This window comes from Lelliottia nimipressuralis (assembly GCF_041464075.1).
GTDB classification, from domain to species: Bacteria; Pseudomonadota; Gammaproteobacteria; order Enterobacterales; family Enterobacteriaceae; genus Enterobacter; species Enterobacter nimipressuralis.
On record NZ_CP167172.1, the window covers coordinates 3208447 to 3322011 of the forward strand.

Annotated in this window: 116 protein-coding genes, 6 tRNA genes, 1 other RNA gene and 3 pseudogenes (1 of these 126 only partly in view); 50 read left to right on the plus strand and 76 right to left on the minus strand. The window is 55.2% G+C overall.

Going from position 1 to position 113565, the window contains the following annotated elements; translation table 11 throughout:
* The 25 genes from ACB496_RS15305 to ACB496_RS15425 form a co-directional block, all read right to left on the minus strand.
* Window positions 1-180 carry the 5' end (the start) of an invasin domain 3-containing protein gene (locus tag ACB496_RS15305; protein ID WP_371972977.1) on the minus strand. 5856 nt of this gene lie to the left of the window's left edge, so the window shows 180 of its 6036 coding nt (coding positions 1-180); it begins with the start codon at window positions 178-180; its stop codon lies beyond the left edge, outside the window.
* Window positions 181-348: 168 nt separating this feature from the next.
* A complete protein-coding gene (locus ACB496_RS15310; RefSeq protein WP_371972978.1) occupies window positions 349-1317 on the minus strand; it encodes an EAL domain-containing protein in 969 nt (322 codons plus the stop codon).
* Window positions 1318-1410: 93 nt separating this feature from the next.
* Entirely contained in the window at window positions 1411-1956 is a 546-nt protein-coding gene (locus ACB496_RS15315; protein WP_371972979.1) for a hypothetical protein, read from the minus strand.
* A gap of 14 nt (window positions 1957-1970) precedes the next feature.
* The gene (locus ACB496_RS15320) at window positions 1971-2615 is read right to left on the minus strand and encodes a hypothetical protein (RefSeq protein ID WP_371972980.1); all 645 of its coding nucleotides are present in this window, start codon (window positions 2613-2615) and stop codon (window positions 1971-1973) included.
* 89 nt (window positions 2616-2704) lie between these two features.
* A complete protein-coding gene (locus ACB496_RS15325; RefSeq protein WP_371972981.1) occupies window positions 2705-3169 on the minus strand; it encodes a hypothetical protein in 465 nt (154 codons plus the stop codon).
* A complete protein-coding gene (locus ACB496_RS15330) occupies window positions 3166-3588 on the minus strand; it encodes a CaiF/GrlA family transcriptional regulator (RefSeq protein ID WP_371972982.1) in 423 nt (140 codons plus the stop codon). Before ACB496_RS15330 ends, ACB496_RS15325 begins: the two co-directional genes overlap by 4 nt.
* A gap of 38 nt (window positions 3589-3626) precedes the next feature.
* The gene (locus ACB496_RS15335) at window positions 3627-3959 is read right to left on the minus strand and encodes an ANR family transcriptional regulator (protein ID WP_371972983.1); all 333 of its coding nucleotides are present in this window, start codon (window positions 3957-3959) and stop codon (window positions 3627-3629) included.
* 142 nt (window positions 3960-4101) lie between these two features.
* A complete protein-coding gene (locus ACB496_RS15340) occupies window positions 4102-4230 on the minus strand; it encodes a hypothetical protein (protein WP_371972984.1) in 129 nt (42 codons plus the stop codon).
* A complete protein-coding gene (locus ACB496_RS15345; RefSeq protein ID WP_371972985.1) occupies window positions 4227-4358 on the minus strand; it encodes a hypothetical protein in 132 nt (43 codons plus the stop codon). The genes ACB496_RS15340 and ACB496_RS15345 overlap by 4 nt, the downstream gene beginning before the upstream one ends.
* 20 nt (window positions 4359-4378) lie before the next feature.
* Window positions 4379-5266: a hypothetical protein gene (locus tag ACB496_RS15350; protein WP_371972986.1), complete on the minus strand. Its 888-nt coding sequence runs from the start codon at window positions 5264-5266 to the stop codon at window positions 4379-4381.
* Window positions 5267-5279: 13 nt separating this feature from the next.
* Window positions 5280-6221 carry a phosphatase PAP2 family protein gene (locus tag ACB496_RS15355; protein ID WP_371972987.1) on the minus strand — a complete coding sequence of 314 codons (942 nt, stop codon included), beginning with the start codon at window positions 6219-6221 and terminating at the stop codon, window positions 5280-5282.
* A gap of 18 nt (window positions 6222-6239) precedes the next feature.
* The gene (locus tag ACB496_RS15360; RefSeq protein ID WP_371972988.1) at window positions 6240-6971 is read right to left on the minus strand and encodes a winged helix-turn-helix domain-containing protein; all 732 of its coding nucleotides are present in this window, start codon (window positions 6969-6971) and stop codon (window positions 6240-6242) included.
* A gap of 17 nt (window positions 6972-6988) precedes the next feature.
* Window positions 6989-7876 carry a MipA/OmpV family protein gene (locus ACB496_RS15365; RefSeq protein ID WP_371972989.1) on the minus strand — a complete coding sequence of 296 codons (888 nt, stop codon included), beginning with the start codon at window positions 7874-7876 and terminating at the stop codon, window positions 6989-6991.
* Window positions 7877-8184: 308 nt separating this feature from the next.
* Window positions 8185-8535: a hypothetical protein gene (locus ACB496_RS15370; protein WP_371972990.1), complete on the minus strand. Its 351-nt coding sequence runs from the start codon at window positions 8533-8535 to the stop codon at window positions 8185-8187.
* The gene (locus ACB496_RS15375; protein WP_371972991.1) at window positions 8532-8939 is read right to left on the minus strand and encodes a hypothetical protein; all 408 of its coding nucleotides are present in this window, start codon (window positions 8937-8939) and stop codon (window positions 8532-8534) included. Before ACB496_RS15375 ends, ACB496_RS15370 begins: the two co-directional genes overlap by 4 nt.
* Before the next feature lie 121 nt (window positions 8940-9060).
* Window positions 9061-10725, minus strand: a complete 1665-nt coding sequence (locus ACB496_RS15380; protein WP_371972992.1) for a hypothetical protein — start codon at window positions 10723-10725, stop codon at window positions 9061-9063.
* The gene (locus ACB496_RS15385; protein ID WP_371972993.1) at window positions 10718-10948 is read right to left on the minus strand and encodes a hypothetical protein; all 231 of its coding nucleotides are present in this window, start codon (window positions 10946-10948) and stop codon (window positions 10718-10720) included. Before ACB496_RS15385 ends, ACB496_RS15380 begins: the two co-directional genes overlap by 8 nt.
* 1816 nt (window positions 10949-12764) lie before the next feature.
* On the minus strand, window positions 12765-13421 hold the full coding sequence (locus ACB496_RS15390) for a reverse transcriptase domain-containing protein (protein WP_371972994.1): 657 nt from the start codon (window positions 13419-13421) through the stop codon (window positions 12765-12767).
* A 225-nt stretch (window positions 13422-13646) separates the two neighbouring features.
* A complete protein-coding gene (locus ACB496_RS15395; protein WP_371972995.1) occupies window positions 13647-16271 on the minus strand; it encodes a fimbria/pilus outer membrane usher protein in 2625 nt (874 codons plus the stop codon).
* Window positions 16249-17238: a molecular chaperone gene (locus ACB496_RS15400; RefSeq protein ID WP_371972996.1), complete on the minus strand. Its 990-nt coding sequence runs from the start codon at window positions 17236-17238 to the stop codon at window positions 16249-16251. The genes ACB496_RS15395 and ACB496_RS15400 overlap by 23 nt, the downstream gene beginning before the upstream one ends.
* 256 nt (window positions 17239-17494) lie before the next feature.
* Window positions 17495-18217, minus strand: coding sequence for a molecular chaperone (locus ACB496_RS15405; RefSeq protein ID WP_371972997.1), 723 nt, complete (start codon window positions 18215-18217; stop codon window positions 17495-17497).
* A 19-nt stretch (window positions 18218-18236) separates the two neighbouring features.
* Entirely contained in the window at window positions 18237-18803 is a 567-nt protein-coding gene (locus tag ACB496_RS15410) for a fimbrial protein (protein ID WP_371972998.1), read from the minus strand.
* A complete protein-coding gene (locus ACB496_RS15415; RefSeq protein ID WP_371972999.1) occupies window positions 18800-19525 on the minus strand; it encodes a molecular chaperone in 726 nt (241 codons plus the stop codon). The genes ACB496_RS15410 and ACB496_RS15415 overlap by 4 nt, the downstream gene beginning before the upstream one ends.
* A gap of 87 nt (window positions 19526-19612) precedes the next feature.
* Window positions 19613-20152 carry a fimbrial protein gene (locus tag ACB496_RS15420; RefSeq protein ID WP_371973000.1) on the minus strand — a complete coding sequence of 180 codons (540 nt, stop codon included), beginning with the start codon at window positions 20150-20152 and terminating at the stop codon, window positions 19613-19615.
* 400 nt (window positions 20153-20552) lie between these two features.
* On the minus strand, window positions 20553-21158 hold the full coding sequence (locus ACB496_RS15425) for a tyrosine-type DNA invertase (protein ID WP_371973001.1): 606 nt from the start codon (window positions 21156-21158) through the stop codon (window positions 20553-20555).
* Between the two features lie 348 nt (window positions 21159-21506).
* On the opposite strand from ACB496_RS15425, the gene ACB496_RS15430 reads away from it, so the two are divergent.
* Complete coding sequence (locus ACB496_RS15430; RefSeq protein ID WP_371973002.1) at window positions 21507-22424, plus strand: DMT family transporter; 918 nt, start codon at window positions 21507-21509, stop codon at window positions 22422-22424.
* Between the two features lie 471 nt (window positions 22425-22895).
* Here the strand turns inward: ACB496_RS15430 and ACB496_RS15435 are convergent, their stop codons facing one another.
* The 6 genes from ACB496_RS15435 to ACB496_RS15460 all read right to left on the minus strand — a co-directional run bounded on the left by ACB496_RS15435 (window position 22896) and on the right by ACB496_RS15460 (window position 26358).
* Window positions 22896-23555, minus strand: a complete 660-nt coding sequence (locus tag ACB496_RS15435) for a DUF2913 family protein (RefSeq protein ID WP_371973003.1) — start codon at window positions 23553-23555, stop codon at window positions 22896-22898.
* Between the two features lie 104 nt (window positions 23556-23659).
* Entirely contained in the window at window positions 23660-24211 is a 552-nt protein-coding gene (locus ACB496_RS15440) for an inovirus-type Gp2 protein (protein ID WP_371973004.1), read from the minus strand.
* Between the two features lie 28 nt (window positions 24212-24239).
* Window positions 24240-24701, minus strand: a complete 462-nt coding sequence (locus ACB496_RS15445) for a putative zinc ribbon protein (protein ID WP_371973005.1) — start codon at window positions 24699-24701, stop codon at window positions 24240-24242.
* Window positions 24689-25111, minus strand: a complete 423-nt coding sequence (locus tag ACB496_RS15450) for a putative zinc ribbon protein (RefSeq protein ID WP_371973006.1) — start codon at window positions 25109-25111, stop codon at window positions 24689-24691. Before ACB496_RS15450 ends, ACB496_RS15445 begins: the two co-directional genes overlap by 13 nt.
* 289 nt (window positions 25112-25400) lie before the next feature.
* Complete coding sequence (locus tag ACB496_RS15455; protein WP_371973007.1) at window positions 25401-25619, minus strand: helix-turn-helix transcriptional regulator; 219 nt, start codon at window positions 25617-25619, stop codon at window positions 25401-25403.
* A 121-nt stretch (window positions 25620-25740) separates the two neighbouring features.
* Window positions 25741-26358: an inovirus Gp2 family protein gene (locus tag ACB496_RS15460; protein WP_371973008.1), complete on the minus strand. Its 618-nt coding sequence runs from the start codon at window positions 26356-26358 to the stop codon at window positions 25741-25743.
* A gap of 517 nt (window positions 26359-26875) precedes the next feature.
* Between ACB496_RS15460 and ACB496_RS15465 the strand changes: the two are divergent.
* Window positions 26876-28413, plus strand: a pseudogene (locus ACB496_RS15465) (IS3 family transposase).
* A 94-nt stretch (window positions 28414-28507) separates the two neighbouring features.
* Complete coding sequence (locus ACB496_RS15470; protein WP_371975244.1) at window positions 28508-28942, plus strand: tail fiber assembly protein; 435 nt, start codon at window positions 28508-28510, stop codon at window positions 28940-28942.
* Window positions 28943-29418: 476 nt separating this feature from the next.
* On the opposite strand, the gene ACB496_RS15475 is transcribed toward ACB496_RS15470, so the two are convergent.
* The 17 genes and pseudogenes from ACB496_RS15475 to ACB496_RS15555 form a co-directional block, all read right to left on the minus strand.
* Complete coding sequence (locus ACB496_RS15475) at window positions 29419-29871, minus strand: hypothetical protein (protein ID WP_371973009.1); 453 nt, start codon at window positions 29869-29871, stop codon at window positions 29419-29421.
* A gap of 19 nt (window positions 29872-29890) precedes the next feature.
* Entirely contained in the window at window positions 29891-30472 is a 582-nt protein-coding gene (locus ACB496_RS15480; RefSeq protein WP_371973010.1) for a hypothetical protein, read from the minus strand.
* 52 nt (window positions 30473-30524) lie between these two features.
* On the minus strand, window positions 30525-31196 hold the full coding sequence (locus ACB496_RS15485; protein ID WP_371975245.1) for a reverse transcriptase domain-containing protein: 672 nt from the start codon (window positions 31194-31196) through the stop codon (window positions 30525-30527).
* Window positions 31129-31674, minus strand: coding sequence for a hypothetical protein (locus ACB496_RS15490; protein WP_371973011.1), 546 nt, complete (start codon window positions 31672-31674; stop codon window positions 31129-31131). The genes ACB496_RS15485 and ACB496_RS15490 overlap by 68 nt, the downstream gene beginning before the upstream one ends.
* Entirely contained in the window at window positions 31671-31976 is a 306-nt protein-coding gene (locus tag ACB496_RS15495; protein WP_371973012.1) for a hypothetical protein, read from the minus strand. The genes ACB496_RS15490 and ACB496_RS15495 overlap by 4 nt, the downstream gene beginning before the upstream one ends.
* A gap of 385 nt (window positions 31977-32361) precedes the next feature.
* Window positions 32362-32898: a hypothetical protein gene (locus tag ACB496_RS15500; RefSeq protein WP_371973013.1), complete on the minus strand. Its 537-nt coding sequence runs from the start codon at window positions 32896-32898 to the stop codon at window positions 32362-32364.
* Between the two features lie 35 nt (window positions 32899-32933).
* The gene (locus ACB496_RS15505) at window positions 32934-33437 is read right to left on the minus strand and encodes a hypothetical protein (RefSeq protein WP_371973014.1); all 504 of its coding nucleotides are present in this window, start codon (window positions 33435-33437) and stop codon (window positions 32934-32936) included.
* A gap of 12 nt (window positions 33438-33449) precedes the next feature.
* Window positions 33450-33974 carry a hypothetical protein gene (locus tag ACB496_RS15510; protein ID WP_371973015.1) on the minus strand — a complete coding sequence of 175 codons (525 nt, stop codon included), beginning with the start codon at window positions 33972-33974 and terminating at the stop codon, window positions 33450-33452.
* 353 nt (window positions 33975-34327) lie between these two features.
* Window positions 34328-34888 carry a hypothetical protein gene (locus ACB496_RS15515; protein WP_371973016.1) on the minus strand — a complete coding sequence of 187 codons (561 nt, stop codon included), beginning with the start codon at window positions 34886-34888 and terminating at the stop codon, window positions 34328-34330.
* 49 nt (window positions 34889-34937) lie between these two features.
* Window positions 34938-35423, minus strand: a complete 486-nt coding sequence (gene afaD, locus ACB496_RS15520; RefSeq protein ID WP_371973017.1) for an AfaD family invasin — start codon at window positions 35421-35423, stop codon at window positions 34938-34940.
* On the minus strand, window positions 35420-37939 hold the full coding sequence (locus tag ACB496_RS15525; protein WP_371975246.1) for a fimbria/pilus outer membrane usher protein: 2520 nt from the start codon (window positions 37937-37939) through the stop codon (window positions 35420-35422). Before ACB496_RS15525 ends, afaD begins: the two co-directional genes overlap by 4 nt.
* Window positions 37940-37972: 33 nt before the next feature.
* The gene (locus ACB496_RS15530; protein WP_371973018.1) at window positions 37973-38725 is read right to left on the minus strand and encodes a fimbria/pilus periplasmic chaperone; all 753 of its coding nucleotides are present in this window, start codon (window positions 38723-38725) and stop codon (window positions 37973-37975) included.
* A gap of 1455 nt (window positions 38726-40180) precedes the next feature.
* Entirely contained in the window at window positions 40181-40777 is a 597-nt protein-coding gene (locus ACB496_RS15535) for a tyrosine-type DNA invertase (protein WP_371973019.1), read from the minus strand.
* A 551-nt stretch (window positions 40778-41328) separates the two neighbouring features.
* Window positions 41329-41904 carry a DUF1254 domain-containing protein gene (locus ACB496_RS15540; protein WP_371973020.1) on the minus strand — a complete coding sequence of 192 codons (576 nt, stop codon included), beginning with the start codon at window positions 41902-41904 and terminating at the stop codon, window positions 41329-41331.
* A gap of 324 nt (window positions 41905-42228) precedes the next feature.
* A pseudogene (locus tag ACB496_RS15545) lies at window positions 42229-42650 on the minus strand (putative zinc ribbon protein).
* A 289-nt stretch (window positions 42651-42939) separates the two neighbouring features.
* Window positions 42940-43182, minus strand: coding sequence for a helix-turn-helix transcriptional regulator (locus ACB496_RS15550; protein ID WP_371973021.1), 243 nt, complete (start codon window positions 43180-43182; stop codon window positions 42940-42942).
* Between the two features lie 152 nt (window positions 43183-43334).
* A complete protein-coding gene (locus tag ACB496_RS15555; RefSeq protein ID WP_371975247.1) occupies window positions 43335-43904 on the minus strand; it encodes an inovirus Gp2 family protein in 570 nt (189 codons plus the stop codon).
* 711 nt (window positions 43905-44615) lie between these two features.
* On the opposite strand from ACB496_RS15555, the gene ACB496_RS15560 reads away from it, so the two are divergent.
* Window positions 44616-44966, plus strand: a complete 351-nt coding sequence (locus tag ACB496_RS15560) for a hypothetical protein (protein WP_371973022.1) — start codon at window positions 44616-44618, stop codon at window positions 44964-44966.
* 472 nt (window positions 44967-45438) lie between these two features.
* On the opposite strand, the gene ACB496_RS15565 is transcribed toward ACB496_RS15560, so the two are convergent.
* Window positions 45439-45825 carry a hypothetical protein gene (locus tag ACB496_RS15565; RefSeq protein WP_371973023.1) on the minus strand — a complete coding sequence of 129 codons (387 nt, stop codon included), beginning with the start codon at window positions 45823-45825 and terminating at the stop codon, window positions 45439-45441.
* Window positions 45826-47339: 1514 nt separating this feature from the next.
* On the opposite strand from ACB496_RS15565, the gene ACB496_RS15570 reads away from it, so the two are divergent.
* The 20 genes and pseudogenes from ACB496_RS15570 to ypdK all read left to right on the plus strand — a co-directional run bounded on the left by ACB496_RS15570 (window position 47340) and on the right by ypdK (window position 58566).
* Window positions 47340-48308 (plus strand): hypothetical protein, encoded by a 969-nt coding sequence (locus ACB496_RS15570; RefSeq protein WP_371973024.1) that lies wholly within the window; start codon window positions 47340-47342, stop codon window positions 48306-48308.
* Between the two features lie 357 nt (window positions 48309-48665).
* Window positions 48666-48962: a hypothetical protein gene (locus tag ACB496_RS15575; protein WP_281853312.1), complete on the plus strand. Its 297-nt coding sequence runs from the start codon at window positions 48666-48668 to the stop codon at window positions 48960-48962.
* Between the two features lie 261 nt (window positions 48963-49223).
* Window positions 49224-49952, plus strand: a complete 729-nt coding sequence (locus tag ACB496_RS15580; protein WP_371973025.1) for a helix-turn-helix transcriptional regulator — start codon at window positions 49224-49226, stop codon at window positions 49950-49952.
* Window positions 49949-50215 carry a hypothetical protein gene (locus ACB496_RS15585; RefSeq protein WP_371973026.1) on the plus strand — a complete coding sequence of 89 codons (267 nt, stop codon included), beginning with the start codon at window positions 49949-49951 and terminating at the stop codon, window positions 50213-50215. Before ACB496_RS15580 ends, ACB496_RS15585 begins: the two co-directional genes overlap by 4 nt.
* Window positions 50216-50227: 12 nt before the next feature.
* Window positions 50228-50548 (plus strand): hypothetical protein, encoded by a 321-nt coding sequence (locus tag ACB496_RS15590; RefSeq protein ID WP_371973027.1) that lies wholly within the window; start codon window positions 50228-50230, stop codon window positions 50546-50548.
* Window positions 50549-50585: 37 nt separating this feature from the next.
* The gene (locus ACB496_RS15595; RefSeq protein ID WP_371973028.1) at window positions 50586-51056 is read left to right on the plus strand and encodes a hypothetical protein; all 471 of its coding nucleotides are present in this window, start codon (window positions 50586-50588) and stop codon (window positions 51054-51056) included.
* 58 nt (window positions 51057-51114) lie between these two features.
* On the plus strand, window positions 51115-51627 hold the full coding sequence (locus tag ACB496_RS15600; RefSeq protein ID WP_371973029.1) for a DUF4234 domain-containing protein: 513 nt from the start codon (window positions 51115-51117) through the stop codon (window positions 51625-51627).
* Window positions 51628-51706: 79 nt separating this feature from the next.
* Window positions 51707-51931, plus strand: coding sequence for a hypothetical protein (locus ACB496_RS15605; protein WP_371973030.1), 225 nt, complete (start codon window positions 51707-51709; stop codon window positions 51929-51931).
* A gap of 55 nt (window positions 51932-51986) precedes the next feature.
* Complete coding sequence (locus tag ACB496_RS15610) at window positions 51987-52220, plus strand: DUF905 domain-containing protein (RefSeq protein ID WP_371973031.1); 234 nt, start codon at window positions 51987-51989, stop codon at window positions 52218-52220.
* 107 nt (window positions 52221-52327) lie between these two features.
* Window positions 52328-53149: a DUF932 domain-containing protein gene (locus tag ACB496_RS15615; protein WP_371973032.1), complete on the plus strand. Its 822-nt coding sequence runs from the start codon at window positions 52328-52330 to the stop codon at window positions 53147-53149.
* A 79-nt stretch (window positions 53150-53228) separates the two neighbouring features.
* Window positions 53229-53708 (plus strand): antirestriction protein, encoded by a 480-nt coding sequence (locus tag ACB496_RS15620; protein WP_371973033.1) that lies wholly within the window; start codon window positions 53229-53231, stop codon window positions 53706-53708.
* An 11-nt stretch (window positions 53709-53719) separates the two neighbouring features.
* Window positions 53720-54199, plus strand: a complete 480-nt coding sequence (gene radC, locus ACB496_RS15625) for a RadC family protein (RefSeq protein ID WP_371973034.1) — start codon at window positions 53720-53722, stop codon at window positions 54197-54199.
* A pseudogene (locus ACB496_RS15630) lies at window positions 54196-54306 on the plus strand (DUF987 family protein); the annotation flags it as partial. The gene radC and the pseudogene ACB496_RS15630, both read left to right, overlap by 4 nt.
* A gap of 42 nt (window positions 54307-54348) precedes the next feature.
* Window positions 54349-54708: a type IV toxin-antitoxin system YeeU family antitoxin gene (locus ACB496_RS15635; protein WP_371973035.1), complete on the plus strand. Its 360-nt coding sequence runs from the start codon at window positions 54349-54351 to the stop codon at window positions 54706-54708.
* Between the two features lie 35 nt (window positions 54709-54743).
* Window positions 54744-55121 carry a TA system toxin CbtA family protein gene (locus tag ACB496_RS15640; RefSeq protein WP_371973036.1) on the plus strand — a complete coding sequence of 126 codons (378 nt, stop codon included), beginning with the start codon at window positions 54744-54746 and terminating at the stop codon, window positions 55119-55121.
* Window positions 55118-55609: a DUF5983 family protein gene (locus tag ACB496_RS15645; RefSeq protein ID WP_371973037.1), complete on the plus strand. Its 492-nt coding sequence runs from the start codon at window positions 55118-55120 to the stop codon at window positions 55607-55609. The genes ACB496_RS15640 and ACB496_RS15645 overlap by 4 nt, the downstream gene beginning before the upstream one ends.
* Before the next feature lie 29 nt (window positions 55610-55638).
* A complete protein-coding gene (locus ACB496_RS15650; RefSeq protein WP_371973038.1) occupies window positions 55639-55842 on the plus strand; it encodes a hypothetical protein in 204 nt (67 codons plus the stop codon).
* 74 nt (window positions 55843-55916) lie between these two features.
* Window positions 55917-56765, plus strand: a complete 849-nt coding sequence (locus ACB496_RS15655) for a DUF4942 domain-containing protein (protein ID WP_371975248.1) — start codon at window positions 55917-55919, stop codon at window positions 56763-56765.
* A gap of 412 nt (window positions 56766-57177) precedes the next feature.
* The gene (gene lpxP, locus ACB496_RS15660) at window positions 57178-58137 is read left to right on the plus strand and encodes a kdo(2)-lipid IV(A) palmitoleoyltransferase (protein WP_100779400.1); all 960 of its coding nucleotides are present in this window, start codon (window positions 57178-57180) and stop codon (window positions 58135-58137) included.
* A 357-nt stretch (window positions 58138-58494) separates the two neighbouring features.
* Entirely contained in the window at window positions 58495-58566 is a 72-nt protein-coding gene (gene ypdK / locus ACB496_RS15665; protein ID WP_099458937.1) for a membrane protein YpdK, read from the plus strand.
* A gap of 63 nt (window positions 58567-58629) precedes the next feature.
* Here the strand turns inward: ypdK and alaC are convergent, their stop codons facing one another.
* Window positions 58630-59865 carry an alanine transaminase gene (alaC, locus tag ACB496_RS15670; RefSeq protein WP_100779399.1) on the minus strand — a complete coding sequence of 412 codons (1236 nt, stop codon included), beginning with the start codon at window positions 59863-59865 and terminating at the stop codon, window positions 58630-58632.
* Window positions 59866-60251: 386 nt separating this feature from the next.
* On the opposite strand from alaC, the gene ACB496_RS15675 reads away from it, so the two are divergent.
* Together ACB496_RS15675 and ACB496_RS15680 are read left to right on the plus strand one after the other, a co-directional pair.
* Complete coding sequence (locus ACB496_RS15675) at window positions 60252-61949, plus strand: LytS/YhcK type 5TM receptor domain-containing protein (protein WP_371973039.1); 1698 nt, start codon at window positions 60252-60254, stop codon at window positions 61947-61949.
* Window positions 61950-61961: 12 nt separating this feature from the next.
* Window positions 61962-62699 (plus strand): LytR/AlgR family response regulator transcription factor, encoded by a 738-nt coding sequence (locus tag ACB496_RS15680; RefSeq protein WP_371973040.1) that lies wholly within the window; start codon window positions 61962-61964, stop codon window positions 62697-62699.
* 36 nt (window positions 62700-62735) lie between these two features.
* Here the strand turns inward: ACB496_RS15680 and glk are convergent, their stop codons facing one another.
* Complete coding sequence (gene glk / locus ACB496_RS15685) at window positions 62736-63701, minus strand: glucokinase (RefSeq protein WP_123427158.1); 966 nt, start codon at window positions 63699-63701, stop codon at window positions 62736-62738.
* A 205-nt stretch (window positions 63702-63906) separates the two neighbouring features.
* Between glk and ACB496_RS15690 the strand changes: the two genes are divergently transcribed.
* Window positions 63907-65142, plus strand: coding sequence for an ion channel protein (locus tag ACB496_RS15690; protein WP_371973041.1), 1236 nt, complete (start codon window positions 63907-63909; stop codon window positions 65140-65142).
* Here ACB496_RS15690 and ipdC read toward each other — a convergent pair whose 3' ends face one another.
* Window positions 65143-66801, minus strand: a complete 1659-nt coding sequence (gene ipdC, locus ACB496_RS15695; RefSeq protein ID WP_371973042.1) for an indolepyruvate decarboxylase — start codon at window positions 66799-66801, stop codon at window positions 65143-65145.
* A 183-nt stretch (window positions 66802-66984) separates the two neighbouring features.
* Here ipdC and mgrA point away from each other — a divergent pair, with 183 nt between their 5' ends.
* Both mgrA and ypeC read left to right on the plus strand, forming a co-directional pair.
* Complete coding sequence (gene mgrA / locus ACB496_RS15700; protein WP_371973043.1) at window positions 66985-67983, plus strand: L-glyceraldehyde 3-phosphate reductase; 999 nt, start codon at window positions 66985-66987, stop codon at window positions 67981-67983.
* A gap of 125 nt (window positions 67984-68108) precedes the next feature.
* Complete coding sequence (gene ypeC, locus ACB496_RS15705; protein WP_100779391.1) at window positions 68109-68453, plus strand: DUF2502 domain-containing protein YpeC; 345 nt, start codon at window positions 68109-68111, stop codon at window positions 68451-68453.
* A gap of 58 nt (window positions 68454-68511) precedes the next feature.
* Here the strand turns inward: ypeC and ACB496_RS15710 are convergent, their stop codons facing one another.
* Window positions 68512-69750, minus strand: coding sequence for an Nramp family divalent metal transporter (locus ACB496_RS15710; protein WP_371973044.1), 1239 nt, complete (start codon window positions 69748-69750; stop codon window positions 68512-68514).
* Between the two features lie 351 nt (window positions 69751-70101).
* Between ACB496_RS15710 and nupC the strand changes: the two genes are divergently transcribed.
* Window positions 70102-71289, plus strand: coding sequence for a nucleoside permease NupC (gene nupC, locus ACB496_RS15715; RefSeq protein WP_100779389.1), 1188 nt, complete (start codon window positions 70102-70104; stop codon window positions 71287-71289).
* 40 nt (window positions 71290-71329) lie between these two features.
* On the opposite strand, the gene ACB496_RS15720 is transcribed toward nupC, so the two are convergent.
* The 3 genes from ACB496_RS15720 to ACB496_RS15730 form a co-directional block, all read right to left on the minus strand.
* A complete protein-coding gene (locus tag ACB496_RS15720) occupies window positions 71330-73525 on the minus strand; it encodes an EAL domain-containing protein (RefSeq protein WP_371973045.1) in 2196 nt (731 codons plus the stop codon).
* Between the two features lie 212 nt (window positions 73526-73737).
* A tRNA-Ala gene (locus ACB496_RS15725) sits at window positions 73738-73813 on the minus strand.
* Window positions 73814-73851: 38 nt separating this feature from the next.
* A tRNA-Ala gene (locus ACB496_RS15730) sits at window positions 73852-73927 on the minus strand.
* A gap of 217 nt (window positions 73928-74144) precedes the next feature.
* Here ACB496_RS15730 and ACB496_RS15735 point away from each other — a divergent pair.
* Window positions 74145-74507, plus strand: a complete 363-nt coding sequence (locus ACB496_RS15735) for a YfeC-like transcriptional regulator (RefSeq protein WP_100779387.1) — start codon at window positions 74145-74147, stop codon at window positions 74505-74507.
* Window position 74508: 1 nt separating this feature from the next.
* The gene (locus tag ACB496_RS15740; RefSeq protein WP_371973046.1) at window positions 74509-74904 is read left to right on the plus strand and encodes a YfeC-like transcriptional regulator; all 396 of its coding nucleotides are present in this window, start codon (window positions 74509-74511) and stop codon (window positions 74902-74904) included.
* Window positions 74905-74954: 50 nt separating this feature from the next.
* Here ACB496_RS15740 and gltX read toward each other — a convergent pair whose 3' ends face one another.
* Complete coding sequence (gltX, locus tag ACB496_RS15745) at window positions 74955-76370, minus strand: glutamate--tRNA ligase (RefSeq protein ID WP_371973047.1); 1416 nt, start codon at window positions 76368-76370, stop codon at window positions 74955-74957.
* A gap of 258 nt (window positions 76371-76628) precedes the next feature.
* Here gltX and ACB496_RS15750 point away from each other — a divergent pair.
* The 6 genes from ACB496_RS15750 (at window position 76629) to ACB496_RS15775 (ending at window position 77703) form a co-directional block, all read left to right on the plus strand.
* Window positions 76629-76704 (plus strand) — tRNA-Val (locus ACB496_RS15750).
* Between the two features lie 44 nt (window positions 76705-76748).
* Window positions 76749-76824 (plus strand) — tRNA-Val (locus ACB496_RS15755).
* Between the two features lie 31 nt (window positions 76825-76855).
* Window positions 76856-76931, plus strand: a tRNA-Val gene (locus ACB496_RS15760).
* Window positions 76932-76934: 3 nt separating this feature from the next.
* Window positions 76935-77010, plus strand: a tRNA-Lys gene (locus tag ACB496_RS15765).
* A 30-nt stretch (window positions 77011-77040) separates the two neighbouring features.
* Window positions 77041-77166, plus strand: a non-coding RNA gene (locus ACB496_RS15770) — RtT sRNA.
* 189 nt (window positions 77167-77355) lie between these two features.
* Window positions 77356-77703, plus strand: coding sequence for a FlxA-like family protein (locus tag ACB496_RS15775; protein WP_100779384.1), 348 nt, complete (start codon window positions 77356-77358; stop codon window positions 77701-77703).
* On the opposite strand, the gene ACB496_RS15780 is transcribed toward ACB496_RS15775, so the two are convergent.
* Window positions 77700-78635, minus strand: coding sequence for a LysR substrate-binding domain-containing protein (locus ACB496_RS15780; protein ID WP_371973048.1), 936 nt, complete (start codon window positions 78633-78635; stop codon window positions 77700-77702). The genes ACB496_RS15775 and ACB496_RS15780 overlap by 4 nt on opposite strands.
* Before the next feature lie 89 nt (window positions 78636-78724).
* On the opposite strand from ACB496_RS15780, the gene ACB496_RS15785 reads away from it, so the two are divergent.
* Window positions 78725-79720: a bile acid:sodium symporter family protein gene (locus tag ACB496_RS15785; protein WP_100779382.1), complete on the plus strand. Its 996-nt coding sequence runs from the start codon at window positions 78725-78727 to the stop codon at window positions 79718-79720.
* On the opposite strand, the gene ACB496_RS15790 is transcribed toward ACB496_RS15785, so the two are convergent.
* From ACB496_RS15790 to zipA, 3 genes are all read right to left on the minus strand, one after another.
* Window positions 79717-79932, minus strand: a complete 216-nt coding sequence (locus tag ACB496_RS15790) for a DUF3820 family protein (RefSeq protein WP_100779381.1) — start codon at window positions 79930-79932, stop codon at window positions 79717-79719. The two genes, ACB496_RS15785 and ACB496_RS15790, sit on opposite strands and share 4 nt — an antisense overlap.
* 1 nt (window position 79933) lies before the next feature.
* Window positions 79934-81949 (minus strand): NAD-dependent DNA ligase LigA, encoded by a 2016-nt coding sequence (ligA, locus tag ACB496_RS15795; protein WP_319418100.1) that lies wholly within the window; start codon window positions 81947-81949, stop codon window positions 79934-79936.
* Window positions 81950-82017: 68 nt separating this feature from the next.
* On the minus strand, window positions 82018-83001 hold the full coding sequence (gene zipA / locus ACB496_RS15800) for a cell division protein ZipA (RefSeq protein WP_371973049.1): 984 nt from the start codon (window positions 82999-83001) through the stop codon (window positions 82018-82020).
* Window positions 83002-83231: 230 nt separating this feature from the next.
* Between zipA and cysZ the strand changes: the two genes are divergently transcribed.
* The 5 genes from cysZ (at window position 83232) to crr (ending at window position 88023) form a co-directional block, all read left to right on the plus strand.
* Window positions 83232-83993, plus strand: a complete 762-nt coding sequence (cysZ, locus tag ACB496_RS15805) for a sulfate transporter CysZ (RefSeq protein ID WP_100779378.1) — start codon at window positions 83232-83234, stop codon at window positions 83991-83993.
* A 162-nt stretch (window positions 83994-84155) separates the two neighbouring features.
* Window positions 84156-85127 (plus strand): cysteine synthase A, encoded by a 972-nt coding sequence (cysK, locus tag ACB496_RS15810; RefSeq protein WP_102104941.1) that lies wholly within the window; start codon window positions 84156-84158, stop codon window positions 85125-85127.
* A gap of 317 nt (window positions 85128-85444) precedes the next feature.
* Window positions 85445-85702, plus strand: coding sequence for a phosphocarrier protein Hpr (gene ptsH / locus ACB496_RS15815; RefSeq protein WP_000487600.1), 258 nt, complete (start codon window positions 85445-85447; stop codon window positions 85700-85702).
* A 43-nt stretch (window positions 85703-85745) separates the two neighbouring features.
* Window positions 85746-87473, plus strand: coding sequence for a phosphoenolpyruvate-protein phosphotransferase PtsI (gene ptsI, locus ACB496_RS15820; protein ID WP_100779376.1), 1728 nt, complete (start codon window positions 85746-85748; stop codon window positions 87471-87473).
* A gap of 40 nt (window positions 87474-87513) precedes the next feature.
* On the plus strand, window positions 87514-88023 hold the full coding sequence (gene crr / locus ACB496_RS15825; protein ID WP_049841435.1) for a PTS glucose transporter subunit IIA: 510 nt from the start codon (window positions 87514-87516) through the stop codon (window positions 88021-88023).
* 44 nt (window positions 88024-88067) lie between these two features.
* Here the strand turns inward: crr and pdxK are convergent, their stop codons facing one another.
* The 10 genes from pdxK to ACB496_RS15875 form a co-directional block, all read right to left on the minus strand.
* A complete protein-coding gene (gene pdxK / locus ACB496_RS15830) occupies window positions 88068-88904 on the minus strand; it encodes a pyridoxine/pyridoxal/pyridoxamine kinase (protein WP_371973050.1) in 837 nt (278 codons plus the stop codon).
* Window positions 88905-88909: 5 nt separating this feature from the next.
* Entirely contained in the window at window positions 88910-89821 is a 912-nt protein-coding gene (gene cysM / locus ACB496_RS15835) for a cysteine synthase CysM (protein ID WP_123427136.1), read from the minus strand.
* A 115-nt stretch (window positions 89822-89936) separates the two neighbouring features.
* Window positions 89937-91031 (minus strand): sulfate/thiosulfate ABC transporter ATP-binding protein CysA, encoded by a 1095-nt coding sequence (gene cysA, locus ACB496_RS15840; protein ID WP_100779373.1) that lies wholly within the window; start codon window positions 91029-91031, stop codon window positions 89937-89939.
* On the minus strand, window positions 91021-91896 hold the full coding sequence (gene cysW, locus ACB496_RS15845) for a sulfate/thiosulfate ABC transporter permease CysW (RefSeq protein ID WP_100779372.1): 876 nt from the start codon (window positions 91894-91896) through the stop codon (window positions 91021-91023). Before cysW ends, cysA begins: the two co-directional genes overlap by 11 nt.
* The gene (gene cysT / locus ACB496_RS15850) at window positions 91896-92729 is read right to left on the minus strand and encodes a sulfate/thiosulfate ABC transporter permease CysT (RefSeq protein ID WP_100779371.1); all 834 of its coding nucleotides are present in this window, start codon (window positions 92727-92729) and stop codon (window positions 91896-91898) included. Before cysT ends, cysW begins: the two co-directional genes overlap by 1 nt.
* A complete protein-coding gene (locus ACB496_RS15855; protein ID WP_319417982.1) occupies window positions 92729-93751 on the minus strand; it encodes a sulfate ABC transporter substrate-binding protein in 1023 nt (340 codons plus the stop codon). Before ACB496_RS15855 ends, cysT begins: the two co-directional genes overlap by 1 nt.
* A gap of 308 nt (window positions 93752-94059) precedes the next feature.
* Window positions 94060-94959 (minus strand): Dyp-type peroxidase, encoded by a 900-nt coding sequence (locus ACB496_RS15860; RefSeq protein ID WP_107703154.1) that lies wholly within the window; start codon window positions 94957-94959, stop codon window positions 94060-94062.
* A 93-nt stretch (window positions 94960-95052) separates the two neighbouring features.
* Complete coding sequence (locus tag ACB496_RS15865) at window positions 95053-95637, minus strand: RpoE-regulated lipoprotein (protein WP_312070285.1); 585 nt, start codon at window positions 95635-95637, stop codon at window positions 95053-95055.
* 61 nt (window positions 95638-95698) lie between these two features.
* Window positions 95699-96148: a DUF2919 domain-containing protein gene (locus ACB496_RS15870; RefSeq protein ID WP_102104948.1), complete on the minus strand. Its 450-nt coding sequence runs from the start codon at window positions 96146-96148 to the stop codon at window positions 95699-95701.
* Window positions 96135-96560: a GNAT family acetyltransferase gene (locus ACB496_RS15875; RefSeq protein WP_047624910.1), complete on the minus strand. Its 426-nt coding sequence runs from the start codon at window positions 96558-96560 to the stop codon at window positions 96135-96137. The genes ACB496_RS15870 and ACB496_RS15875 overlap by 14 nt, the downstream gene beginning before the upstream one ends.
* A gap of 214 nt (window positions 96561-96774) precedes the next feature.
* Here ACB496_RS15875 and amiA point away from each other — a divergent pair, with 214 nt between their 5' ends.
* Both amiA and hemF read left to right on the plus strand, forming a co-directional pair.
* Window positions 96775-97650 (plus strand): N-acetylmuramoyl-L-alanine amidase AmiA, encoded by an 876-nt coding sequence (amiA, locus tag ACB496_RS15880; protein ID WP_102104949.1) that lies wholly within the window; start codon window positions 96775-96777, stop codon window positions 97648-97650.
* Window positions 97647-98546 (plus strand): oxygen-dependent coproporphyrinogen oxidase, encoded by a 900-nt coding sequence (gene hemF, locus ACB496_RS15885; RefSeq protein ID WP_100779365.1) that lies wholly within the window; start codon window positions 97647-97649, stop codon window positions 98544-98546. The genes amiA and hemF overlap by 4 nt, the downstream gene beginning before the upstream one ends.
* A gap of 27 nt (window positions 98547-98573) precedes the next feature.
* Here the strand turns inward: hemF and maeB are convergent, their stop codons facing one another.
* Window positions 98574-100853 carry an NADP-dependent oxaloacetate-decarboxylating malate dehydrogenase gene (maeB, locus tag ACB496_RS15890; protein WP_102104951.1) on the minus strand — a complete coding sequence of 760 codons (2280 nt, stop codon included), beginning with the start codon at window positions 100851-100853 and terminating at the stop codon, window positions 98574-98576.
* A gap of 292 nt (window positions 100854-101145) precedes the next feature.
* Between maeB and tal the strand changes: the two genes are divergently transcribed.
* Both tal and tkt read left to right on the plus strand, forming a co-directional pair.
* Entirely contained in the window at window positions 101146-102096 is a 951-nt protein-coding gene (gene tal / locus ACB496_RS15895) for a transaldolase (protein ID WP_371973051.1), read from the plus strand.
* Between the two features lie 19 nt (window positions 102097-102115).
* Entirely contained in the window at window positions 102116-104104 is a 1989-nt protein-coding gene (gene tkt, locus ACB496_RS15900) for a transketolase (RefSeq protein ID WP_371973052.1), read from the plus strand.
* A gap of 33 nt (window positions 104105-104137) precedes the next feature.
* Here tkt and ACB496_RS15905 read toward each other — a convergent pair whose 3' ends face one another.
* From ACB496_RS15905 to aegA, 3 genes are all read right to left on the minus strand, one after another.
* Window positions 104138-105181 carry a DUF1176 domain-containing protein gene (locus ACB496_RS15905; RefSeq protein WP_107703149.1) on the minus strand — a complete coding sequence of 348 codons (1044 nt, stop codon included), beginning with the start codon at window positions 105179-105181 and terminating at the stop codon, window positions 104138-104140.
* 124 nt (window positions 105182-105305) lie between these two features.
* Window positions 105306-105878 (minus strand): GDP-mannose pyrophosphatase NudK, encoded by a 573-nt coding sequence (nudK, locus tag ACB496_RS15910; protein ID WP_371973053.1) that lies wholly within the window; start codon window positions 105876-105878, stop codon window positions 105306-105308.
* A gap of 65 nt (window positions 105879-105943) precedes the next feature.
* Window positions 105944-107920 carry a formate-dependent uric acid utilization protein AegA gene (gene aegA / locus ACB496_RS15915; RefSeq protein ID WP_371973054.1) on the minus strand — a complete coding sequence of 659 codons (1977 nt, stop codon included), beginning with the start codon at window positions 107918-107920 and terminating at the stop codon, window positions 105944-105946.
* Between the two features lie 178 nt (window positions 107921-108098).
* Between aegA and narQ the strand changes: the two genes are divergently transcribed.
* Both narQ and acrD read left to right on the plus strand, forming a co-directional pair.
* Window positions 108099-109790, plus strand: coding sequence for a nitrate/nitrite two-component system sensor histidine kinase NarQ (gene narQ / locus ACB496_RS15920; protein WP_371973055.1), 1692 nt, complete (start codon window positions 108099-108101; stop codon window positions 109788-109790).
* A gap of 199 nt (window positions 109791-109989) precedes the next feature.
* Entirely contained in the window at window positions 109990-113103 is a 3114-nt protein-coding gene (acrD, locus tag ACB496_RS15925; RefSeq protein WP_100779356.1) for a multidrug efflux RND transporter permease AcrD, read from the plus strand.
* Between the two features lie 114 nt (window positions 113104-113217).
* On the opposite strand, the gene ypfM is transcribed toward acrD, so the two are convergent.
* Window positions 113218-113277: a protein YpfM gene (gene ypfM, locus ACB496_RS15930; protein WP_100780840.1), complete on the minus strand. Its 60-nt coding sequence runs from the start codon at window positions 113275-113277 to the stop codon at window positions 113218-113220.
* Between the last annotated feature and the right edge of the window lie 288 nt (window positions 113278-113565).

Consider the following 113565-nt stretch of genomic DNA (forward strand, 5'->3'; position numbering starts at 1 on the left):
TTCGCCCGCATCCAGCGTATAAGGTTGCGTCTGCTGAGTGACCAGCGCCCCTGCATCATGCGATGGCGCTTTTGCCGCCGCGTGGGCGGGCATAAACGTCACCGCTGAAGGGGCCAGGAGCTGCAGACAAATATTGATCCAGGCACACACACGAATGTGGCATGGCGGTATGTTTCTCATTTTAGTGTTCATAAGTTACCTTTTCATCGTTTGGCCGTGCCACTCGCATAGACTGGCACCTGCCGCCTAGTTCACCCTCTGCACATCACTCAGTTGCCCCTCATGCTTTATCACCGCAGAAAGCCGTCCCGGGGGACATAACCGTCGCCCGTCTCTGTAACAGGCCCGTTAATGTCGCTGCATAAACACCCCTGTCGCCAGACAGGCGACCAGCCCTTCGGCCTGCACCGGCGGAGAAAAATAGTAGCCCTGCTGCTCGCGCACGCCGTGGGCCAGCAGCCATTCGTGCTGGGCCCGGGTCTCCACCCCTTCGGCCACCACTTCAAGCGACATCAGCTGTGCCAGGCGGATAATGAGTTCCGCCTGTGACACTGGCGTGGAGTGCAGGTCGCGCACGTGGCTGCGGTCCAGCTTCAGGCCGTCCACCGCCAGCATGTCCAGACCCGACATCCCCTGATGTCCGGTCGCAAAATCATCCAGCATGACCCGGATACCTGCCGCCTGGAGGGCCCTCAGCAGGCCCGCCCCGCCCGGAACCTGTTCAAAGACCACCCGCTCGGTCACTTCTGCGGTGACTTTCAGGGCTTTCCCCCGAAACAGCCATTGCAGGCGCTGGCAGTCCCGCAGGAAGGTGTGACTCCCCGCATGGGCCGCACTCAGGTTCACCGCCACATCAAAACCCGGTGGCAGCCAGACCTGCATGTGCGCCAGGTCACGGCGTACCTGCCGCATCAGCAATCGGGTCAAAGGAACGATAAGCCCGCTTTGCTCGGCAAGCGGGATGAAGCGCGCCGCGCCACGGATACGCCCGTCCGGGAGATGCCAGCGGGCCAGCACTTCACAGCCGCAGACCAGCCCCTGCTGGCCGCGCACCACCGGCTGATACCAGGCCTGTATTTGCCCCCGGGCCAGCGCCCCGCGCAGCCGGCGAGTCCGCCAGGCCGTCCAGGTGATTTTCACCGCCCCGGCCCGCAGAACCAGCAGCAGAGCCGTGCACACCAGGCTCAGCAGAACCCGCAGGTGGCCCGCATCGCCGGTGAACCATACCGCTCCGCTCACCAGCGTCAGCAGGGAACCGGCGATAAGCCAGAACCCTGTTACCTGAGCCGGGGTACGCCCCTCATTGGCTGTTCTCATGTTCTCTCCTGTCAGTCTCCGCTATCCGGCACGCACCGCACCGGTACCCACTCACCGGGGCTCAGCCTCAGCGTCGTCACTGGCGTATCATCTTCAGGCGCAGCCCTTTTCTCTTGCGGGATCATCGCCGTCCTCCGTTTCCACTTTCATGCGTCCCTTCCACACGATCCGCGCACGCCACAGGCGGGCACGGGTCTGAGGGTCATAGACACTCCACCACAGCGGCTCAGCAGGCAGCGTCAGCCAGCCGGGCCTGATGGCCCCATCCATCACCAGCTCCAGGCGCAGTACCGTCGGCGGTGCCTCATCACCCTGTCGTATTCCGTTGCGGTCCAGGGCCGCCCGGACTGTCAGCCCCGGCAGACTGGTGTCCAGCAACACCCAGTCGCGTCGCTCACCCGACCGGGTACCCAGGCTGCTGTCTCCCGCAGGCGTACCGGGGGGCAGCGGCAACGTGACACTGCCGACGACCGTGCCCAGGGGCAGGCTGCAGTCCACCCGCAGCCGTGCGTGCGGGTAATGCCAGAGTATGGTGTTCTCCTGCGCCGCCAGCCGACCGGCGTATACCACCGGGTGATGCATCCCCGCCATCAGCAGCGGCAGCAGTATCAGGGCTGTCCTGCAGGCTCTGCTCCTCATTCCCTCTCCTTTATTCACCGGAGACCCGTTTCTGGCCCCAGCTTGCGCAGGCCGTGATGGCGCTGCGCGTATAGTGCGCTGACCGACAGTCCGGTCCGCTGCGCCATATCCCGTATTCGTTCCCCGGCCAGTACTGCGCTCACCACCTCCAGCTCACGCCGGGTGAGGCCGGAGGCCAGGGTGTAGCTCTCCCGCCCTCTGAGGGGGTGGGCCCCCGGGGGGAAGGTCCCCCACATCAGGTCCACGATGTCCGCGAGCGGACTGCGCACATCCAGGGTCCACACCGCCTGCAGACTCTGTGTCCGTCCGGTCAGGTGCAGCAGGGTGCCGTACAGCCAGGGCATCGGCTCGCGGGTGAGCAGGGTCACGGGAAGGGTATCTCCCCGGACCTGCAGGTACTCCCCGAGCCGGGCCACCTGCGCCAGTCGTCCGGCCAGGTCACCGCCGAGGTGGCATATCGCCCGACTCACAGGGGCCGGCGGGCCCGCCAGGGTGTGGGCATCCTGAGTCAGGAGATGAACCGACAGCCCCCGGGCCCGGGCCAGGCTTTCCAGTCCGGCCTGGGTGTAGCGACAGTCAGGAAGCAGGCCCACCCGCCCAGGGCAGAGTGTGAGTGCGTTCCGGTCCTCTCCGGGCCGCTGATACTGGTCATCCGTCATCGTGTCACTCCGTCAGATCCCAGACCGCCAGCCGCTGCGCGAGAGCAGCAATCCGCACCAGGACAGCGTCCGTTCATCGTTATCGGTCATCATTCTGTCTCTCCCGTCACCAGGTCTGCCCGGTCAGGCAGGAACGGTACGCCTGCACCGCCCTCCTCACCCTCTTCGTCTTCCGCCGGGATGCCCAGCACGTCATACCAGCTCTGTGGAGTGACATCCGGCTGCACTTCGGTGAGCCGGTTGTTCATCAGCATGTTGTCCACCCGCTGAAACAGATGGTCCACGCTGCCCCGGTCCCGGCTGCAGAGCAGCATCAGGCCAAGTCCCGCCAGCAGCAGCGGGATAAGCCAGTCACGAAAGTACCGGGACTCCGCGTCTGCGGCGCGGGCACGGCGACGCCACCAAAACGTCAGAAGGACCCACAGCACCAGCAGAAAGAGCAGGGTCATACTGCTTCTGACCAGCATCATGACCATGCCGGACCAGGGGGGCTGACTCAGGGCCAGTAACGGGGCCAGAAGAGCATGGCCAGCTACCACCCAGCCCGGACTCATGCCACGCCCCCTGAGCTGCGCCTCCCCAACGCCAGGTCCCGCAGCGCAGAAGGAACTGCTCCTGTATTGCGCCGCCGACGGGGCGTCTTTTGCGAGGCCCCTCCCCGCGCAGGCATCGCAGCCACATGAATACTCAGCACCTCCAGAGTGGCCTCGCGTATTCCACCGCCTCTGACCGTCACCTGCCGGCGGGCCTGCACCACATCCCCGCGTCGTCCGGTGATGTAGAGCATGAGGTCGGCCGCCTGGCGTTGCGGAATATCAAAGGCCCGGGCAATCGCATTGCGTCCCACCGGGCCCTTCATGTCCATACACCATTGCGCCACGCGCAGCCACAGGGGCAGACTGGCCGCATCGCGGGCCAGTTCATCAGGCCCGGATGCAGACGTCACACCGGATGCTGTTGTCAGGTTCTTCATTCGTTTCTCCTTCTGTTTCGGGCCGGTCTCTCCTGGCCTTAACCCACCATGACCGCCCGGTCCGCCGCTGTGCGCGGTGGATGCGGCGAGCGGGCATACATAAGGCACAGGGTCAGACGCGACTGTGACCAGTCCACATCCACTCCGCGCGCCGTTTTCAGCGCCTCCCCCCAGCTCTCGGCTGCAGCGGTATAGCGCCCCTCTCGCTCGTGCCGGGCTGCGGCAGCGGCAAATTCCAGATAGCGTGCCCGCTCATACCGGCGCAGCTCCGTCAGTTCGCCGCCCTCAGCCAGCACCATGCTCAGTGACCGCCTTCCAGGGCGGGCCACGATGTCTTCTTTCAGTTCCGTTTTCATTCTTGTCTTCCTCATTGCGCCGTTCTGACTCATCACGGCAGCATCATTAACACCAGCGCCCGGGTCACCCAGGCCGCACCCAGTAACCAGAGCACGATCCCGGCGAGCAGCCACCATTTCTGTCGCATACCGCCTCCTGTCTGTGTGTCGAGGCCGCTCAGGACAGAAAGACCACTTCCGCCAGCGCGATAACCGTACAGAGCGCCGCCGCCAGCAGCAGACAGAAAACCAGGACGGCACGGTCTGTCAGGCGGCCCTGTCGGTTTATCTGTGCCTCCCGCCTCATGCCGGCACCAGCACCCAGGCCACCAGGGCCGCGACCATGAGAACGGTCATCACGTACGCCGTGTGCCCCCTCCGCTCGCGCCGGCAGGCCCGGTGCTGCTGTTGTTGCTGTAACTGTTGCATCTGCATATCTGCCTCCTGATGCCGGCTCAGAACCGGCCGCTGATGCCCAGCAGTGGACCCTGCTGGACCATGTCGTACACGAACCCGTCGTGGCGGTAGTTCACCCCCATCGCCCGGTACCCGGCCGCCGCCTGAAAGCCCGGGAGGAACTCCCAGCCAAGCAGTGCCGCCGCATCCCAGTCGGCACGGGACTGCCCGGCCCCGGCCATGCCCCACCCCGACAGCCAGACGGACGGCGCAAGGGCGTAACGCCCGCGCAGGCCGGCCATCAGGTCAGCCCAGGTGGCACTGTCGCTGCCACTGGTGCCGCCGGCGTCACCGCCGTGCAGGCTGAGCGTGGTGCTGCTGTACCAGACCCGGATACCGCCGGCCGCGTCAAGACGCAGCGCCGGGTCATCGAGCAGGGCATACCCGCCCCCGAGAAACGCGGAGAAGGTCTTGCTGTCGGTGTTGAGGTGTTTCGCCGGGGCGCCTTCGGGCAGACGGGTTTTGGTGGTGGTGTCGATGTACATCACGTCCGCCAGCAGGCTGTACGGCCCGAAGCGGGCCTCCCCCATGGTCATCGCCGCCACGTCAAGGTCGCGGGCAATGTCACGGAAGTCCGACTTCACGAACTGGGTCCCGGTCGACTTGTGGCCCACGTTGCCGCGGATACCCGCGCCCCACAGGTAGGGGGCGACGGTGAAGTGCCACTGCGGTGCGGGCTCAGGAGGTGCTGATTCAGGGGCCGGGGATGCAGCCAGGGTCTGTTCCGGGGTGGCCGGCTCAGGCGTCACGGTCTGAGCCGCCAGGGCCTGCGGGGCCACGAGGGCCGCCAGCCACAGGGCGGACGTTGCGAGTCCGGCTGTGGTACCGCTGCGCGCTGCGCACAGGCGGGTGCGCAGGGACTGAAGCTGAAGATTCAGGGTCTGCATGATTTGTCCTTCCTCAGTGCTGCGTCAGGGAGAGGGCCACGCGCTCGGCGGCGCAGTCCTGTCCGGGTTTGATGCCGTGCTGCGCCGCCGCGGCCACTTCGCGCTTCGCGGCCGCCAGGTCGGCGATGAAGTCCTTGTTGCCCTGCAGGGTGGCGACGGTGGCCGCGCCCATCAGGCGTCCGGCGTCCACGTCGCTCTGCCAGTGGGCGTTACAGATAACCCGGCTCTGACCGAAGGCCAGCCCGCGGGCCAGCACCTCTGTGGCGCGCTCAGGCTGCACCTCCGCCAGAATCAGTCCCCAGGCCCAGCCTGCCGCCGAGTGACCGGACGGCCAGGAGCCGTCGGTGCGCAGCAAAGGCTCCATGGACGGCTGACAGGTCCCCTCCCCGTGCACCACGAACGGACGGGTGCGGTTCCAGGCGTTCTTCCCGGCATAGGTCGAACCACCCGCATCTGAGAGCACCCGCTGCATCAGGGTGTAGAGGTGCGGGGTGGTTTTCTCGCTGATGTCAGTCCCGATTGCGCAGGCGAAGGTTTTCGCCGGGGCCGGGAACTCGAGCTCCGCATCGCTCGCGGCAAGCTTCTCGCGCGCCGAGCCTTTCAGGGACATTGCGGCGTGGTGCGCCTCCTCGTCGCGGGCCAGTGCCGCCGAGCCGTCTGCCGGTGGCGCGCCCAGCAGGGCCAGGCGCAGGGGCAGGCTTGCCGGCGCCAGATAGCCCGGCGCGAGCTTAAAGTGCGGGTCGGTCACCGTCGGGGCAGCGCCCGCCGGCGGGGTGTCTGCGGCCTGTGCCAGGCCCGGGAGCAGGAGTGCCGCCAGCGGGGCCAGCCAGGCCAGGGAAGTCAGTTTCGGCGCTGCGTTCAGCGTCGGTGTCAGTGTTGTGTTCAGCGTCAGGGTCATCGCGGTGTTCCCTCTCTGGTGTCTGTATGGTGTGTTTTTCGTTTTTGCGTTTTTCATTCAGGGCCCTCCTGCCGGTTACCCGGTGCGGCGCACCGGCGGGGTACGCGCATCGCGGATATCCAGCATGTAGCCCCGGCCACGGCAGGTGCTCAGCCGGCCCCGGACCTGCGGGAACCCGGCCAGCCGCTGGCGCAGGCGGCACAGGATGGTCTCCAGTGACCGGTAGCGCCGCTCATCCACCTGCCCTTCCGGGCAGAACTGCATCAGGATGTCGGCCCGGCTCAGGACCTGGCCGTGATGGCGGACCAGCACTTCCAGCACCCGGAACTCAAACCCGGTCAGGAACACCGGTTCGCCATCGATGGTCAGGCGGCGCTCACCGGTCTCAAGGCGCAGGGGCGGGCAGTCCAGCACCTCACTGCGGTACCACCCCAGACGCCGGCGCACCATCGCCTCCACCCGGGCGACCAGCACCCGGATATCGCAGGTGTCGTCATGACAGCCATCTGCCCCGGCGCCGAGCACCGCCCGCACGGTGTGCGGTGTGGCCCCCGGCATCACCACCATCACCGGCACGCCCGGACAGCGGGCCCGCCAGGCAGCAATAATGGCCGGAGCGCGCAGGGCGAGACGCTCCGGCAGGTCCAGCAGCAGCGCATCCGTGCGGCGCTCCTGCAGCCAGAAGGGGCTCACATCCCGTGCCGCCTCCGGGCCACAGGGGGTCTCAGACACACTCCCCCGGTCCGCGCAGACCACGGCAAAGTGGTGCGCGAGCAGGTGGTTGTCCGTCATCAGCAGATAGCGCATACCGGCCTCCGGAGGTATCAGAAGGTGTAGAGAGCGTTAAGGAAGGCCCCGGCCCCGACGGTGTCATCCGTCAGCGGACTGTGGCGGGCCCCGGCGACCAGGGAGTACACCTTCAGGCCGCCCTGCAGGGCGACCTGCGGCTTCAGGTGCCAGGTGACAGCGGTCTTCATCGTCACATCGCGCATCCCGCCTCCGGCGTGGTACTCACTGAAATCACTGCGCGCCGCCTGGCGCCCGGTCACGCCAAAGCGCGCCATCATGTCGTGGCTGTCGCTCCAGGTGCCGTACAGGGACGCATCGAGGGTGAGCGCCGCCGAGAGCGGGAGGGAGCTTGCTGCACCCACTTCAAGCCAGGAAGTGTGCCCGAGGTCATCCCCACCGTAGTCCCGGCTGCTCGCGGCCTGCATGCCGCGCACATACAGGCGCCCGACCGGCAGGCGCAGATAGGCTTCCGCCCCCACGAGTGCGGTGCTGTCGAGGTCGCCCATGCCGCGCAGGTGATGGTTATTCCCGCCCAGATAGCGGATTTTTTCCTTACGGCCCGGGTCGTAGCCCAGCAGGAACGCCAGGCCGACAGTGGAGACGTCCGGCAGGTCCCAGCGCAGCCCTTCCGGGAACGAGAGCGTGAAGGTGCCCCAGTTGTCCGACGGCAGCACCGCCTTCGCGGCGAGCGACGGGAATGGCTCGTAGCGCGATGAGCCCTCGTAAATCGGGTTCACCGCCAGGCCGCCGCCCACGGTGAGGGAAGGACCGGTCTGGGCGGCAGACGGATGCACCGCCACCGGCGTGCCCGTGGCTTCATCGACCGGCGCGGCGGCCTGCGCCTGCATGACACTCCCGGTCCACGGCAGCAGGAATGCGACGCAGAGCGCGCGGCGCAGGGAAATTCGATATTTTTCTTTCATGTACCTCTCTCCTTACGGGACTGTCCGGCACCCCGTATTTGTGCCTTTGGGTCGTTGCGCGCAGGAAATACGCGCACCGGGATATAAAATATAAAAACCCGTTTATTTACAATTAGTTATGCGCGGACATTTGTTTAATCCACCCCAGCACCAGGCTGAAAAAGGGCGAAGGGTGCCCGCGCGGGGTGGTCGTCTTTTTTCGACACACCCCACGTGCTTTTTTTTGTTGCTACCCCTTACGCCCGCTGAAAAACAGGCGACAGCAGGGTCATACCCGACGGGACGGGGTCAGGCCGCCCCCCCCTCACTCAGGCCGCTGCGCGACCTCCACAGGTGAGCGTCAGCAGACCGGCAGGGAGCTCTCCGGACGACTCACCCAGCAGACCGGACTGCGTCAGGGGGCCCCGCGCAGCCCCCCTCAGCCAGGCAAAGTCCCCCGCCGCCATCCCGCCACCGTCCAGCACACGGCTGAGCCGCCGGGCCGCAGCCGGGTCGCCGTGACAGGCACCGGCGCGCAGCCAGGACACCTGCTCACCGAGCTGCTCCAGCAGGGTCGCCGGGATGACCACCGTCGGCGGCACCGGTGCCGGCCGGGGCGCTGAACAGCCCGCCAGCAACAGGGTGAGCAGCACACCAGCCACGCCGGTCACCGCCTTCATTTATCGCCCCCGGCCCGAACTTCACCGCCGTTTGCCTGAACCAGCAGCACATCAAAGAGCGTGTTATGTACGGACTGGCACTGCCCGGTCAGGCGCGCCTGATACAGTTTGTCCATCACCGAACGCATTTCCTGGTTCAGCTGGTCACGCTGCAGCAGGTAGCGCACAGCCCGGGTCATCTCGGCATTGAGCGCGCGGGCCTGACGGTCATATCCCGCCTGGTCCACGTTTTTCAGGGTGTTCAGTTCATTCAGGCACACGTCCATGCGCTGACCGTACAGCGAATCCATGGCCGCTGAGTGCCCCGCTCCCGCCGGGGCGGCATCCGTCGCCGCCTGTACATTGCCGGCCATCAGCCAGCCCAGCAGCAGACTCACTGCCACACCCGTTCCTGTTTTTGTCATTTCTTTTATCCTTATGTGTTGATGCTCAGGGTTCTGACGGGCAGGTCCTGCCCGGTATTCCCGGCCGGCCGACGTGAGGACCCGCCGGAGCAGGCCCCCACGCCCTGACCCACCGGTAAAGTCATCCTTTGGGTGCCCGGACCGGTCCGCGGGCGACCGCATTCCCCTCACTCACCACGCCCGTGGTGGTGATGGTGTACTGCATCAGCGACCACGGGTAGACGTCCGCAGGCATCGCCTCAGGCGGGTAGATATCCGCCCCGAAGCAAACCACCTCCATCACGGAGCCGACCTTGCCGAGGGCGATCGCATCCCGGACGATGGCCGGCAGGGCCGGCCCAAAGTCAAAGGTGATGTCCCGGCGGTCGGTAATCACCCGCCCGTCCAGCAGGCTCTCCTTCAGGGAGCCCCGGATACTCATTCCCGCTTTCGGTGCAACGGTTCCGGCTCTTTTGCGCAGGAAGAGGACACTGCCATTGCGTTTCACCAGGGCTTTCGAGGCCGTCATCTTCTCCAGGCGGTCCATGCCGGTGGCAAAGCGGGCACGCTCACGTGACTCCAGCTCCGTACCATACTGTCCTGCCAGGTCGGCAAGCTGTCCGTCAGGAAGCGCCGGGGTACCGGCGACGCCATCCTGCAGCCCCGCCATAAAACTGGTCTGGTCTGCAGCAAGTCCGAGTGTGGTCTGGACGACCCGGGCCCGGCGGACCATGCCCGCAATCTGCCAGCCGCTGACATAGGCCTCTTTCTCCGCCGCGGTGTCCGGGGCGTGACGGGCAACCGTAACCGGCCCGGCTGCAGGGCCGGCAGCGGTGGTTTTTTTCGCCACTTCCACCTTCAGGGCATCCCGCTCACGGGTCAGCGCCAGCGCCTTATCATTCAGGGCGGCCAGCTCCCGGGTTTTGCTGTCGAGCGTCTGCTGCACATCAGCCAGCGACCGGACACTGAGCTCAGCCTTTTTCAGGGAAGCATCGCGGGTGGCCAGTTCAGCCCTGAGCTGCTGCTCCTTCGCCTGTGCGTCTCCCAGGCTGCTCTGCGCAACATCCCTGGCCTGCACCACGTCCTTCAGCTGGTCTGCGGCACCCGCCAGCTGCGACGTCATGTCGCGCCGGATATCACCCTGCACCTTTTCGGCCTGCCCGAGCGCCGCCTGCAGCCCGGTGACCTGCGCGTTGAGGGCGTTCACCGCGGCCTCGCGTGCGGCAATATCCGCCTGCGCTTTCTCCTCCGCTTTCACAGCCTGCCCGCCCCGGGCGACCAGCATCGCGGCCTGACGCCGGGCTTCATCCCGCTCTTTCACGGCTCGCTCCAGCGACACCTTCAGGTCACTGACCTGCCGGCCCAGTCCGTCAGCCTGCGCCTGACCTGCCGCGGCAGCCTTCTCCTGCTCGCGACGCTGTGCAACGGCCTCCGCCAGTGCCGCCTTCAGCCGCTGGACATCCGCATCAGGCGGGGTGGTGCCCGCCCCGGGAGCACGTTCACCATGCCCCGCCGGCGCACTCCCTGCAGCCTGCGCAGCGGACACAGTGGATTTCGGCATTTCAGGGTGGGAACGGGTATCCCCCGGATGCCGCCTGTTCGCAGACCGCACCTTACCCGGGCCCGGTGTCTGGTGCGACTCCGGGGCCGGGGAGTCCGGCACTTTCAGCCCGCGCAGTCCCTCCAGAAATTCCAGCCCTTCCATCTGGGCCGCGTACCCGGGCGGGCTCATCACGAGACCCAGGGCAACCAGACCAGTTGACAGCACACTCCGGGCGCGGCGCAGGGACAGCCATCCGTCAGTCACGCCCGCCTCCGCTCACTGGCACCTGCTTTTTGAGGACCGACAGCAGCGCCTGGTTGACGCTGTTACACGCATCATTCACCGCGTACTCGTAGAGAGGAGTCACAGTCGAAGCCGTACCCGGCGACAGTTTCTGTGCCATCGGCGAGTAAACCTGTGCCGCCCGGATGTTGCGGTACAGCATGTTTACCAGATTTTTTTGCGCCGGCGTGCCAAGCTTGTTCAACTGCTCTGCCTCGTACACGCAGACCGACAACGGCCCGGTGGCAGATCGTGTGTCGTGCGGCGACCCGCTATGCACCGCGCCGATCTCCTCTGGTGGCGTATACGTGGAGGATGAGGTTGAGGACGAAGCCATTGGCCGTGGCGTCGAGGTGGTGCCCGGCCTCCCGTGGTTTGCAGTTGTGCCATCCGAGCCCGTGGCCCGGTGGTCGGCGCACCCAGCTATGGCATATACCAGGGTCGCGACCACAGCAGTGCGAAGGAGGGATTTTGGGTTATAATAGTTTGGTGCCATGCTCACCTCAAAGTTTGTGAGAATTAGGGTGGACTACCCAATTAGGCCGGTCAGGCTAGGTTCGACCCGTTGCAGGTCGAATTTTATTCTTCCACCTGTTTGGATGCTGTTGGGTCCGCCTCCGGCGGTTAACAAGATAATTTTTATATTCCTGCATAGACATCGAGAACAATGCGGGTTTCGGCTTTCCCCGGAATGGGGTCAGCCTGGGCCGCGATCGGGGTTGCGGAGATCGTGACTCCCCCGATATATCCGGTAGGACTTGTTACGAAGGATGCACCATCCCCTTGCCGGAGCGTAGTGCTCGTGTTGGGCGGCAAGGGAATGGACTTGCTGCCGAGGACCAGCTTGTAATTGACGGATGGGTTGCTCGTTGAAAATACGGAGCCATCGACAGGGGCAGGTGCGCCAAGTGCTCTGACGGTTATTGAGTTAAGCGCACTGGAGCCTGGCCCGTTGCAGTCTAACTGAATATTCGCGCTTAGCGTGGGTGCTAGCGCGACGCCCGCCCCGAGAAAAGCAGCAGCTCCCACTGGCGCGGGCCACTCCAGCCGTGCGGCGGGGCCGCCATTTATGGAAGCCGTGCACACTGATGGTGCTACGGGCTGTTCCTGAAAGGCGGTTCCCCCGTGCCCGACCAGCGCGGAAGTGCATACACTTGAAAAGAGCGGGTTTTTATAGTTGGCTGTACCGTCGCAGGAGGTCACAGCAGTGTAGCCTTTTCCGTCAAGGCGTGATTGTATTAACGCGCGGTCAAGGGAGATCATTACTCCGATTTGGATCCCGGGCTCGGCGGGGGCCCCTTCGGTGTCATTGCTGTATCCTACTTGCGCCGGAAAGTATCCGTCGGTCGTCCCAAGGCCTAGCAAACCGACAGCCCCATCAGCCGAAGCCTGGTAGAGTTCCCCGGTTTCAGCGGACCTAGCCACCCAGAGGTTCCCTTGAGCGTCGGCCTGGCAGGCGAGGAACGCGAGGCCGCCGCCCAGAGAGTCGGTTTCCGATCCTATCAGACTCGTGCCACTCGCTCCGCTGCAGGATATGGAGGCAATGGTTCTCATCCGAAGCCCCACGAACCCCGCGTCGTTTGTGTCGATCGGTGCGGGCGTCGCCTGACCTATCGCCACTTTGTATCCGTCTTTGTTTTGGTCGCTAGTCGACCGAATATCTGTGGGGGTGATCCAGCGAGTGGGCCACCTGGAGGTTTTTGGTGGCATGATGGATCGTGCACCAATCCAGAATTTTTGGTTAGGTGGCGCGCCAGTGCATCGGACGTAGTGGTTGTCGACCGACACTAGCATGACGGTCGGGTACGCGCTCCCCGGTACTTGCCGGTTAGGGGCGAGAAGGACAGGTGAAGTGTGGATCTGTTGGGCCGGGAGCGTGGCGTAACAGTAGGGCGCGGCGCTTGCCTCGCCCGGCGTGCAAAGCCAAGATGCACATGTAAGGCATATTGCACCGGAGATTGCGCCACCCGGGACCGGGAGGATCCGGCCGCACCGGTTGCCGGGGCGGCGTATTGCTGCAATCAGGGCGATAACCCGCAGATGGATAAGTTGCATAAGTAACTGTTCCTCCAGATTGTCCATCGCTTCACATACGCCGACAGCCGCTGACGCAGCCACACACGGCCACGCCAGACAGCCTGCTCATAAAGCCGCCGGCAACGCTCACGATGGTTGGCCAGTGCGCGTGGAGCCACTCCTGTTGCGCCTGAACCCGTAAATTGTATGCCCATCCAGTCAAAACCCCGGTCGGTACGACCGATAAACGTCTTGTCCGGATGCTGCCCGTATCCACCTGATGCAAAAAACACATTCAGGTCACGCACCGCCCGCCGGAGTCGCCAGCGGGTCGGTGCAAATATCACAATGTCATCCATGTAGCGGACGTAGCGAATATCCCGCTGCGCCTCAAAATACGTATCCATACCCCACAGACAGAACCCTGCCAGCAGTGGGCTCAGCGCACACCCCCGGCAAATCCCCTTCACCGGTGTGTAAAACTCACCGCCATCCTCCACGCTGTAATGCAGGTACTGATGCACCAGGTTCAGTAGCAGCGCGTCCTTCACATAGCGCTTAATCTGCCGCATCAGCGGCGCGCGCCGGATGTGGCCGTAAAATCCCCGGATATCTGTCCGGCAGACATACTGCCACTGCCGCGTCTGCAGACTCCGGTGCATCCTGCGCGCCCCACATCACCTGCCTGTTCCTGCCCCGACCCGTCAAGAGCATCGGACGTAACCGGTAACGCCCCGCACTGAGTGAGGCGGCCAGTTCAGGCCGTAACCGTGCCCAGTGCCAACGAAGGTGCCAGATATCCGCATCCGCCGGCGCTGACCTGCGCTGCCGGCAACACCAGAGGAATGCACTGTCCAGCATCGCTTCCTGCCGGGCGCTCAGCATTGTCAGCGGCAGACCACGTTATGCCTGACCACTAACTCGCCTTCCCCGCCCTGATAGTCCACCTGACACTGCTGGCCCGGGGCACTTCCCCATTTCACGGCCACCGTGCCGGCCGGCGGCATACCCGTCAGGTATACTCGCCCGCCATCACCCACGATACCCGTGGCCATCTGGTCGGCACTGTTCGCCAGGCTCGCTATCGCACCAAACGGGACCGGTGACCCGTTATGTATCAGTTCCAGCAGAAGCTGGGTCCCGCTGCGAACCTCAAAATCAGCCATCACCACCGCGCCCCGGGTTGGATAAACGTTCTTGCTGTTCTGCGTGATATCCACACCGTCCGGATAGGTCGACGGGTCAAGGCTGACGATGTTTTTGCGGTAACTGGACCCCTGCGGAAGTACCGCATAGCCACGGCTGTCGGTCTGGTCCATACCATTCACTTTCACGCCCGGGGCACCCGGCGCCTTCACCAGCACCGCACCGTCCCCCATCGAACGCGTCAGCGTGATGCCGTGCTGATGAATAAGCACGCCACCCGACACCCCGTAGTTGAAGTTGTTGTTATCACTGCTCTGGCTGTAGCCCAGGTTGGAGTTCAGACGACTCCCCTGATAGTTCAGGGTGCCTGACGTACTGGACTGCGCTCCTGAATTCCCCCAGCCCTGGTTAAGCCCATAGCTGAGCTTGTTGTCCAGCACTGAACCGCTGACCCCTGCCTGCTGGGTCACGCGACCTTCATTGTCATGGGTCATGATCCAGTTTGATGACACATTCTGGAGCAACGACTGGTTACTGAAGATATTGAAAGGTACGGACATACTGAGTGACAGCTGGCGGTTTTCCGGCCAGGATTTGTTCTCGTCCTGCATCCGGTCAATGTCGTAATTAAGGTTGAGCGACACGCCCTTCACGTTGACACCGTATCCCACATGCAGGTTGTTACTCGTCCCGGTCCCGCTCCAGTAATCGGTACGGGTCCCTCCGACAGAAATGCTGCCAAGGTTTGCCGGAAGCTGCTGGTTAAGGTTCACCTGCCAGCTGCTGCGCTGACGGTCCATCGACCACGGCGCTGACCAGTCATTCAGCCGGTAACCCTGTGAGTTTGCGTCACCAAAGCTGTAGTAGTTGCGGGTGGAATAGCGGTAAGCAGCCAGGTCCACGCTGGTCCCGGTCGTGACCATACTTTTGGAATACCGTATACGGTATGACGAACCGACCTCTTCATGGTCATTGCCGCCATCCGGGTCGCGGAGCTGTGCCCGGGCCCAGGTGGCATCCAGTGACAGCGCCCCCATCAGGCCAAGGGAGAGTGCGGTCCCGGCCACACCAGACAGGTAGTTATCCGCCCCCAGTGCGCCACCATACAAAGTGACATCCCCGGGCAGACCGTAGACCACCGTCGCCATGCCGAAATTCGGCTCCCGGCTGCCATCGGTGACATTGCCCGCGTGGTACTTACCAAAGGTGAGTTCGTAGTCAACCCCCCCCTGACGCTGCATCACCGGAAGGCTCGAATACGCCACCGTCGATATATGCCGCGTCCCGTCCGCTTCCGTCACCACGACCTGCAGGTCACCGGCGTTACCCATCTGTCCCATATCGCTAATGCGAAACGGTCCCGGAGCCACATTGACCTGGTACAGGGTGTAACCGTTCTGCATCACCCTCACCACGGCGTTACTGTTCGCCGTACCGGTGATGACCGGAGAAAAACCGAGGCGCGAGTTGGGCAGCATGCTGTCCTCAGACTTTATCTGCACCCCGCGAAAAGGTATCGAATCCAGAATATCGCCACCCGTTGCCCCCTCTCCCGCCGTCATCTCGCTGCGCAGTGCCTGTATGTCACGCTGCACATACGTGTTTGACGTGCGCCAGCTGCTTTGCGTCGGCACCGAGGTATGGTAATCACCATAACGCCCCTGACCGGTCATGCGCTGGTCAGTACGTGTGAACGACTGCGTACTGCGAAGACGCCAGGGACCGGCATTCAGGCCATTATTAAAGCTGGCAAACTGGTTGCTGGTACGCGTGCTGATACCGTTGCTGTCATACTTCCCCTCCCCGCCGTTGATGCTGTAATTCGACATCAGGGCCGGTATTCCCTGCTCCCAGTTAGCGGGATTCATATCCGGATCGAACCCCTGTTTCATCGACACCTGGGGGACGCTGATATTCAGACGCTGGGATGAGGCATTAAACTCGCTGGTCGCCTGCGGAATGAGCGCCGACAGAGATGTCACTGGCATATCCTGAGGCTTGTCTTTCAGGGCCGGTACCGTTTCGGTATCCACCCCCCAGTTAGCCAGGTCGGCCACGGTCAGTTGTGGCACCACAGCACCGTCCACTTCAGTGAAGGTGATGTTGCGGGTCTCCGTCAGCATCTGATTGACATAGACATCCACCAGGTATCGCCCGGGCGCTACATACCCCTTATTTTCAAAGGCAGACAGGTCAACGTCCTTCTGGGCGCCACTGAGGAAGCTCGGGTCAAAGTATTCACGGGCGAAAGCCGGTGCCGATATCAGTCCCAGCGCGCACAGCACCGCCACTGACAGCGGGGTGAGCGTGAGCATCAGCCCTCGCTCTGCTCCGGACATCGGGTTAGAGACCCGTCTGGTGTTCATCTTTATCTCCTGTTAACGTCCAGGTAAGGGGACCGCTGATAGTACGGGCCAGTGAAAATGTGTGTGATGACAAGGGCGAAACCCAGGCTGCACGGACGCTATCTGGAATACGCTCCCCCCCCACACTCAGCGCAGCAAAGTGAACGAAGTAAGGCGTGGGATTATTCACCTCGAGATTGTTGCCGTGCGCGCGAAACGTCAGAGCTTTCGCCACCTGACCAGGCGTCGGTTCTGGCACCGTCTCCGGTCGCCAGAACAGCAACATGTTCATACGCAAAGCGATCTGTATCTGTGAACCGTCGCCCTTCTTTCCTGCCTGTTTACTTTTTTCGCCCTCATCGGTGACGTTCTGCGGCGGAACAGCCAGAACGGAGACCACCGCAGCCGATTCACGATCGGATGGCAGACCACTCCCGACCTGACGCACACGCAGGGCAGTCCGTCCGCTGGCTTCAAGCCGTGACAGCGGGGGCAGAATAACGAAAGGCGGTATGTTGCCAGCCCCTGGTGCTGTGCTCGCGCGCCCCGTTGCCGGATCGAACGCATTGATATTTCCCTGCAGCAGATAACTGGATGCGGACGGATTGACCACATTCACCACGATGCCGCCTTTACTGTCTTTCTGCGAATAATTCATCAGCATCGGATAAAATGTCAGGCCACTTTTACTGACATCCTGACTGTTTTTATTTATTTCCCCACTATTTTCGCGCACGAGGGATTTATTTTCAGACGAGCTTAACTTTTCACTTATTGATTTATCGCCATTCCCTGACTTACTGACTACGTGGGTATTCTGCTTCGCAAAATTACCCTGTAAAATATTATCAACAGGAGCAGAAAAAACCCGCTCAGGTCCTCCCCCCCCCAAAAAAACAATGAGTGTAAATAACACAAGGCAGACATACCGGACGGCTCGCTCTTCACCGACGGGATGCTGCGGTCGTCCTTGTTTCTTATTCATCATGACCTCCAGAGCCGATAGCAGACACCACCCACCAGGACAGGCGGGTCCCGCACTGTCATTCAGTGATATCTGGTGCTTATTATTTCGTTGACTGAACACTGCGTATAAATGTCTTTACACGCAGTCTAATCAAGCTGTTCTGTTATTTATTTTTCATGCACATTAAATAACGCACCTGACAAGGTAAATGGCGATTATTATTTCACTCGTTTTTTACATAGAAAAAGCAGACACCCTGTATTTTCCCGACCACACGTTACTGAATGTCGCCCTCAAATACGTTACTGTTTCCGCCAAAATCATTAATCATCGACCAGCTCACTTTCTTTCCCGTGCCAGCAAAGTCTTCACACCCGAACGGAGTCAGCATGGAAGGCTGTCGGTTGAGATCCACACGCACACCATTAAACGCAAGCGAGCCCAGGGAGAGATAATATCCAGTCAGGTTACAGGCCCGGATTTTCTCCCCGCGCACTGAAAACCGGACCTGCCGGAAGACCTTATCATCAGGCTCCCGCAGTACGGACGGTCGCCAGAACAGCTTGATGATACTTTCCATCCCTACCCGAAAGGACACCGTATCCTCAGCATCAGATGACAGAGAGGGAGGCACCATCAGGGCATGGACATACCACACACTTTCACGGTCAGAAGGCAAAACGCTGAGGTCCCCCACTGCCATAATACGCACCTGAGCTGAGGAGCCCGCCTCAAGCCGGAGCAATGGCGGCAGCACAATAAGCAGAGGTGCATCCTGCCCGTCTGCGGTCAGTACCCGCACCTGAACCAGCCAGGGATGCGTGGCTGAATTCCGTATTCCAAGCGGAGCTGCACGTCTGTCATCACCCAGAATAATACGCGTCCGGCTCAGCGTGACACCATCCGGCCTCGCGGCCAGAGCGTTAAGGCTACCCACGACACAGAGCAGCACAGCAAAGAGTCCCGCACACTGCCCCTGCCGTTTTTTTTTGTGCATCATGCCGTCTTCCTTTGTCCGCTCAGTGATACATAAAGGTGAAGCGAAGAGTGGCCCTGATACTCCCGGAGGTATATGCCCCACCTGCATACTGCATATCCACCAGGAAATTCTGCATGCCGTTACTGACCGCCTGACCGCTGCCTGCCAGGTCCACCATCTGTTGATTTTTCAGTGCATCTCCCGGAGCGCCCGTATCAGGCTGATAGCGCACCCTGAAACCGATGGCGCCTTCCGATGTTGAGCTGTCATCCCTGAACAGGGTCTCCTCCCCGGAGACTGGCGTATTGCCTGATATCTGGATGGCAGGCGTCTGACCGCTAATGGCTGAGTTTTCGCAGCCCGACAGGTTCAGGGAAATGGTTTTTGCGGCAACCCGCGCTATCACTCCCGCCTCCTTTAAATCCGATGCCCTGAGTGGCACAAAATTCATGGTGTCCGGCGTCATCAGCGACATTTCACAGGTTTCCTGCTCCACCACCAGACTCAGGTCCAGATTCACCGAGCCGCCCGGCCGGTCCTCTGCCAGACAGGCCTGCGCAAAAAGCAGGGTAGCCATTCCGGCGATACCCGCCACCCTGCGCTTCATGATGCTGTCCCTGTAAAGGTGTCCACTGCGCCATAGTCGTTCAGCACGCGCCATTTGACTTTTGCCTCCGGACTGACTCCGTCAACATCAATGTCTTCACTTGCAAACGGAGCCAGCATCAACTCACGCTTGCGCGCATCACTTCCCATCACTTTCTTTGTTCCCGCCTCTACCGACACAAAACTCATGTAGTACGGTGAAGGGTTCGTTAAGTGAAGTCCGCGAGAAGTCCGGGTGACTTTCAGGGCGGCCATGCCGTCACGCCAGCCCATTGCCAGCCCTGAAGGACGGTAAATCAGCTTGATATTCAGCCCCACCCCCATTGACACATTACCCTGTGCCGTCAAAGGCGAGGCACTCCCGGGCACAGTTGCCACACCGTCGCTGGAGGCTATCCCCTGTACAGATAACCAGTTCAAGCTTTCCCTGTCTTTCGGGAGCAGCGTGGCTGTTTTAATAATGCGCAATTCATAGTTCCCTTTCGTCTCCAGCCTGAACAACGGAGGAAGAACCTCAAACGCATCGCTTCTTTTTAAATCCATATCCTTCACTGAGGCCTGCACCAGGTAAGGCTTGTCGCCACTGCCATTCATAACGCTGACACTGACGCTTTTTTCCTGCTCCGGATAAATGACCCGCGTAGCCCCCAGCTGCACTCCGGCCCTTGCCACCTGAGTGCCAGCAAGCATCATCAGCAAGGCAAAAAAAATGTGTTTTTTCATATAACCTCAGCCTGTAATCCCCCTGATGAATGTGGCCTCCCTGCCACCAGGGTGAGTTCACACCCTGAAGCGTCCTTACATCAGGAATTAGTTATAGGAAAATTCAAACTTCAGAACGGCATTCGCAATACCTGGTGCTGGCGTGGCACTAGCAGATGCCAGGCCGACGCTGTAGTCGTATTCTGTATTGTTCAGGGTGGCGGGGGCATCATTTTTGTTGCCGATATCTCTGGTGCTCCGGTTCGCAAGCAAAGCACCTGCACCGGTAGCGTCAGCAGTAACACCGATTGCCACAGGCGAAGTGGTTTCCGAGTTAAAGTACGTGTCACCCATTCCTGATACGGGGCCAGAGATACGAATGTGCCCCTGAGAAGATGCTTCCGCCGCCCCCTGGCAGCCAGAAAGAGTGACTTTCACGCTTTCTGATTTGAACAGTTTTCCTGCAGTATCGATATCAGCAGGTTTGGCTTTCAGCACCCCCGAATTGAGGGTCGGCGGAACAGAAATATCACAGGTAACATTCAGAACCTGTCCGGACACAGTGAGTTCGTTACCAGCATGAGCTGCATTCATTCCACCCATCACCATCATTGCCAGTAGACCCAGTTTTATTACGTTGTTTTTCATACGTGCTTCTCTTATTGGTGTTTAGTTGCGCCCGCACCTGACGGGCATTTTTATCGCTGGTCGCTGTCTGTATCTCGCACTGAAAAGGAGACATTTAGGACCATTTTGACTCCTTATCGAGTGCGTCAGTGGTAATCACCAGTTAACAGCGAACAAGCAGGAACTCGCGCCAACATTTACATTGAGTTCAGGAGAAAAGACTTTCGGTATCGAGCAAAATGCAGAGAAGACAGTAATCGGGGAGGAGTGAACTTTTACGGTTACATGACAAAGTGATTAACCTGCTGAAATATCAGGATAACAGGAGTGCAACGGGTGTGGTGTATGTCGTTGTTTTACACATGGAAATAATTTGATGGGAAAATTCTTAATTTTTTTGTTGAGGAAAATTTGGCCTCATCTATATTAAGTAACAGTTTGGTCCTAAGTGTAACTTTTTCTGCTTATTTTTTAACCTCCACACCCCCTCAAACCTACCTGCATTACTGGCCGTGTAACGCACGGTATGCCTGATGTTGCGGTGTCCCAGGTAGTCCTGAATCAGCCTTGTGTCCACCCCGCGGTCCGCTAACGCAAATCCGCACGCATGTCGCAGCATGTGCGGATGCGAACATACCGAAATTCCCGCCGCTTCACCCAGGTTCTGAATGAGCTGGTAGATGCGCTGACGACTCAGCGGTCCGCCCCGTTTTGACAGGAACAGCCAGTCGGTATCAGCTCCCCTGAGGGTCCTGCGGACCTTCAGCCAGGCCTTCAGGGCTTTCATCTCTTTGGCGAGCAGCGGATGGGTGGTACTGAACCCCTGCTTGAGACGGTGGATGTACAGGCAGCCCTCCTGCATGTCGATATCTGACAGCGTCAGATGGCGCGCCTCGCTCACCCGAAACCCGTGCACAAAGCTCATCAGTATCAGGCAGTAGTCCCGCTCCGGTGAACTCCCGGCTTTTGCGGCTTCAAGCAACTGCTCCACTTCGCCCTGCGTCAGGTAACGTCTTTGTTTGGTCATTTATAGGTTCTCCAGAAATATTGACGTGCGGCAATACCGCACCCGGGCATTATTCACGCCCGGGCCGTCGGGCTCAAGCCCGTATCTACTGTGGATATGATTCATGAACACCGACAACAGGAGAAGTCTTAAAAAATAGTGTGATTACGCACGCTGCTGTTAAAGGACATGCCACCGGATTTGACAGGATGAAAAGTCGTGACGAGAGTCATAATGACTCATACAGGCGGCCAAGCCACCTGTTACGCGGTACCAGACATCGCGTTTTGCCCGCTCACTCCTTGCGGGCTTTTTTTTGAGCCGTCAGCACTCAGGTTATGAATCACTACATTAAGGGAAGAAAAAAATATGAAGGGATTTTCACGTTCGGGTTCACTTGTCACTGCAGCATTGTTTCTGGCGGTTTCTGTCACCTGGGGTACCACCTGGATGGCGATGAAAATCGCACTGACCTCGTTTACGCCAGTGCTGGCAACCGGCCTGCGCTTTTTGCTCGCATCACCGGTACTGATTGGGCTTGCCAGAGCAGGCGGGCATCCCCTGCTGTTCCCGGCAGGAAAACGGCTTTTTCAGTTCGGTCTTGCCCTCTTTTACTTTTCACTGCCTTTCTCGTTGATGATTTACGCAGAAGAAACGGTCTCCTCCGGCATGGCGTCCCTGCTCTTTGCCGTGATGCCCGTGGCGGTATTATCTGTCTCCTGGCTGCTGACCCGGCAGGGCGTTTCCCGCTTACAACTTTTCGGCACGGTTATCGTTATGATGGCGCTGGGCACGATTATTATCCGTGAAAGCGGAACCGCCGAAATCCAGAGCTGGACAGGGGTGGTGGCCATCCTGCTGGCCGTGGGCTGTCATGCCGTTATGTACGTGTTGTGCAAAAAACACTGCAGCGGGATATCGGTCCTCACCAGCAATGCGCTTCCCTGCCTGGGGGCTGCGTTCATTTTATTGATTTTGGGTCTCATACGGACCCCCGTGCACCTGGTACAGGTCGATCCCCGTGCCATGGCCGCTGTCATCTATCTGGGGGTGGTCGCCGGCATTCTGGGTATCATGGCCTATTTTCAGCTACAAAAGAGGGTGTCACCGTTTCGGGCCTCGATGGTCTATTTTATCTTCCCGCTGATTGCTCTTTCCCTCGACGACATGCTTAACGGACAGGCCATCTCGCCCCTGTCTGCACTGATGGTGCTCCCTTTTCTGGCCGGTATTTTTCTGGTACTGCGCCCCACCCGGGAAACGGGCGCCCTGAGCAATGAGGCCTGACAGGAGACATCCGCTGAAGCAGAATGCCGTCTTCCAGCCTGGCCCCTCTCTTTTTTGAACCATGCCGCCCGTACGTGTTGCTCTCAATCGGGCAGGAGCCCCAGAGGACGAAATGGTGACAGATAACCGTGCGGATATGCGCTGATGCCACTGCCATGCATCTCCCCTGGCTGGTGTCGCACTCAGGTCGGCTTTCAGGCTCCGTGCTGAGTCATAGCATTCACCATTAAAGATAACGTTTTTCTGGCTGCGCGGCCGTTCGTTAAACGAAAAGGCAGCAGAATCACCTAATCAACGTAGCTGGCAATACGCAGATGTTCTCCTGCACCGGCTCTCAACAGGATGTATTCTTCCAGTACGTCGGCCCACTACTGCATGGGCCGGGATGTTTCGTCATCGCATGAGAACGGGTATTTTCGATTTGATAATCAATTTGCCCCACGGTCATTTTTCCTTTAGGTCAACGTAATATCATCTGCTCTTCGGCGGCGTTACCGCAGGGCACATTTCTGCCGATGACCGTAACGATAACAAACACCACCCGGCGTGTTGCTCGCGGATCGCATAACGCAGTTCCCGCGCATCAAGCACATCGCCTACAACGCCACTGTCTCCGACCACAATAAAGTCAACCGACGCTGACTGCTGACCTTTATCGGTAAAATGCCGCTGCAGTTCGGATTTTCTCACCAGCAGCGCGGATACGTCCATATATTCGGCATACAGGGACGCAGGCTCCCATTCATCGTTGGTGACAACTGCATTGACCCAGCCCTGTGACCGCAGATACTCAATGGCATGCGTCAACCGGAACAGATCAGACTGTTTCGTCACCGGCTCTGTGCAGGACGGCCAGAGATGTTCCAGCCGCTTGAGCAACCCGGCTGCGGAGCCTTTCTGTCGCCCGAGGCGCAGCAGGCTGTCAATATCTGTCGCCACAGACCGGGGAAAGCGGCGTTGTTTTTGCGCATCAGCGAGCCAGCGCACCAGGAAGGTATGGACAGTCAGCGGCGACAGCGCCTGACCGTCCTGCTGGGCCAGACGTAAACCCACCAGCGCACACCAGGCAAAATGCGCCAGGTCGGCCAGTGATTCTTCGGGAGGTAGTGCAGTGAGATTCTTTTTATTCATGACGGGGATTATATCGGCAGCACGTAGCGCGGAAAAGGGCTGAAGGCCGGGGGATAACATCAGCGCCGAAGAGTGATATTTTTCCTCATCGTCAGACTGCACGCTCAGGCGCAAATAACGCTCGTCCGGGCGAGAGTGACGGGTACTGTCATTGCCTTAACCTGCGCGGTAAACTGGTTAAAGGGCGTTGTGAAGACGCCCCGGGCAACGCGGTTCAGGATGACTGGCGTTATATTCGTTACGTCTTTACGATTTGCGCCAGTTACCGCTATCCATGCATCAATGAGCATCTCGCTAATCCCCTGCTGAGCACTTTCATCGTGGACTCTCCCCAGCGTATCACGGTTGAGCAGCAGCACCATTTTGCATTCTGGTGCACTGGCCGCCTCCCATATCCAGCGTAACAGCGTCGGTGGTGAACTCCGCCGCTCCTGCTGGCGTTGCCACGAATATTTGCCAATCTGTTGCCAGACTTCGGTATGAAAACGCAGGATAAGCGCACGGTAATCGGTCATGCTCTTGCGGTACGGCAACGTCAGCGTAAAGCTGAACGCCACCAGTCGCGGGTAATGGTCAACGGCCTGTTGTAGAAACATACGAATGGTGGCCGGGGAGCAGCAGTCAGCCCCGGTAATTTCAGAAACAGAATGATTCACGATGAGGGTTCTCGTTTGTTGATTCAGGTTACACGCTAAATTTCTGGTGCAAAAGGAGGGAAACAGGACTTATCCCGGAAGCGTGTTGCAGCAGTAATTCCTCTGCCAGTTCGCCTCTTCGATGCTGTAGATACCGGTCAGGCACCGGGGGGCAATACTTCACGCCCTGATAATGGTCGCCACACCATACGCAGTACCAGGCAAGCGACATCACGGGTGCCGCCAGCCCGCGGATAATACTGCGCAGCTTGTTGTGCCGGGCTTCGGCCTTCACCTCCGGGTCAAGATGGGCGCAGGCCATCAGCACATGACGGGATACGGTCTGCTGGTCATGCTCAAACCACGGCTCTTCGTGCATACCGGCATGCGGTATCAGACGACAGCCACAGGACGCGCAGCTCCATATCTGCCCCGGCTTACTCATCGCCTCCACGGCTGTCGCGAAGTGGCCTTCACGGTCATTTGCCAGGTAACACTTCAGCATGCGCATGCCGTCACCTCTGCAGAATGGTCATCTTCGCCAGTGCGCTCACGGCTGTATTCACCGGTATGGCAGGTCAGGCAGTAGCGTTCGCCGTGGTACTCGCTGTCACAACCCTGACAGTGCCAGTCTCCCCTGCGCACCACGGGCGGGGCACCCGGGATAACCCGCTGCAGACGCTCTGCCAGCCTCAGCTCTCCGGCTTCCGGTTTCACGTACGGGCAGTGCTGCCTTCCGTTATCTGTCAGCATGGCCGCCTGGTGTTCAAACCACGGACGTTCAGTCCAGTATTCAGGGTGATATCGCAGTGCACTGTCGCACAGGTGGCAGGTATAGCGGTCATACGGGTACTGTTGTGCGGTTCTGGCACCGGTCAGACGACCATTACCGTCAAGGGCCATAAAGGATTTTGCAAACATGGTGATGCTCCCTGCCGCCAGACGACACGCAGGCGTCAGCCGTCCCGGTACGGGCAGCGTGGCAGGGTGAGAATGGCGGTTTAGTTTTGTGTCAGCGGGTCGGTGACGGCAGTGGCCGGCCCCGGAATACAGAAAGGTTAAGCTTGCGCAGGAGTGCCGGAGGGACGAAAACAAACGGGACAGGGTTTAATACCACAGTACCGTCGCCGGCAGCGGGGGCATGTCCACCGTGGCGGGATTTTCCATGCCTGAGTACGGCGTCGTTTTTCCATTCAGTTATCCCTCCCTCTCAGGTGCCACGGGAATCAGCAATGCGCTGGCGCAGCCAGGATTCCACTTCGCTCTGTAACCAGCGGGAACTACGCCCGAGTTTAATCGGTTTAGGAAACTCACCCAGTGAAATCAGTTTATAAAACCATTTATCACTCAGCCCGGTGAACTCCGTGATAAAGACCATATCGACCATTTTGTCGTTCAGCAGGCCTGTAGTATTATTCAGCATTGTCATGACGAGTGTCTCTGTCTTAAGGGAATGGAAGACAGGAGCACCGGGATGTACTGATTTATCGTTATCCTGGCACTCTGTCATAACATATCCCCTGACAGTAAAAAAATACTGACCGGGCCAATCAGTACTGACTACACCCGAAACTACGCTGACCGTCTGAATAGTCTTTGCTGTAAACTTTAGCCAGATAATTAATACGCGCTGTAACCGCTGCGTACTGCGTGGTATAGTCATTGCTGTTTTTACTGAGGTGGTAATAACAGTTATCCGGAAACTCCACCAGAGAATAATACTGCTGATGATTCAACCCCAGCGTACGTACCCAGGCTTCCATAATCATCAACGCCAGGTTATGCGAATACTCACCGTTCACCGACCGGTAATTCCCCGGATACGGATAAGCCTCACGATTGAGGAGTAACACCACGTGATAATGTTTTTTATCTGTGCGACTGAACTCACGAGCCCAGATATGACGAACCCGACAGGGATGGATGCGTTTACCTGCATTCTGTCTTTTCAATAAATCCGCTTCAAGCTGTGCTTTCAGAGACACAATGAATCGGGTGATTAATGATGAGTCTGAGTTATACGAATCAGTATCGAACTCAGGCAAGCGTAAATCCACTCGTAATACCAGTACCCGGGAATATTCATTAAGTGATTTACTGAGGGTATCCTGAATACGTTTAACATAGTTTCGATTCAATGGGTAATGGCTGTGTGTATGAATACTCATGAGCAATGTCCTTAAGTGAGTCGTTCAATAAGATACAAGGCTGGAGTAATAAAATACCGGGAAGGGGAAAGGTGTACAGGGTAATAGATTTACAGATATACCCTGTAGTAACTTTAGTTACACAGAGTGTGCATAACGATGGGTGTTGTCCTGAGTTGCATTCAATACGTAGAGGTATACTGAGATCTTACGTGATTACAATGTCATTGCTATAACGTTATATTAACGGTTTACAATAACACTTTCTTAATGCATTCTATTGATACTCCAATCAGTTTACATTAGCACGCTTCTATATAGTTATATTACCAAACCGACATCAACACCCCTGTTTTACTACTGAAATACAATAGAAGAAGGAAACCATAAAAACGCTAATTATTTCATCAAATAATCATTGGTTTTTACTCTCAAGTTAGCATTGAATTTTCACATTGTGTATTACCACTCAGAGAGATCGCCTAATAACCCCCTATGTCAGAATAGTTGTCGCTTACTTTTTTGAAGGAGAATAACTATGCCTGCACATGCTGTACCAATTGATGTGAAAGAAAAGGGAGTGACGTGGCTCCAGCCGCCCTATAGCTGGTCTGTAAGACACATTGCACAAAAACTGGCTCTGAGTTCTTCCGTTATTGCAAAATGGTGACTTGAACTGGTAGCACAAGGTTTATTGCCAAAAAATGAAAGGATTTCCTTTGTGGATGGTGATGAATGGACTCCTGAGCGTCGCTTTTCGGTTGTTCTTGAAACAGCTTCATTGTCAGAAATGGAGCTTGCTGATTATTGTCGCCGCCAGGGGCTTTTTGTTGAGCAGGTTAAAGAGTGGCGGATTATTTCGATCAAAGCTCATGAAATGAAGCTAACGGAAAATCGTCGCGCAGACAAAGAGTTACGTAATATCAGAAGCCGGTTGCGTGAACTGGAGAAAGAGCTGGCCCGCAAGGATAAAGCCCTGGCAGAAGCTGCCGCGCTTTTGATTCTGCGGGAAAAGTTCAATGCCCTCTGGGACAACAGCGAGGAAGGCTGACACCTCTTCCGGAGCGGCAGAAAATTATTTCTCTTGTCCGTGAAGCTGTCGCTCACGGCGCCCGTAAGATTCAGGCCTGTCAGTGTATCGGGATTTCGAACCGAACGCTGCAGCGCTGGATTGATGGTGAAGTGATCAGTGCAGACAGAAGACCCGGTGCGACAGAGCGGGTCCCCCGAAATAAATTATCGGAAACAGAAAGGCAGCAAATTTTGGCGCTATGCAACTCTCCGGAGTTTGCCTCTTTGCCTCCAAATGTGATCGTGCCGATGCTGGCGGATAAAGGCGTTTATATTGCTTCTGAATCAACCGTCTATCGCGTATTAAAATCAGCCAGTCAACTGACGAGGAGATCACGGGAATGCCAGTATAAACGTCCTGACGTGCTTAAGGCGGTTGCACCGAACCAGGTCTGGAGTTGGGATATCAGTTACTTACCGTCCTGGGTCAGAGGTCAGCACTTTTACCTCTATTTGATCATGGATATTTATAGCCGTACAATTATCGCCGCAGAGGTATTCAGCAGTGAAACCGGGGAACATGCAGCAGAACTACTACAACGGGCTGTGTGGAACGAAAAATGTTCATCCAGTAACCTAGTGCTTCATTCTGACAACGGAAGCCCAATGCGCAGCTTTACGTTGCTGGCAAAAATGTATGCCCTTGGTGTACTGAGTTCTTACTCTCGACCCCGGGTCAGCAATGATAATCCGTATTCTGAATCGTTGTTTCGCACACTCAAATATTGTCCTTGGTGGCCAGAGAACGGCTTTCACACAATAGATGACGCACGGGCATGGGTAAACCGTTTCACAAACTGGTACAACGTTGAACACAGGCACAGCGGGATCAAATACGTCACGCCTGATGAACGCCATCGGGGTCTCGATGTGAGAATACTGGCAGCCAGAAAGTCTGTTTACAGGCTAGCCCACCAACAGCATCCAGAACGATGGGGTAAACAGCTACGAAACTGGGACTATATTGCGGAGATTTACCTTAACCCGGAAAAGGAGGCGGCATGACGTAATTTTATTACAACAGGCGACAAGTACCTTGAAAACCGGTGAAAATCATGATCGACTACGGTGCGAATTGGCGATCGATCACCATGCGAATATGCATTTAGTGGCCGTCACGGATGCGGATTACACCACTTTCACCGGCCAACCGCCGAAAGGCAAGATGCGTGGCAGCAACGGTAAGCAACCCGCCTGGGTAGATATACCGCTGCCAACGGTAGAGGAAACCCGGCAGGGTATGGCGTCATGTAAAGCGCGGCTGCTTGAGGAAGCCTACGCAGCGATGAAGCCGCTGGAACTGCCCGTGAAGCACAACATGGCCACCGACGAAGAAAAAGCCCAGCTAGAAGCCTGGGGCACTACAGCGTACTGCTGGGTCGTGTTGACCCGGAGGATGCTCCGGATATTGCGTGGCCGGATATCTGGTCCTACCTCTGTCGTCACTATTGTCGCCAGGTCGAGCCCCGACACGCACCGATCACGGTGGCTGCTAGGTGCGGGTCTGCGACTAATCCGCCCACCGTCCGGCTAACACGTACAGAGTCCAGCTGTCGGGGTTCGTGCCATTGTAGGTTAGCTGAAGGTCGTACTCGCCTTTATCGTTGCCGACCATTTTGGTTACCGGGCCTGCCCAAGGCATGACAGTGGGGGCAGTTATCGTACCGGCCTGTGTACGCTTTCCGATTTCGGCGTGCACACTCCCTCCACTTGTGCCTGTCAGCGTGGCAGTGGTGTCCCAAGGTCCGCTGTTGCCGCTACTGATGGCGGCGTAGGTTTTGCCAGGAACGGTGCAGGCCACCGTAATGACGCCGATTTCAGCCGAGCCGCCGGCCTGGGCAGGGAACGGCGCGGTAATGGTGAATCCGCCCCGCGTCGTGCTTATGGTGCATGCCCCCTCGTTAGCCACAGCCACGAACACATCCTGCGTGTTGGGTGCCCCATGGCCTGCCAGGCAAGGAGGAACGCGAATTTGAGTGGACAGTATTAGACCGGCACAGATTACTTTTTTTAGTAGATCCATACAGTTTCAACCTTTACCGTGTACACCCCGGGTTCGATAGGACCGGGTGTCTGTAAGAGCGCCTTATAGGTAGTCGGCCCTGTTTCTGCGAAAGTGTAGCCGTCGTCGTCCGTTTGCGTGTTAGCCGCCGACAGTTTCAGGGACCATGTCGCGGTCACGGCGCAGCCACCGGGAGGACATACCCTGGTTATCTTTACCCCTTGCCGGGTGCCGCCATCCAGAGTAGTGAGAGTAAAGGCAACGGTGTCGGTGCGGCTGTCTGGGTGCAATCCTAGGTTTTCTCCCACGGTTACGCTAGGCACGGCACCTTCCCCGCCGATGGTTAATCGCGCGAGGACGTCGCCACCACCACTGTACGCCCCAGCAAATGAGAAAGGCACTATGATGGCGGTCGTGTTGAGGGCGACTAGTAAAATTTTTATACCCGTTGTTAGTTGCATGTGTTTACCTTCTTATTAGTCAGCTCCAGTATCCATAGACTTTGACCCGATAGCTGTACGACCCGGTGTTTAATTGACACGTAGGAGTCCCATTGCAAGATGCAGAGAAGTTTATGGTGTAGCTCCCGGTCTCTCCGCTCTTGTGGATCACGGACAGGACGTTTGGTGGTAGGCCGGAGTACAGGTCGGTGGGGTCCGTCTTGAGGTAGTTCGCGTCGGCAGAGGAGGAATCGATCTGTAGTATAACTAAGGAGTACACATCCTTGGTCGAGTTGACGGCCCGTAGCATTTGTAGGTAGCCCCCGGCAGCAGACGAGTTACCGTTCGAAGACGTTAATCCTGCGACCACGGCCCCGTCGTCGGCGATGAGCCCAGCGAGGGTGGACGCGGCCCCGGGACATGTGACGGTCAGGGTTCCAACGTTAGTCAATGCGCTCCGGGTTATTGTGTTGGTGAGCGGTTGTTCGGCGATAGCCGCGGAGCAACTAGCCGCACCACCGACGATCAGAGTTCCGGTGACCGTCTGGTCCCCCGAGTAGACTCCGGCGACACTAGGTCCGGCGGTGAGCATTAGCATAATAGTGATAGCTTTCGTTTGCATTTGGAATCCTCAGGGACGTACGTAGTGGTTAGTGGTCCCAGATAGTCGTTTTTTATTTCAATATAAGACAGGCAGACTGGTCGTCCGGAGATATCCCCGCGTTTCTCAATAAGCCCCCTGCCCACTGTAACCATCTCTTGCGGTAGTCCTGCACTCTGGCCCGGGCGGTATCTTTATCCATTCCCCGGCGCAAAGCTTGCTCATAAAGCCGCTGACATCGCTCATGATGGTGCTCTCTCGCACGTGTTGATATCCCGGTGGCCCCGTACTCATTAAAGTCCACACCCAGCCAGTCAAAGCCGCGGCTGACCCGGCCAATAAAGGTTTTGTCCGGATGACACCGGAAAGCATGCATCTCAAAATACGTATTGAGCTGACGTACACACTGACGCAGCCGCCACCGTGTCTTCGCCAGCACCAGAAAGTCATCCATGTATCGCGCATAACAGATACCCTCAATCGCATTAAACCCACAATCCACGTGGTACAGGAGTGATGCGCCAAACAAAGGGCTCAGCGCACAGCCTCTGGGTATCCCCGTCTGAGGGGTAAATATCTCTCCCGCCTCTTCGCAGCTGTACCAGAGGTATTGCCGGATAAGACCTGTCAGTCGCGTATCGCTGATATGCCGGCAGACCTGCTGCCAGAGCCGGGCCTTAACGATATGACGGTAGTAGCCTTGAATATCCGTCCGGCAGACAAACGGGTAATGCCCGGTCAGGATATTTTCCTGGACCCTTTCGACCGATGCGGATACGCCGCCATGCCCTTTGTGCAGCAGACAACTGCGCCGAAAGGGCCTTCACCTGCTTCTGGCTTTCTTCAAACGCGTGCTTTTGCGTGCTCAATGCTGTCTCAGACACCATGGTTTTGAGGCGCGCATTCAATGAGGCAATGGTGGCCGTCAACTGTTGCGTACGCAGCTGCTGTGCCCTCAACCGCGTCATCAGCTGACTTCTGTCTACCGCGGACAGTTGATGTCCGGCCACTGAAACAACGGCCTTCTTCTCGCTTTTCACTGATGCAGTATTGTCCGCAGCCCCTGGCACCACACCCAGGAGTGCCGGCACATCACTTTCGCTGGTCAGAATATCGGACAGCGACTGCAGTGCCTGATTATCAGAGGCTACGTTGCCTGTTTCAGCCAGAATAGGGGTCACCGCAAACATGACGGTTAACGGTGCATAACGGATCCATTTCACCGGATGTTCTCCCCGCGGCTAATCAGCCCCTCCAACACATCACGCTCAATTTGTGCGCAAATTTGATTGGTCTTGTAACGATAAAGGGAATCGAGGGTATCCCGCGTCTTTCCGCTGACATTTCCCCGAACGCTGGCATAAACCGACACCCCGGACACCAGGGCATCAAAGTCAGCTTTACGGGACGTCCAAGCTTTCTCGTTTACCCGTTTAAGTGAATCCAGGTCGCGCTGGCAGGTGAGGATGGCATCACTGCCCTCCGGGGTAGACGCCATTCCGGCAGCAGTACTTTTGTTTTCCACCTGAGACGTTGGAACGTAAGGCCCCGACATCGCCGTGTTTTTTATCCCCCCCGATGACCGAGCTGAATGCCCTGGAGCCTGGCAGCCACTGACCAGACAGGTGAATAGGCCCACCATACCCAACAGAGAGCACTGTAAATACCTTCTCATACCCCTACCTTTGCAAATAGATTGTATTATTCTGCTACGCCCACCGCTTTAAATAAGCGTGCGTTAATGCGGCCATTAATAAAACGGGATTAACTTTTATCACACCAATTAAATACCACCCACTTACTGAAAAAATAAATACAACCGGATAATTCCCCGCACAATAATGTCATTCAACATTGCGCTTGTTTTTTATGTTTACAGAACTGCGTATTCAGATGTGTTATTCATGCAGTCAGGTATAAATCAGCACATCAATTATCGCCTGATAATGCCCCTCCGCGACTGACTGACCGCTGTCGGCCCACACACTCACCGTATGCCTTTCATTTGCCTCGCCGGAAAGCGGACACAGCCCGAGAATGGTATCGCACGTCAGTGGATGTCCTTCACTTCCCTCGGCCAGAGTCACGTTCAAGCGCTGCCCCGTCGGCCCTTCTTCAGTGGCCATATGGCCCAGCCCCGGCCCGTCATCCTGGTTCGCCTCAGCCAGCTTTACGGCTACATCATTTCCAGCAACCGCTGCGCCCCCAACCTCCACATCAATCCTTAGTTCGCCCAGTTTCAGACGCGTCGTTAACGTTGCAGTAGCGAAGGTCTCTCTTTCGGAAACCCACAACAGGTTCAGCTCAGTTATGCTGGTCGTCGTAAGCGTTAACGGCGTTTCCGTCGCCGCATAAATGGCGGCCCCGGCGTGTCCACTCCCCAGACAGGACATCAGAAGCGCGCTGACTCCCAAGCCGTACCTGAGCGTTTGCGACAGTGTTATCATTTCCCCCCACCCTCCCACCTCCGTCGGCTTAAGCGTTAGTTAGAGTACACTGCGGCCTGGATATCAGCAGTGTATGTACCTGCGGGTTTCGTTACCTTTACATCATCAGCCGGGTAAATCTGTACAGTCACAACCGAATCATTCGCTTTGCCATCCACCTTAAGCCAATCACCACCATCTTCAGCAACGGAGAGTGGATGCCCCTCTGTATCCTTCAGCTCTACATCAAAGGTGGCTCCGCCGTCCTCCTGTTTAAATGCAGTTTTTGTTTTGCCAGCAGTGCTGGGTGTCGCCCATTTGAAACGGATCCCCATTCCATCATTGGTAGCCTTTTCGGCCGTGATAGCACCCAGCATGGTAGACTTGGTAAATTTATTATCTACACTAAACGAATTGCTTATTTGATGGGTGAATGTGATCGTATCCGGCGCACTAAATATGACATCGACGGACGATGAATCACCATCCTTCCAGTCTGCTGTTGCAAAACAAGAACCCGTCACTACCATCAAACCTACCGCAATAAATAATTTTTTCATTTCATTACCTTATTAGTTGGTATAAGCCGCAGCCTGGAGAGCGGCGTGATACGTACCGGGTGACACAACTTGATCAGATTTCATAAGCACATACAGTGTGAGGTCTGTTGTTTGGGCTGCAACAGCACCAACATAACTCGTGGCACCTTTGGTGGCGGCTGCTGTGCCGTTCGGGTCTATAGCCAGCACCACGGCGATGGGGTCAAGCGACATATTATCTGTACTGGCAAGTACATATTCCGCAGGCTTTTGCGGGTCGATTGCACCATTACTGGTGTCCCACTTAACCGCCAGGTCTGTATATCCCGCCTTCCCATCCCCCTTAATGACAGCCTCCGCCAGTTTTGTGTTTTTCAGTTGTTTCCCCGAAATCAGGCCGGTAGCAGGGGTCACCTGCACCCATGACTGAGCTGATGATTGAAGCACAAAATCAAGCTGATGCGTAGAGGACCTACCCAGAGAGGCATGGGCCGGGGTAATCAACATCGATAACAGCACGGGTAACGTCCCGAGCGTAAGTTTCAGTTTATTATTCACACATAGACTCCTGATTAATATTTTTTCACGCTTGCTGCTTATTCATTTCAAAAGCAAGCACGGATTGAATTTAAAACATCACGTACTGTTTGTTATTTTTTTAGATATCCCACCTCCTGTTATTTCACTCATAATATCTTTCAGGCGCAAAAATACTCACACACAGTTCCCATCACACTTAAGAATGTTTTAAGTCTGTGCCGAAGTTAAAATGTATTCATGCTAAAAAATAGTTAATTGCCGTAGCCTACTTCATCCCAAAGGGGATTAAAGGTGTTATTCATGTCAACCCAAGAAATAAAGCAAACGCCTACAATCCATCTACAATATTGTCAACACGAAGAGAGACGTCATTACTCCATCCAAGCTGCTGCAAGCAGGGAGTATTTAAAGTCCCCAGCGGCGGTTATCCCGTTAACATCTGTTGAAGCAAGCAGATTGAAAGTGCTTTTACCAGTAGTATTGCTTACCAGCATTTTGCTGATATTAGAGTGGCCTGAGAAGTTATTCGAAGCTGTCATGGTGGTTGACGTTGCGTTCGCCTGATCGAGTTTAATGGTGAGTTGCCCTGCCGCGCCCGCTTGTGGGACTCCAACAGCCGTGACGTCGTACGAAACAACCCCGTCTTTTGAGATGGCGAGTGCAACCTCGGAGCTGGCACCACAATCAACATCAACTCCCCCCGCATTGGGGTTATTTATCTGTTTACCTACAAGGTCTATAGCCACTACATGCGGGGTTATGGAACAAGTAGGAGTTACCCTGGCCGTAATAGTTAAGTCCGAGATTTTGGCATCATAAATTGCCCCCTCGGCCAACACGGGCACAGACGACAGTATGCCAGCACCTGCAATCAAGTACCTAAGCAACGCACTCACTTTTCGTTGACTATTTATCCGTAATACCGTTTTCATTTGTATGTTCCTCTCCATTGAATGCCATCATCACTACACAGAATGAAATTTAGGGCAGCAACGCCACGCCGTGTATCTGCACCGAATACTCATCGGGTATCGCAGTCTGCTCACCGTCGCTGTAAAGGATGAACTTCACCACATCATCCCCGGTTAACAACAAAATACCCTTGCCGTTTTCCTGGTCCTGCTGCCAGCCCTCGCCGCCCAACCGGACACGGATTTTATTGTGGCTGCCATTTTTACCTTCCAGTTCATAGCGGTGCGGCTGGTCAGTACTTTTCACCGCATCACTCCAGACCTGAAAACCCGTGTGAGTATTGTGAAAAACCACATACCCCTCACCCAGCACCACATCCTTGTTGATCATCCCGCTTATCTGAGGGCGCATCTTCAATACCATTTGAGGCGCATCCGCCGCCATACCCAACGTCATACCGGCACACCAGAGAAATAACAGCATTATTGTCCGGGCAACAACGTTTGCCCTTCCCCACCAGACATGATGGCCATGGCACCTTTTTTCATCTGTCATTCACACATTCCTTTCATGACGTAGATACCGGCAGGCCCCTTCTCCGCCGGCAAGACGTAGCTCACCTGACACTGCTGTTTGCCTCCCCACTTCACGAAAAGCGTGCCTTTATCAGGTAGCCCGGTCAGGTAAACCTGGCCATCATCCCCCATAATGCCGGCAGCCACGTCGTTGACCACGACAACAGCCCCGAGTGGGATGACGCTGCCGTCCTTCCGGCTTAGCGTCATTAACCCGCGCGCGCCAACCCGGGTCCGGAAGCGGGCCGGAATAACGGCTCCTTGCGTCGGAATAACCTTGACGCTGGTCTGCTCAACCTCCGCATCCCCTGTCAGTGATGTCGGGTCCAGGCTCAATGTGTTCTCCTGATAAGCAGATAACCCGGACATCGGGGTGTAGCCCCGAAAATCCGTCTTCACGCCGGGCCAGTTACTGACCGCCACACCGGAAGCCCCTGGCGCTTCAATCACACCAACCGTGTCGCTGAGGGGTTGCCCCAGCGTTATGCCGTGCGCATAAGCCAGCATGCCGCCGGAGATACTTCCGCTCACCTGGCGGGTATCAGGGCTGTAACGATAGCCCCCACCCAGCACCCCGTACCGCCCCTGCCAGTTCAGGTTGACCGCGCTGGCATCACTACTGCGGTTCTCCTCGCCAGCCTGATACGATTGCGACAGGTTCCAGTTAAGCTGGCGATCGAATCCCTGACCGCTGAGTTGTAAATCATGCGTTCCCGCATTGTGCGACGGCGCCGTGTACTGATAGCTGGCATACGTATTCCCGCCAAGCCACTGGTCCAATGGAAAGCTCAACGACAGTGTGGTCAGATTGTCCATCCCGGTCTCTCCGTTTCCACTGATATGCTTGTTCCTGGACCAGTTCAGCGACGCGGTCACCTGCTTAAAGCCTATGGAGTAACCCAGAGAATAGGTTTCCTCATGGCCAGGCCTATTCCAGTAATCCTCACGGCGCCCACTCATACTTAGCGAGCCCACTGTGCCGATTGACTGACTTACGGTCATGGATGTGGTGGATTTACGGCGATCGTCACCGTAATACCCAGATTGTGCATCCGAAAAAGCATCATGCCCGTAACTGTCAAGCACATCTGACAGGCTGTAGTACCCGGACGAGGCGTACTGATAGCTGGCCAAAGTAAAGGTCGTGTTGGTGGTATCAAACTCCTTCGAATAACGTACCCGCCACGTCCCTCCCTTTTCCATCTTCTCCCGGCGGCGAGCCCCTCGCGACTCAATCGCATCCAGGGATAAGCTTCCCCAATCCCCCAGTGACATCCCCAATCCCACCGCAGTGGCATTAAAATGCTCTGCGCTCTGAAGGCCCCCGTAGACCGTCAGGTTCCAGGGCAGCCCATACATCAGGGTAAATTGCCCCACCGGCACCTTGTCCGTCCCTGACTCTGCCGGGCGGTACTGGCCCATCATGACATTGTAATCCAGGTACCCCTCTCGCACGGCAATGGCCGGAGTCTGGTAGGGAACCGTGAAGACCTGTTGCTGTCCGTCAGACTCCCTGACCGTCACCTCCAAATCTCCCCCGCTACCCGGAACACTTAAATCCGTCAGCGCAAAAGGACCAGGTGCCACAGAAGCACTGTAGACCGTGTAGCCGTTTTGTTTAACCTCCACTCGCGCCTGAGTACGAGCTATACCCCGCACCACAGGCGCAAACTCGCGCTGGTAATAGGGCACCATACTGCTGTCCGTCCCCAGCATTACCCCACGAAAAGGCACACTGTCGAAAATGTCAGACGGGGTGAAACGCTCCCCCACCGTTATGCGACTTTTATTCTCATACAACCCACGTTCAGCGTAGGTCATCAGGGTCTGCCATTTTCCTGGCTGGTCACTCTGCCGTTGCCAGTTGGTCTGGTTGCGCAGGCGCCATGCACCGAGGTTTGCCCCCGGATTAAGCTGCACATAGCTGCTCTGATCATCGCCACCGGTATACGTTGTCTTACTGGTGTTGGCGTTGTAATTGAGCAATAACGCCGGCACCCCGTCATCCCAGAGTTCTCTGGGGGCTATCCCTCGGAGCGCGGGACGAAGTGCCACCTGTGGAATACTCAGCAATAGCTGCTGTTCATTGAAGTTATACTCCGCCTTTGCCTGCGGAATGGCTTCCAGATGTACGCATTCCCCGGTCTTATCATCATGCTTTGCGGCATCGTCGCCACCGACTTTCCCGAGCAGGTCAGGATAATCATCGGTTTTCACCCCATATTGCGACAACTGCTCACTTGATAAGCAGGGAGCCAAACGTGAATGCCCTTGTGCATCTTTCACCGTACTGAACGTTATCTCTCGGGTGTCCACACGTTCGCCGTTAAGCAAAATATCGACTTGATAGGTACCAGGCATCTGGCCGCCGGCATTAAAGACCGAAACGTCCACAGAGCCACCCAACACCCCCTCGTCAAATGTCCATTCCTTCGCTGACGCTCTTCCCGATAGGCACACCAAGCCAATTGCCAGTGCAAGCCGGGTGTATTTCATCTTCAATCATCCCCTGACCAGCAAAACGTACGCTTACTGGATTTTCGCCTGAAATTCCTGGCTCGCCCCACCGTAGTCAGTGATCACCTTCCACTGTGCACTTTCACCTAATTTCACGCCGGGTGCGGTTAGCATTGCCTTACCAAACGGAGGAACATAATCCGAGGTCACTTTTACATTACCCACTTTCACTTCCGTCAGGCTCATGTAATAAGGCGATGGATTGCTCACTTCCAGTTTGTCGCCTTTCTGCACCCAAGTAAGTGACGCGCCAGCTTTTTCCGGGCCGCCACTGAGAGAAGAAGGGCGAACCAGCAGCTTGATGCAACTGCTGATGCTCATCTGAATATTGAGGGACACACTTTTGCTTTTGTTAGCTTCTCCTTGTGCCCATTCGTCATCTGCCTTGGGCGGCACACCGGTCACACAAAGCCAATTCAGTGATTCCCGATCATGGGGATATTCCCCGGCTACCCTCACAATGCGCAGGCGGCTCTGCTGCCCCCCATCCAGACGAAATACGGGTGGCGTTACAATGAAATTCGCCGCCGTTTTCTTATCATCTCCGGTCACTTTGGACTGCACCAAGATGGGGTAATCCTGTGGGTTAGTGACTTCAAGAGAGCTGCCGGCAGAATCCGGATCGTAAATCACCCGGGTAGCCCCAAGCTTCACAGAAAATGACTGTGTTGCTGCCTTAACATTCTGTTGTTCCGCCGCCTGTGCACCAGTCCCCCCCATGCAGACCGTACCAACAACAACCAGCGTACTTAATGTTTTTCTCATGCCGTTTCTCCTGACGCGTCCGCTACATGGATCCGTCTCATCTCGTTTTTTACATTTAGCCAAGGCGTTTTTTTCGAGTAGTCAATTAGAACCATTTTGACAACTCTTGTTATCTCCTGGTGCAAAAGGATACAAAACATCGTTTTCACAGAAAAAAAGTCGTTGGGATGTTTGTTCTACGAAATAAATATCCAGCTAGCGTGACATTAGGAATGCGCACGCCGAACAGCAAAAAGGATCAGGCCTCAATAAGCTTCAGTTTGATGAACGAGGATGGGGAGCGGTATTACAGCAAATGCCCCGTATGGGGGCGGAGTGAAGGACAAAACTACTCAATCATTCTGCTGACTTTGCTCCGGGTAAAGATAGTTAAAAAAGAGTAGTCAGTTTGGTTCTAAATGTTAATAGTGGAGGTTATTTTTCAATCAATTACCCCGACCAACCAACGCCCCTTTCAGACAAGACAATCAGAGAGAAGTCGGCAGGATTAAGGGCGGTAGCAGCATGAAGGAGTCGTTGCGGAATTGATGATACCGATGCGGGGGCTTTTCCCTCGCACCGGCACCGATGGATACATTAGAAGTTCACGCGCAGATCTCAATAATCAGGATCTAGGGAGCAATCAGAGAGGAGGCATGACATACACGCCACGAAAGGATGCAAAACATAGCCCGTGTCTCCGTATTTCATTCTGTCAAAAATATGGAGCCCCCATGGCAATCAACAACAGAGCAATCACGACTTAGCCAAAGTAAGCTGCTGGCGCTTTTTAGCCGCTACACCGAATTGACCTCGCGGATAGACCTCTGCCCCTGCAGGTAAAAACAAAAACGCCTCAAAGGTTCATCTAACATCTTGCCGAGATCCATGTTGAAAACAGTACCCGTCGTCACGCTCGGGTTGTATTTCTCACCAGACGCATTTGTCCCACATGCCTAAACAGAGGGAGCAGGCCCCAGATCGATCCTGTTTGGGCCCGCATGCCATTAATAAAATACAGGCACCTATCACCAACAATCCTTGCTATCAAATATGGCCTCAAGTGACGATTATCTGATGGTCGTCGCCTTTTCTCTGCTGGGTTCTCTATCAAAAATATCCCAACCAACTTAATGGAAAGGTAAAATTAATTTATTAATTCATTGGATATAATGATACCTAAGTTCTTGCAAGACCGCTATATCAACAACCTTCGCATTACCCGCAACACCGCCGTCGATGAATAAGTTTTCACAGAAAAAGTCCAGAGGTGGTAGCATAAGACATCCCTGTCATTATTGATGAAAACAAGCTTTCTTGCACAGAGCCCCCTCTTTTCCTTTCAGGATAAATATTAGCTATTTTAATTATACACCCGTACGGCGTTGATATAAAAACTCACAATTAAATACAAAAAATAATCACTGCTATTTTTCTTATAAATAAAATCAGGTTACCGATTAAGATCTTAATGTGCTAGATCATGACACTGTCTTTGTCGGATTCAAAGAGCCCCTCGCCCTGCCAAAGTCTGGCAAAGCGCGCTGCATTACCTGCCGTATAATGCACCGTATGGCGAATGTTACGGTGCCCCAAATAGTCTTGTATCAGCCGCGTGTCCATGCCCTGTTCAGCCAACTCGTATCCACAGGCATGGCGCAACATATGGGGGTGGACCTCAAAGGGCAGCCCAGCCAGTCGCCCGTATTCCCTGCATAACATATAGAAGCGTTGCCGGGAAATACGCCCTCCCTTACGGGAAATAAATAACCAAGGCATGCCATGAACGGCTTCCATCTTACTGCGCACATTCAACCACAAGGCTAACGCGTTTTTGGCCTGGGGGTGTATAGGGTGAACGGTACTGAAGCCATTTTTCAAACGCCTGATGCATAACCGCCCAGCCGATAAATCCAGGTCCTCCAGTTTTAACCCCGTCAGTTCGCTGGTTCTGAAGCCGTGCAAGTAGCAAAGCAGTAGCATGCAATAATCCCTCACGCCGTTCGTCCTCCCATATACCGTTCTGACTAGCCTGCTCATTTCCTCTCTCGTTAAATATAATCTTTCTTTCATTATTATAGCCCCAAAACATTAAATAAATTTATAATTTAAAATAATCGATATTTTTTGCATGAAAAGTTAAGGAAATCCACATTACAAACCCGATGGGTACCCAGTTTTATTCTGAAAAATTTATATATCCCCCTTGCATTGGTCATCAAGATACTATCGCAGTGAAACACGTGTTTTTATCCTGTACACAAAGCTACAGGTTACCAACCTTGGCCATACTGAAATTTGATATTCAATCGCCGTTTAATTCATTACCGCGTCATTTTTTTGCTTAATACGCGTTTAATACCTAACTTGCCTATTGATGATTGTGTCAAACAGGACAATCGGGAAGAAAAATGCCAGATATGTCAAGTGAGTCAGCGGAAAGTTTGATCTGTGAAAAAGGCTGATTGTCTTATATACCCGCACCATTCAGGATCCGATTGTTGCAAAATGCATTGCTTTTAAAGTGTGAGGCTGGGCAGATCATCTTTAGCCCGGGCGATCCCACGGAGGGGATCTAGGGTTTTATCCAAGGAATGGTAATCATCAAGACAGCCCGTCGCGATTCAACACCGCGACTTATTGACATTGCCGCACCCGGTGACTGGAGTCCCCATGTCGACAACAAAGCGGAAGAATGCATCGTTGACCGTTCCCGGCCCGCTGCCTGGCGGTACCTCCACCACCGTTGGACCGTCGGTTTCCAGATCAAGAATGGCAAAGGCGTAGACCGTATCGGTATTGGCGGTCAACAGCAGTGGATTAGAGTCCGCCAGTTGGTCGTAGATAGTGACCTGGTTGCTCTTGGTAGCCCCAAGCGAGACGTTACCCTGGCGGATCGCTTCAATACTCGCGGCGGGCATCAGGTTGAGGAACACCTCCACACCTCGCAGGAAATCGAGGTTGTCGAACGCCAGGTTGGCCGTGTCTTGGGTCGGTACGCCGTCGACAAAGCTGAGCGTGCCGATCCGGGTTGGAATGGTAGGCGGTGTCAGAACATCCTGTGGGATGTAGGTGTTAAACCCTGGCGTGGGAGCAGCCTCGGTAAGTGCTGGCTGCGCATTGGCACCCGACGCACATAGCGCGCCAAGGAGCGTGGTGGTGGTGATGATGATGAGGCGCTGGTGTCGGTTAAAAATCATGGGTATCTTTCCCTTGTTGTTATAGGAAACCGATGAGGGCGGCGTTTATGGTAACGCGGTGTTAGGCAGCAATGACGTTGACTGTCCGCACAACCTCATGCCAATGACCAGGTCTTCACCGCATGCTTGCAGCAGTCACTGAATTTTTTGCTTGGTATTTCCCTCATCATGAGCAACCTCTCAACGCTTTTTTCTCCGGAAAATCGACTTTATGTAAATATTGATTTCAAAAAAGGGACATCAGTGATTCACTGAGTGCTCCAAGCTCTCGTCATTGTGGCTACGCCACACAGTGCATGGTCCAGTCGTTAGACAGGTAACACATCAGCATGCGCATAACGCTAGCTCCGCTATCCGGTTGTCAGCATCAGCGAGCACATGACTGTGCTCACCCGTTCGGCAGGTGAGGCAGTCGCGTTCGCCGTGGTAATTGCTGTTACAGCCGTTACAGTGCCAGTCGGCTCTACGCACCACGGGCGTAGCACCCGGGATAACCCGCTGCAGATGTCCTGCCAGCCTCAGTTCTTCGGCTTTCGGTTTCACGTACGGGCAGTGCGGTCTTCCGTTGTCCGAAAGCGTTGCTGCCTCGTGTTAAAACCACGGGCGTTCGGTCTGGTATTCAGGGTGGTCGTGCAGCGCACGGCCGCAGAGGTGGCAGCAATAGCGGTCATACGGGGAATGCTGTGCCGTTCGGGCCCCGTCAGACGACCGTTACCGTCGAGAGCGATAAAGGATTTTGTATACATGGTGATGATCCTTACCGCCAGACAACACGCAGGCGTCAGCCGTCTCGGTACGGGCAGCACAACAGGATGTGAATGGCGGGTCAGTTAAGCGTTAGCGGGTCGGTACCGGCGATAGCCGGTCCCGGACTACAGAAAGGTTACGGTTGCGCAAGTACTGTGGAGGGACGAAAACAAACAGGGCAAGGTCTGGCACCACAGTACCGGCGCCGGCAACGGGGACACGTCCGGCGTTCAGGGATGTTCTGTGGTTGAGTACAGCGTCGTTTTTCCATTCAGATATGCCCTCTGCTCAGGCGCCACGAGAATTCGCAATGCGCTGCTGCATCCAGGTTTCCACTTCACTTTTACGCCAGCGGCTGCTACGCCCCAGTTTGATGGGTTTAGGGAACAGGCCTTCACTCATCAGTTTATAGAACCACTTGTCGGTCATACCGGTGCAGGTGGTGATAAACGTCATGTCGATAAGCGGGTCGTCTGCGCAAAGCAGCATGGCGGTTGTGGTGCCAGCGTTGTTCGTATTCAGTGTGGTCATGGTATTTATCTCCCTTTGAGGAATGGTTGTCGGGAGACGTCCGGTGTCACTGAATTCTGGACATGCCGGTTCTCCTCAAAGGATAGGGATTGCCTGTAAAAAATTACCGGCCCATCGCATCAGGCCGGCAGAATTTGTGCGAGTGGGTACGCTCAGCCCCGGCTGCAGCCGAAGTTACGCTCACTGTCGCCAGTGACTTTGGTCTCCAGTTTGGCTAAATAGGCTGCCTGCGCCAGCGCCTGTTGAAGCTCTGTGGTATTGCCGCGCGTCAGCCAGGACACCGGGCTCTTCGGGAAGCGGGCCAGCACAGCGTGAGCTTCAGCATCCACCTGCAGGGCGCTGCACCAGGCCTGTTTAATCATGCCTGCGAGAGTTTCCGGGTCCTTGTAATCCCCCGGTCCGCACCACGTATCGCGATTCAGCAACAGCACCACGTGGTAATGTTTCTTCCCTTTGATTTCGCCAAACTCCCGCGCCCAGACAAAACGTAGCGTGGTCGGCCAGACGCGTTTACCCTCACGACGCTGACGCGTCTGAAGGGCAGCAATGCGGGCTTTCAGGGCATCGGTGAAGCGGGAGATAACCGCAGCATCAGAGGCTGAGGGGGTATCCGGCAAACGGAGGTCAACGCGCAGGGCCAGTACACGGGTATAGGCGTTCAGGGCATTGTTAAACGTATCGGCGATGCGTTGCTGCCAGTAAGGGTCGCAGGTGTAACTCATTGAAAGGGACTCCGGTAGGTCAGTGTTCATAACCATTACCGGTGCCGTTAAAAAATACTTTTCACTCTCAGCGGGCCCCCCCGTATTTCCATCAACGGCTGGTGAATTCAGAAATGTTCGGGATCGTTGGCATGCTGTTGAAACACCCTTTGCATACTACGTTGCAGAATGCACAGGAGGGTGCCCGATGGCTCACTATCGAATGTTACTTATCAGCGTGTTATTGCTGGCTGGATGTACGTCAGAGCACAGCAACCCCATCAGTCGTCTTGTCAGCGTAAAACACGCGACGGACCCACAACCTTACTGTTCAGAAAACAGCAAGGTACTCAGTTGTGACTGGAATAACGTTACCGATGACTGGGATAGTGCCGATCCGGCAGAGTTTAGTGAGCACACGACAGTACGACCGTAATCTGTTCTTTCAGGGGGAATAGCGTAACGACAGTGACGGGTTCTGGCGCAGGGTGACCCGAAGACTGTGAAAAAACAGTCTGCACGTTACCAACATCTGGAGGGTTTCAGTAAACAATGGTCATGAACAGATGAGAACCAGAGGGAGTAACAATAATTATTGGCGTTGATGAAGCACCGGCGATCGCACTGGCGCTGCTGGAAGAGAAACTTCACGACCGGCAGTATTCCGCCAACCCAATATGGCCTTCAACCTGATCTGTTTTTCATCGGCTTATTGAACGTCATGACGAGAGGGTGGCGGTATACAGAGAGATAGCGTCCGGTAGCCTCTCCAGGCAACAGTTCTGGATACTGACTGAGCAGATTATTCATGCCGGCAGCCTTGGCACCGATGCGCGTTTTGCAACACTGCGGGCTGATTATCAGGAGCTTGTAGTCCTGAATGACAGTATCAGCGAGATGAGCATGCAACTGCCAGAAATGCTGGAACGACGCGCAGAGCTATGCGAGAACGACCACTTTGGATGCGACCGTATGCTAAAACTCACGGATTTTATCGATGATGCCGGAGAGGGAAACGGTCATTACCCGTTTTATCTGAAGCCAGAATTGCAGCGATTTAATCGTTTCGATCTCAAGTACTGACCTGACATTACCGGGATCATTCGCTCACTGGGGATGGAGGAGGTGGAGGTCACATTCTGGGATGAAGCGACAGAGGCGATTATCAACGCCCGCAGACCATCACAGACGGATTTCTTCAGAGCGTTATTCGGTAACATTGCTATGCAAAAAACCGGGGACCACTACGGATTACCACGGACGTTTAAACTCTCAGGTGCTGCACTGGCGACGATTTGTAATATCACCCGTGATTTGCCCCCCGATGACCTCGTTGACGCAGTTTACGTGAAACGAACCCGTCATCGACTGAAAGAACAGGGCTTTAGTGCAGCCTGGTGAAGCGAGACGCCATCCTTACCCATTTTTCATCGTGGGTACTGATCCTGTCGGGCTCACCGCCAGAGATGCCTCTGCACCCGTGCTAAATGTTCTGCATAATAACGGTCTGAACGAAAGCCTGATGACCGCGAGCGTTGATGCCCCCCAGAGCATCTTACTTGCGATACAGGCTCCCCTGACCGGACGCTGCACGCGCCCACAGTTCTTCATCGCTGAGCGTGGTTTCAATCAGCTCAACCGGTACACCACCGTCATCAATAACGGCCACCCGGTAATCATCGATGGGTTCATAAGGCCCCAGGATAACCGTCTCGCCCACAATCGCCTCAGCCAGACTGCTGACCTTAAAGGCCACATGCGGAACGGTTTTCAGCAACGGATGCAAAGGTGAGTCATCGGTAAAGCGATGCCACTGCACCCGAAACTTGCCAGGGTTATCGGCGGTATACATTCCCGCGCTGGCACTGAACTTGCCTGCGGTATCCCCGTCCTGCACCGGGATACCAAAATGATGAAACTCGTACTGTACGTCTGCTTTCATCGTTAACGTCTGCTTTTTTGGATAAACTCGCGCTACATTACCCAATCTACCGAAAACAATGCATCAACGGATATTAACGTTCTGGTAAGCCAGCGGGCTGTTTATCTCCCTTTCTAAAACGCACTGTAACGCATCAGGAGCGATGCAACCTATTTATTCACAGACTACCATCAATATTAACTCAAACGCGGTTATACGGGCTTACAGAAAGGTTCGGAGATATGCAGCATTACAATATTCGCCCTCTGTTTAAATAACATAGGCTTAATGCGCCCCCACATACTGATTCTGAGTATACACACTTAATCTCCAGCTCTGTATTCAGCTTAGCGCGGTTATCCAGCTGACGGTTATACATGGACTATTCTCCCGCTAACTCGCCATGACGCTTACCATTCTCTCGCAATCACTCTCCATACCCTTTAGCTCACTTTCACTGACGTGAGTAAAGTCGAGGTAAATACATACACGAATGGCTTCAGGCCATTCAGTGGTTATTGGGTAACGAATTACCTACAATGGTTAGCAATCGTTATAACAAGCCTTAATGGGACAGGATAATACCAATATACTCACGACGCATTGCGATCGTACTTACTACGCCACTCAACGTTCGCTTACTCTCTGTCTGATATTTATCACGCTCTCAGCACTGTCGTCAGTCGTATAACATTTACGCATAACTTTCCTGACGTATAACCCCCTTAACACATCATTGACAGTTTAATTCCTTCAGTCTTATCCACTAACGTAATCTTATCTGTAGTAACGACTCACTGCTGCAGTCATCAGGGCAATAAGTAATAACATACTCAGGAAATCATCTCACTCTGTCGAACGCTCGTTGTTGACGAGCACTTACAGTTTATAACCCTCAACAATGATTGTTTACTGATAATCTCAACTCAGTAATAACCCCGATTAGCAACTCCCTTCTTTATTATATTAATACCAATCCAACATATTCAGCCTGATAGTAACACCAGCCAAAGCAACACCAGACAGTCGTCACATGCAATAAGAACCCTAAACACTCACTCTGGAATTATCTTCTTCAATAAACTGAAGATAAGACACCTCTTCATCTTAAATAACACAAACCAGAATAATCCCCTCATCATAACTGCCCATAGAAGGCCTTAATACTGATTATGAGCAACGAAATGAAAATATTAACAGATGACCATACCTGCGTCAGAAAATGCATCCTGAGGAGAACCAGGCACAATGATGAGGTGAAAACGAGGGCATACAGAAGAACGAAAAATAGGTTAAAGTGGTGCTTTACAAACCAGGATGCAGTCACCAAGACCGTAAAAAGAGCGAACAACAAAGAAAAACAGTGAAAACAACCACTGGATAACCATGATAATACGACATAAAAACCCACATCAAACCATCATCTAACTTCACGATGACTACCAGATGTGTTTTTTAGTGACGATAAAACCACCATCATGCTACTGTATAACTACAAACACCACGACATCGTAGTTTATATTTAGGATGAATATATGGTTATTTACGATCGCAACCACAAACAAACACCGATAAAGACCCGCGACATCCGAATCTGCAGTTTTTATCTTGACTGGTTAGGCATAAATAAAAACATCAGAACAGAAGGCGTTAATCGTCAGGATGCAGGCAGCTGCCATCAGGCAGTTAATCATCTTCTCAATCAGTACTATCCTGATAAAGAACAGCAAGACAGACTCCTGGAAGAAATGCATACCGCCTGCGACGAGAATATCTTACCGGCTAACCGTTTTGACTGGCTTGAATGCGATGAACGGGCCGCATTCTGGATGTGGGGTTATCTCTGTGAAGCGAGTGACTATCAGCTTGGCATTTCTCGATCAAGAGATGCTCCTTTCGGTCAGAACTGGTATCAGTTCCTTCAGCTAAATAAATCGCCGACAAGTCATCAGGAAAGAATGCAACTTATCTTCAATTTCTTTGACTGGATAATTATTCCTGCCCCACCGGTTAATCGCCTGAAGAGTCAGGTGATGGACAGGCTCAAAGACCAGTGGAAAAACATTTACAGTAAACCCGTCCCGCTAAAATGGTTACCTGATGAGGAAGAGGCGGTACTGTGGGCATGGAACAGTCTTAAATCGCTACAGGAGGAAAAAGCAGCCCCCACTGGTGGGTTCTCATTCAGTCTGTCATCACCGGGGTTGAGCACCTGGTTTACGCCACTGAGTCATTCTGAACGCTGCCTTGCTCTGCGTGGTGCAATTGATTTATGGGATGATACACCGGATACCAGACGGCTATTTCTGCTGAATCTGAACAAAGCCTGGAACCAGCAAAAACTGCGGCAGTCACGTACCGATAAAAAAGCCCTTAACACCTACCTGAAGAATGAAACCAAAATGCGGCTGGATTTACTGGCTGCCCATCACGATATTCGCATCAGTGATATGCTCGAAAAACTGATTAACGCCCACTACCTGAAAACCTTTTCCGGGGAATAATACCGTTATGATGACACCGGGGAATTAGCCCGGCATCGAAAACGCAGACAAACCTGCATTCAAAAAAATCTCAGACCTATATTACTTCCATGAGAACGGCAGCCACTATCGCTGCCGTTTTGTTATTATACTCATGGAGGTTAATGTGTCCGATAAGAACAAGCGGGGTTCTGGTGCCCTGCCGCTACCCTTGTTCCCTCTCCCCGGTGTACTGCCCTGCAAAATACCCGCGTGCATGCCTCCCCCGTTCCGGCACTGCCATCGCCACATTCCCTGTTCCGGTATCAGGGCCGTTTTTATTCACGGCCCGCCTGTTTATTCAGGCGGTTTTTATTGCCAGTAACAAGGGAGAAAGAAATGCATTGTCCGAATTGCGGTTCGCAAAACATACGACTGCGCCATGTGGGTAAAAAGACGGGAGGGGTCATTGGCGCAACAGCCGGAGGCCTTGCCGGGCTTGAAGGAGCCTCCGCCGGTGCGCTGATTGGTTCAGTCATCCCCGTGGTCGGTACGATAGCCGGAGGGCTCATTGGTTTTCTGTCCGGCGCCTGTGCGGGCGCGGTGGCAGGCTCTCTGGCCGGAGAACAGCTGGACGGCACCGTCTTTGATGAATACAGCTGCACGCAATGTGAACACATCTTCAGTGCACCGTAACGTTAACGAGGGTCAACCTGGTCCTGTACAAAGCCTGAGCCGCTGACCGTACTCGCTACGGCACGACTGATGACAGGGCGTGTCAGCATGCTGTCGTAATTTCAGCTACCTGACACTAACCCTTTGTTAATTCTTCTGTTTACTGAAAGATGAATTTTACTTTTTCTTTTCCGCCCTTACGGGGACGGACATAACGTGTCCCTCCCCTCCTGCATAATAACCGCATGAAATATCAACCTATTTATCTCACACGGAGCGTCCATGCAACGACCCGATGAAGAGGCTCGCTATGACCGGCTGGCCGTCAGATTGTCGGTCATTATCAGCCGGTTAATGGCCGGAGAAACGTTGTCCCTTCAGACGCTGTCCCGTGAGTTTGGTGTATCGATACGCACCCTGCGTCGTGACTTACATCAGCGTCTGGTCCACCTCGACATTATCGGGGAGAACGGCACGTATCGGCTCAGTGAGAGCGCCACGCGCGATCACTCTCCGGGGGCCGTTTCCTTTGCCCGCAGTACCGGTATTGCACGCATAATCCCGTCGCAGAACCGGCAACTGATGCACCTGCTGATGAATGAAACGGGCACCTCGCCCTGCTTTATCTGGCACGACTCACCGCCAGCATGGACGCACGCTGACAGTTTTCACCGCCTGGCCGAAGCCATTTGCCATCACCGGGTGGTCAGTCTGCTGGTCGGTGGTGTCCGTCACGATGAGCAGGAGCCTTACCGCCTGATTTACCGGCATCAGCACTGGTATCTGGTCGTCTGCTGCCGGGGGAGCCTGCGGGTGTTCCGGCTGGAAGACATTATCTCCGCCTCACTTTCAGAGCAAACCTTCCGTCGCCGGAGCGAAATCAGTTCGCTCATTACTGAAGAGGGATTTATCAGCGCACTGCCCCACTTTCGCTTTATCAGTGATGTCATTCACACCTTCAGGGAACAACATCCTGAACATCCATCCAGACCCAAAGGAGTCAAATCGTGAAACCTGTCGCAGGCCCTCTGCTGCTCTTCACCCTGCTGTTGTCTGCCGCAACCCTGAGCGGCTGTGGCGACAAAAATGAACGCGAGTTTATTCAGGGATGCAAATCCGGCGGTGGTACTACCGCCGTCTGCGGATGCATCTGGGATAACCTCAAAACGAAATACACGCACGGGGAGCTGGAGAAAATGAACCAGCAGTACGGTTATGTCCCCCTGCGCTTCATGGACAACCTGCTGAGTGCCGCTCAGCAGTGCAGAAAATAAGGAAATCTTAACATGGCGCTTGTCATTAAATATTTCGCGATTGCCTTCGCCATCGCGCTTGTGATCGTGCTGTTTAACGTGTTCGGAAGTACAGGCGAAATTCGCAGCTTTGGTCAGGGGATGGGGTATCTGTTCTGGATGACGCTGGGGCCAGGCGCCGGTATGACCATCGGTGCATCTCTGCGGCTGTGGCTGATGCCGGATGCGGTATACACCAGTGAAGGCATGACCGGGCTGCTCAAGGCCCGTCTGTTCTGGCTTGTGGGACCACAGTGTATCGGCTGGCTGGCCGGACTTATCGCCGTGGGTAAACAACTCATGTATCACGGCTGACCCTCAACAACATTTTTGACTCAGAAGGAAGAACACCATGCGATTCATGCACGCCATCCTGTCAGCAGGATTACTGACCTTTGCCATCACGGCACACGCGGTTTCCAATATGTGGAGCAGTGGCTTCGGTATGGGCGTCACCGAGTACATCATCACCAGCCCGGAAAACGTCATGCTGAATCTCAACTGCACCGGCAACCCTGACGACCAGAACATCCTGCAGCATCACGTCATGCTCACCCTGCCTGACGGCAGTGGTGCCGATTCACAGGATGAGAAAACCGCCATCACCGTCGTCACGGATGACCAGCCATTCCCGCTGCCGTCATCTCTGGGCTGGCGTAACGGCGACAACGCCTGGCTCTCGTTCATTGATGCCATCAGAAAGGCAACCTCGTTTGAGATTTACGTCAACGAAAAAAAGGTGGGGCATTTTTCCCCTTCAGCCGGAAACGTCCACAAGGTTCTGGCTGATATGCCCGAATGCACGACACTCACCGCCGGGTGACTCCCCTTCAGCATGATTTCCCCCTGTTTACAGCAAAATCAATCAAGGACAATACGATATGACCGACATCTCGACACTCAGCCAGCGACTGGCAACACCAACGCTCACTTTTGTGCTGCTCACTGTCGCTACCTGCGGCATCTGGCCGTTACTGTGGTTGTATAAAAAGCAGGACATCATCAGCGACACCACCGGGTATCCGGTTTGTGGCAACCTGTTTATCATCTGGCTCGCCGTCTGTTTTGGTCTCAGTCGACAGTTCGGTGTGATGGCCTCACCGGACCTGGCGGGTTACGACACGGGCAGTGACACGCTGCTGGTACTGAGCGGCATTCTGTCGCTCGCTTGTGGCGTGATGTATATCGTCTGGGCCTTTAAGGCCAGAGCCGCACTGCGACACTATGCGCTGAACACCTTCCGCTTCGACCTCAGAATGAATGCGTTCTACACCGTACTCTTCAATGTCTTCTACATCACGTACTGCATCAACGACATGCCGCAGGCACTGGCGAAACACCGGATTATTCATGGTCAGATCCCCATGCCGCCGGAGTCTCCGTCACCGCAGTAACTCAGCTCTCCTCTATTTACCCGGCAGGGGCATCCGTGAATGCCCCCATCCGTCCGGGTCCCCTCTGAGATTTAACTCAATGACATTACTCAACATACTGGTCTCTGCACTGGGCCAGATACTGATATGTTTCGCCAGCAGTCGGGCACAGCAGTTTGTGGAAGACCACTTTCGCGAAGCAGGTTACGACGAAGACAGCATTTATATCGCCAGACAGACGGCAGCCCTGCTGGCAGGTGCCTTAATCGCAGCGCTGATGGAGCAGATACTGCAGCTTATCGCCACACCAGGAGCCTCCCGTTGATGCCCTGCTCACTGAGCGGGGCATTTTGTTTTCGGTCATTCATCAGGAGATGACGATGCACAACACCGACGATACCCCCCTACCGTCCGGTCCGTTTACCCGCAGGCAGGCCGATGTCGTGGTAGCGGCGTATCAGAACGTCGCCATAGAAGATGACCAGGGGACGCATTTTCGGCTGGTCATTCGCGACCACGAGGAACAATTACTCTGGCGGGCGTGGAATTTTGAAGCCGGTGCCGGGGAATGGCTTAACCGTTATCTGCTCAGCCACGGTATCCCCGGTGACTGACTCACCACGGGCCTCGCCCAAATGCCAACCACACCAACAGGCCATGTTCCCTTCGGGGCACATGGCTTTTTTGTTTATGCCGTTACATCAACCATAAGGAATTGACCATGCGCTTAGCCAGCCGTTTTGGACGGACGAACCAGATACGCCGCGATCGTCCCTTAACCCGTGAAGAACTGATGCAGCATGTCCCCAGCGTCTTCAGCGAAGACAAACACACATCACGCTCAGACCGGTACTGCTATATCCCGACCATCACCCTGCTGGAAAACCTGCAGCGCGAAGGATTCCAGCCGTTCTTTGCCTGCCAGTCACGCGTTCGGGACCCTGATCGTCGTGAGCACACAAAGCACCTGCTGCGCTTACGCCGGGCGGGTCAGATAAACGGTCAGCACGTGCCTGAAATTATTATTTTAAACAGTCACGATGGCGCGTCGAGTTTTCAATTATTGCCGGGGATTTTCCGAAGTGTGTGTACCAACAGCCTCGTCTGCGGGCAGTCGTTTGGTGAAATCAGAGTGCCGCACCGTGGCGATATCGTCGGGAAAGTGATTGAGGGCGCTTATGAGGTGCTCAGCGTTTTTGACCGGGTGGAAGCGAAGCGCGAGGCCATGCAGTTACTTCAACTACCACCGCCAGCACAACACGCCCTGGCCGAAGCGGCGCTGACATACCGTTTTGGCGAAGAACACCAGCCAGTCACGGCATCCCAGATACTGACACCCCGACGCTATGAAGACAGGCAGAACGACCTGTGGACAACCTACCAGAGACTGCAGGAGAACCTGCTGAAAGGCGGTCTGCCCGGACGTACCGCGAAGGGCAAACGCAGCCACACCCGCGCCGTTAACGGCATCGACGGCGACGTAAAGCTCAACCGCGCACTCTGGGTCATGGCCGAGAACATGATGGATTTACTCGGCAAATAAACATCCGCATCACGCCACCTCAATCCATCGTCAACCCTTTATCGCCATTCAACGCATTCATGCACAAGGAAAAACGCAAATGACCGACATCATTAATCTTAACGAGACTTCCCTGTTACTGCCGCAACCTGTTGCTGATAACACCCCGCCCGTCCTGACCGCTACGCTTATACCGGATGAGCAGCGCATCGGCTTCTGGCCGCAGCACTTCGGACGCATACCGCAGTGGATAATCCTCGAACCGACCGTCTTCGCCTGGATGGACCGCTTCTGTGCAGACTACTGCGGGGGCATATGGAACTTTTATTCGCTGAGCAACGGCGGCGCATTTATGGCGCCGGAAGCAGAGAACGATGAGCCCTGGTCGCTGTTCAACAGCATGAACGGTAACGGCGGTGAACTCAGCGCTGAAGCCGCCGGGATTGCCGTCTGTCTGATGACTTACAGCCACCACGCCATGCGCACCGAATGCGACGCCACGACGGAGCACTATTACCGCCTGCGGGACTACGCGCTGGCGCATCCTGAATGCAGTGCCATCATGCACATCATCGACTGAGGTAAGCTGCTATGGAACAACAACTCCCGCTATTTGCCCGTGAATTACCCCCTTCAGAGCAGCAAACTGTCCGGGAAGCATTAACTCTGCTGGAACACCAGCTACGCGAACCCGGCGCGATATTTACGTCCAGCAATGCCGTCCGCGACTGGCTGCGTCTGCAGCTCGCTTCATTGGAGCGCGAAGAATTTACCGCGCTCTTCCTCGATAACCAGCATCGCCTGATAGCGCATGAAACGCTCTTCACCGGCACCATCAACCATACGCAGGTGCATCCCCGTGAAGTGGTGAAAGCGGGGCTGAAGCATAATTGTGCCGCCGTCATTGTGGCGCACTGCCATCCGTCAGGGGTTGCCGAACCCAGCAATGCCGACCGTCAGGTCACTACGCGTATTCAGCAGGCACTGGGACTGGTTGATATTCGTCTGCTGGACCACCTGGTGGTGGGCGGAATGGAAATCGTCTCCTTTTCTGAGAGAGGTTGGCTTTGAAAATCATCAGTAAACGCCAGGTAATGACGATTTACCGCCAGCATCCGCAGTCCCGGTTGTTTCGCTACTGTACCGGGAAAGACAAATGGTCCGTATGTCGTCTTACGCAGTGTCACGCTCAACTAACACCTGTTTAAGGAGTACTTCAGTTGTCGAATAAAACACCCACAACAACGCACGATATTGCCGAACCCTGGTGGGGTCTGAGACGCAACAGCATGCCCTGTTTTGGCGCGAGACTGGTACAGGAGGGCAACCAGTTGCATTACCTGGCTGACCGCGCCAGCATCACCGGGACGTTCAGCGAGGCGGATTTACGCCATCTCAATCAGGCATTCCCTGTGCTTTTGAAACAACTTGAACTGATGCTGGTTTCCGGTGAACTGAATCCCCGCCATCAGCACGGCGTCACGCTGCATGCGAAAGGGCTGACATGCGAGGCCGATAGCCTCGGCTCGCACGGGTACATCTATCTTGCGATTTATCCAACGCCCGCTACAACCGTATAACCCCCTGGCGTTTTCTGTTCTTACCGGAGTAAACAATGCAAAACCAGCAACCATCCTCCACTCGGGAGGCTCAGCCGCGTCCGTCGCCGGTAGAAATCTGGCAGCGACTTCTGAGCCACCTGCTGGGTCGTCACTACGGTCTGACGTTAAACGACACGCCCTTTGGCAGCGATGACGTGATTCAGGAGCATATCGACGCCGGAATATCACTGTGCGACGCGGTCAATTTTATCGTGGAAAAGTACGATCTGGTACGTACCGATCAGCGTGGTTTCAGTATCGAAGAACAATCACCGCTTGTCAGCAATATCGATATTCTCCGCGCCCGTAAAGCTACCGGGCTGATGACCCGCAACGATTACAAAGTGGTGACCGATATCACCACCGGCAACTATCACGAGGTGCAGCAATGAAACTCTCCCTCACAGTGGAAGCAGATGCTATCAACGTTCTGGCCCTCAACATGGGCCGGATTGCCGTGGATATTGACGGTATTGAACTAGCTGACCTAATCAATGTGGTGAACCAGAACGGTTATTCGCTTCGCATTGCTGATGCCCCCGGAAAGCTGATTGTTGAAGATACTCTCCCGGGAGTCACCCGCATAAACGGCATCCAGTGCAGCACCGCCCATATCACCGAAGCCGACAATACTCTGTTGTTTACCCTTTCACATCAGCATGAAGATTTTGGTGACTGCGAATGGATTTTGTACACCGGCTCAGGTTATCTGCTTTACCTGGGTGCGTGGTCGTTTCCGGTCTTGCGGCTCAAACGCCTGGGTCTGTCGAAAACCTGTCGTCGCCTGGTGGTGACGCTTATACGTCGCTACGCCGCTGGCATTGTTCATCTAGACGCCTTTGGCGAAGTGCTGCCGGGCTTCGCTACGTTTGACTGGTAGCTCAACCTCAATCCCCATAAGGTTTTCGCGTGCCAGAATTAACCACCGAAGCGGCTCTCAACATTCTGATTGACTGGCTGCAGGACAATATCAGCCGTGATACGGAGCTCATCTTCGACAACGACGATGACAATACCGACTCCGCAACACTGTTGCCCTGGACTGAACAGGTGCTCAGGGACGTTCGCGATCTCCGTCATCTTCAGCTTCTGCAACAGGCCAGCACTGATTAGCCTTCGAAGCATCACACCCCCATAAGCGCCAGCCCTCATCGGCTGGCGCTTTACTTTATATAAGGAAAGAAATGATGTCAGACCTTACCCTCACCGAACCAGACGTTTTAACCGGCCATACTGACGTGATTTGCTCTACCAGTATTGAACGTATCGTCACAGGACGTAACGCCGCACTTACGCAGATTGAAGTGCTCATTCAGCAACTGGACGATATCTCATCGCTGACCCGCAGCATCGGCGGTAAAACGGCCCTGGACTGGGCCATGAAGCAGGACTTCCGCTGCGGCTGCTGGCTCATGGAAAAAAGAGAAGCGGCGATGAAAGCCATTACACGCAATCTCGATCGCAGTATATGGCGGGATTTAATGAAGCAATCAGGGATGCTGTCGATTATGGATGCCCAGGCCCGTGAGCAGTGGTACAGCAGTCTTGAAAAGGACGATATTCCGGCTGTCAGTGAAGCCAATATCCTGAGCACCTTTGAACAACTGCATCTGAACAAAGGTGAGGTGTTTGAGCGCGGAGTTATAAATGTGTTCAAAAGCTTATCGTGGGATTTTAAGACGAATTCGCCCTGCAGGTTTGGCGCGAAAATAATCGTTAGCGGATTGGTCAAATGCGACCGGTGGGGATTTGGGCTTAACTGGGGCTGGCAGCGTGACCGGTTAGCGGACCTTGAGCGCATGTTGATGCTTCTCGATGGTAAGCTGGTTCCCGACAACCGTGCTGACATGACCCGTCGATTAGGGGACCATATCCATGAGAACAGACATTGCAACCGGTATGAGGATGAGATGTTTGCGATTAAGTATTTTCAGAAGGGAACAGCATACATTACGTTCAAACGACCAGAACTGGTTGATAAGCTGAATGGCATCATTGCCCGGCACTATCCTGGAATGTTATCTGCACGAAAATGAAAAATGCTAAAAGACAGTTGATTATTTCTGTTCAAATTTCCAAATCTAGGGGAATGCATTTGGGGGCCCTTTCGGGGGCCCAAATAGTTATTGAACAGTAAAATAACCATATTTTACAATAAACATACACACCAAATGCGATTCCTGCAGGGGACACTTTCCTGCCCAGATCAATGCACGCTCTCCCATGAAATATCCACCGCCACGGCTTTTCCCCCATGAGATACACTTAACTGAAACGATTCCTGATTCGGCCTTTTTCCAGTAAAAACAAGTCATAGAAAAGCGCGTATAAGGGTGCTAATCTACGCAGCCCGCCTTGTACCGAAAGTGGTCTGGCAGCGCCGTAAAGTTGGGTAAGGCCTGCAACGATAATCCAAAACTACGGTCTAAATCAGCACGTTGTAACGCAATGTTTGCGCTACCTTCTCTGGCTTCACATAGGTTCACTACTTTGTCTCAATGCAAATTCGAAAGTGCATTTTTACACCCACGTTACTGGCTCACATGGTTTGGCCTTGGCCTGCTTTGGGTGCTGGTTCAATTGCCCTACCCCGCTATACAAATTCTTGGCTCAAGTTTAGGCAGCGCTTCCCGTGTTTTTCTGAAGCGTCGGGAGTCTATTGCCCGCAGAAACCTTGAGCTTTGTTTTCCTGATTACAGTGTCGAACAGCGCGAGAAGCTGATCGCTGAAAACTTCAAATCCATCGGAATGGCGCTGCTGGAGACCGGTATGGCCTGGTTCTGGCCGGACGAGCGCGTGCGTAAATGGTTCGACGTTGAAGGGCTGGAAAACCTGAAACAGGTTCAGGCGCAAAATCGTGGCGTCATGGTGATCGGCGTGCATTTTATGTCGCTGGAACTGGGTGGCCGCGTGATGGGGCTTTGCCAGCCCATGATGGCGACCTATCGCCCGCATAACAATCTGCTGATGGAATGGGTACAGACGCGCGGCCGTATGCGCTCGAACAAAGCGATGATCAGCCGCAACAACCTGCGTGGGCTGGTGAATGCCCTGAAGAAAGGAGAAGCGGTATGGTTCGCGCCCGATCAGGATTATGGGCGTAAAGGCAGCAGTTTCGCCCCGTTCTTCGCGGTGAAAGATGTCGCCACCACGAACGGGACATTCGTTATCTCGCGTCTTTCTGGTGCGCCGATGCTGACGGTGACCATGGTCAGAAAAGCCGATAAGTCTGGCTATCGTCTGTTTATCTCTCCTGAGCTGCATAATTACCCACAGGATGAGCGCGAAGCCGCGACGTACATTAATAAAGTGATCGAAAGCGAAATCATGCGCGCGCCGGAGCAGTATCTGTGGGTGCATCGCCGGTTTAAGACCCGCCCTGTCGGCGAAACCTCCCTCTATATCTAGTCTCTTTATCAGGTTAGTTTCCCTAAGAAACTAACCTTTTCAGTCACCTGTAATCACCCGCCGTTACTTTCCATTCTCGCCTTCGCTCAACCTGTTTTATTACGCTGCGAAATTATACTGTCGCCGTTCCACGACACTCGTAAGTTACGGAAATGATACAAAAAAATGCCTCTTGTCACCCCCCATATTTAGGCGTACATTAGCGCCGTCTGGCAATAGGAACGCACAGAATTCTGGGCTGGTGTCATCGACGTAGCGGGATAATTCTTATTTCCGGTCTGGTCTGATTTCAGCTCTCTATACTCAGTTGGACTCTGTTTTTTTATGGCGTATCTATTGATGCGCGGAGCGATGAACGTGAAATATTTCTTTATGGGCATTTCGGTGATTGTTTTAGTGTGGGCCGGAACCTTTGCCCTGATGATCTGAGCGAAGAAAATACAGTTAAAAAAACAGGAGCCATTGGCTCCTGTTTTTTTATGCAAAATCCGACTAGTCAGATTCAGTCGAACTCTTCTTTTCCACCGGCAATAACCCGTCGGCGCGGAACATGCTTTTAATACCTCTCACCGCCTGACGAATGCGGTCGCTGTTTTCGATAAGTGCGAAGCGAACGTGGGTATCGCCATAGTCACCGAAACCAATGCCCGGTGAGACGCAGACTTTGGCATCCTGCAGCATCTTTTTCGCAAACTCCAGCGACCCCATTGCTGCATAGTGCTCCGGGATTTTGGCCCAGACGTACATAGAGGCTTTCGGCACCTCGACCATCCAGCCCGCTTCGTGCAGGCCTTTCACCAGCACATCGCGGCGGCGTTTGTACTGCGCGGCGATGTCATGCACGCACTGCTGATCGCCTTCCAGGGCAGCAATCGCCGCGACCTGCAACGGCGTAAAGGTGCCGTAGTCATGATAGCTTTTGATTCGCGCCAGCGCGTTGACCAGCGTTTTATTGCCAACCATAAAGCCGATACGCCAGCCAGCCATGTTGTAGCTTTTTGACAGGGTGAAGAACTCCACGGCCACGTCGCGCGCACCTGGCACCTGCATTATGGAAGGCGCTTTCCAGCCGTCAAAGACGATATCGGCGTACGCCAGATCGTGCACCACCAGCACATCATAGCGCTTCGCCAGCGCGACCACTTTCTCGAAGAACTCCAGCTCGACGCACTGCGCCGTTGGGTTCGACGGGAATCCGAGGATCATCATTTTCGGTTTCGGGTAGCTCTCACGAATCGCGCGTTCCAGTTCGTTGAAAAAGTCGACGCCCTCCACCAGCGGCACGGAGCGAACCTGCGCCCCTGCGATCACCGCACCATAAATATGGATTGGATAGCTCGGGTTGGGCACCAGCACCGTATCACCGTGATCGAGCGTCGCCAGCATCAGGTGCGCCAGCCCCTCTTTCGAACCAATGGTAACGATGGCTTCGCTTTCGGGATCGATATCCACATGATAGCGATCCTGATACCAGCGGGAGATTGCCCGACGCAAACGCGGAATCCCGCGAGAGGTGGAGTAGCCGTGTGTATCCGGGCGCTGCGCCACGGTGCACAGTTTTTCAACGATGTGCGGCGGCGTTGGCCCGTCAGGGTTACCCATGCTGAAATCGATAATGTCTTCGCCGCGCCGACGCGCAGCCATTTTCAGTTCAGCAGTGATATTAAAAACATAAGGGGGGAGACGATCGATACGCGTAAAACGGCGTTCAGGACTGAATTCAGCCATAGATTCCTCAGATTCACGTTAGCGCCCGGACCGTCCGAGCGACGCTGCCACGAATGTGGCGTGCTTAGAAAATAGCCTGATTCAAATCCGACTGTCGAGAGGGGAGTGAAAAAATAATGAGTCCCTTAAAACAGGAAGGGTGTTTCGGCTAAAAGCGGAAGTCGATTCGACAAAACTGCGTTGGCGATACCATTTTTTAACTCAATGATATCAATGGATTTACAAACAGTCTGCCGCTGATGGCTAACCCGCGACGTATCCAGGCAAAAAAGTGCAATCCCCTTTGAAATGGAGGGCTTTTCCCCATTTGAGAAATCAGAGGGATGTCTGGTCATTGTGCGCAAGGTTTCCTATCATAGATTTTTCCCGTTTTCCCAGGTTCACTCGTGCACGAAATATTCAATATGCTGCTGGCGGTCTTCGATCGCGCGGCATTAATGCTGATTTGTCTCTTCTTCCTGATCCGCATCCGGCTCTTTCGCGAGCTTCTGCACAAATCCGCCCACTCACCGAAAGAGCTGCTGGCCGTCACGGCAATCTTCTCTTTGTTTGCCCTGTTTAGCACCTGGTCCGGCGTGCGGGTGGAAGGTTCGCTGGTCAACGTGCGCATTATCGCCGTCATGTCGGGCGGCATTCTGTTTGGCCCGTGGGTGGGAATTATCACCGGCATTATTGCCGGTACGCACCGCTATCTGATTGATATCGACGGCGTCACGGCGATCCCCTGCTTTATCACCAGCATTATCGCAGGCGCGTTGTCCGGCTGGATCAACCGTAAAATCTCAAAAAAACAGCACTGGCGAGCGGGGATCGCCGCCGGGATGCTGTGCGAAACCCTCACCATGATCCTCGTGGTGGCCTGGGCGCCCACGGTTGAGCTGGGGCTGGATATCGTCTCCAAAATCGGCATTCCGATGATTCTCGGCAGCGTCTGCATTGGCTTTATCGTACTGCTGGTGCAGAGCGTTGAGGGGGAAAAAGAGGCCAGCGCCGCACGTCAGGCAAAGCTGGCGCTCGATATTGCCAATAAAACGCTGCCGCTGTTCCGCCATGTCAACGCGGAGTCGCTGCGTCAGGTCTGCGATATTATTCGCCGCGATATCCACGCTGATGCGGTCGCCATCACCAATATCGATCACGTTCTGGCCTATGTTGGCGTGGGAGAAGATAACTACCGCGATAATGACGATACTATCAGCCCGACCACGCGCCAGGCGCTTAATAACGGTAAAATCATCATTAAAAACAATGATGAGGCACATCGGACGCCTGAAATTCACTCCATGCTGGTTATTCCACTGTGGGAGAAAGGCGTGGTGACCGGCACGCTGAAAATTTACTACTGCCACGCGCACCAGATCACCTCTTCCTTACAGGAGATGGCGATTGGCCTGTCGCAGATTATCTCCACTCAACTGGAGGTGTCGCGCGCTGAGCAGCTGCGGGAAATGGCAAATAAGGCAGAGCTGCGCGCGCTGCAAAGTAAGATCAATCCCCATTTTCTGTTTAACGCCCTTAACGCCATCTCTTCGTCGATTCGCATGAATCCGGACACCGCCCGTCAGTTGATTTTCAATTTGTCGCGCTATCTGCGCTACAACATTGAGCTGAAAGACGATGAGCAGATCGACATCAAAAAAGAGCTGTACCAGATTAAAGATTACATCGCGATTGAGCAGGCGCGCTTTGGCGATAAGCTCACGGTTATCTACGATATCGATGAAGAGGTGCACTGCGTGATCCCAAGCCTGCTGATCCAGCCGCTGGTGGAGAACGCCATCGTTCACGGCATCCAGCCGTGTAAAGGCAAAGGCGTGGTGACCATTAGCGTGGAAGAGTGCGGGAATCGCGTGAGGGTGGCGGTGCGCGATACCGGCCACGGCATCGATCCCAACGTGATTGCGCGCGTGGAATCGAACGAAATGCCAGGCAATAAAATTGGTCTGCTGAATGTGCATCACCGCGTAAAATTACTGTACGGCGAAGGGCTGCATATCCGTCGCCTTGAGCCTGGCACGGAAATCGCTTTTTACGTCCCTAATGAACGGCTTCCCGTTCATACCCAGACGCTGTTGTTGCCTTAAACGGAGTGACCGATGAAAGTCATCATTGTGGAAGATGAGATCCTCGCCCAACAAGAATTAAGCTGGCTGATCAAAGAACACAGCCAGATGGAGATCGTGGGCACCTTTGAGGATGGGCTGGACGTGCTGAAATTTTTGCAGCATAACCGCGTTGACGCCATTTTTCTGGACATCAATATCCCGTCGTTGGACGGCGTGCTGCTGGCGCAAAATATCAATCAGTTCGCCCATAAGCCGTTTATTGTGTTTGTCACCGCGTGGAAAGAACATGCTGTAGAAGCCTTTGAGCTGGAAGCGTTCGACTACATTCTGAAGCCCTATCAGGAGTCGCGCATTGTCAGCATGCTGCAAAAACTGGAGCTGGCCTGGCAGCAGCAAAACAGCCCGGCTGTCAGCCCTGCGCCCACCGCCACGCGCGAAAATGACACCCTGAATCTCATCAAGGATGAGCGGATTATCGTCACGCCGATGGATGATATTTATTATGCGGAAGCGCACGAAAAAATGACGTTTGTTTATACCCGCCGGGATTCATTTGTCATGCCGATGAATATCACCGAGTTTTGCGCCAAACTCCCCGCCTCGCACTTTTTCCGCTGTCACCGCTCGTTCTGCGTCAATCTCAATAAGATCCGCGAAATCGAACCCTGGTTTAACAATACCTATATTTTACGGCTGAAGGATCTGGATTTTCAGGTGCCGGTGAGTCGCAGCAAGGTGAAAGAGTTCAGGCAATTAATGCATTTTTGACGCCCTCTCCAGAAAGAAGAGGGCGACGAGATGTAATCAGAGATACTGCCCCAGCGTTTGACGCAGATGCGCGCCAGAACCCAGCAGGCCTGGGTTGTCATGCACGATCAGGAAAACGGGGATATCCTGCACGTACGCTTTGAAACGCCCTTTGTCTTCAAAACCGCCGCGGAAACCAGACGCTTTAAAGAACTCGAGGAAGCGCGGCACTATTCCACCAGCGATATAGACGCCGCCAAAGGTGCCGAGATTCAGCGCCAGGTTGCCGCCAAAGCGCCCCATGATCACGCAGAACAGCGACAGCGCACGACGACAGTCGGTGCAGCTATCGGCCAGCGCGCGCTCGGTGACATCTTTCGGCTGCAGGTTTTCAGGCAGACGCCCATCGGATTTCACAATCGCACGATAAAGATAGACCAGCCCAGGTCCGGAGAGCACGCGTTCGGCGGAAACGTGCCCCAGCTCGGCGCGCAGCTCCTGCAAAATAATGCCCTCTTCTTCGCTGTTTGGCGCAAAGTCAACGTGACCGCCCTCGCCCGGCAGGCTCACCCAGCGTTTATCGACGTGAACCAGGTGCGAAACGCCAAGACCGGTCCCCGCACCGTAAACGGCAATCGGCTTTCCTTCAACCGGCTCGGCCCCGCCGAACTGAATCAGATGTTCAGGCTTGAGCATCGGGATCGCCATAGAAACGGCCGTAAAATCGTTAATAATTTCCAGATGAGCGAAACCGAGATTCTTTTTCATCTCGGCAATGGAAAAGGCCCAGGTGTGGTTGGTCATCGCCACCCAGTCACCGGTAATCGGGCAGGCAATGGCGATACAACCATCCTCGACGCTGACCTGACGCTCATCCAGATAGACGCGAACTACCGCTTCGAGGCTTGGATAATCCAGCCCTGAATAGGCCTTTGCCTGAGAGATTTCACCGGTATTAATATCGCATAGCGCCAGCCGGGCATTGGTGCCGCCCACATCGCCTACTAAAGCATATTTTGTCATTCTTCTACTGCTCCGCTAAAGTCAGAATAAATCTTTGGAACACTGTAAGTTCAAGGCGTGATAACAACAACGGCCTGAAGGCGAGTGGCCCAGGATTATCGATCTTCGTCACAGAATAACTTTACCGTTTCAGCACCTTTTGCACTATTGCCGTCAACCTGATTGTGCAAAGTCATGCTAATTATTTTTGTACAAGGAAATCATCATGCTCCATCCGCGCGCCAGAACCATGCTGCTGTTAGCAATACCTGCGCTGATTATTGGTATTGCGTCGAGTCTGGTGTTAATCGTGGTGATGAAAATCGCCTCGGTGCTGCAGACGTTATTGTGGTCTACGCTTCCGGGGCAGCTGGGTGTTGATGTGAGTTCTCCGGCGTGGATCATCCTGATGTTAACCCTGACCGGGCTGGCCGTCGGTCTGGTGATTCGCTTTAGTCCAGGACACGCCGGTCCCGATCCGGCGCTGGAGCCGCTCATCGGTGCGCCGGTCAATCCGATGGCGCTGCCGGGCCTGATTCTTGCGCTGGTGATTGGCCTCGCGGGCGGCGTGAGCCTCGGGCCAGAGCATCCGATCATGGCGGTGAATATCGCCCTTGCGGTGTACCTCGGCGCACGCATCCTGCCGCGCGTCGGCGCGCTGGACTGGACCATACTGGCGTCAGCGGGAACCATCGGCGCATTGTTTGGTACCCCCGTTGCCGCCGCACTTATTTTTTCTCAAACCCTGAGTTCTGATAACGACGTGCCACTGTGGGATCGCCTTTTCGCCCCACTGATGGCCGCTGCTGCCGGGGCACTGACCACCAGCCTGTTCTTCCAGCCTCACTTTTCGCTGCCCATCCCCCACTACGGACACATGCAGCTGGCCGATATTTTCAGCGGCGCGATTGTTGCCGCCATCGCCATCGCGCTGGGTATGGTCGCCGTCTGGTGCCTGCCGCGTCTGCACCTGCTGGTGCACAAACTGAAACACCCGGTGCTAATTCTGAGCGTGGGCGGATTTTTGCTGGGCATTCTGGGGGCTATTGGCGGGCCGATTACCCTGTTTAAGGGGCTGGACGAGATGCAGCAGATGGCGTTCAGCCAGGTGTTTAGCGTGTCAGACTATTTCCTGTTTGCGGTGGTGAAACTGGCTGCGGTGGTCGTGGCCGCCGCGTGCGGCTTTCGCGGTGGGAGGATCTTCCCGGCGGTGTTTATCGCCGTGGCATTGGGCCTGATGCTGCATGAGCACGTCGATGCAGTTCCGGCGGCAATTACCGTTTCCTGCTCAATTTTGGGTTTTGTGCTGGTAGTCACCCGCGATGCGTGGCTAAGCCTGTTTATGGCGGTGGTCGTGGTGCCGGATACCAATCTGCTGCCGTTGCTTTGCATTGTGATGTTGCCCGCCTGGCTCCTGCTGGCGGGCAAACCGATGCTGATGGCCTGGCGACCGAAGAAATAGTCAGGCACTATTTCGCGCCTCCAGTGCCTGAGTGATGGCGCTCAGCAGCGGAGGAATATCCTCTTTGGGCAGCATCACTTCGATCAGCGACAATTTTTCGCTGTGCGCGACCTTCTCAAGGATCTCCGCCAGCTGGACCGTTTCGCTCACCCGCCAGCACTCAGCCTGACCATTCTGGCTCAGGGCTTGCGGGAGCTGCGTCCAGTTCCACAGCGCGATATCGTTATAGCGCTGTTTCGGCCCGTGGATCGCCCGCTCAACGGTGTAGCCTTCGTTATTGAGCACCAGAATTACTGGATGCTGATTATCGCGCAGCATCGAACCCATCTCCTGAATAGTCAGCTGTGCCGCGCCGTCGCCGGTCAGGACGATCACCCGCCGGTCCGGACACGCCGTTTGCGCGCCGAAAGCGGCCGCCAGCGTGTAACCAATCGACCCCCACAGCGGCTGAACGATAAAGTTCACATCTGTAGGCAGGCGCAGCGCTGCCGCACCAAACGCGGAGGTGCCCTGGTCGGCGAGAATAATGTCGCCGGGACGAATGAAGGTTTGCAGCGTGTGCCAGAAATTATCCTGCGTGAGCGTGCCCTCATGATAGTGATGTTCGAGCGGTGCCTGGCGAGACGGCGCGGCGTGATCTTTGACATGCTGTTTACACAGCGCGGATAAGATCTCGACCGCTTTGCTCATCGGAATCCCGGTGAACCATCTCTCACCCACGCGGGCGGCGTGCGGCTGAACTTCGATCGTGCGGGCCGCAGGAAGATTGTGGGTAAATCCGGCTGTCAGCGTATCGGTGAAACGCGTGCCGACGCAGATGATAGTCTCGGCCTCTTCAATCGCCTCTCTCACCCCCTCCGCGCTCGCCGAGCCGCTGTAGGTGCCGTAAAAACCGGGCTGACGTTCGTCAAAGATCCCTTTGCCCATCAGCATGGTGGCGTGGGCCATCGGGGTGTCATTCACCCATTTCTGCAGCGGCGCTTTCAGGCCGTAACGCAGTACCAGGAAATCGGCCAACAATGCGGTTCGTTTGCTGCCAGCGATGCGTGCTTCCGCCGCATCGCGGAAGGCTTTAAGACAGGCGCTATCGGCGTGAGAGGTACGTTCGGTGAGAGCGTTTACAGGCGGTGTGGCCGGTTTTTTTGCCACGTCTGCAGGCAACATCAGGTACCCCGGGCGACGTTCCCGCAGCATGATCGACAACACGCGGTCGATTTCATAGCAGGCATTTTGCTCCGTGAGAATGGCCTGCGCCACGGTCACCGGCTCACTCATCCGATAGAAATGACGGAACTCTCCGTCGCCCAGCGTGTGGTGGAGCAGTTCGCCTTTTTGCTGGGCGGCACTCCCCGGCGCGCCCACGATATGCAGTACCGGCACATACTCCGCAAAGCTGCCGGCAACGCCATTCATGGCGCTTAACTCCCCCACGCCAAAGGTGGTGAGCAGTGCGGAAAAGCCCTTGCAGCGAGCATAGCCATCGGCGGCATAGGCGGCGTTTAATTCGTTGGCACAGCCCACCCAGCGGATGTCGGGGCTGTCGATAACATGGTCGAGAAACTGCAAATTGTAGTCGCCTGGCACGCCGAACAGATGTTCAGCGCCGCAGTGTTTTAGTCGTTCCAGCAGGTAATCGGCGACGCAATAGGGGGTTCGCATAACAGGTGTCCTTCTGACGTTGACCTCACTTTGAGTATTAAAGAAGCGTGATGACTGTCCAGGAATGGCAGTAAGAAGGCACTGGAAAGAATGTTTTACGGAAAATGGCGGTGTAATCTGATTTACTGCGCGTGAGTGTAAACGTATACACTGATGGATTATTTCCGGTAAGAGGGTCTGAGCATGGTTTTTGATGCGGATAAAATGCGTTATCAGTCAATGCAGTATCGTCGTTGCGGCCAGAGCGGTCTGAAGCTGCCCGCCATTTCACTCGGCTTATGGCATAACTTTGGCGATACCACCTTAATTGACACCAGTCGTCAACTTTTACAGCGGGCCTTTGAGCTTGGCATCACCCACTTCGATCTGGCCAATAACTATGGCCCACCTCCCGGCTCCGCAGAATCAAACTTTGGTCGCATTTTTCGGGAGGATTTTCAGCCTTACCGCGACGAATTAATTATCTCGACGAAAGCGGGATACACCATGTGGGATGGTCCCTACGGTGACTGGGGCTCGCGTAAATATCTGATTGCCAGCCTGGATCAGAGCCTGAAACGTATGGGGCTGGAATATGTGGATATCTTCTATCACCACCGCCCGGACCCGGAAACACCGCTGCGAGAGACGATGAAAGCCCTCGACCACGTCGTGCGACAGGGAAAAGCGCTGTATGTCGGCTTATCGAATTATCCGGCAGAACTGGCGCGAGAGGCGATTGAGATCCTGGACGATCTTGGCACGCCGTGCCTGATCCACCAGCCTAAATACTCGATGTTTGAGCGGGCGCCTGAACAAGGGCTACTGTCCGTACTGCAGGAAAAAGGGGTCGGCTGTATTCCGTTCTCTCCGCTGGCCGGGGGGCAACTGACGGACCGTTATCTGAATGGGATTCCAGCGGATTCACGCGCCGCCAGCGGCAGCCGATTCCTGAACCCGGATCAGATCACCGAAGAGAAAATCAGCCAGGTTCGCGAGCTGAACGCGCTGGCAGAAAGCCGGGGCCAAAAACTCTCGCAGATGGCGCTCGCCTGGGTGCTACGCCATGACGCAGTTACCACGGTACTGATTGGTGCCAGCAAAACGGCGCAAATCGAAGATGCGGTCGGCACACTGAAAAATCTCCACTTTACCGCTGACGAGCTGAATGCGATTCACGCGATCCTGAGCCGGTCAAAATAAAACCGTTTTTAGCAAAAAGTGCTCCCCTCCATGAATTAGGAGTTGAGGCGATTAAACGGGGCTTTACGGCCCCGTAATATTGCGTTAACAGGCCGTCTACGGCCCCGATCGTGAAGGAGAAGAGAATGTTCAGGTCACTGATTCTTGCAGCTGTATTAATGGCTTCAGCACCGCTGGTCGCTAATGCGGGCGAAATCACCCTGTTGCCATCAGTAAAATTACAAATTGGCGATCGTGACAATTATGGTAACTACTGGGACGGCGGTGGCTGGCGCGACCGTGATTACTGGCACCGCAACTATGAATGGCGAAAAGACCGCTGGTGGAGGCACGATAATGGCCGTCACCGTGGCTGGGATAACCGCAAAGCCTATGAACGCGGCTACCGCGAAGGCTGGAGCGACCGGGACGATCGTCGTGGCCGACCGGGTCATGGACGCGGCCATGGACACGGTGGTCACCATCACTAAGTACACATCACTCAATACAAAAAGGAGCCAACAGGCTCCTTTTTTCATCTCTGATAATTTACAGGCCCAGCGCAGTCCCAATCAGCAGCCACAGGTTCAGGGCCACCACCAGCACCACGATAATCCAGCCGATACGTTTGACCAGCCGGGTATTCACCAGATCGCCCATTAGCGTCTGGTTACTGGTAAAGATCAGCAGCGGCACCAGCGCCAACGCGATACCGAAGCTCAACAGCACCTGGCTCATCACCAGAATACGCGTCGGGTCCAGCCCCATCAGGATCACAATAAACGACGGCATCATCGTCACGGAGCGGCGTACCCACAGGGGAATATGGAAACGCACAAATCCCTGCATGACCACCTGCCCTGCCAGCGTCCCGACCACCGTTGACGAGAGGCCCGCTGCAACCAGGCTCAGACCAAAAATAGTCGCCGCCGCGTGGCTGAGAAGTGGTTCGAGCGTCAGATAAGCCTGATCGAGATCGGCGATACCGGTGTGGCCGCTGAAATGGAAAGCCGCTGCTGCCGTCGTCATCATCGCCAGATTCACAAACCCGGCGATGGTCATCGCGATACCGACATCCCATTTGGTAGCCGAATAACGCTCCCGGCGTGAGCCCTCGTGGGCGTGCTGCGTCAGCGAGGAGTGCAGATAAATCACGTGCGGCATAATGGTCGCACCCAGTACGCCCGCCGCGAGGAAGACCGCTTCTGACGTCGGCAGAGTAGGAATAATCATGCCTTTACCCAGCTGCGCCAGATTTGGCTGGGAGAAGATCAGCTCGACAATATAGGCCGCGGCGACAAACAGCAGCAAGCCGCCAATCACCAGCTCAAGCGGTTTTTGACCACGGCGCTGCAGCATTAAAATCAGGAAAGTGGCGATCCCGGTGAGCACCGCCCCCTGGAGTAGCGACACGCCCAATATCAGTTTAAAGCCGATGGCCGCGCCGATAAATTCCGCCAGATCGGTGGCCATGGCGATAATTTCGGCTTGCACCCAGTAAAACCACACCACCGGACGCGGATAGTGATCGCGGATCTGTTCAGCGAGGTTTTTCCCCGTCGCGATCCCCAGTTTTGCGGAGAGCACCTGAATGAGCATCGCCATCAGGTTTGCCCAGACCACTACCCACAGTAATTTGTAGCCAAAGCTCGCCCCGGCCTGAATGTTGGTCGCAAAATTACCTGGATCGATATAGCCAATGGCAGCGATGAACGCAGGTCCCATTAACGCAAACCTCAGCTTGCGCGCTGCTCTGCCACTGCTACCCTCTACGCGACTGTTTGTCATTTCTGCCTCTGGAAATATAGCCTTTGCTATGTTTCATGCTATCAAAATGAGAATGATTATCAAGATCATTTAGAAGGTTTATAGTGATTTCTCTGATAGCTCTGAACGATAGGTGGGGCGGATGCAATGAAACGATCTCACAGAGCGTGAAATCGCGCAGTCATTTGTGAAGCGTAGCACACAAACGTAACTTTTCACTCATTTACATAACATAACGGAAATGTATGGTTGATCACTATTTTTGAGACTCGTCACAGGATGTAACTATAGTGTGGTCTTGATCTCGTTTTCTTTGTGCTTGTTACATAGAATGTGCACGGAAATTAAACCTGCCTCATATTTGGAGCAAATATGGACCGCGTCCTTCATTTTGTCCTGGCACTTGTTGTCGTTACTGCACTTGCATTGCTGGTCAGCACAGACCGCAAAAACATTCGTATTCGTTATGTTGTACAGCTGCTCGTCATTGAAGTTTTACTTGCGTGGTTCTTCCTGAACTCCAACGTAGGCCTGGGCTTCGTGAAAGGCTTCTCCGAGATGTTCGAAAAACTGCTCGGATTTGCTAACGAAGGGACGAACTTTGTCTTCGGCAGCATGAACGATCAAGGCCTGGCGTTCTTCTTCCTGAAAGTGCTTTGCCCAATCGTCTTTATCTCTGCGCTGATCGGTATCCTGCAGCACATCCGCGTTCTGCCGGTTGTGATTCGCGCGATCGGTTTCCTGTTATCCAAAGTCAACGGCATGGGTAAACTGGAATCTTTCAACGCAGTCAGCTCCCTGATTCTGGGTCAGTCCGAGAACTTTATCGCGTATAAAGATATCCTCGGCAAAATGTCCCGCAACCGCATGTACACCATGGCGGCTACCGCAATGTCTACTGTATCCATGTCTATCGTGGGCGCATACATGACAATGCTGGAACCAAAATACGTGGTGGCTGCGCTGGTTCTGAACATGTTCAGCACCTTTATCGTGCTGTCGCTGATCAACCCGTACCGCGTTGACGCCAGCGAAGAAAATATCCAGATGTCTAACCTGCACGAAGGCCAGAGCTTCTTCGAAATGCTGGGCGAATACATTCTGGCAGGCTTCAAAGTGGCGATTATCGTGGCCGCAATGCTGATTGGCTTTATCGCCCTGATCGCTGCATTGAACGCCCTGTTCGCCGCTGTGCTGGGTATCTCCTTCCAGGGCATTCTGGGCTACATCTTCTACCCTGTTGCATGGGTGATGGGTGTTCCGGCTCACGAAGCGCTGCAGGTGGGCAGTATCATGGCCACCAAACTGGTTTCCAACGAATTCGTTGCCATGATGGATCTGCAGAAAATTGCCAGCACGCTCTCTCCGCGCGCGGAAGGCATTCTGTCTGTGTTCCTGGTTTCCTTCGCTAACTTCTCATCCATCGGCATCATCGCTGGTGCGATTAAAGGTCTGAACGAAGAGCAAGGTAACGTGGTTTCTCGCTTCGGCCTGAAACTGGTTTACGGTTCAACGCTGGTGAGCGTACTGTCTGCGTCTATCGCTGCACTGGTACTGTAATCAGAAATAAAAAAGCCGGGGGTTTGTGCCCCCGGCTTTTTTACGCCTCCAGTTCGGCAAGCGGCTGCGGTTTCCCAATCAAATACCCCTGCAGATAATCGACCCCGATCTCAAGCAACAGCTGTCGTTGCGCCGGTGTTTCAACAAATTCGGCCACCACATACAGGGATTTGGTCTTCGCCAGATTGCAAATCGACGCCACAATCGTCGCATCCATGCTGTCAGTACAGATATCTTTTACGAAACACCCGTCGATTTTGATGATGTCAGCCTGCAGGCGTTTTAGCCGTTCGTAGTTAGCGTATCCCGTACCAAAATCATCAATCGCAATTTTAAAACCATACTCGCGCATCTGCTGGATATTCTGGATGCTGGATTCTGAGTCCGAGAAGGCCTGCTCTTCCGTGACCTCCAGAATGACTGCCTGCGGCGCGATGGCGTAGCGCTCAAACAGGGCAATGATTTCGGCGGCGACGTCTTTTTGATTGAGCGTCATCGGCATCAGATTGACAGAAAAACGCGCACTGTTTGGCGGCGTGGCATGGGTGCTCAGCCAGACAAGCACCTTTTCCACCACGCAGAGGTCAAAACGATGACTCAGGTTGAACTGGGCAATCAGCGGGATGAAACGATCGGGGGTAATGATTTCGCCGTCGCTCTCCAGTCGGGTGAGGATTTCGTGGTAACCCTCACCCGCAGCATTCTGAATGGGCTGAGCATACAGACGCACGCCCCCCTCCTCCAGCGCCCGTTTTACCCGGCTCAGCATTAAGACGCGCTCCGTCGTTTGCCCTGAAACTCTCTCAACGCTATTCGTCAGCGCCAGCACTCTGTGCGTGACGCAGGATTGCTCTGAGAGCCAGCTCAGTTGTCCAAGCGTATGGTGAAGGTTTTCGCCATCCTGCCCTTCCAGCTCTCCCCAGGCTGCACCAAACTCGATGTCCAGCCCGGTGTTGTTCCAGTAAATCTTGCGGCTGTTCAGCAGATCGACGATGTGCTGGAGACGCTCTCCGGTGTCCGGGCCTGACAGCACCAGAATCAATTCACTGCCCGGCAGCTGGAAGAATTTTTCGTTCGCCTGCAGTAACGGCTGAACTGACGAGGTAATGGCTCGCTTACAGTAAATGCGCATCAACATCCCGTAATGGCGACTAAGAAACCCCAGATTTCCCATACGCAGACAGCAGATTTTGGCATCCGGATAGTGCTGCAAATAGTCTTCCAGGGCGCGCATATTGGCTAAACCAGTGAGCGGATCGGTTAGCGCCCTTTCGTGCCAGCCTTGCTTCAGCCACTCACTGCGGTGATAGATCCGCGACATGTACATCAAACAGATCGCGAAAGAGATCAGGACCGACAGGACAAATGCCAGCGCGTAGCCGTTCTGCACGCCATTCAGAAAGTTTTTGTTATAGGTCAGCAGCAAGAAAACGGAAATTGCCCAGCTCAGGGAAACAAGCGCGTAGCTCATCCGACTAATCGCGACGGTAAAAAGAATAAATATGAGGGGGACCAGATACCCGGAGATATAGTTTTCTTCAATTGGCGCGCACAAGATCAGCATCACCAGCGACAAACTCATCAGCCAGAGTAATGCAAATACGGGATTATTTTGAATAAGATACGGCTTAATGCTTCGTAACCAGAAGGTACGGGCATAGCGGGGATTAATTATCATTCTTAAGGGGTAATAGAACATCATCGTAAATATCAGGCTGGCACAAAACAGGCTCTGTATATCCACAATGTTATAAATTGGTGTCCCATCGCCAAAGAAGTTTGAAAGGGAAAGAGGGAAATCAAAGAAATAACCGGCTAAGTACATCGACACTTTTATGCCGAGGGGAATGGCGAATCCCAGCCAGAAAATGCGTATCCCGATATGCTGGTTAGGTAGCCCGAATCGCCAGCGCCTGCCCAGCAGGACGCGCACCACGCCGCAGGCTGCAAACACCGACGCCGTCTGACAAAAGAGGATAACGACCTGCTGAAGTATGGTTAACTGAAACTGATAGAGATTCGTTAACGCAAAACTGAAAATAATGGGAAGAATAGCGTGACGGCCAAACAAGAAGATCACTGCCAGCATCACGCTCAACGGCAGCCAGGCTAAATAGACGTAATGACCATCCAGAAAGGTTTTAGGGGAAATGTAGCGAGAAAAAGGAACAATCACCAGGCACAAGATTTGCGCTAGCATAAATAATTGTAAATTATTACGTAGGTGACTTTTCATTCTTAGCAAGGCGCTATTTCCCAGGCGAATAATTGGCTGAATGAATGGTAAGTTTATTAATTGAGCGAATCAAGTTTCCGGGTTTAAATGCTCCGATTTATTGATTTCGATAAAGGTCTGAGAGGTAAACATACACGTGTGGCAACAAAAAAGGCAGGAGTTGATAACAAACGCATAAAAAAACCCCCGCCTTTCGGCGAGGGTCTGAATTTTGGTGGAGCTAAGCGGGATCGAACCGCTGACCTCTTGCATGCCATGCAAGCGCTCTCCCAGCTGAGCTATAGCCCCACAGTTCTTTACGTTCCAAATTCTCCTGGATAAGAATTTGGTGGAGCTAAGCGGGATCGAACCGCTGACCTCTTGCATGCCATGCAAGCGCTCTCCCAGCTGAGCTATAGCCCCAACGTAAAGCTGTCGTGTTGACGGGCGGCATAATATGAATTCCACCGCAGAGTGTCAACGGCAAAATCAGCCCTTCCCTTTCAATCGTCGAAAAATCAGGCAAATGAATCACATTGCGAAGCTGCTCGCAGCCAGTAGTTAAACCTGTCACGTTTTCGCATAAAAGGGTGCTATAACATGAAGCACTCATTAACCCTACTAATATTCAGGTAATTGCATGATCAAGGAACGAATGACGCCAGAGGAGTTATCCCGGCTCACTGGTTATAGCCGACAGACCATCAATAAATGGGTACGAAAAGAGGGTTGGAAAACATCACCAAAGCCAGGTGTTCAGGGCGGTAAAGCGCGTCTGGTCCACGTTAATGAAAAGGTGCGCGAGTTTATCCGCAGCGCGTCTCGCATTACTGAAGACTCTCAGCCCGCTGAAAACGTGTCCGACACGAGTTCGCTCACTTCTCTCCTGCTGACCCTGGCCAATGAAATGACACCGGATGAGCAAAAGCAGCTAACCACTTTACTACTGCGGGATGGGATTACCGGATTGCTACAACGTTTAGGGATACGCGACCAGAGTTGATATGAAAAGATTACGGAGCAAGATGACCACGGAAGAGCTGGCTGATAGCCTCGGGGTCGCAAAACAAACAGTAAACCGCTGGATACGTAAACAAGGATGGAAAACGGAAGCGCTGAACGGCGTGAAAGGCGGCCGGGCCAGGCTCATCCATATCGATTCCCGCGTGCGTGAACACCTTATCAGTCTCCCTGCGATGCGTAGCCGCCAGGCTATTTATCAGCTCGCTGAAGCGTCCGTTGAGTATGGCGAGGTGAAAACGACCAGCCTGTTGCGTCAGGTGACGGCTCCACTTGAGAACATGACGCCAGTCGAACAAGAGAGGCTCGCTGTATTGCTGGCACGTGAAGGTATTCAGGGATTCCTTACCCGGCTCGGTATTGCTGAAGAAGAGGCATAAAAAAACGGCAGGATAACCTGCCGTTTTGCCGCTCGTTTGTTGCGGGGTGATTACTGCTGGCTTTCGCGCTCAGCAATAAAGCCCAGGGCTTTGTTAATACGCGCAACGCTGCGGGTTTTGCCAATCGCGTGAACAGTAACGTCCAAGCCCGGTGACTGACCCGCGCCGGTCACCGCCACACGCAGTGGCATACCGACTTTACCCATGCCCACTTCCAGCTCATCGGCCGTTGCCTGAATCGCATGATGAACGTTTTCTGCGGTCCAGTCGGTCAGTGCCGCCAGCTTATCACGCACCACTTCGAGTGGCTGACGCGCAACCGGACGCAGGTGTTTTTTTGCGGCGTCAGCATCAAACTCGTCAAACTCTTCATAGAAATAACGGCAGCTTTCCGCAATCTCTTTCAGGGTTTTGCAGCGCTCACCCAGCAGTTTGACCAGATCCGCCAGTTCCGGACCGGTACGGGTATCAATTTTTGCCTGCTCAATGTGCCACTGCAAATAGGTCGCAACGTACTCGGCTGGCATGGTGTTGATGTAGTGGTGGTTCAGCCACAGCAGTTTATCAGTGTTAAACGCACTGGCAGATTTGCTCACGGCATTCAGGGAGAACAGCTTGATCATCTCTTCACGGCTAAAGATCTCCTGATCGCCGCTGGACCAGCCCAGACGCACCAGGTAGTTCAGCAGTGCTTCTGGCAGATAGCCATCATCACGGTACTGCATCACGCTCACGGCACCGTGACGTTTGGACAGTTTTTTACCGTCGTCACCGTTAATCATCGACACGTGCGCATAAACCGGCACAGGCGCATTCAGCGCTTTCAGGATGTTGATCTGACGTGGCGTGTTGTTGATATGGTCTTCACCACGGATAACATGAGTGATTTCCATATCCCAGTCATCCACTACAACGCAGAAGTTGTAGGTCGGTGAGCCGTCGGTACGACGAATAATCAGATCGTCCAGCTCCTGATTGCTGAACTCAATCGGGCCACGGATCTGATCGTCAAAGATCACAGAGCCTTCCTGCGGGTTAGCAAAACGCACTACGCATGGCTCATCAGCAGCATGATGCTCATGGCTGTGGCGGCAGCGGCCATCGTAGCGAGGCTTATCGCCATTCGCCATTTGCTCTTCACGCAGCGCTTCCAGACGCTCTTTGGAGCAGTAACATTTATACGCGGTGCCTGCGACCAGCATTTCATCAATGACGGCGTTATAGCGATCAAAACGTTTCGTCTGGAAATATGGGCCTTCATCCCACTCCAGGTTCAGCCAGTTCATGCCATCCATGATGGCTTCAATAGCTTCCGGTGTGGAACGCTCGAGATCGGTGTCTTCAATACGCAGCACGAACTCACCGCCGTGGTTACGTGCAAAAAGCCAGGAATAAAGAGCAGTACGGGCACCACCGACGTGCAGATAGCCTGTCGGGCTGGGCGCGAAGCGAGTTTTGATTTTCATGAAATGGCCTTACGTTATAAAGATGCCGACGACCGGCAAATGCTGGGAAAAAAACAATGGGCAATATTCTATCACTGTGGGGCGATTCCTCAATGATGTTGCCTGATTGACATGCAGGTTTGCGAAATTTGTTTAGAAATCATGCTGCGAGGGACATTTTGTGATCCGTTTGTTTAATTTTACGACGAACAAACAAAATCTTTAGAAAAGGCGTTGACTCATTTTCAACTCTCCCTATAATGCGACTCCACACAGCGGGGGTGATTAGCTCAGTTGGTAGAGCACCTCCTTTACACGGAGGGGGTCGGCGGTTCGAGCCCGTCATCACCCACCATCTACTTTACGTAGATACCGCAGTGTAGATAAGAATTTAAGATTGGGCGATTAGCTCAGTTGGTAGAGCATCTCCTTTACACGGAGGGGGTCGGCGGTTCGAGCCCGTCATCGCCCACCATTCTTAAATCTTGTTTTAGTAGTACCGAAATGGGTGATTAGCTCAGTTGGTAGAGCACCTCCTTTACACGGAGGGGGTCGGCGGTTCGAGCCCGTCATCACCCACCATTCGGGTCGTTAGCTCAGTTGGTAGAGCAGTTGACTTTTAATCAATTGGTCGCAGGTTCGAATCCTGCACGACCCACCAATGTAGAAAGGCGCCCTAAAGGCGCCTTTTTGCTATGCGAAATTCGGCAGGATGAGAACCTGCAGCAGGTTCGAGTCGAACGAAGTGAGACACCGGAGCCGCCTGCGGCGACGGCCCGAAGGGCGAGCGAAGCGAGTCATCCTGCACGACCCACCAATGTGGAAAGACGCCCTAAAGGCGCCTTTTTGCTATCTGCGGTTCCCAACGCCACGCTGGCGCTTCGATTACCTGCCATGCATCAAACCTGCCCTATTTCAGGCACATCTCCCCTCCCAGATCTGGCAGGTTCCCTCAAGCTATGGATTTTTATGCCGATATGCTTGTTTTATGGCGAGAGGATTTAAAATGACAACAATCCAGGCATCAACTCCATCAGTGCAGACAGGTAGCACAAGCAGCGGCGGCGGTAGCTCCGGCAGCAGCGATATCGCGTCGCAAATCAGTCGTCTGACGTCGCAAATCACTAAGCTGACTCAGCAGCTGAAGGATGTTGCGAACGGCAGTGGCAGTACCGAAGACAAGAAAAAGCAGCAGGAGCTTCTTCAGTCGCAAATCAAAATGCTACAGGCTCAGCTGGCGCAGTTACAGCGTGAGCAGGCCGAAGAAAGCCAGAAAAAACAAGAGCAAAAACAGGCGAGAGCAGAAGGCGTAAACTCACCTTCCGCAGAGCATCAGATCGATATCTACGTCTAATCGTTCGGCGCGTTAAATAACGGATCGCGTATGCGGGCCTCCATTAACCGCTGTGCCTGCATACGTACCACCTCCCAAAGCGCATGAGCCGCACCAGAGAGCGAGCGATTTTTTCGTCGCACCAGCATCAGCTTACGTTCAATACAGGGCGTGAAACGCTTTACGACTAAGCGACTGCCCTGCGGCAGCGGTAAGGCCAGCGCAGGTAACACGCTGATCCCAATCCCGGCCTCCACCATCGGAAAGAGCGTGGCGGGATGACCAATCTCCTGAACGATCGTCGCATTCACCCGCTGCTGTGCCAGCGCCGCGTCAATCAGCGGACGGCTCCCCGATGCATAATCCTGCAATACCAGATTTGTCCCCTGCAATGCCTGCCACGTCACTTGTGTCATTGCGGCCAGCGGGTCATCGTCGCGACACAGCAGTAAAAACGGCTCCGACAGCACCACTTCGCACTCGAGATCCGTCACCGGACCGGGATCAATCACAATCCCAAAATCGACGTCGCCTTGCCTGATACTCTCCAGAACCCACTGCTGCGGCCTGTCGTGAAGTACAAAATCGATATCGGGATAGCGACGGTTACTTTCAGCGATACATTGCGGGATCAGATGCGCTGAAATGGTCTGACTGGCGGCGACGCGCACCGTCCCGGAAAGTTGCTGCCCCACTCTGCCCACGTCGCGCAAGGTGCTGTTGAGCTCATCCAGCAGCCGTTCCAGACGCGCAGCCAGCTGTTGCCCCGCCTCGGTGAGCACCACTTCACGGGTGGTGCGATCAAGCAGGCGCACACCCGTCTGTGACTCCAGCTCTTTCACACTGTGGCTAACCGCCGACTGACTCAGGCCGATCATCTCTCCGGCGCGGCTAAAGCTGCGAGCCTGAGCGACGGTGACAAAAACGCGAAGCTGACGCAAAGAGTAATTCATCTGTTTAATTCATGAATGGATGCAATAAATCGATTTTATTTCTCAAAGGGAACAAAGCACAATAGCCAAATCTGATTTCAGGAGCATTTATGAAACTGTTTCGTGTTCTCGATCCCTTTACCCTCACGCTGATTGCCGTCGTTCTGCTGGCCTCTTTCTTCCCGGCACGCGGCAGTTTTGTTCCCTTCATTGAGGGCCTGACCACTGCGGCCATCGCCCTGCTGTTTTTTATGCACGGCGCAAAGCTGTCTCGTGAAGCCATTATCGCCGGGGGGAGCCACTGGCGGCTGCACCTGTGGGTGATGTGCAGCACCTTCATCTTGTTCCCGGTACTGGGCGTGCTTTTCGCCTGGTGGGCGCCGGTCAACGTCGATCCGGCTCTCTATACTGGCTTCCTGTACCTGTGCATTCTGCCCGCGACCGTGCAGTCAGCTATCGCATTTACTTCGCTTGCCGGCGGTAACGTCGCCGCGGCGGTCTGTTCCGCCTCTGCGTCGAGTCTGTTGGGGATTTTTGTGTCGCCGCTGCTGGTGGGTCTGCTGATGAATATGCACGGCGCAGAGGGCAATCTCGAGCAGGTCGGGAAAATCTGTCTGCAACTGCTGCTGCCGTTCGTGCTGGGACACCTTTCTCGCCCGTGGACGGGGGATTTCGTCGCCAGAAACAAAAAGTGGATTGGCAAAACCGACCAGACCTCCATCTTGTTAGTGGTCTACTCCGCCTTTGGCGAAGCCGTGGTGAATGGCATCTGGCATAAAGTTGGCATCGGTTCGCTTCTGTTCATTGCGCTCGTGAGCATTGTTCTGCTGGCGATTGTGATTGCAGTGAATACCTTTGCCGCCCGCAAGTTTGGCTTCAATAAAGCGGATGAAATTACCATTGTGTTCTGCGGCTCGAAGAAGAGTCTCGCCAACGGCATTCCGATGGCGAATATTCTCTTCCCGACGTCGGTGATTGGGATGATGGTGCTGCCGCTGATGATTTTCCACCAGATCCAGCTGATGGTCTGTGCGGTGATGGCGCGCCGTTACAAGCGCCAGACGGAAAAGCTGGCGCAGGAAGAGACCCGCGCCGCGAAAGCTTAAGGACGTTTGAGGGGCTGAACCAGATGGCTCAGCCCTTCGGTTTTGATGAGCAGCGTAATCGCCATCAGCTCACCCAGTCGTCCGGCCGGGAATTCATCTTTTCGCGCGAACCACAGCAAATACTCTTCCGGCACATCAATCAAACGACGGCCTTTGTATTTCCCGAACGGCATTTCGGTGTTGGCGATGTCGATGAGCTGTTCTTTCTCCACGTTACTCTCCTAACAGGCGCAGCATTTCCGCTTCGTCAATGACGTCAATGCCCAGCTCTTGTGCTTTCGCAAGCTTAGAGCCAGCCGCCTCGCCGGCAATCACCAGATCCGTTTTCTTCGACACGCTGCCCGCCACTTTTGCTCCCAGCGCCACCAGACGCGCTTTGGCATCGTCACGGGAGAGTTGACTCAAACTTCCGGTGAGTACCACGGTTTTGCCAGCAAAGGGGCTGTCGATTTCGTCGGCGTTAACCACCACTGGGGCAGGCCAGTGAATGCCCTCCTCCAGCAGCTTGCCTATCACCTCACGGTTGCTCTCTTCCGCAAAGAAGTTGAAGACATGCGTCGCAACAACGATACCCACGTCCGGCACTTTTTGCAGATCCTCAATCGAGGCTTTCTCAAGCTGCTCCAGGGTGCCGAAATGGGCTGCCAGCCCGGCGGCTGTCGCTTCACCAACTTCACGGATACCCAGCGCGTAGAGGAAACGGGCGAAGGTCGTCTCTTTGGCTTTTTCCAGCGCATTGACCACGTTTTGCGCCGATTTTGGCCCCATGCGATCCAGCCCGGTCAGCTTGCCCGCCGTCAGGCGGAACAGATCCGCAGGCGTATGGACGTACTCTTTCTCGACTAGCTGATCGATAATCTTATCGCCCATCCCGTCCACGTCCATCGCTCTGCGCGAGACGAAATGCTTGAGCGCTTCTTTGCGCTGCGCCCCACAAATTAACCCGCCGGTACAGCGCGTTACCGCCTCGCCTTCCACGCGTTCGACGTCGGAACCGCATACCGGGCAGTGGGCCGGGAATTCGATGGCGCGCGTGTCGTCAGGGCGCTCAGACTCGACGACGTTAACCACCTGCGGGATCACATCCCCCGCGCGGCGAATCACCACTTTATCGCCAATCCGAAGACCCAGACGCGCGATCTCGTCGGCGTTATGTAAGGTGGCATTACTCACCAGTACACCCGCAACCTGAACCGGCTCCAGACGTGCAACCGGCGTAATCGCCCCCGTACGCCCGACCTGGAACTCAACGTCGCGCACGAAGGTCATCTGCTCCTGAGCAGGGAATTTAAACGCCACCGCCCAGCGCGGCGCTCGCGCCACAAAACCTAATTGTTCCTGAAGCGCCAGCGAGTTCACTTTGATGACCACGCCATCGATATCAAACCCCAGCGTTGGGCGGTCTTCTTCGACCTGACGATAAAATGCCAGTACCGCTTCCGGTGAGTCGCAGAGCTGCACGCGATTGCTGACCGGCAGGCCCCACTCTTTAAACTGCAGCAGACGGCCCAGATGGGTATCAGGCAATTCGCCGCCTTCAAGAATCCCCACTCCGTAGCAGAAGAATGTCAGCGGTCGCTTTGCCGTGATGCGCGGATCTAGCTGGCGAATTGAGCCAGCAGCCGCATTACGCGGGTTAGCAAAGACTTTGCCACCGGTGCGGCGCGCTTCATCGTTAATCTTCTCAAAGCCCGCCTGCGGGAGGAACACTTCACCGCGCACTTCGAGACGCGCCGGGATGTTATCGCCGCGCAGCTTTAACGGAATGGCGCGGATAGTACGTACGTTAGTGGTGATGTCCTCACCCGTGGTGCCATCGCCGCGCGTAGCGGCCCGCACCAGAATACCGTTCTCATAAAGAATGCTGACCGCCAGGCCGTCGAGCTTCAGTTCGCAACACCAGGTCAAAACGTCGGCGCTTTTCAGGCGGTCCTGAACGCGCTTGTTGAACGCGAGAAAGCTCTCTTCGTCGAAGACGTTATCCAGCGACAGCATCGGCACTTCATGGCGCACCTGGCTGAAAGAGGCCAGCGGAGCGGCGCCGACGCGCTGCGTCGGTGAATCAGGGGTGATGAGATCGGGATGTTCTGTTTCCAGCTCGCGCAGTTCGCGCATCAGGCGGTCATACTCCGCATCCGGAACCTCCGGTGCGTCCATCACGTGATACAGGTATTCATGATGGCGAAGTGTGGTTCTTAGGTGAGTAATTTTTTGTTCGATTGAGTCCATAGCGCACCATCAATGAGAAAAACCCCCGACAGGCGGGGGTTGAGGAGACGTGGAAGAGAACGCAGAGATTACGCGTTAGCTTCCTTTACTTCGCGGATGCGATCCTGATATTCGCGCAGTTTCTGCGGCGTCATCATTCGACGCTGGTCGTCGAGTACCACGCCACCGACTTCATCGGCGATATGCTGGGCGGATTGCAGCATCAGCTTAAAGTTTTGCAGTTCATCGCCGTAGGACGGCACCTGCATAAAGATTGTGATGCCCGGCGTGGTGAAATCACCGGTCATTTCCGGATCAAAGGTACCCGGATTAACCATATTCGCCAGACTGAACAGCGCAGGGCCACTTCCGTCCGGGCTAAGATGACGGTGGAAAATGTTCATGTCACCAAACTTGAAGCCCGCCTGCTGGATGCTGTTGAGCAGCACGTCGCCATTGAGCTGAGTACCGTGATGCGCGGCCACGTTCATAATGATGACCGTTTCTTTACGCTGCGGTTTTTCGACCACGGGCGCTTCTTCGATCACCGGTTCCGGTTCAACAAATGGCTCCGGTTCTGGCTGCGGCACAGGTGGAGTATGAACAGTCTGCGGGGGCATTTCTGGCGTCAGCGGCTGAGCAGGACGCGGCGGTTGCACGGGTTGCGAAACGGGCTGAGGCTGCACCGGCTGCTGTACAGGCGCTTGCGGTTGCGGCTGACGCACCGGCTCTTCCACAGGCTGTGGCGCGGGCTGGCGCGGCTGAGCTGACGCGTACGGCGGCTGATACTGATGCTGCGGAGGCTGACGAGGCGCTTCATGCTCCCCATGGCCTGCGACAGGCGCAGCAGTATTGACGCGATGAACGCGCACTTCACCCACGCCTTCGTCGTCGTTATCGTCAATGACGTCATCGCCATCATCGTCGTGACGACTGGACTTCATGCGCTTCAGTGGGCGATCGCGAAACATCGAGGAGCGTTCTTTACGGCTGGTCCAGAAACCATGTACCAGTAAAGCGAGTATGGCGATCGCGCCAACAATGATTAATATCAGACGCAAATCCTGCATCATTATATTCTCTGTTGTTCTAACACCTTGCCACCACGGCAAACATTTACTCACTAAGAGTATTTGCCGATTACGTCAAGTGCAAGTGCGTGCAGAGCATTCAAAGCATAAAGATGAACGAAATCGTGCTTTTTGCTGTTTTTTCGAACATTTCCGAACTGGTTATTGGTCCACAACCCGATAATATAGGCGTGTAATTCCACTGGTTGTGAAAAAAGGAGTACAGCCTGGTTATGGTTTCGACATCAACAACGACTCCGCGCAGCGGTATCGGCTATTTTTCTCAGGGATGGAAGCTGGTCACCCTGCCTGGGATCCGCCGCTTTGTGATTCTGCCTCTACTGATCAACATTTTGCTGATGGGGGGCGCATTCTGGTGGCTGTTTACCCAACTCGAAAGCTGGGTTCCCTCTATCATGAGTCACGTCCCTGACTGGCTACAGTGGCTAAGCTATCTGTTGTGGCCAATTGTGGTCCTCTCCGTGCTGCTGGTTTTTGGCTATTTCTTCTCCACCATCGCCAACTGGATAGCCGCGCCGTTTAACGGGCTGCTGGCGGAGCAGCTCGAAGCACGTCTGACGGGCGCAACGCCGCCAGACACCGGCGTGCTTGGCATCATGAAAGACGTACCGCGTATTATGAAACGTGAATGGCAGAAGTTTGCCTGGTATCTGCCGCGCGCTATTGTATTGCTCATCCTTTACTTTATCCCCGGAATTGGCCAGACCGTGGCGCCTGTGCTGTGGTTCCTGTTTAGCGCGTGGATGCTGGCTATCCAGTATTGCGACTACCCGTTTGATAACCACAAAGTCCCGTTCAAAGAGATGCGCACGGCCCTGCGCACGCAAAAAGTCACCAATATGCAGTTTGGTGCCCTGACCAGTCTCTTCACCATGATCCCTGTCCTGAACCTGTTCATCATGCCCGTCGCGGTCTGCGGCGCCACGGCGATGTGGGTGGATTGCTATCGTGCTAAGCACGCGTTATGGAAGTAATGCAAAACTGTGTAAACATAGGGTGGCTTATGCCATCCTTATTCCATACTGATAGCCATTATTTCCTTGCAGCATATAGATATGCGATTTCCTTACTTCCCCATACTTATCCAACAGGTATGCTGGGACGGTATCCCAATTTCATACAGTTAAGGACAGGCCATGAGTAAGATTTACGAAGACAACTCGCTGACTATCGGTCATACGCCCCTGGTTCGACTGAACCGTATCGGTAATGGACGCATTCTGGCGAAGGTAGAATCACGTAACCCGAGCTTCAGCGTAAAATGCCGTATCGGTGCAAACATGATTTGGGATGCCGAAAAACGCGGTGTTCTGAAGCCTGGCGTCGAACTGGTTGAACCGACCAGCGGCAACACCGGGATCGCTCTGGCCTACGTCGCCGCTGCCCGCGGTTACAAACTGACCCTCACAATGCCAGAAACCATGAGCATCGAACGCCGCAAGCTGCTGAAAGCGCTGGGCGCGAATCTGGTGCTGACCGAAGGCGCGAAAGGCATGAAAGGTGCCATTCAGAAAGCGGAGGAAATCGTCGCCAGCGATCCGGCGAAATACCTGCTGCTGCAGCAGTTCAGCAACCCGGCAAACCCGGAAATCCACGAGAAAACCACCGGTCCGGAAATCTGGGAAGATACGGACGGTCAGGTTGATGTGTTTATCTCAGGCGTGGGTACCGGCGGTACGCTGACCGGCGTGAGTCGCTATATTAAAGGCACAAAAGGCAAAAAGGATCTGATTACCGTTGCGGTTGAGCCTACGGACTCCCCGGTTATCGCCCAGGCGCTGGCCGGCGAAGAGATCAAACCCGGTCCACATAAAATTCAGGGTATCGGCGCGGGCTTTATCCCGGGTAACCTAGATCTGAAGCTTATCGATAAAGTCGTTGCGATCACCAACGAAGAGGCGATCTCCACGGCGCGTCGCCTGATGGACGAAGAAGGTATTCTGGCCGGTATCTCCTCCGGCGCGGCAGTCGCTGCTGCCCTGAAGCTCCAGGAAGATGAAACCTTTACCAATAAGACTATTGTGGTTATTCTACCGTCCTCGGGTGAGCGTTATTTAAGCACTGCATTGTTTGCCGATCTGTTCACAGAAAAAGAACTGCAACAGTAATGCCAGCATGTTAATAACGCGTAAAAAAGCACCCAAACGGGTGCTTTTTTGTGGCCTGCGTCAAACTTTTACTCCTCCTGGCATTGATTCACCCCGTCGGGTCTGGTATTTAACCTGACAATTATTTTGAAGCGCGAAATTAATCAATGTGGGAAATACAGAAGCTGAATCGATTTTATGATTTGGTTCAAGTCTCGCTTTCACTGCATAATGTTTAATGACGAGCGAAACGTCAGCGCTAACAAGACAGGCTAAAGTTAAGCCTCCAGGCTAGACTTTAGTTCCACAACACTAAACCTATAAGTTGGGGAAATACAATGTTCCAGCAAGAAGTTACCATTACCGCTCCGAACGGTCTGCACACCCGCCCTGCTGCTCAGTTTGTTAAAGAAGCTAAAGGCTTCACTTCTGAGATCACTGTGACCTCCAACGGCAAAAGCGCTAGCGCGAAAAGCCTGTTCAAGCTGCAGACTCTGGGCCTGACTCAGGGTACCGTCGTGACCATCTCCGCAGAAGGCGAAGACGAGCAGAAAGCAGTTGAGCATCTGGTAAAACTGATGGCTGAGCTCGAGTAAGTTACGGGTTCTTTTCAATATCAGTCACAAGTAAGGTAGGGTTATGATTTCAGGCATTTTAGCATCCCCGGGTATCGCTTTCGGCAAAGCACTTCTGCTGAAAGAAGACGAGATCGTCATCGACCGGAAAAAAATTTCTGCCGACAAGGTTGATCAGGAAGTTGAGCGTTTTCTGAGCGGTCGTGCCAAGGCATCAGCGCAACTGGAAGCGATCAAAACTAAAGCTGGCGAAACTTTCGGTGAAGAAAAAGAAGCCATCTTCGAAGGGCATATCATGCTGCTCGAAGATGAGGAGCTGGAGCAGGAAATCATAGCCCTGATTAAAGATAAGGGCATGACGGCCGACGCGGCTGCACATGAAATTATCGAAGGTCAGGCGACTGCCCTCGAAGAACTGGATGATGAATACCTGAAAGAACGTGCGGCTGACGTACGTGACATCGGTAAGCGCCTGCTGCGCAACATCCTGGGTCTGGCGATCATCGACCTTAGCGCCATTCAGGACGAAGTTATCCTGGTTGCCGCTGATTTGACGCCGTCTGAAACCGCACAGCTGAACCTGAACAAGGTGCTGGGTTTCATCACCGACGCCGGTGGCCGTACCTCCCACACCTCTATCATGGCGCGTTCTCTGGAACTGCCTGCCATCGTGGGTACCGGTAGCGTCACCTCTCAGGTGAAAAACGACGACTATCTGATTCTGGATGCCGTAAACAATCTGGTTTACGTCAACCCAACCAACGAAGAGATCGAAAAGCTGCGTGCCGTTCAGGAGCAAGTTGCTACTGAGAAAGCGGAACTGGCTAAACTGAAAGATCTGCCAGCCATCACGCTGGACGGACATCAGGTTGAAGTGTGCGCGAACATCGGTACCGTACGTGACGTTGATGGTGCTGAGCGCAACGGCGCGGAAGGTGTTGGTCTGTACCGTACAGAATTCCTGTTCATGGACCGTGACGCATTGCCTACTGAAGAAGAGCAGTTTGCGGCATACAAAGCGGTTGCCGAAGCATGCGGCTCTCAGGCTGTTATCGTGCGTACCATGGACATCGGTGGCGACAAAGAGCTGCCGTACATGAACTTCCCGAAAGAAGAAAACCCATTCCTGGGCTGGCGTGCAGTGCGTATCGCCATGGACCGTAAAGAGATCCTTCGCGATCAGGTTCGTGCGATTCTGCGTGCTTCCGCTTTCGGTAAACTGCGCATCATGTTCCCAATGATCATCTCTGTTGAAGAAGTGCGTGCACTGAAGAAAGAGATCGAAATCTACAAACAGGAACTGCGCGACGAAGGTAAAGCCTTTGACGAAACCATCGAAGTGGGCGTGATGGTGGAAACACCAGCAGCAGCAACGATTGCTCGTCATTTGGCCAAAGAAGTCGACTTCTTTAGTATCGGCACCAATGATTTAACGCAGTACACCCTGGCAGTTGACCGTGGTAATGATATGATTTCACATCTCTACCAGCCAATGTCACCGTCCGTACTCACGCTAATCAAGCAAGTTATTGATGCTTCTCATGCTGAAGGTAAATGGACTGGCATGTGTGGTGAGCTTGCAGGCGACGAACGTGCTACACTTCTGTTGCTGGGTATGGGTCTGGACGAATTCTCTATGAGCGCCATTTCCATCCCGCGCATTAAGAAGATTATCCGTAACACGAACTTCGAAGATGCGAAGGTGTTAGCAGAGCAGGCTCTTGCTCAACCGACAACGGACGAGTTAATGACGCTGGTTAACAAGTTCATTGAAGAAAAAACAATCTGCTAATCCACGAGATGCGGCCCAAATTACTGCTTAGGAGAAGATCATGGGTTTGTTCGATAAACTGAAATCTCTGGTTTCTGATGATAAGAAAGACACCGGAACTATTGAGATTATTGCTCCGTTGTCTGGCGAAATCGTCAATATCGAAGACGTGCCGGATGTAGTTTTTGCCGAAAAAATCGTTGGTGATGGTATTGCTATCAAACCAACTGGTAACAAAATGGTTGCGCCAGTTGACGGCACCATCGGTAAAATTTTTGAAACCAACCATGCGTTCTCTATCGAATCTGATAGCGGTATCGAACTGTTCGTACACTTCGGTATCGACACCGTTGAGCTGAAAGGCGAAGGCTTCAAGCGTATCGCTGAAGAAGGCCAGCGTGTGAAAGTAGGCGATCCGGTCATCGAATTCGACCTGGCACTGCTGGAAGAGAAAGCCAAGTCTACCCTGACTCCGGTTGTTATCTCCAACATGGACGAAATCAAAGAACTGATCAAACTGTCTGGCAGCGTTACCGTGGGTGAAACTCCGGTCATCCGCATCAAGAAGTAATTCTTGCCGCACAGAAAAATGGCGCCTTCGGGCGCCATTTTTGTTTATGCGGGGAGGATTAGCTCATCAAAGCCTTTTTCCTGGGTGTACTTCATCACCTCCGTCACACGGTCGCCTGCACGGCGTATCGCTTCAGCGACGTCCCTGCCCTGCACAATGCCGCTTACCAGCTCAGAGCAGAACAGATCCCCGGTCCCTTTCAGGTCGGTTGCGACGCGCGGATGATTCGTCACCGTCACACCGTCCTTCGTCACCAGCACCACGTGAATATTTTCAGGATCAGATTCCACCGGCGCACTGGTAATCGCCACCCACTTCAGTGAGTCAGATAGCATACTTTGTGCGGCAGTAATTGCGCTCTCCGGCGTTCGGCATGGCTGACCGCTCAACACTTCAAGCTCAAAAACATTCGGCGTAATACCCTGCGCCAGCGGCAGCAAATGCTCGCGATAGGCTTGCGGAATTTCGGGTTTCACGTAAATCCCACTGTCGATATCACCAATGACCGGATCGACCAGCACGAGCAAATCAGGGTGTTTATCTTTAATGGCCACCAGCCACTCAGCCAGGATGGCAATCTGGCTGGCACTGCCCATATAGCCCGTGGTCACCGCTTTCAGCTCGCGCAACACATCGCGCTCTTCAAGAGCTTTCAGATAGCCGCTGAACCAGTCGTCGGGGATCACGCCGCCGTAAAAGGTGTCGTAATGCGGGGTATTGCTGAACAGCACCGTCGGGACGGCTGTCACGGTCAGCTGATGTTGCCTGATATTAGGCACCGCAATACTATTGCCCACGCTGCCATATACCACCTGCGACTGCACCGCGACGATATCCGTCTGCTGCGCACGGGTTTTATCCCGAAATAAAATCATCTCCATGACGCTTAAATCCCCGCCCCCTGCGAATAACTCTCTTCACCAAAGACGCCAGTAGACAGATAACGGTCGCCACGGTCGCAAATAATCGCTACCACAACCGCACCCGGACAGGCCTGCGCCACGCGCAATGCTCCAGCTACCGCGCCACCCGAACTGACGCCACAGAAGATACCTTCCCGCACCGCCAGTTCACGCATGGTATTTTCCGCTTCACGCTGATGAATATCCAGCACCTGGTCCACAAGCTGGGCATTAAAAATCCCCGGCATGTACTCCGCTGGCCAGCGGCGGATCCCCGGAATGCTGCTCCCCTCTTCCGGCTGCAGGCCCACAATGGTGACCGGTTTTTCCTGCTCGCGCAGAAAACGGGAGACGCCGGTAATGGTGCCCGTGGTGCCCATACTGGAGACGAAGTGGCTGATGCGCCCTTCGGTCTGGCGCCAGATTTCCGGCCCGGTAGTGGTGTAGTGCGCGTAAGGGTTATCGGGATTATTAAACTGGTCCAGCAATGTGCCTTCGCCGCGCTGGGCCATGTCGAGGGCCAGATCGCGTGCCCCTTCCATCCCCTGCTCTTTGGTGACGAGGATCAGCTCAGCACCATACGCGCGCATTGCGGCACGCCGCTCCTGGCTCATGTTGTCCGGCATCAGCAATTTCATGTGATAGCCTTTCAGCGCCGCAATCATCGCCAGCGCAATGCCGGTGTTACCGCTGGTCGCTTCAATCAGCACGTCACCGGGCTTAATCTCCCCGCGCTTTTCCGCCTCAACAATCATCGACAATGCCGCGCGATCTTTAACGGAACCGGCAGGATTATTCCCCTCCAGTTTGACCCAGATTTCGCTGCCATTATCGGGATTCATGCGTTGCAGCTTGACCAGAGGGGTGTTGCCGATGGTTTGTTCTAATGTGTTCACGAATTCTGTCCAATAAAAAGCCCGGTGGCGCTTTCGCTTACCGGGCCTACAGGGATCGTTTTGTAGGCCGGGTAAGCGCAGCGCCACCCGGCAAATACCACGTCACTTTAACCTATCAGGCTGACTCCGCCAGAGCAAGATCCTCGCGCGACTCGATACGCTCGTTGCCGTGATAGATACGCGCATGCTGCAAGCCGACAAACAGGCGATCGCCCCGCGATGGCGCCTCTTCATCACGCATTACCACCGTCAACGGCTCGGTATACCAACCCAGGGGTTGTACCACTAATTGGGTGTAATGCCCTTTAGGGCTAGCCTCCAGTACCTGCACCGGCAATGGAGAATCGAGGCTGGTGCGGCGACTGACGTCCACTTCCCACGGGCGCAAGAACAGATCGACCGGTCCCTGATGGGCAGGCGTGTACCCCAGCGGCCAGCGGTGGGCGCCGACGTGGAACTGCCCACCGCGAATGGTGCCCTGCATGCGGTTCACTTCGCCCATAAACTCCAGAACGAAACGGGTCGCAGGCTCACGCCACAGCTGTTCCGGCTCATCAACTTGTTCGATATTCCCCTGGCTCATCACCACCACGCGATCGGCCACTTCCATCGCCTCTTCCTGGTCGTGCGTCACAAAGACGCTGGTAAATTTCAGCTCCTCGTGAAGCTGACGCAGCCAGCGACGCAGCTCTTTACGCACCTGCGCGTCCAGCGCGCCAAAAGGTTCGTCGAGCAGCAGGATCTGCGGCTCAACCGCCAGAGCACGAGCCAGCGCCACGCGCTGTTTCTGCCCACCGGAAAGCTGCGCCGGATAACGGTCGGCGAGATGGGCCAGCTGCACCATCTCCAGCAGTTTGGTCACTTTCGCTTTGATCGTCGCGGCATTCGGACGCTCGCGACGCGGCAGCACAGTCAGGCCAAAGGCGATGTTATCGAACACCGTCATATGGCGGAACAGGGCGTAATGCTGGAACACAAAACCGACTTTACGATCGCGAGCATGCAGGCGGCTGACATCGGTTCCGTGGAAGCGAATATGGCCACTGGTCTGATGCTCAAGACCGGCAATAATACGCAGCAGCGTGGTTTTACCGGAGCCGGACGGCCCAAGCAGCGCCACCATCTGTCCGGAAGGGATATCCAGCGAGATATCGTTCAGCACCTGGGTGCGGCCGAAAGACTTCTTAATATTGGCAATCTCAATGCTCATGATTTCCCTCCTGCTGCAGGCGTTTCTCTTGATTCTCTAAACGCCACTGCACCACACTCTTTAAAAACAAGGTCAAAATAGCCATCAGCGTAAGCAGGGCTGCGGCGGTAAAGGAACCGACGGTGTTATAGTCCTGCTCCAGCAATTCAATCTGTAGCGGCAGCGACAGGGTTTCACCGCGAATCGAGCCGGAAACCACCGACACTGCGCCAAACTCACCAATCGCACGCGCGTTGGTCAGCACCACGCCGTACAGCAACGCCCAGCGGATGTTCGGCAGCGTCACGCGCTTGAACATCTGCCAGCCGGACGCGCCCAGCAGGATCGCCGCTTCATCTTCGTGGCTGCCCTGGCTCAACATCACCGGCACCAGCTCACGCACCACAAACGGACAGGTCACAAAAATCGTCACCAGCACCATGCCCGGCCAGGCGAACATGATTTGCAGGTTGTGTTCGTCCAGCCAGCCGCCCAACGGACCGTTAGAGCCGTAGAACAGGAGATAGATAAGACCGGCAACCACCGGCGATACGGCAAAGGGAATATCCAGCAGCGTCAGCAGGAGCTGGCGGCCAGGGAAGTTAAACCGCGTCACCAGCCACGCCAGCAAAATCCCGAACACCAGATTCACCGGCACGGTAATCAGGGCGATCATCACCGTCAGCCAGATCGCGTGCAGCATGTCCGGGTCGGCCAGGTTCTGCAGTGCGGGCATGATCCCTTTACTGAACGCCTGCACGAAGATGTAAACCATCGGCACAACGAGAATAAAAGCCGACACCAGCACGCCGGTGCCAATCAGAAACCATTTTCCCCAGTTAATGCGGGGAGCGTCGTAGCGCTTCAATTGAGTAACTTCCGCCATCAGTGACCTACCACACGCCGACCAAAGCGACTTTGCAGAGTGTTAATCGAGAACAACAGCAGCAGCGATGCGGCCAAGATCACCGAGGCAATCGCGCTCGCCGCCGGATAGTCAAACTCCTGCAAACGAACAAAAATCATCAGCGAGGTCACTTCGGTTTTCCACGCGATGTTGCCCGCGATGAAAATCACTGCGCCAAATTCGCCGAGACTGCGGGTGAACGAAAGCGCTACGCCTGCCAGCAGCGCCGGAGAAAGCTCCGGTAACACCACTTTGCAGAAGCTCTGAATACGCGTCGCGCCGAGGGTTTCCGCGGCCTCTTCATATTCCGGGCCAAGCTCTTCCAGTACCGGCTGCACGGTACGCACCACGAAGGGAATACTGGTAAAGGCCATCGCCACCGCGATCCCAAGCCAGGTATAGGTCACTTTGATGTCAAACTGCGCCAGCCACTGACCGTAAAAACCGTTCACCGAAAACAGCGACGCGAGGGTCAAACCCGCTACCGCCGTCGGCAGTGCGAAGGGTAAATCCATCAGCGCGTCCAGCAGCGTGCGGCCAGGAAAACGATAGCGGGTTAAGATCCACGCCATCAGCAGGCCGAATACGCCGTTGAAAATCGATGCCACAAACGCCGACAGCAGCGTGACTTTATACGCCGCTACAACCTGCGGGTTAGTGATCACTTCCCAGTACTGGGCCCAGCTCATCTCAGAGAGCTGCATCACCAGCGCACTTAACGGCAACAGCAAAATCAGACAGACGAACAGCAGGCTGGTCCCGAGGCTTAAGGTAAAGCCGGGCAGCACACGTCTGGAGGAGACTGCAAACATCACTTACGCCCCGCCGCCAACAGTTTGTCCAGCTCACCACCGGTGGTGAAGTGGGTTTTCATCACCTCAGGCCAGGAGCCAAACTGGTCTTCCACGCGGAACAGATCGGTCTGCGGGAACTTATCTTTCAGCTTGTTCATCACATCCGGGTTCGCCACGCGATAGTAATAGTCGGTGATGATGGTTTGCGCCTGCGGGCTGTAGAGATAGTTCAGGTACGCCTTCGCCGCTTTCTCCGTACCGTTGGCTTTGACATTCTTGTCCACCCACGCGACCGGGAATTCAGCAAAGATATTGACCTTCGGCACCACCACTTCAAAGCCCTGCGCTTCGTACTGTTTACGGATGTTATTCACTTCCGATTCGAAGCTTATCAACACATCGCCCAGCCCGCGTTCCACGAAGGTGGTGGTCGCACCGCGACCGCCGGTATCGAACACTTCCACGTTTCTCAGGAACTGAGTCATAAACTGCTCAGTTTTGGCTTTATCGCCGCCGTCCGCTTTGTCGGCTGCACCCCAGGCCGCCAGATAGGTATAGCGCGCGTTACCGGAGGTTTTTGGATTCGGGAAGATCAGCTTCACGTCTGAACGCACCAGATCGTTCCAGTCATGGATGTTTTTCGGGTTGCCCTTACGCACCAGGAACGCCATGGTCGAGTAGAACGGCGAGCTGTTATTCGGCAGACGGCTCTGCCAGTCCGCCGGGATCAGGTTGCCTTTGTCATGCAGAATCTGCACGTCAGTAATCTGGTTGTAGGTCACCACATCGGCTTTCAGACCCTGCAAAATCGCCAGCGCCTGCTTGGAAGAGCCGGCGTGTGATTGCTTGATGGTCAGCTTGTCGCCGTTGTTTTCTTTCGCCCACTGTTGTTCAAACGGCGGATTCAGGGCGGCAAACAGTTCGCGGGAGACATCATAGGAACTGTTAAGCAGCTCAGTCGCCTGCGCCTGCGCCTGCGCGACCAGCAACAGCGAAGCTGCCAGCGCCAGATATCCTTTTTTCAGTACAGTAACGGCCATTGCGCACCCTTCTAAATGTGATGACGTAGAGCTATCCCATCAGGCGTGATTGTTGCAGTCAGTTGGGCATGGACAGCGCGGAAGAACCGGAGCATACACGGTGTGCGTGAGGATTCTGAGCGCTGCCCGGGCCCAAACTGACAACTAAAATAGTCTGATGGGATGGCTCTTTCTTATAGCCATAATATTTATAACGAGTACGAAAGGAGTAACGGTTTTATATACCGTTTGGTGATTTACCAGCAGAAAAGGGAATAAGGGGCGGGGGTGAGTGCCGGGTGGCGCATGCGCTTACCCGGCCTACAGTATTACAGAGCCAGCAGACGCTCAACGGATGGCGCGAAGTAGTAGCCGCCGGTCACCGGTTTGGTGAAGCGCAGCATCGCGTCGCGCTTGCCATCGGTGTCCCCAAACATGCTCAGAAGCTGCTGCTCGATGTTGTACAGACGCGCGCAGTAGGCGCAGAAGTACAGGCCGTGAGTGCCGCTCGCCGTTCCGTACGGCAGGCTCTGGCGCACAATCTTCAGCCCTTTACCGTCTTCTTTCAGATCGACACGGGTCAGGTGAGACGTTACCGGACGGGCATCGCCGTCGATCTCGTCGTTGGCCTCTTTGGTACGGCCAATCATCATCTCCTGGTCGTGCACACTCATGCGGTTAAGCTGCTTGAGGTTATGCTCCCAGCGCTGCACAAACACGTAGCTGCCGCCTGCGTCCACGCCGTCTTTGATTACCGCCACATCGCGACGCGTCTCTTCGCCCGCCGGGTTTTCGGTACCATCAACGAAACCGCTCAAATCGCGCTCTTCTACCCAGCGGAAACCATGAATCTCTTCCTGCACCTTGATGCTGTCGCCAAAGGCTTCCACCGCCGCCTGAGCCACGGAGAAATTGACGTCATGACGCAGAGACAAAATATGGATTAGCACGTCGTACTGGGTGGCCGGTGCCAGACCTTTCCCGTAAGGGATAAAGTCTTTCAGCTCTTCAGCGCCTTCGCCGCCGCTCAGCTGACGCCAGACGTTATTGCCAAAGGCGACCACCGCGCCGAGGTGCGCATCCGGGAATTTGGCCTGGAAGGTGGCCAGTTTATCGACAAACACTTTGCTGGCCGCACGCAGGGCATCCACATCCCCGTTAACATTGGCTTCAATCCAAATCGCCGCGCGGCAATGTTCTGGCAAAATGCCACTCTGAACCTGAGACATCGCTCCTCCTGAAAAAAAAGATGCCACGCGTTCGTGGCATTGATGGCGGCTATTATACCTGGATTTCAGCGAGGCGGTTTGTTCAGGCGCAAATTACTGCTGCCAGATAATTTTGCTCACGGTCCAGTTTTTGAGAGTGTCATCCGCAGGCATCAACCCTTCCGGGCCGCTCCACTCGCCGGTGAAGAGATAGCGAATATGCTGGCTGTCTTTGGCTTTACACTCCACTGCAACTTTCTCATCCGCAACCGCGCTTTCACAGTTGCCGAATGCTTTCTGATACAGCTCGCTAAATGGCGTACCGACTTTCACGCCGCTGTCAGTCTCCACATCGCTGTCCAACACTTCAACGCGATTTACGGTGCCTTTATCGCCATTGATAATCAGCGCCAGCTTGTCGTCTTTCAGCGCTTCGAAGTAGTGCACAATGGCACCATTCTCCGTTTTCATGCCGCTACGCAGGCGGTAATCACTGCTTAAGGCGGATTCAATCGCTTCCTGATTCAGCGGCGTTGTCGCGTTAATATTTCCGACGCCCTTCTCAGTCACTTCGAATGAGGAGCCAAACCAGTTCCACGGATAGGCCGCCGACCAGTTAATGGAGGAGATTGACGAGAGCGTTGAACATCCGGTTAACACCAGCGGCAAAGCGCATAAAACTAAACGCAGCGATTTCATTGAAACGTCCTTTCTTGTTAATTCAACGCTTGTTGGAGTCCAGCATCGATAAAAAGTGCCTTTAATCTTTTTCTATCGTGAAACTGGCGCGCAGACGCGGGTGCGTCAGCAGCCACAGCAGCGCGACAATATCCGCCACGACCAGCGCAATACCGATTCCGCCGAGAGGCTCGCCGTAAAACCACAGCAACGGCTGCCAGCACAGCAGCACCACCTGGGCGAGAATCAACAGCCAGCGCAGGCTGTACCAGATGCGCGGAAAAAGCTGTCGCCGTCCGCTGAGTAAAAAGGCCAGTACCGCCGGGACGCCGGGCAACAGCCCGAGCCAGAAGTTATCGCGATCGGGATAAAACAGATTCAGCAGCGTACTTCCCTGATCGCGGGACGCCCCCGCCACCACAAACAAAACCCAGGTTCGCGCCTGAAGCAGCAGCACACACCAGAATAGAAAGGGCAATTTGACGCGGCCCTGACTGTCATAGTGCGCCGGGTGAAACTCAGTATTCTTCATCTTCGATCAGGCGCTTCCCTAAATTCAGGACATCAGCGTGCTCATAGCCAAGACGCTCGTACATCCCCAACACCACATCATTGTCTTCGCGCACCATGATCTGAATCTTAGGGCAGCCGCGGGCAATCAGTTTCTTTTCCAGGCGGTTGAGCAGCGCGTTGGCGATGCCGCGCCCCCGGTATTCCGGGTGGACGCCGAGATAATAGGCCGAGCCGCGGTGGCCGTCGTAGCCGCCCATCACCGTCCCCACCACTTCACCGTTGACTTCGGCGACCAGGAACAGGCTGACGTCGTGATTGACCTTACGCTCGATATCCATTTCCGGATCGTTCCACGGACGCAACAGATCGCAGCGTTCCCAAAGGGTAATCACCTCTTCGAAATCTTCCTGGCGAAAAACGCGTATCTCCATGGTATTAACCGCCTTTTTGGGTTTAAAAACAGTGATTATGGCGCGAACGCCGCCAATAGCCAATAAGCGGCGAAAAATGTGCGAAAATTTGGCATAATGTCACTCTGTCACGTATTGAAATGAAAAGTAAAACAATTCTCAACAAGGACTGTCGTCACGCTAAACGCGATACGATATAACACCAGGACCCCCAATTTTTTACAATTCAGGCCGCATGAGCACATTCAAACCTTTAAAAACACTCACATCGCGTCGTCAGGTTCTCAAAGCGGGGCTGGCGGCCTTGACGTTAACAGGCATCGCACAGGCACAGGCTAAAGACGATAGCACCCTGAAAACCAGCAATGGACACAGTAAGCCCAAGGTAAAAAAAGCCGGGGCAAAACGGGTGGTGATGCTCGATCCGGGACACGGCGGAATCGACACCGGCGCAATTGGTCGCAACGGCTCGAAAGAGAAACATGTGGTGCTAGCGATCGCCAAAAACGTGCGCTCGATTCTGCGCAGTAACGGCATTGACGCGCGTCTGACGCGCAGCGGCGATACCTTTATCCCGCTGTATGACCGCGTTGAGATCGCCCACCAGCACGGCGCGGATCTGTTTATGTCGATTCACGCCGATGGATTTACCAACCCGAGCGCCGCGGGTGCGTCGGTGTTTGCCCTCTCCAACCGCGGTGCGAGTAGCGCCATGGCGAAATACTTATCCGATCGCGAGAACCGCGCGGATGAAGTGGCGGGTAAAAAAACCACCGATAAAGACCATCTCCTGCAGCAGGTGCTGTTCGATCTGGTGCAAACCGACACCATCAAAAACAGCCTGACGCTCGGGTCGCATATTCTAAAGAAGATCAAACCGGTGCATCGCCTGCACAGTAAAGGCACGGAACAGGCGGCGTTTGTGGTACTGAAATCACCGTCAATTCCGTCCGTGCTGGTCGAGACATCGTTCATCACGAACCCGGAAGAAGAGCGTCTGCTCGGCACCACTGCGTTTCGCCAGAAGATCGCCAACGCCATCGCCTCCGGAGTGATCAGTTACTTCAACTGGTTTGATAATCAAAAAGCGCATTCGACGAGACGTAAATGAAACCGAACTCTCAGCAGGTCAAAGCGTTTCTGCTGCAACTGCAGGATCAGATTTGCCAGAAACTGGCCGCCGTCGACGGGGGCGAATTTCAGGAAGACAACTGGCAGCGCGAGGCTGGCGGCGGCGGGCGCAGCCGCGTGCTGCGTAACGGCGGCGTGTTTGAGCAGGCAGGCGTTAACTTCTCTCACGTTCACGGTGACGCCATGCCGGCCTCAGCCACCGCGCATCGCCCGGAGCTGGCCGGACGCAGTTTTGAAGCCATGGGCGTCTCATTGGTCGTTCATCCGCACAGCCCGTTTGTGCCCACCAGCCACGCCAACGTGCGCTTTTTCATCGCCGAGAAACCGGGTGCCGATCCGGTGTGGTGGTTTGGCGGCGGCTTCGATTTAACGCCCTACTACGGCTTTGAAGAGGACGCCGTTCACTGGCACCGCACCGCGCGTGATATTTGTCAGCCCTTTGGCGAAGAGGTTTATCCGAAGTACAAGAAGTGGTGCGACGACTATTTCTATCTCAAGCACCGGAACGAACAGCGCGGGATTGGCGGCTTGTTCTTTGACGATTTGAATGCGCCCGATTTTGATACAGCGTTCAGCTTTATGCAGGCGGTTGGCGAAGGCTATACGGACGCCTACCTGCCGATTGTCGAGCGGCGCAAAGGGACGGATTACGGCGTGCGCGAGCGTGAGTTCCAGCTTTATCGTCGCGGGCGTTACGTGGAGTTCAATCTGGTGTGGGATCGCGGCACGCTGTTTGGACTACAAACCGGCGGGCGCACGGAGTCGATTCTGATGTCGATGCCGCCGCTGGTGCGCTGGGAATATAATTTCGAGCCAAAAGAAGGCAGCCCGGAGGCTGCCTTGAGTGAGTTTCTGAAAGTCCGCGAGTGGGTTTAACACCCGACAGCACAGACGACGCCGCGCTTACAGCGGCTGCGTCTGTGCTTCGACCACCGCCAGCGCAACCATGTTGACGATACGACGCACGGACGCAATCTGCGTCAACACATGTACCGGTTTTGCGACGCCCATCAGTACCGGCCCCACGGTTACCCCTTCAGAACTGGAAACACGCAGCAAGTTATAGCTGATACGCGCCGCTTCCACGTTCGGCATAATCAGCACGTTCGCCGAGCCTTTCAGCGGGCTGTCCGGCATCCGCTCGTTTCGGATACTCTCAACCAGCGCGGCATCACCGTGCATCTCACCATCAATCATCAGCTCCGGCGCGCGTTCACGCACCAGCTCCAGCGTCTGGCGCATTTTGCAGGCCGCCGCGGATTTGGATGAACCAAAGTTAGAGTGCGACAGCAGCGCCACTTTCGGTTCGATACCAAAACGACGAACGGTCTCCGCCGCCATCACGGTGATTTCCGCCAGCTCTTCCGGCGTCGGATCGTCGTTGACGTAGGTATCGGCAATAAAGGTGTTACCGCTTGGCAGCAGCAGCGCATTCATCGCCCCCGCCGTATGCACGCCATCGCGATAGCCGAAGATCTCCTGCACCACGCTGAAGTGCTCGTGATAATCGCCAATCGTCCCGCAGATCAGGGCGTCAGCTTCGCCACGATGAACCATGATCGCACCGATCACCGTGGTGTTGCTGATCACCGCGCGCTGCGCCTGCTCCTGAGTGATCCCCCGGCGTTTCATAATGCTGTAGTACTCGCTCCAGTACTCTTTGAAGCGCGGATCCGATTCGTTGTTCACGATTTCAAAATCGACACCCGGTTTGATCTGCAAACCAAGTTTCTGGATGCGCATTTCGATCACGCTCGGACGACCAATCAGAATCGGTTTCGCCAGCCCTAAGGTGATCAGCTCCTGCGTCGCATGCAGCACACGCGCCTCTTCGCCTTCGGCCAGCACCACGCGTTTAGCGTCGGCGCGCGCCTGCGAGAAGATCGGCTTCATGAACAGGTTCGTTTTGTAGACAAACTCGGTCAGCTTATCGATATAAGCGTCGAAGTCCTCAATCGGGCGCGTCGCCACGCCGGAATCCATCGCTGCTTTGGCAACGGCCGGGGCGATTTTGACGATTAAACGCGGGTCGAACGGTTTCGGAATGATGTAGTCCGGGCCGAAGCTCAGATCCTGATCGCCATACGCCGAGGCCACCACTTCGCTCTGCTCCGCATGGGCCAGCTCCGCAATCGCATGGACAGCCGCGAGCTTCATCTCTTCGTTAATCGCCGTGGCACCCACGTCCAGCGCACCGCGGAAGATGAACGGGAAGCACAGCACGTTGTTGACCTGGTTTGGATAGTCGGAACGGCCAGTACAAATAATGGCGTCTTCACGCACGGATTTCGCCAGCGGCGGCAGAATTTCCGGCTCCGGGTTTGCCAGCGCCAGAATCATAGGCGCACGCGCCATTTTCGTGACCATTTCCGGGGTCAGCACTTTCGGGCCAGAGCAGCCGAGGAAGATATCCGCCCCTTCAATCACATCGTCCAGCGTGCGTTTGCCGTCATCCACCACCGCGTAGGCGGCTTTGGTTTCTGCCATGTTCGGCTCGCGATCTTTATAGATAACGCCTTTCGAATCGCAGACCACGATATTGTGTTTCTGCATGCCCAGCGCCACCAGCAGGTTCATACAGGCAATCGCTGCCGCACCCGCGCCGGAAACAACCATGCGCACATCGGAAAGGTTTTTCTCGACCACGCGCAGTCCGTTCAGAATGGCCGCCGTGCTAATGATCGCCGTGCCGTGTTGGTCATCGTGGAACACGGGAATGTTCATACGTTCACGCAGTTTCTGCTCAATGTAGAAACATTCCGGCGCTTTGATGTCTTCAAGGTTGATGCCGCCAAAGGTTGGCTCCAGCGCGGCCACAACGTTAATAAATTTGTCCGGGTCCAGCTCATCCACTTCAATATCAAACACGTCGATACCGGCGAATTTCTTGAACAGTACGCCCTTCCCTTCCATCACCGGCTTACCGGCCAGCGCCCCGATATTGCCAAGCCCGAGCACCGCGGTGCCGTTGGAAATGACCGCCACCAGGTTGCCGCGAGCGGTGTATTTGTAGGCCGCTAACGGATCTTTTTCGATCTCAAGGCAAGGCGCGGCAACGCCGGGTGAATAGGCCAGCGCCAGATCGCGCTGCGTGGCGAGTGGCTTAGTGGGGGAAACCTGGATTTTGCCCGGTACAGGGAATTGATGAAAATCGAGGGCACTCTGTCTTAACTGATCATCCATCTTATTGTTCCTTTCACGTATCGATCAAAAAGGGTGGCGTACTCACGTTCCTGATGCTCACCCTGGAGTGGCGCATAGTATCGCCCCTGCGGACGGTTCAAACTTTGAAGGCAGCCAAACTCTCACCATCGCAGGGCAAAATTTGTTATCAATTTATAACAACCATGTTACCCACTCCCGAAAGCAATGCCTCCCCCGTCTGCTATGCTTTTTTGTTAAGTACGTCATGTATTTCGCAGAAGTGTGAACGAACGCACTCGCTTAACTCTGTTATTTCTAAGGAGTCATTTCCATGAATCAATTAGACGGCATCAAACAATTCACCACGGTTGTCGCCGACAGTGGCGATATCGAGTCCATCCGCCACTATCAACCGGAAGATGCGACCACCAACCCGTCACTGCTGCTGAAGGCGGCCGGCCTTGCGCACTTTAGCCACCTGATCGATGACGCTATCGACTACGGCAAACAGCGCGGCAAAACTCAGGAGCAGAAAGTGGCGGAGGCCAGCGACAAACTGGCGGTCAATATCGGTGCGGAAATTCTGAAAAGCATCCCGGGACGCGTCTCGACGGAAGTGGACGCACGCCTGTCATTCGACAAAGAAAAGAGCATCGCCAAAGCGCGCCGCCTGGTGGAGCTGTACCAGGAGCAGGATATCGATAAATCGCGCATTCTGATTAAACTCGCCTCCACCTGGGAGGGCATTCGTGCCGCCGAAGTGCTGGAAAAAGAGGGGATCAACTGCAACCTGACGCTGCTGTTCTCCTTTGCCCAGGCGCGTGCCTGCGCCGAAGCGGGCGTGTTCCTCGTCTCGCCGTTTGTTGGCCGTATATACGACTGGTATCAGGCGAAACAGCCAATGGAGCCGTACGTGGTGGAAGAAGATCCGGGCGTGAAATCGGTGCGTAATATCTACGATTACTTCAAACAGCACCGCTATGAAACCATCGTGATGGGGGCCAGCTTCCGCCGCACCGAGCAGATCCTGGCGCTGGCAGGCTGCGACCGCCTGACCATCTCCCCTAATCTGCTGAAAGATCTGCAGGAAAAAGAAGAACCGGTGGTGCGTAAGCTCATCCCAACCTCAACCGTCCTGCCAAAACCGAAGCCGCTCACCGAAGCCGAGTTCCGCTGGGAACATAATCAGGACGCGATGGCCGTGGATAAACTGGCCGAAGGCATCCGCCTTTTCGCCGTTGACCAGCGCAAACTGGAAGATCTTCTCGCCGCCAAACTTTAATCATGCCATGGAGTGAATTATGTCCCGTAAAGAGCTAGCCAATGCCATTCGCGCCCTCAGCATGGATGCGGTACAAAAAGCCAATTCTGGCCACCCCGGCGCGCCGATGGGCATGGCCGATATCGCCGAAGTGCTGTGGAATGACTTCCTGAAACACAACCCGACGGACCCAACCTGGTATGACCGCGACCGCTTTATTCTCTCTAACGGTCACGCCTCGATGCTGTTGTATAGCCTGCTGCACCTTTCCGGCTACGACCTGCCGCTCGAAGAGCTGAAAAACTTCCGTCAGCTGCACTCTAAAACGCCGGGCCACCCAGAGCTGGGCTATACGCCGGGTGTGGAAACCACCACCGGTCCCCTCGGCCAGGGGCTGGCGAACGCCGTCGGGCTGGCGATTGCCGAACGCACGCTGGGCGCGCAGTTCAACCAGCCGGATCATGAGATTGTCGATCACTTCACCTACGTATTTATGGGCGACGGCTGTCTGATGGAGGGGATTTCCCACGAGGTCTGCTCGCTGGCGGGGACGCTTGGGCTTGGCAAACTGATCGGTTTTTACGATCACAACGGCATTTCCATCGACGGGGAGACCGAAGGCTGGTTCACCGACGATACGGCAAAACGCTTCGAGGCCTATCACTGGCATGTGGTGCATGAAATCGACGGTCACGACCCGGAAGCAATCAAGAAAGCGATTCTCGAAGCCCAGAGCGTGAAGGATAAACCGTCGCTGATTATCTGCCGTACGGTGATTGGCTTCGGCTCGCCTAACAAAGCGGGCAAAGAGGAGGCGCACGGCGCGGCGCTGGGTGAAGAGGAAGTGGCGCTGACGAGGCAGAAACTGGGCTGGAAATACCCGGCCTTTGAGATCCCGAAAGAGATTTACAAAGCCTGGGACGCACGCGAGGACGGCGAAAAAGCCCAGCAGGCGTGGAATGAAAAATTCAGCGCTTACAAAAAGGCGCATCCTGATTTGGCGGCTGAGTTCTCACGACGCATGAGCGGCGGCCTGCCGGACGAATGGGAAGCGAAAACTCAGGCGCTAATTGACGATCTCCAGGCCAATCCGGCGAAAATCGCCACCCGTAAAGCGTCGCAAAATACCCTTAACGTCATCGGCCCGATTTTGCCGGAGCTGCTGGGCGGCTCGGCGGACTTGGCCCCAAGTAACCTGACAATCTGGTCCGGCTCGACCTCCCTGAAAGAGGATATCTCCGGAAACTACATCCACTACGGCGTGCGCGAGTTCGGGATGACGGCCATCGCCAACGGCATCGCCCATCACGGCGGATTTGTCCCTTACACCGCCACCTTCCTGATGTTTGTTGAATATGCCCGTAACGCGGCGCGTATGGCGGCGCTGATGAAAGCGCGGCAGATTATGGTCTACACCCACGACTCTATCGGACTGGGGGAAGACGGCCCGACGCACCAGGCGGTTGAACAGCTCGCCAGCCTGCGCCTGACGCCAAACTTCAGCACCTGGCGGCCTTGCGATCAGGTCGAAGCGGCTGTAGGCTGGAAGCTGGCGGTTGAGCGCCACACCGGGCCGACGGCGCTGATCCTGTCGCGTCAGAATCTGGCGCAGATCGAGCGCACGCCGGAGCAGGTAAAAAATATCGCCCGTGGGGGTTACATCCTGAAAGACAGCGGCGGTAAGCCGGATGTGATTTTGATTGCGACAGGTTCGGAAATTGAAATCACGGTGAAAGCGGCGGAGAAGCTGGCCGCCGAAGGACACGCCGTTCGCGTGGTGTCTCTGCCTTCGACGGATATTTTTGATGCGCAGGATGAGGCCTACCGGGAATCCGTGCTCCCTTCAAACGTCGCCGCGCGCGTGGCCGTGGAGGCGGGGATTGCCGACTACTGGTACAAATATGTCGGCCTGAAAGGGGCTATCGTCGGGATGACGGGGTACGGTGAATCGGCCCCAGCAGATAAGCTGTTCCCGTACTTTGGCTTTACGGTTGAGAACGTGGTCGAGAAGGCGCTCGGCGTGCTGTAGTTCGCGCTTAAGTGCGTGATCGTACCGAGCAGGTTAGCGCGTAATCCACAACGTGGGCCAGGCATCTGGCCCATGCCAGTTATCGCAGCTCGGCTCTTCGGCATACCGCACCAGACGAAAACGCTGGCCGTCAAAACGCCAGCGGGTCTGGATACCGCAGTCGCCCATACCACGCCCTAACGCCAGGGTCGTCAGTTCACGCGTTTTCTCATCAAAGCGGGCATTCATCAGCTCCATCTCGCTGCTCTCGCTCGACGAGACAAACGGCAGACGCAGCCGCACGGTTCGGGCGGCAAACGGCTTTTTACGCGACACCAGCCACGCCAGATCCACCGTGTTGTAGGCCCCCGCTTCGCAGCTTATCATCAGCAACGCTTTGTCATCCGTTAAGGCCATTACCCGCACTTCGCGACGGTTAGGGTCGAGCGAACACTGGCTGTTGTTCATGCGCCAGCTGCCGTAATCCAGCAGATCGTTCAGCTCTTCATGCGTCAGGGGCGTCGGCGTCGGATTGACCACCGCGACCTCTTTCAGCGCCGGAGCCGGTGGCACGCTCAGCGGCGGTTCGTCGCCCTTTTTAATCCACGCGGTTTCGTTTCCCACACGCTTTTGCTGGGAATCAATAAACAATAATGCCGCCTTCAGCCCGGCCAGAGAGACAATCTGTTTTCCGCCTTTGAGCGTCAGCGCCTCCCCTTCCTGAATGGTTTTCAGAAACGCGGCGATAGTCGCAGTATCATCGGTCACCAGATGCCATGGCGACAGCTTCCAGCGCTGCGCATCCAGCGACAACGGCGCACCGTCCAGCAGCAGACGCGGCGCGATGGGCGCTTCTTTCACCGGCGACGTTTCCAGCCCCCCCAGATCAATCCGCAGATTGGCATCCGTTTTGGCCCCCGCGCTGCGGCTTAGCGTCATCACCAGCCCCTGATGCTCACCGGTATTGCGCGCGACGCAAAAGTTCTGGTTGTTGCAGGTGACCTGCCAGTCAGAAAACGACTGCTGTGCAGGCGCCGCCCAAACCAGTGGCAGAGGCAGTATGCTGAGGAATAAAAAAAGAAGAATGCTGTGACGCATGAAAGGCACAATCCCGGAAGCAGAAACTCGAAAACTGGCTGTATCTTCGTGTTCTGTCCGGGGTTGCTCAATCGGATTTATCGGATAGATTTATCTGGATTATGATTTAGCGATAGTTTATTAATCAAGACATTAGGCCAGACAGCTGTAAATACTGTAGCAGTATCAACGCCTTACCATCACGAATTTCACCGGTTTTTACCATTTCCAGCGCCTGAGTATAAGGAATTTCCAGCACGTCGATGGCTTCGTCCTCAACGCCGCCGCCCGCGTTGCTGCGCTGTGCGTCGGTGTATTCGGCGATAAAGAAGTGGATAAGCTCCGTCACGCCGCCGGGGGACATGTACAGCTCGAACAGCTTCGTGACTTCTCCCACTTCAAAGCCCGTCTCTTCGATGGCTTCCTTGCGGATACAGACTTCAGGTTCGTCGTTATCCAGCAGCCCGGCGCAGGTTTCGATCAGGCGCCCGTCCGGGTTGCCGTTCACCCAGGTCGCGATGCGGAACTGGCGGATCAGCACGACAGTTTGCTTTTCACGACTGTATAACAGGATGGTGGCACCGTTGCCGCGATCATAGACTTCGCGCTTGTGGCGGACGACGTCGCCATGGTGAGTTAAATCGTAGGTAATGTTGCGCAGGACAAAATAATTTTCTGAAAGGATTTTATCTTTGATGATCTCAATTTTCAGGCTCATACGGGCTCCAGGACGTAATGAGTGATTCATAGTACGCCGAGAAGCCCGCTTTGTCGCCCCGCTGATTAGTGGGAGTTTGGCCGTTTGATTTGCAGCCAGTCCATCATCCCTTGTGCGGCGTGACGCCCTTCGGCCATTGCCGTAACCACCAGATCAGCACCGCGCACCGCGTCACCGCCGGCAAAAATCTGCGGATGGCTGGTCTGGTAGCGATAGGGACTGTCCACGCTCGCCACGATACGCCCCCAGTCGTCGACGTTCACCCCCTGCGCCTGTAGCCACGGCATCGAGTGCGGGTTAAAGCCAAACGCCATGATCACCGCATCAGCAGGCATCACAAACTCGCTCCCCTCGACAGGCACCGGACGCCGCCGCCCCTGCGCATCCGGTTCACCAAGCCGGGTGCGCAGCAGGCGAATGCCGTTCACCTTGCCCGACGCATCCAGAACCAGTTCGACGGGCTGCACGTTGAATTCAAAGTGCGCCCCCTCCTCTTTGGCGTTCTTGACCTCTTTTTTCGAGCCAGGCATGTTGGCCTCATCCCGACGATAGGCGCAGGTTACTTTTGCCGCCTGATGGCGCAGCGCGGTGCGCACACAGTCCATCGCCGTATCCCCGCCGCCGAGTACCACCACGTTTAATCCAGCGACATCGATAAAGGGTTCGGACGCTGAGGCCGCCAGCCCCATCAGATGGCGGGTATTCGCCACCAGGAAAGGCAAAGCGTCATACACTCCCGGCGCATCTTCGTGCGGAATGCCCGCTTTCATCGAGCGATAGGTTCCCACACCGATAAACACCGCGTCGTATTCGCCGAGCAACTGAGACATCGGCAGGTCTTTACCCACTTCACAGTTGAGTTCGAACTGTATTCCCATGGCGGTGAAAATCTCCCGTCGCCGTGCCAGCAGGGATTTATCCAGTTTGAACGCCGGAATACCAAAGGTGAGTAATCCGCCGATCTCCGGGTGCCGGTCATAGACCGTGACGCTCACGCCGTGGCGGATCAGCACGTCGGCACAGGCCAGCCCCGCAGGGCCTGCGCCAACAATCGCAATACGCTTATCGACAGGCGCGACGCCGGTCAAATCGGGCCGCCAGCCTGCCGCCAGCGCCTGGTCAGAGATGTAGCGTTCGATATTGCCAATGGTTACCGCGCCGGATTCATCGCGTACCGTGCAGGCCCCTTCGCACAACCGGTCCTGCGGACAGACGCGCCCGGTGATATCCGGCAAACAGTTGGTCTGATGGGACAGTTCCACCGCCGCGTCGATATCCCCGGCTTTTACGCGCTCGATCCACTGCGGAATGTGGTTGTGCAATGGACAGGTCCATTCGCAGATGGAGTGCTCTCCGCATTTCAGGCAGCGTGCCGCTTCGCGGTGCGCCTGCTCTGCGCGAAACGGCAGATAGATTTCATCGAAATTGCCTGCACGCGCCTGCGGGCTGAGCTTATCCGGCTCGCCGCGCGCCGTGAGGGCCTGCATTTGCTGGATTTTGGTGTGCGGTGACGCAACCGGCGTTGCCTCGCTGTGCCACGGCTGAGCTTCCTGGCAGGCAGCGCGCAAACGGCGGGCTTTCGCCAGACGATGCAGCACTTCTGGCGTCACCAGCGTCAGGGCATCGGCCGGACAATTCTCCACGCACGCCGGGCCCTGCGGCCTGTCGTGGCACAAATCGCATTTGTGCGCCGTGGCTTTGACCTGTCCGTCGGACACGGGTGTGACTACGATCTCCATCGTGCCAAACGGACAGGCGACCACACAGGCTTTGCAACCAATGCATTTTTGCTGATTCACCTGTACGCTGTCGTTGCTTTTGCCGATCGCCCCATTGGGGCAGCTTTGCGCGCAGGGGGCGTTTTCGCAGTGATGACAAGTGACCGCGCTGCGCCGTTTACCCTCTTTCAGCACCGTAATGCGCGGGATAAACTGGCGCTGGCTTAAAACATGTTGTTCATGATTGTGCGCCATCACGCAGGCGACTTCGCAAGCGTGACAGCCAATACATTGCAGGTTATCGGCCATAATAAAACGATTCATAAAGGCACCTGTTCTGGTAGCATTAACCCTATTTTTTATAAGAATATTGACGACCCCGATAGTCCCAGGCAATGGTCATTTGCCCAAGTTATGGGACTAATGACGACATCCCTGCGGCAGATCAATTTATTTCATCGCAGGTGAAATTGCGTTTCAGTTACATTCAGGAAGCCGAGTTGTGATCGTTAAACGTCCTGTATCAGGAAGCCTGGCCCGGGCTTTCATCTCCATTATTTTGCTCTCCGTTCTGACCAGCGGCATTGCGTTGATGACGCTTGCCAGCAGTCTGCGCGATGCCGAAGCCATTAATATTGCAGGCTCTTTACGCATGCAAAGTTACCGGCTCGGCTACGATCTGGAGCGCAACAGCGCTGATTTTTCCGCCCACCGTCTCCACTGGCAAAACACCCTGAACTTGCCCGTCCTGCAAGAACTCGATCGCTGGTATGTACCGGCGTCGGTGAAAACGGGATATCAGCAGCTGCAGCTGGCGTGGGCCGAGATGGACAACCATCTCGAAGCGGGAGATAAAACCTGGTATCAGGACCATATTCAGCAATATGTGGAGCGTATCGATACCTTCGTGCTGGCTCTTCAGCACTATGCAGAACATAAAATGCAGCTGGTGGTCGCCATTTCCCTGGCGGGTGGCGTGGGGATTTTGCTGCTGGTGGTTATGACCCTGCGCGGGATCCGCCGGGAGGTGGTCGCACCGCTCAATCATCTGGTGTTCGCCAGCCAGAAAATGGAACAGGGGAATTTCGACATTCAGGCCGAGGACACGCACCTGCCCAACGAGCTGGGGCTGCTCTCGCGCACCTTCAACCATATGTCCGCCGAGCTACATAAACACTATCGCTCGCTGGAAATTACGGTCGAAGAGAAGACTCGTCACCTGAACGAAGCCCACCAGCAGCTCGAAATGCTGTTCAAGTGCTCTCAGGCGCTGAATACCAGCCAGATAGACCCCCATAGTTTCCGCCATATCATCCAGATGGTTCAGGAATACACGGGAATGAGCTATCTGGAACTGCAGGCCAGCGATAACTGGCAGCTGTGTGAAGGGGTGAAAAAAGCGGAACAGCAGACCTTCACCCTGCCGGTGGTTATGCAGGAGACGCGCTTCGGTGAGCTGCGCTGGCAGAGCGAAAACATCGTGCCGGAGCCGCTGATGAAAAACGTGGCGACGATGCTTGGGCGCGGGCTCTATTTCAATCAGGCGCAAAAGCATTTCCAGCAGTTGCTGCTGATGGAAGAGCGCGCCACCATTGCCCGCGAACTGCACGACTCGCTGGCGCAGGTGCTCTCCTACCTGCGCATTCAACTGGCGCTGCTCAAGCGTGCGGTGCCGGACGATAACGTCCCGGCGCAGACCATCATCACCGACTTCTCACGCGAGCTGAACAACGCCTGGCGCCAGCTCCGCGAGCTGTTGACCACTTTCCGCCTGACGCTGAACCACTCCAATCTTCCCGCGGCTTTGCAGGAGGCACTCGAAGGGCTACAAAGCCAGACCCGTGCGAAACTGGAGCTGGACTGTCGCCTCTCGTCCCTGGCGCTGGATGCGCAAAAGCAGGTTCATCTGCTGCAGATCGTGCGTGAGGCGGTGCTGAACGCCATCAAACACGCCGACGCGACGGTGATTACGGTCAGTTGCGTGACTGCACCGGATGGCGAGCACACGGTCTATATTCGGGATAATGGCATTGGGATCGGCGACGCCAGCGAACCGCCAGGACACTACGGTCTGAACATTATGCGCGAACGTGCGGAGCGACTGGGCGGCACGCTCGGCTTTTCGCAGCCGCAAAATGGCGGGACGCAGGTGTGTATTCGTTTTCGCACGCCGGAACCTGAAGCGGGTAAATAACGGTAAATTGCCGGAAACCGTCATGCCGATGCGACGCCACCAGGTAATAATCGACAGGGCGGAAAGTTAACAAGGCGCTGTAAATGCGCATGATAATTTACACTATCTCCTTTTTTTCTCCACGTTTGGCATCCGCCTTGCCGCTAGAGTTAAGCGGGCAATAAACAATAACGATGCAAGCTTACGAGGTCTTACTTTAATGGCGAATTTTTTCATTGATCGCCCCATTTTTGCCTGGGTGCTGGCAATTATTTTATGTCTGACGGGCACTCTCGCTATTTTGTCTTTACCTGTGGAGCAATACCCCGACCTGGCTCCGCCGAACGTGCGTATTACCGCGAACTATCCGGGCGCATCGGCGCAAACGCTGGAAAATACGGTCACTCAGGTGATTGAACAGAATATGACCGGGCTGGATAACCTGATGTACATGTCGTCCCAGAGCAGCGCGACTGGTCAGGCGACGGTGACGTTAAGCTTTACCGCCGGTTCCGATCCCGATGAAGCGGTGCAGCAGGTGCAAAACCAGCTGCAGTCGGCAATGCGTAAGCTGCCGCAGGCGGTGCAGAACCAGGGCGTGACGGTGCGTAAAACCGGGGATTCCAACATCCTGACCATCGCCTTCGTCTCGACCGACGGCTCGATGGATAAGCAGGATATCTCGGACTACGTTGCCAGTAATATTCAGGACCCCTTAAGCCGTATTAACGGCGTCGGCGATATCGACGCCTATGGCTCACAGTATTCCATGCGCATCTGGCTGGACCCAGCGAAGCTGAACAGCGTGCAGATGACCGCCACCGATGTGACTAACGCCATCAAATCCCAGAACGCGCAAATCGCCGTCGGGCAACTGGGGGGTACGCCGTCGGTGGATAAACAGGCGCTGAACGCCACCATCAACTCGCAATCTCTGCTCCAGACGCCGCAGCAGTTCCGCGATATCACCCTGCGCGTCAATCAGGACGGTTCCGAAGTGCGGCTCGGCGACGTCGCCACCGTCGAGATGGGTGCCGAAAAATACGACTACCTGAGCCGGTTTAACGGCAATCAGGCATCGGGTATCGGGGTGAAACTGGCCTCCGGCGCGAACGAAATGGCGACCGCGAAGCTGGTCATCGACCGCCTGGATGAGCTGTCCCAGTATTTCCCGCATGGACTGGAATACAAAGTTGCCTATGAAACCACCTCTTTCGTTAAAGCCTCGATTGAGGACGTGGTGAAAACGCTGCTCGAAGCTATCGCGCTGGTCTTCCTCGTGATGTACCTGTTCCTGCAAAACTTCCGCGCCACGCTCATCCCGACCATCGCCGTTCCCGTTGTGCTGCTCGGTACCTTTGCCGTGCTCTATGCCTTTGGTTACAGCATCAACACCCTGACCATGTTTGCGATGGTGCTGGCGATCGGCCTGCTGGTGGACGATGCCATCGTGGTGGTGGAGAACGTCGAGCGCATCATGAGCGAAGAGGGTCTGTCGCCGCGGGAAGCGACGCGCAAATCGATGGGACAAATTCAGGGGGCACTGGTCGGCATCGCGATGGTGCTCTCCGCTGTCTTTGTGCCGATGGCCTTCTTTGGCGGCACCACCGGCGCGATTTACCGCCAGTTCTCGATAACAATCGTCTCAGCGATGGTGCTGTCGGTGCTGGTGGCAATGATCCTGACCCCTGCCCTCTGCGCAACCTTACTCAAGCCGTTACACAAGGGGGAACAGCACGGGCAAAAAGGGTTCTTCGGCTGGTTTAACCGGATGTTCAATCGCAATGCAGCACGGTATGAAGCGGGTGTGGGGAAAATCCTGCACCGCAGCCTGCGCTGGATGCTGATTTACGTTCTGCTGCTCGGCGGGATGGTCTTCTTATTCCTGCGCCTGCCAACTTCGTTCCTGCCGCTGGAAGATCGGGGAATGTTTATCACCTCCGTGCAGCTCCCAAGCGGGGCCACCCAGCAGCAGACGCTGAAGGTGGTTGAGAACGTCGAATCCTATTTCTTCACCAAAGAGAAAGACAATATTGTGTCGGTGTTCTCCACGGTCGGTTCCGGCCCCGGCGGGAACGGGCAGAACGTCGCCCGTATGTTCGTGCGCCTGAAAAACTGGGACGAGCGCGACAGCACGACCGGCTCCTCTTTCGCCATTATCGAGCGCGCCACCAAAGCCTTTAGCCATATCAAAGAGGCGCGCGTTTTCGCCAGCAGCCCGGCGGCGATCAGCGGCCTCGGCAGTTCGGCTGGCTTTGATATGGAATTACAGGATCATGCCGGAGTCGGACACGATGCGCTGATGGCCGCGCGCGACCAGCTGCTCGAACTGGCGGGGAAAGATAAATCGCTTACCCGCGTGCGTCACAACGGTCTGGATGACAGCCCGCAGCTGCAGATTGATATCGATCAGCGCAAGGCGCAGGCGCTGGGCGTGTCTATTGATGATATCAACGACACGCTGCAAACCGCGTGGGGCTCCAGCTATGTGAACGACTTTATGGACCGGGGCCGCGTGAAGAAGGTCTACGTTCAGGCTGCCGCGCCCTATCGTATGCTGCCGGACGACATTAATCTCTGGTATGTGCGTAACAATTCCGGCGGCATGGTGCCCTTCTCCGCCTTTGCCACCTCTCACTGGGAGAGCGGCTCTCCACGACTGGAGCGTTACAACGGCTATTCGGCGCTGGAAATCGTCGGCGAAGCCGCGCCGGGCGTCAGTACCGGTACCGCCATGGACACCATGGAAAAACTGGTGCAGCAGCTACCGGCCGGTTTTGGCCTGGAGTGGACGGCCATGTCCTATCAGGAACGGCTGTCTGGCGCACAGGCCCCTGCTCTGTATGCCGTCTCACTGCTGGTCGTCTTCCTGTGTCTGGCCGCTCTGTATGAAAGCTGGTCGGTGCCGTTCTCGGTGATGCTGGTGGTACCGCTGGGTGTGATTGGCGCGCTGCTCGCCACCTGGATGCGAGGACTTGAAAACGATGTCTACTTCCAGGTGGGGCTGTTGACGGTGATCGGCTTGTCGGCGAAGAACGCCATTCTGATCGTTGAGTTTGCCAATGAGATGAATTCGAAGGGCCACGATCTGCTGTCATCCACGCTTCACGCCTGCCGTCAGCGTCTGCGCCCAATCCTGATGACCTCGCTGGCATTTGTGTTTGGCGTCCTGCCGATGGCCACCAGTTCTGGCGCAGGTTCGAGCAGCCAGCACGCGGTCGGGACCGGCGTAATGGGGGGCATGATCTCCGCGACTATTCTCGCCATTTACTTCGTACCGCTGTTCTTTGTGCTGGTGCGCCAGCGCTTCCCATTAAAAGAAAAGCCGGAGTAATCAGGCAATAAAAAAGGCGGCTTTGATAGCCGCCTTTTTAACGTGTGATTTGTTTGATACCTATCACATCATTTTTATAACTAAATTAAGTGCTCTTGCAGTTCTTCCTGAAGATCATTTACGAAGCATGTCTTCGATAAAATCTTTCCAGTTCCCCAGTTCACGTTCAATCATAACAACCTCTCTTATTATTATGCGTATTCTATGAGAATATATCGTCATTGTGAAGATAATTTAATCAATGGTTACGATTGTGTCCCCCGCTCCTGTGCTGGCCCTGAGACAAATATGGCGCGATTACCTTTAATTTTATGTGACCAATAGCAATATTTAGAAACAACCATACGAGCGGGTGACAATCTTATTCTGGACTGACTTTAAAAGAAATTTTACACGGCTGGACTTTTATGCGTAAAAAATGAAACACTATTCAGCGAACAGTTGTACGTTGAATTAATCGGC

Excerpts from the sequence above, each read along its gene's own strand:
- ACB496_RS15365 (WP_371972989.1), bottom strand. The coding sequence starts at position 7,876 with ATGAAAGAAAAATATCGAATTTCCCTGCGCCGCGCGCTCTGCGTCGCA.
- nupC (WP_100779389.1), top strand. The coding sequence starts at position 70,102 with ATGGACCGCGTCCTTCATTTTGTCCTGGCACTTGTTGTCGTTACTGCA.
- ACB496_RS15605 (WP_371973030.1), top strand. The coding sequence starts at position 51,707 with ATGACATTACTCAACATACTGGTCTCTGCACTGGGCCAGATACTGATA.
- cysW (WP_100779372.1), bottom strand. The coding sequence starts at position 91,896 with ATGGCGGAAGTTACTCAATTGAAGCGCTACGACGCTCCCCGCATTAAC.
- glk (WP_123427158.1), bottom strand. The coding sequence starts at position 63,701 with ATGACAAAATATGCTTTAGTAGGCGATGTGGGCGGCACCAATGCCCGG.
- ACB496_RS15785 (WP_100779382.1), top strand. The coding sequence starts at position 78,725 with ATGAAACTGTTTCGTGTTCTCGATCCCTTTACCCTCACGCTGATTGCC.
- ACB496_RS15315 (WP_371972979.1), bottom strand. The coding sequence starts at position 1,956 with ATGAGGAGCAGAGCCTGCAGGACAGCCCTGATACTGCTGCCGCTGCTG.
- ptsH (WP_000487600.1), top strand. The coding sequence starts at position 85,445 with ATGTTCCAGCAAGAAGTTACCATTACCGCTCCGAACGGTCTGCACACC.
- ACB496_RS15445 (WP_371973005.1), bottom strand. The coding sequence starts at position 24,701 with ATGCGCATGCTGAAGTGTTACCTGGCAAATGACCGTGAAGGCCACTTC.
- ACB496_RS15450 (WP_371973006.1), bottom strand. The coding sequence starts at position 25,111 with ATGTTTGCAAAATCCTTTATGGCCCTTGACGGTAATGGTCGTCTGACC.
- cysT (WP_100779371.1), bottom strand. The coding sequence starts at position 92,729 with ATGTTTGCAGTCTCCTCCAGACGTGTGCTGCCCGGCTTTACCTTAAGC.
- ACB496_RS15540 (WP_371973020.1), bottom strand. The coding sequence starts at position 41,904 with ATGATTTTTAACCGACACCAGCGCCTCATCATCATCACCACCACCACG.
- ACB496_RS15590 (WP_371973027.1), top strand. The coding sequence starts at position 50,228 with ATGGCGCTTGTCATTAAATATTTCGCGATTGCCTTCGCCATCGCGCTT.
- ACB496_RS15460 (WP_371973008.1), bottom strand. The coding sequence starts at position 26,358 with ATGAGTATTCATACACACAGCCATTACCCATTGAATCGAAACTATGTT.
- maeB (WP_102104951.1), bottom strand. The coding sequence starts at position 100,853 with ATGGATGATCAGTTAAGACAGAGTGCCCTCGATTTTCATCAATTCCCT.
- ACB496_RS15595 (WP_371973028.1), top strand. The coding sequence starts at position 50,586 with ATGCGATTCATGCACGCCATCCTGTCAGCAGGATTACTGACCTTTGCC.
- ACB496_RS15550 (WP_371973021.1), bottom strand. The coding sequence starts at position 43,182 with ATGACCACACTGAATACGAACAACGCTGGCACCACAACCGCCATGCTG.
- ACB496_RS15425 (WP_371973001.1), bottom strand. The coding sequence starts at position 21,158 with ATGACCAAACAAAGACGTTACCTGACGCAGGGCGAAGTGGAGCAGTTG.
- ACB496_RS15600 (WP_371973029.1), top strand. The coding sequence starts at position 51,115 with ATGACCGACATCTCGACACTCAGCCAGCGACTGGCAACACCAACGCTC.
- ACB496_RS15330 (WP_371972982.1), bottom strand. The coding sequence starts at position 3,588 with ATGAAGAACCTGACAACAGCATCCGGTGTGACGTCTGCATCCGGGCCT.
- radC (WP_371973034.1), top strand. The coding sequence starts at position 53,720 with ATGGAACAACAACTCCCGCTATTTGCCCGTGAATTACCCCCTTCAGAG.
- ACB496_RS15415 (WP_371972999.1), bottom strand. The coding sequence starts at position 19,525 with ATGAAAAAACACATTTTTTTTGCCTTGCTGATGATGCTTGCTGGCACT.
- nudK (WP_371973053.1), bottom strand. The coding sequence starts at position 105,878 with ATGAGCCTGAAAATTGAGATCATCAAAGATAAAATCCTTTCAGAAAAT.
- ACB496_RS15400 (WP_371972996.1), bottom strand. The coding sequence starts at position 17,238 with ATGATGAATAAGAAACAAGGACGACCGCAGCATCCCGTCGGTGAAGAG.
- ACB496_RS15375 (WP_371972991.1), bottom strand. The coding sequence starts at position 8,939 with ATGACAAAAACAGGAACGGGTGTGGCAGTGAGTCTGCTGCTGGGCTGG.
- crr (WP_049841435.1), top strand. The coding sequence starts at position 87,514 with ATGGGTTTGTTCGATAAACTGAAATCTCTGGTTTCTGATGATAAGAAA.
- cysA (WP_100779373.1), bottom strand. The coding sequence starts at position 91,031 with ATGAGCATTGAGATTGCCAATATTAAGAAGTCTTTCGGCCGCACCCAG.
- zipA (WP_371973049.1), bottom strand. The coding sequence starts at position 83,001 with ATGATGCAGGATTTGCGTCTGATATTAATCATTGTTGGCGCGATCGCC.
- pdxK (WP_371973050.1), bottom strand. The coding sequence starts at position 88,904 with ATGGAGATGATTTTATTTCGGGATAAAACCCGTGCGCAGCAGACGGAT.
- lpxP (WP_100779400.1), top strand. The coding sequence starts at position 57,178 with ATGTTTGCGCTACCTTCTCTGGCTTCACATAGGTTCACTACTTTGTCT.
- ACB496_RS15345 (WP_371972985.1), bottom strand. The coding sequence starts at position 4,358 with ATGCAGATGCAACAGTTACAGCAACAACAGCAGCACCGGGCCTGCCGG.
- ACB496_RS15710 (WP_371973044.1), bottom strand. The coding sequence starts at position 69,750 with ATGACAAACAGTCGCGTAGAGGGTAGCAGTGGCAGAGCAGCGCGCAAG.
- tkt (WP_371973052.1), top strand. The coding sequence starts at position 102,116 with ATGTCCCGTAAAGAGCTAGCCAATGCCATTCGCGCCCTCAGCATGGAT.
- ACB496_RS15565 (WP_371973023.1), bottom strand. The coding sequence starts at position 45,825 with ATGAAAGCAGACGTACAGTACGAGTTTCATCATTTTGGTATCCCGGTG.
- ACB496_RS15570 (WP_371973024.1), top strand. The coding sequence starts at position 47,340 with ATGGTTATTTACGATCGCAACCACAAACAAACACCGATAAAGACCCGC.
- ligA (WP_319418100.1), bottom strand. The coding sequence starts at position 81,949 with ATGGACTCAATCGAACAAAAAATTACTCACCTAAGAACCACACTTCGC.
- ACB496_RS15480 (WP_371973010.1), bottom strand. The coding sequence starts at position 30,472 with ATGCAAACGAAAGCTATCACTATTATGCTAATGCTCACCGCCGGACCT.
- ACB496_RS15690 (WP_371973041.1), top strand. The coding sequence starts at position 63,907 with ATGCTCCATCCGCGCGCCAGAACCATGCTGCTGTTAGCAATACCTGCG.
- ACB496_RS15370 (WP_371972990.1), bottom strand. The coding sequence starts at position 8,535 with ATGAAGGCGGTGACCGGCGTGGCTGGTGTGCTGCTCACCCTGTTGCTG.
- ACB496_RS15735 (WP_100779387.1), top strand. The coding sequence starts at position 74,145 with ATGATCAAGGAACGAATGACGCCAGAGGAGTTATCCCGGCTCACTGGT.
- ACB496_RS15475 (WP_371973009.1), bottom strand. The coding sequence starts at position 29,871 with ATGCAACTAACAACGGGTATAAAAATTTTACTAGTCGCCCTCAACACG.
- ACB496_RS15325 (WP_371972981.1), bottom strand. The coding sequence starts at position 3,169 with ATGAGTCCGGGCTGGGTGGTAGCTGGCCATGCTCTTCTGGCCCCGTTA.
- ACB496_RS15575 (WP_281853312.1), top strand. The coding sequence starts at position 48,666 with ATGCATTGTCCGAATTGCGGTTCGCAAAACATACGACTGCGCCATGTG.
- cysZ (WP_100779378.1), top strand. The coding sequence starts at position 83,232 with ATGGTTTCGACATCAACAACGACTCCGCGCAGCGGTATCGGCTATTTT.
- ACB496_RS15875 (WP_047624910.1), bottom strand. The coding sequence starts at position 96,560 with ATGGAGATACGCGTTTTTCGCCAGGAAGATTTCGAAGAGGTGATTACC.
- ACB496_RS15355 (WP_371972987.1), bottom strand. The coding sequence starts at position 6,221 with ATGAAAAACGCAAAAACGAAAAACACACCATACAGACACCAGAGAGGG.
- ACB496_RS15335 (WP_371972983.1), bottom strand. The coding sequence starts at position 3,959 with ATGAGGAAGACAAGAATGAAAACGGAACTGAAAGAAGACATCGTGGCC.
- tal (WP_371973051.1), top strand. The coding sequence starts at position 101,146 with ATGAATCAATTAGACGGCATCAAACAATTCACCACGGTTGTCGCCGAC.
- afaD (WP_371973017.1), bottom strand. The coding sequence starts at position 35,423 with ATGACAGATGAAAAAAGGTGCCATGGCCATCATGTCTGGTGGGGAAGG.
- alaC (WP_100779399.1), bottom strand. The coding sequence starts at position 59,865 with ATGGCTGAATTCAGTCCTGAACGCCGTTTTACGCGTATCGATCGTCTC.
- ACB496_RS15740 (WP_371973046.1), top strand. The coding sequence starts at position 74,509 with ATGAAAAGATTACGGAGCAAGATGACCACGGAAGAGCTGGCTGATAGC.
- ACB496_RS15405 (WP_371972997.1), bottom strand. The coding sequence starts at position 18,217 with ATGATGCACAAAAAAAAACGGCAGGGGCAGTGTGCGGGACTCTTTGCT.
- ACB496_RS15505 (WP_371973014.1), bottom strand. The coding sequence starts at position 33,437 with ATGAAAAAATTATTTATTGCGGTAGGTTTGATGGTAGTGACGGGTTCT.
- ACB496_RS15420 (WP_371973000.1), bottom strand. The coding sequence starts at position 20,152 with ATGAAAAACAACGTAATAAAACTGGGTCTACTGGCAATGATGGTGATG.
- ACB496_RS15610 (WP_371973031.1), top strand. The coding sequence starts at position 51,987 with ATGCACAACACCGACGATACCCCCCTACCGTCCGGTCCGTTTACCCGC.
- ACB496_RS15905 (WP_107703149.1), bottom strand. The coding sequence starts at position 105,181 with ATGCGTCACAGCATTCTTCTTTTTTTATTCCTCAGCATACTGCCTCTG.
- ACB496_RS15340 (WP_371972984.1), bottom strand. The coding sequence starts at position 4,230 with ATGAGGCGGGAGGCACAGATAAACCGACAGGGCCGCCTGACAGACCGT.
- ACB496_RS15350 (WP_371972986.1), bottom strand. The coding sequence starts at position 5,266 with ATGCAGACCCTGAATCTTCAGCTTCAGTCCCTGCGCACCCGCCTGTGC.
- ACB496_RS15555 (WP_371975247.1), bottom strand. The coding sequence starts at position 43,904 with ATGAGTTACACCTGCGACCCTTACTGGCAGCAACGCATCGCCGATACG.
- ACB496_RS15455 (WP_371973007.1), bottom strand. The coding sequence starts at position 25,619 with ATGACAATGCTGAATAATACTACAGGCCTGCTGAACGACAAAATGGTC.
- mgrA (WP_371973043.1), top strand. The coding sequence starts at position 66,985 with ATGGTTTTTGATGCGGATAAAATGCGTTATCAGTCAATGCAGTATCGT.
- ACB496_RS15775 (WP_100779384.1), top strand. The coding sequence starts at position 77,356 with ATGACAACAATCCAGGCATCAACTCCATCAGTGCAGACAGGTAGCACA.
- ACB496_RS15860 (WP_107703154.1), bottom strand. The coding sequence starts at position 94,959 with ATGTCTCAGGTTCAGAGTGGCATTTTGCCAGAACATTGCCGCGCGGCG.
- ACB496_RS15645 (WP_371973037.1), top strand. The coding sequence starts at position 55,118 with ATGAAACTCTCCCTCACAGTGGAAGCAGATGCTATCAACGTTCTGGCC.
- ACB496_RS15640 (WP_371973036.1), top strand. The coding sequence starts at position 54,744 with ATGCAAAACCAGCAACCATCCTCCACTCGGGAGGCTCAGCCGCGTCCG.
- cysK (WP_102104941.1), top strand. The coding sequence starts at position 84,156 with ATGAGTAAGATTTACGAAGACAACTCGCTGACTATCGGTCATACGCCC.
- ptsI (WP_100779376.1), top strand. The coding sequence starts at position 85,746 with ATGATTTCAGGCATTTTAGCATCCCCGGGTATCGCTTTCGGCAAAGCA.
- acrD (WP_100779356.1), top strand. The coding sequence starts at position 109,990 with ATGGCGAATTTTTTCATTGATCGCCCCATTTTTGCCTGGGTGCTGGCA.
- ACB496_RS15865 (WP_312070285.1), bottom strand. The coding sequence starts at position 95,637 with ATGAAATCGCTGCGTTTAGTTTTATGCGCTTTGCCGCTGGTGTTAACC.
- ACB496_RS15780 (WP_371973048.1), bottom strand. The coding sequence starts at position 78,635 with ATGAATTACTCTTTGCGTCAGCTTCGCGTTTTTGTCACCGTCGCTCAG.
- ACB496_RS15615 (WP_371973032.1), top strand. The coding sequence starts at position 52,328 with ATGCGCTTAGCCAGCCGTTTTGGACGGACGAACCAGATACGCCGCGAT.
- ACB496_RS15500 (WP_371973013.1), bottom strand. The coding sequence starts at position 32,898 with ATGATAACACTGTCGCAAACGCTCAGGTACGGCTTGGGAGTCAGCGCG.
- ACB496_RS15620 (WP_371973033.1), top strand. The coding sequence starts at position 53,229 with ATGACCGACATCATTAATCTTAACGAGACTTCCCTGTTACTGCCGCAA.
- ipdC (WP_371973042.1), bottom strand. The coding sequence starts at position 66,801 with ATGCGAACCCCCTATTGCGTCGCCGATTACCTGCTGGAACGACTAAAA.
- ACB496_RS15870 (WP_102104948.1), bottom strand. The coding sequence starts at position 96,148 with ATGAAGAATACTGAGTTTCACCCGGCGCACTATGACAGTCAGGGCCGC.
- ACB496_RS15680 (WP_371973040.1), top strand. The coding sequence starts at position 61,962 with ATGAAAGTCATCATTGTGGAAGATGAGATCCTCGCCCAACAAGAATTA.
- amiA (WP_102104949.1), top strand. The coding sequence starts at position 96,775 with ATGAGCACATTCAAACCTTTAAAAACACTCACATCGCGTCGTCAGGTT.
- aegA (WP_371973054.1), bottom strand. The coding sequence starts at position 107,920 with ATGAATCGTTTTATTATGGCCGATAACCTGCAATGTATTGGCTGTCAC.
- ACB496_RS15855 (WP_319417982.1), bottom strand. The coding sequence starts at position 93,751 with ATGGCCGTTACTGTACTGAAAAAAGGATATCTGGCGCTGGCAGCTTCG.
- ypeC (WP_100779391.1), top strand. The coding sequence starts at position 68,109 with ATGTTCAGGTCACTGATTCTTGCAGCTGTATTAATGGCTTCAGCACCG.
- ACB496_RS15360 (WP_371972988.1), bottom strand. The coding sequence starts at position 6,971 with ATGCGCTATCTGCTGATGACGGACAACCACCTGCTCGCGCACCACTTT.
- ACB496_RS15525 (WP_371975246.1), bottom strand. The coding sequence starts at position 37,939 with ATGAAATACACCCGGCTTGCACTGGCAATTGGCTTGGTGTGCCTATCG.
- hemF (WP_100779365.1), top strand. The coding sequence starts at position 97,647 with ATGAAACCGAACTCTCAGCAGGTCAAAGCGTTTCTGCTGCAACTGCAG.
- ACB496_RS15435 (WP_371973003.1), bottom strand. The coding sequence starts at position 23,555 with ATGAATAAAAAGAATCTCACTGCACTACCTCCCGAAGAATCACTGGCC.
- ACB496_RS15430 (WP_371973002.1), top strand. The coding sequence starts at position 21,507 with ATGAAGGGATTTTCACGTTCGGGTTCACTTGTCACTGCAGCATTGTTT.
- ACB496_RS15470 (WP_371975244.1), top strand. The coding sequence starts at position 28,508 with ATGCATTTAGTGGCCGTCACGGATGCGGATTACACCACTTTCACCGGC.
- ACB496_RS15535 (WP_371973019.1), bottom strand. The coding sequence starts at position 40,777 with ATGAAAGAAAGATTATATTTAACGAGAGAGGAAATGAGCAGGCTAGTC.
- ACB496_RS15655 (WP_371975248.1), top strand. The coding sequence starts at position 55,917 with ATGTCAGACCTTACCCTCACCGAACCAGACGTTTTAACCGGCCATACT.
- ACB496_RS15320 (WP_371972980.1), bottom strand. The coding sequence starts at position 2,615 with ATGACGGATGACCAGTATCAGCGGCCCGGAGAGGACCGGAACGCACTC.
- ACB496_RS15720 (WP_371973045.1), bottom strand. The coding sequence starts at position 73,525 with ATGAAAAGTCACCTACGTAATAATTTACAATTATTTATGCTAGCGCAA.
- gltX (WP_371973047.1), bottom strand. The coding sequence starts at position 76,370 with ATGAAAATCAAAACTCGCTTCGCGCCCAGCCCGACAGGCTATCTGCAC.
- ACB496_RS15580 (WP_371973025.1), top strand. The coding sequence starts at position 49,224 with ATGCAACGACCCGATGAAGAGGCTCGCTATGACCGGCTGGCCGTCAGA.
- ACB496_RS15310 (WP_371972978.1), bottom strand. The coding sequence starts at position 1,317 with ATGAGAACAGCCAATGAGGGGCGTACCCCGGCTCAGGTAACAGGGTTC.
- ACB496_RS15515 (WP_371973016.1), bottom strand. The coding sequence starts at position 34,888 with ATGAAAACGGTATTACGGATAAATAGTCAACGAAAAGTGAGTGCGTTG.
- ACB496_RS15530 (WP_371973018.1), bottom strand. The coding sequence starts at position 38,725 with ATGAGAAAAACATTAAGTACGCTGGTTGTTGTTGGTACGGTCTGCATG.
- ACB496_RS15390 (WP_371972994.1), bottom strand. The coding sequence starts at position 13,421 with ATGCACCGGAGTCTGCAGACGCGGCAGTGGCAGTATGTCTGCCGGACA.
- ACB496_RS15395 (WP_371972995.1), bottom strand. The coding sequence starts at position 16,271 with ATGAACACCAGACGGGTCTCTAACCCGATGTCCGGAGCAGAGCGAGGG.
- ACB496_RS15410 (WP_371972998.1), bottom strand. The coding sequence starts at position 18,803 with ATGAAGCGCAGGGTGGCGGGTATCGCCGGAATGGCTACCCTGCTTTTT.